Origin of the sequence: Arcobacter vandammei (assembly GCF_016106035.1) — a bacterium.
Taxonomy (GTDB): Bacteria; Campylobacterota; Campylobacteria; order Campylobacterales; family Arcobacteraceae; genus Aliarcobacter; species Aliarcobacter vandammei.
This window is the reverse complement of record NZ_JADKPZ010000013.1, coordinates 1-82,898: the sequence shown is the minus strand read 5'-3', so window position 1 is coordinate 82,898 and position 82,898 is coordinate 1. Positions and strand designations below refer to the sequence as shown.

Sequence of the window (82,898 nt, the reverse complement as noted above, 5' to 3'; positions counted from 1 at the left end):
AGCTCTTTATAAGATTTATATATTTAATATTTCAAATTAGAAAATTAAATAATTTAAAATATTAGTACAAAATAATTTATAAAGATATTAAATTTGAGATTTTTTTGGTTTTATTAATAATTTGTTGAGTTTATTTACTATATTATGAAAATGTTCTCTTTTTCAACCATTTTTTTATGTAAAATCAAATTAAAATTTTTACTTCTAAATTTTGGCTATTTTATAAATATCAAGAAGGATTTTGATATTTACCCTTAATATTTTATTTTTGCTAAATACAAACCATTTGGATTTGCAGGTGTTTTAAAGATATGTTTTTTTAAGTTAAGTTGCTCTTTTAAATCTTCTATCTTTAATTTTTTATCATTAATTGCCAGTAAAAAACCTACCATTAATCTTATTTGAGATCGTAAATATGAGTTTGCTTCAAATTTAAAAACATAAATATCTTTATATTTATAAAATTTTGCATCGAAAATTTCTCTTTTTGTCTGCTCTTTTTCGCTACCTGTTTTGTGAAAATATTCAAAATCAAAAATTCCTATAAACTCTTTTATCGCCTCTTTTATTAAAGTTTCATCGATATTTTTTACATAAGTTATATATTTTTGATTAAAAGGTGTGGTTTCTTTTGTTGTAATTAAATATCTATAAACTCTTTTTTTTGCCCAAAATCTTGAGTGAAAATCATCATCTACTCTATTGATTTTCAAAATTTTTATACTTTTATTCACTCTTTTATTTATGATTTGTTTTAATTTATTTAAATCTTCCCAATGTTCTGGTATTTCACAATTAAAAACTTGTCCACTTGCATGAACATCTTTATCTGTTCTTCCACTAAGTATTATTTTTGTTTCAATATTTATACTTTTAAAGACTTTTAAAAGTTCATCTTCAACAGTAAGCTTATTTGGTTGTTTTTGACTACCAAAAAATGAACTGCCATCATAAGAGATAGTAAATTTTAAATTCAAAATTTAGTACTCTTTTTTGATAGTTCTTGAGTATAAAACATAACTAGAAACAAGCCAAACAAGTGGAATAATATATAAGGCATGAAGAAGCAATCTATCTGCTATATATTTCATAAGTACATAATAAATAACAACTGTCAAAATAGAGTAAGCAACTGTTTTATTTTTCTCATATCTTGGATTAAAATAACCAAATGTTATTACAAAAAACAAAGATATAAGAGGAAAAATTGAAGTTAATATAAAAAAGGTAAAATCATCTATATCTTTATTATTTTTAAAATTACTTATCCAATAATCATAAGTATTAGTGAAATTATCAGCTTTTGTATCAGCTAAAGAGTCATTTATATATAATTTATCATACTCAATCTGATTTAGCTCTTTGTTATCCATAATATAAACAACTCCATCATCTAATCTAAAACTTAAAAAACCTTTCTCATTGTTTAATTCAGCCTCTTTGCTTATTACAAATTGGTCTTTATCTTTCTCTGCTTGAAATAGTTTTAGGTTTTTAAATTTATTATTCTCTTTTGAATCAATATAAATAAGCCAATCTCCAAATTTTTGTCCAAATTCACTCTCTTTTATATTGAAATTTGACTCTTTTTTCTTAATTTCTATAAATTGTTTTGATAAATATTTTGTTTTTGGAATCAAAGCAACTGAAATAACTAAAAGTAAAATTGTTAAGATAAAAGTAATTGGGAAGAATATTCTCAATACTCTTTCTGGGTTCAAACCAAATGATGTAATTACTGTAAGCTCATATTCACTAGATAACTTTGATAAAGTTATAGCCAAAGATATAAAAAAGGTAATAGGCAAAGTATAAAAAATAATTTGTGGAATTGAGTATGAGAATAGTTTAAATAACTCGAAAAAGTTCATAGTAATAATTGATGTAAGACTTGCTATTTTTACTAAGAAAACCATAGAAGTAATAAAAAATAGCCCTAAAAATATAGGAAAAAAACTAATAGCTAATTGTGAATGTAAATAGTTGTTTAATCTCAATAAAAATCCTTAAAAATATCTGTTAAATTAAAAAAATACTCAATAAAAAAGCCTATAACAAGAGATGGTATAAACGGAACTTCTCTCTCTTTTTTCATAAATCTTAAATACATTTCATGTATTATAGCAATAACTGCACTTAAAAATATTGCAAAAACTGCCTCATTTAAACCCAAAATTATACCAAATGTAGCAATTACTGGAATATCGCCCTCGCCCAAAGCTGTTTGAGTTTTTAAACTCTCATCTTTTAAAACTCTAGCTTTTATATTTTGTATATAAAAAGTTACGATAAAGTTTAATAAAACCAAAGCCCCAGCACATAAAAAAGCATTTTTTAGGCTATCAAAAAACTCATATTTTGTAACAAAAAAAGATAAAATAAGAGCAAAAAGAAGTAGATAATCAGGCACTGCTTTATATTTTAAATCATAAATTGCTAAAACAATTAAATTTATAGAAAAAACTATAAAAAGTAAGTTCTCAAATATATTAAACTGCTCCAAATCTTCTTTGCCTTTTTTTAAAATCTTCAATTATATCTTCAATCTCTAAAGTTGTAAAATCTGGCCATAGAGTTGTTGTAAAAAACATCTCTGCATAAGCATTTTGCCAAAGCAAATAGTTTGAAAGCCTTATTTCACCACTTGTTCTTATTAATAAATCAACATTTGGAATTCCAGCTGTATCCAAACAGGCTTCAAAATTCTCTTCATTTACTTCAAGATTTTTCTCATTTAGTTTTTTTATAGCTCGTAAAATCTCGTCTTTTGAACCATAATTTAGTGCTAAAATTTGAGTAAGTCCTTTTGCATTTTTTGTTTTTTCTTCCATATCTTTTATTGTATTTTGTAAAGATTTTGAAAATTTACTAATATCTCCAATAGCTTTAAATTTTATACTATTTTGTAAAAATATATCTAACTCATTTTTCAGATATTTCTCCAAAAGTCTCATCAAATATTCAATTTCGAGCTTTGGTCTATTCCAATTTTCAGTTGAAAAAGCATATAAAGTAAGATATTTAACTCCTAATTTAGCACTATGTATAGTGATATTTCGTACAGTTTTTGCACCCTCTTCGTGTCCTGCTGTTCTTTTAAGTCCTCTATTTTCTGCCCATCTGCCATTTCCATCCATAATAATGGCTATATGTTCTGGAAAATTATTTGAACTCATATATTTTTACTTTCAAGAAAATCTAAAATCTCTATTGATAAAGCTAGTTTTTCTCCACTAAAAGATTGTGTAAAATCTTTTGAGATTAACTCTATTTTATTTGTAGAACTTCCAAAACTATTTGAGTCTTCAAGAATATTTAGACAAACCATATCAAGTTCTTTTTTTTCTAACATATTTGTAGCATTTTTAAGTGCATTTTGCTTATCTAGTTCTGCTTTAAATCCAACACTTATAAAATCTTTTTTATCTAATGATTTTAAAATATCTATGTTTTGTACCATTTCAAGTCTAAAACTATCTCCTAAACTCTCTTTTTTTAGTTTCCCATCAAAATGACTTTTTGGAATATAATCACTTACAGCTGCTGCTTTAAACAAATAAGGCTTTTTACTTAGTTTCGCATTTTTCATAAATTCTTGCAAAGCTTCAAACATCTCACTTGAACTTTGCACAACTTTTAGTTCTATATTTTTTGCTATATTTTCATAACCTCTAGTGCTAACTAATTTTACATTTGCACCTTTTAAATATAAAGCTTGAGCCAAAGAACTTGCCATTTTTCCACTAGAAAAATTTGAGATATATCTTACCTCATCAATTTTCTCCAGTGTTCCACCACCACTTATAACTACATCTCTATTTTCCCAATATGATGTTTTTAAAAGCTCTCTTGCACACATATCAAAAATATCTTTTGGTTCAGCCATTGCACCATTTCCAATATCTTTGCAAATAAGCTCTTTTGTTTGAGTAGGAGCAATTTTATAGCCAAAATTTTTTAGTTTCTCAAAATTTTCCAAAGTAATTGGATTTTCTATCATATTTGTATTTGCTGCAGGTGAGATAATGATTTGTTTTTTAAAAGCTAGAATTGTTTGAAGAGTTAAGTTATCTGCCAAACCACAAGCAATTTTATTTATACTATTTGCACTAAGTGGTGCAAGAACTAAAATATCAGCCCATTTTCCAATATCTATATGATTATAATCTTGATTTTTATCCCAGTTTTCACTATTTTCATCTAAGATTTTATTTTGTGAAATAGCTTCAAAAGTTATAGGATTTATGAACTTTTTAGCACTTTCACTCATAATCACTCTTACATTTGCACCAGCTTTTATAAAAAGTCTTATTAGCTCCAAGCTCTTATAAATAGCAATTGAGCCTGTAACTCCTAATAATATATTTTTATCTTTTAAAATCATTACTGTTTACTTTTTTGTATTTTTTGCTTGTTCAAAGTGTTTGTAAAAATAGCCATCTATCACTCTTTTTTCAGCTCTATTTACAAACAATTGCCCTTTTTTTACACTATTTGTTACACAGCTTCCAGCACCAATTAATACATCATCTTCAATAGTTACAGGTGCCACAAATTGTGTATCACTTCCTACAAAAACATTTTTTCCTATAATTGTTTGATATTTATTTACTCCGTCATAATTGCAAGTAATTGTTCCACAACCAATATTTGTGCCACTATCTATTGTACAATCTCCCAAATAGCTTAAATGCCCAGCTTTTACACCTGTTAATATAGCTTTTTTTGTCTCTACAAAGTTTCCTATATGAGTATCTATTATTTTGCTATCAGGTCTTATTCTTGCCATTGGTCCAACATCGCTATTTTCAACTATTGAGTTTTCTACAACAGAATTTGTTTTTATATGAGAGTTTATAATTTTAGAGTTTCCAAGTAAGCTTACACCATTTTCAATAATGCTTTCACCCTCTATTTCTACACCCTCTTCAATATAAATTGTATCAGGAAGTCTCATAATAACCCCAGCTTTTAAGAACTCTTTTTTGATTCTATTTTGATGAATAACTTCAGCATCAGCAAGTTCTACTTTTGAGTTTACCCCTTTGAAGTTCTCTTCACTTACATAAATTGGTTTTAAAACTTCACCACTATTTATTGCCATCTCTACTAAATCTGTAATGTAATACTCTTTTTGTGCATTATTGTTGTTTAATTTTGGTAAGTTTTCAAGTAAGAATTTTGTATCAAACTGATATATTCCTGCATTTGCTGTTGTGATTTCTAGCTCACTAGCATTTGCATCTTTTTGTTCAACTATTTTTTTTACATTACCATTTTCTATAATAACTCTTCCGTATCCATCTGCACTTTTTAGCTTTAAAACAGACATTACAATTGTTGCATTTATATCAAATTTTTCTAGTTCTACAGCTTGAATTAAAGGCATATCTCCATTTAAAACCAAAACTTTAGAGTATTTTGGAACAATATTCATAACAGCTCCACCAGTCCCTGGGAAATTCTCGTGGTCTTGAATTACAAAGTTTATATTTGAAAAGTATTTCTCTATTTCAGCTTTTACTTTTTCAAATTGATGATATAAAACAACAGTTACATCATCACTTAGTTTTAAAGCCTCTTTTATAGAGTAATAAAGCATTGGTTTTCCAGAGATTTTATGCAAAACCTTTGGCAAAGTTGATTTCATTCTTGTACCTTGTCCAGCTGCAAGGATTATTACAGATTTTTTATTCAAATTTATTTCCTCATTTTTAGTTTTTAATTTTGAGCCAAAGCTTCATTTACTTCTTTTTTTAGATTTTCAACAACAGATTCTAAAGTACTTTTTACATATCCATCTGCACTATTTTCCAAAACCATTTTGTCCAAATTTCTCTCTCTATCTTTGAAAAATTGAGCAACTTTTCTATTTTTTACATTTTTATTATACATTAAAACCCCAGCAGCAACCAAAGTCATAATAAGCTTTGCATGTCCAAAAATAGCAGCATAATTTAAGATAGTAAATCCACTATTATCAGGTTGATTAATATCAGCACCAGCAGCGATTAGCCATCTTGCTATTTGAAAATTCCCTTTCCATTGAGTATGATGAAGAGCAGTCCTTCCGTGAATATCTTTTAAACTAAGATTTGCTTTTTTTGTAAGAAGTTTTTCAACTACAGCTATGTCATTTGCTATAACAGCCTTATGAATTACTGTTCTTCCTTCAATATCTTGGACATCAACACTAACACGATATTTTAGGAAATTTACAAGTCTTTCAAAAAAACTGTCTTTCTCTTTTTTCTCTCTAATATTTAAACCATCTTCAACCATAAAAGCTAAAGGTGTTCTTCCTTTTTTATCTTGAGCATTTAGATTTATCCCATAATTTGCGATAATTTTTAGAGTTTCAAAATCATTGTATAAAACTAAATCAAATAAAATATTTGTTCCATCTAGTCTTGGAATATTTATATTTGGTTTACAAGTAAGAACTTTTTTTAGTAAAATATCGTATTTTTCACCCTCTTTATAAATCGTTGCTAACTGTGGAGTTAATTTTTTTAGATTCTTTGTAACAGCTATTAATTCAACAATAATATCTATAACACTTTTTTCATCAATATCTTTTATATCGATATTAGCACCTCTTGCCATTAAAAAATCTATCATTTTATAGTTTGAATAGCCTTTTAAAATCTCATTAAAAATAATATTTCTATTATTTTCATCTGTAATATTTACATTTGCCCCACATTTTATTAAAAAATCTGCATTTGCAAAGTTTTTATTTTCTATCTCTTTTTGTAATGTTGTTTTTCCATTATCATCAACAGTATCGATTTGTAAACCATTTTCAATAAAAAGTAATGCCAAAGATAGATAATCTCTTTTTGGCGATATAAACTTATATCTTCCTTCAAGATTTTTCACTTCATTTGCTTGTAAATCAACTATATATAAAAGTTCATCGATAATATTTCTATTTTTATTATCAACAATATTCATATTTATATTTTTCTTAATCAAAGCTTCAATAACATGAATATTTAACTCTCCTTGAATAATCGCATTAAAAAGTACATTCTCCCCATTTTTATCAAGAAAATTGACATTTATTCCGTGATTTATTAAGGTTAGTGCGATATTTGGATCGTCTTTTAAAACAGCATAAAAAAGGGCAGTTTGATAGTTGTTATCTAGTGAATTTATCTCTGCGACATTATTTACAACATCTTTTAAGATATTTATATTTTTTCCTTCAATTGCATGAAAAAGTACAGTTTTTCCTTCACTATCTTGTATGTTGAAATCTGGTTTGTAGGTCATTAAAACTTGAAAAATCTTCTCATTTGATAAAATAGCAGTGCTTTGTAAAATAGTTCTTCCAATAGAATTTTTGGCATTTATATCATAACCATTTTCTAGTAAAAATCGCACCATTGCGCCATCAGATTTTTCACAAGCTTCATCTAGTGGAGTTTTTTTAAATTTATTTTCTAAATATATATCAACCCCACTATTTAAAAGTAATTTTATAGCATCATATTTTTTAGAAGAAACAAGTAAAAAGAGCAAACTATTACCATTTTCATCTTGTTTATTTATATCAATACCTTTTTTAATCGCTTTTTCTAATTTTGAACTCTCAAATTTATCAGAAAAAAGATCTCTATAAAAAGCCTCTTCATCAACCTTAAAAAAACTAAACACCTAAACCCTTTTTGTAAAATGTTAATATTTTATCCAAATTTGAATTAAAAACTTTTTCTAGCTCTTTTTCTAAACTCTTTTGGTTTATCTTGCTTTTTAGAAAAGGTTTTTTGCTTAGCCTTATCTCTCTCATATCTTCTTTCAAAATCTCTATCATCAATTAAATTTAATTTTAATGATTTTTCTATAAATGCATTAAAAGAGTTTCGTAAAATAAAGGCTTTGTCATGGTCTGGAAAAAGTTCTGGTAACTTATACGAAAGCCATAAATATAAAGAGATTTTTTTAACCTCATCTTCAACTAAAAGTAAATCTCTTTGAGTAATAGCCTTTTTTGGCAAAGTAATAGATGGTTTATAGTGATTTACTCTTTTTTTAATAATACTTGCAATATATGAATCATAAGCTTGTACGATAATAGTCGATTTTGTAGTAATTGGAGCTTGTGCTAGAAGATATTTCTCTTCTAAAGTTAGCATCTCTTTTCTATCCACAATTTTTGAAGCTTCAAGCATAGATGATAGATTTGCAGCTTCAAAAGGACCTGAAAACTTCATATTTTGTGCAAAAAAGTTTAGTACCTTTGTTAAAGATTTTGTTTTTAAATGCATTGAGAGATTTTCAAGTTGATTGTTGTTTATTTTTACTTTAAATGGTGGTTTTATAGTCTTTATTGGAGCTTCAAACTCATTTTTTATATATTCCAATACATCTCTTCTTGTTGCTCCTAAATATCCTGCTTCAAAAAGCCCAAATCTTCCAGCCCTTCCAGCTATTTGAACTATCTCATTTACAGATATTTTTCTTTTACTAATACCGTCAAATTTTGTATCTGTTGTAAATAAAATTGTTTTTATTGGAAGATTTAATCCCATACTTATTGCATCTGTTGCTATTAGAATTTGGCTTTGTTTCTCCCTAAATCTTCTTGCTTCATCTCGTCTTACTTCAGGAGATAAGTTTCCATAAATCACAGATACACTATATTTTTTTTGAAGTTTTTGTTTTAGCTTTAAAACTTCTGCTCTTGAAAATGCAATTAACGCTGTTCCATTTTCAAGATTTTCTAAACCTGTATATTTTTTAAGAACCAAAAGCGGATTTTTTCTTTTATGTTTAATTACTTCTAACTCTTCGCCTAAATATTGCACTATTTTTTTTACAGCTTCAAGTGCATTTACACTTCCTGTCATTATTACTTTTTTAGCTGGAACTCCAATAATTGCATTTACCCAAGCCCAACCTCTATCAGAGTCTTCAAGCATTTGAACTTCATCAATAACTGCAACATCAACTTCTAAATCAAAATCTAGCATCTCAATAGTTGAACATATATGAGCTGCATCTTCATTTAAGTGTTGCTCTTCGCCTGTTATTAAAGATGCTTCAATATTAGCCTCTTTTAAAGCTTCATAACCCTCCAACGCTAAAAGTCTTAAAGGTGCTAAATATAACCCACTATTCGCCTCTTTTAAAGCTTTCATAGCATTATATGTTTTTCCACTATTTGTGGGTCCCACATAAAACTCTAGTTTTCTTTTTAAACTTCTTGCTAGTGGATAAAGTGTTTTTAAATCGCAGTTTAATAAATTTTTTAAATCTTCTTGCCAGTTGTTTTGTTTCATTATTTATAACTCTCTTTTCTATGTAAAACTCTAGCAATAATAATACAATCATCACTTATATCAAACAAAACTCTATAATCTGCTATTCTATATCTATATGATGGTTCAAAATTTGTTAGTTTTTTTATATTTTGGACATTTGGATAGTTTTTTAATTCTAAAATTTTCTTCTGAATTTTGTTCTTATATGGTTCACTAATATTTTGTAAATCTTTTATTGCAGACTTTCTAATACTTATTTTCATTTTTTAAATACTCTTCAAAGTCTATTATTTCATCATCTCTTGTATCTTTGATTAGTTTTAAATCATCTAAATCTTCTTTAGAAACAATCTCTATTTCATCTTTTTTGAAATTATTGAGTAGTTGAATAAGCTTATTCATTAAAGAGTCATCTTTTACATTTATAACCAATGATTTCATACAAACTCCTTTTAAAATTCCTAGATTATATCCAAAAAAAGCAAAGTTTCTATATAATAAATTTTTAAATAAAAAGGATATTTTTTAATGACTTGTGAATATTTTGGAACTTGTGCATCTTGTACACTGTATGATAAAACTTACGATGAACAACTAAACTATAAAGTAGAAAGAGAGAAACAAAGATTTTCAAATTTTACAAATATAGATTTTGACATCATAAAAAGTGAACCAAAAAACTTTAGAAATCGTGCTGAATTTAGAATTTGGTGGGAAAAAGATGAACAAAATGATAAAGATATTTTATCTTATGCTATGAATGATATAAAAAAAGATATTTTAGAAATAGACTCTTGCTCTATTGTAAGCCCTGATATTGCGAACCTTATGCCAAAAATCTTAGAAGATTTGCAAAGTTCTATGATTTTATCTTTTAGGCTTTTTGCTATTGAGTTTTTAGTAAGTTCTACTTCTGATATGCTTGTAACTTTGATTTATCATAAAAAACTAGAAGATGAGTGGATAGAGTTGGCAAAAAATCTCGAAGCTAAACTAAATATCAAAATAATTGGAAGAAGCAGAAAACAAAAAATAGTTTTAAGCAGTGATTTTATAAATGAGACTTTAAATATAGAAAATCAAAAATTCCACTTTGCATACGAAGAAAACGGCTTCACTCAACCAAACACAGCTGTAAATGTACAGATGATAGAGTGGGTTTTACAAAACACTCCAAAACAGAGCAAAGATTTATGCGAACTATATTGTGGTGGTGGAAATTTTACAATTCCATTATCAAAAAAGTTTAACAAAGTTTTAGCAACTGAAATATCAAAAACATCTATAAAATCGGCTCTTAGAAATTGTGCTTTAAATGATATAAATAGTATTGAGTTTATAAGAATGAGTGCTGAAGATTTTGTACAAGCTTTAAATGAAGTTAGAGCTTTTAATAGACTTAAGAATATTGATTTAAAATCGTATGATTTTAGCACTATTTTTATGGATCCACCAAGAAGTGGTTTAGATGATACAACTAGAAACTTAGCAAAAGATTTTGAGAATATTATATATATTTCCTGTAACCCTGAAACTTTGCATAGAGATTTACAAGAACTTACAAAATCTCACAAAATTGTAAAATTCGCACTGTTTGATCAATTTGCATACACTGAACATATTGAGTGTGGAGCAATTTTAGTAAAAAAATAGAAGAAAATCTTCTATTTTTGTTTTATAAACATATTCAAATTAAGATGAATAATATCAAGAGCAGCAGGAGTAATACCAGATATTAAACTTGCATTATAAAGTGTTGGTGGACGATGTTTTTCAAGCTTCTCAACAACTTCATTTGAAAGTCCAGCAAGTCCTTTATATGAAAATTCATCTGGAATACTTAATTTCAACATTTTTTTCATTTTTTCTATCTGTTTTTGCTGTTTTTGAATATATCTATAATATTTTGCTTCAATAATTATTTGCTCTTTTAAATACTCATCAAGCTCTTTTAAACTAGGCACTAAAACATCAAATTTCTCTTTATCAATAGTATTTCTTCCTATTAAATCTATCAATAAAACCTTATCATTGATTTTCTCTTCTCCAATACTTTCAAGAAGTTCTAAAACCTCTTTTTTTGAAGTTATCCAACTGTTTGCCATAAATTCAACTGCATCTTCAAGAGTTTTTCGCTTATTTTCGACTTTTTCTATTTGCTCTTTTGTGATTAATCCCAACTCATATCCATATTGGCTTAGTCTTAAATCAGCATTTTCTTCTCTTAAAAGAAGTCTATATTCAGCACGGCTAGTAAACATTCTATAAGGTTCATGTGTTCCTTTTGTAACCAAATCATCGATTAAAACCCCAATATATGCCTCATCTCTTCGCAAAATAAAAGGCTCTTTTTCATCTATACTTAAACTTGCATTTATACTAGCCATCAGCCCTTGAGCAGCTGCCTCTTCATATCCTGTTGTTGCATTTATTTGCCCTGCATGATAAAGGTTTTTTATCTTTTTTGTTTCCAGTGTGTGTTTTAGTTCTGTTGGATCAACATAATCATACTCTATTGCATAACCATATCGTACAATCCTTGCATTTTCTAATCCCTTTACAGAGTGTATCATCTGCTTTTGAACTTCAATAGGAAGTGAACTAGACATTCCATTTATATAATACTCTGTACATTTTGCTGTTTGTGGCTCTAAAAATAGTTGGTGTCTATCTCGCTCAGAAAATCTTTTTACTTTATCTTCAATACTTGGACAATATCGTGGTCCTAGCCCTTCTATTTGTCCTGTATATATTGGGGCTCTATGGAAATTTGCAGCTATCAGTTCGTGAGTATCTATATTTGTGTAAGTTACATAACATGGGTATTGCGTTGGATTAAAAGTTTTTTTGTCTGTTCTAAAAGAAAATGGTGCTGGTTTTATATCACCTCCATGCATATCCATAACAGAAAAATCTATACTATTTGCATCAAGTCTTGAAGGAGTTCCAGTTTTTAGTCTTCCTACATTTAAACCTAACTCTTTTAACTGAATTGATAGTGTTGATGATGGTAACTCCCAAGCTCTTCCTGCTGAGTAAGTATTTTCTCCAATATGGATTAATCCTCTCATAAAAGTTCCTGTTGTAAGGATAGTTTTTTTCGATTTAAACTCCTCTCCCAACTTTGTTTTTACACCTTTTACTTCATCATTTTCAACTATCAAAGAGCTTACCTCATCTTGATAAATATCTAAATTTGGAGTGTTATGGCAAACTTTTCTCATATACTCTTTGTATTCATCCATATCAATTTGGGCTCTTGTTCCTTGAACAGCCGCACCTTTTGAGTCATTTAAAATTCTAAATTGTATTCCTGTAGCATCTGTGCAAAGTCCCATTTCTCCACCAAGAGCATCTAGCTCTCTTACTAAATGCCCTTTTGCCAAACCACCAATTGCAGGGTTACAACTAGCTGCTCCAATTTGTTCAACTAGCATTGTAATTAATAGTGTTTTTTTACCTAGCCTTGCACCAGCAAGTGCTGCTTCAATACCAGCATGTCCAGCTCCTACAACGATAATATCGTATTGCATTATTTTCCTTTTTTTAAAGAGTATCAGATTTTTAAATATTAGTAAAAATTAGCTTCTTATAAATTTTTGGCTATTATAACTAAATTTTATCTAAAGGTTTTTTAAGTGTTTACAGGTCTTATACGAGAAATGGCTAAGGTTTCAAGCTTTTCAAACAATATTTTAACTCTTAAAGCAAATTATACTCCTAAAATTGGTGATTCTATTGCTGTAAATGGAGCTTGTTTAACTGTTGTTAAAATTTCAAATGGAACTTTTAGTGTAGAGTTATCTCCAGAAAGTACAAGCCTTTTAGCTCTTGAAAACTACAAAAATGAAGTTCATATTGAACCAGCTATGCAACTAGGTGATAGATTTGAAGGTCATATTGTTCAAGGACATATCGATTGTGTTGGGACCATTGAAAAAATAGAGAAAAATGGAAATTCAACTGATTTTTATATCAAAGTTCCAAAAGAGTTTATAAAATATATGATAAATAAAGGAAGTGTAGCAATAGATGGGGTTTCTTTGACTATAAATGAAGTTTTAAAAGATAGTTTTAGACTTACAATTATTCCTCACACAATTCAAAATACACTCTTTAAAACCTACAAAGTAGGAAGCCGTGTTAATATTGAAACAGACTTATTTGCAAGATATGTTTACAATATGTTTAAAAAAGATGATAGCTTATCATGGGGTGATGTTGATAGGATTATGGCTCACTACTAATTTGTTTTTTGTAAACTATTATGTGAATTTTGACTATTTCCATAAATATAGAAATACCTTTTTTTACTAGCATTTATATATGGTTTTACTTTTGCTATTTTCATATCTGCTAAAGCTGTAACTTCAGTTACAACACCAACTTTTAAACCTTCATAAAAAATATTATCCATTCCAGAAGTTATAACTTCATCTCCCTCATTAATCTCTGCCAAAATTGGAATAAATTTTATTTGAAGGCTATCTTCATTTTCAGATGACATTATAATTCCTGGACTTTTTTCATTTCCAATAAAAACAGAGTATGAACAATCTTTGTTCCCATTTAAAAGTCCAATTGCTCTATTTTCTTGATTTACAACTATTCCAGCTGCAAAATTATCTGAAATAAGACCTAAAATTTTATCACTTTGTAGATATTTACCTAGCCAAACTTTTGTAAAATCATTAAAACTAATGTAGGAAATAACTTTTACTAATTCAACTTGTTCATCTGCTTGAGTTAGGTTTAGATTTGCTAAAAACTCATTTTTAATCTCTAGCTCTTCTTTTGCAATATTGTATAATATTTTATAATCTCGTAGCTCTTGGTTTTCTAATTTTAATTCTTCGATTGTTTTTACTTGACTGAAATATTTTTCAAGTGAGTTAGAAATACTTAAAACATTTTTTATATAAAATGTTTTAACATCATTTAAAAATGTAAAATTTTTTACAATAAACTCATCAGCTTTAAATATATAAGCTAAAATGGCTATTGTAAAAAATGCTACAAAGATTAATTTTCGCATATTTTAGTTTGAAATTAGTTTTAATAATTCTGGTTGTTCTAATACTTTACTTGTACCATAAGCTACAGATAAAAGTGGTTCATCAGATATTTTTACTGGTAATTTAATAATATCAGCAAGGTAAGTATCTAATCCTCTAATTAAAGCTCCACCGCCAGTGATTATTACTCCATTATCAACAATATCACTTGCTAAATCTGGTGGCATATTTTCTAATACACTTTTTATTGCACTAGCTATCTCTCTTAAAGGCTCTTTAATTGCAGTTCTTACACCTTCGCTTCCAAACTCAATAGTTGATAGAAGCCCTGAATTATCTCTTCCTTTTACTTGCATTTTAAGTTCAGTTTCAAGTTTTATTGCAGCACCTATTTCAATTTTTATATTTTCAGCTGTTCTTTCACCTATGTATAAATTGTAGTTTTGTCTTACATGTTCTGTTATTGCTCTATCTATTTTATCTCCACCAACTTTAATTGATCTACATAAAACTAATCCACCAAGTGAAGTTACTCCAATCTCAGTAGTTCCACCACCAATATCAACAATTACATAACCAGATGGTCCTGATACATCAATTCCAGCTCCAATTGCTGCTGCCATTGGTTCTTCTACTAAAAATACTTCTCTAGCTCCTGCACTCATTGCTGACTCTTCAACAGCTTTTTTCTCAACTTGAGTAATGCCATATGGAATGCAAATAATTACTCTTGGTCTTATAAATGATTTTCTTGAGTGTGCTTTTTCTATAAAATATCTAATCATTCTTTCTGTCATTTCAAAATCTGCAATTACACCATCTTGCATAGGACGAACTGCTTTTATATTTAAAGGAGTTTTTCCAATCATCTGTTTAGCTTCTTGACCAACTGCTAAAATTCTATCTTTTCCATTTTTCTCACTTTGTATCGCTACAACTGATGGTTCATTTATAATAATTCCTTTACCTCTTATAGAAACAACAGTATTTGCTGTTCCTAAATCGATTGCCATATCAGTTGAAAAAAATCCTATTAATTTATCTACAATCATCTATTTATCCTTTGCTATAACTTTTGGTTCACCAGTTTTTAAAACAACATCTTTTGAAATAATAATTTTTTTATTTTTATATTTTGGAAGGTCAAACATAATATCAAGCATAATATCTTCTAAAATTGATCTCAATCCTCTTGCACCTGTTTTTCTTTTTATTGCTAAATCAGCAAGTTCTAAAAGTGCTTCTTTTTCAAACTCTAAAGTTACTTTATCCATCTCAAAAAGTTTTACATATTGTTTGATTAGAGCATTTTTTGGTTCAGTTAAAATATGAACCATATCTTCTTTTGTAATCTCATTTAAAGTTGCAACCATATGAAGTCTTCCAATTAATTCTGGAATAAGTCCATATTTTACTAAATCATCTGTTTCAACTTTTGAAATAACTTTTTCTTCATCATTTTTTGATTTTTTTTCATGGTTAAAACCTAAAACATTTGAACCTTGTTTTCTTTTTATAATATCTTCTAAGCCATCAAAAGCTCCACCACAAATAAACAAAATATTTGAAGTATCAACTTGTAAAAGCTCTTGGCTTGGATGTTTTCTTCCACCTTTTGGAGGAATATTTACTAAAGCACCTTCAACAATTTTTAAGAGTGCTTGTTGAACTCCTTCCCCTGAAACATCTCTAGTTATACTTCTATTTTCACTCATTCTTGCAATTTTATCTATCTCATCAATAAAAATAATTCCTCTTTGAGCTTTTTCTATATCACCAGAGGCAGCTTGAACAAGTCTTGTTACAACATTTTCAACATCATCTCCAACATATCCAGCCTCTGTTAAACTTGTTGCATCTGCAATAGCAAGTGGAACATCAAGATATTTTGAAATAGTTTGTGCAAGAAGTGTTTTTCCACTTCCTGTTGGTCCAATTAAAAGTACATTTGATTTATTTAATTCAATATCACTTTCCAGCTCATCTTTTCTAAAAATTCTTTTATAGTGGTTATAAACAGCAACTGAAAGAACTTTTTTTGCTCTATCTTGTCCAATTATATACTCATCTAAAATCTTTTTTAACTCTGCTGGAGTTTTTATTTTTATATCTTTTGGTTTTGTTGAAGTAGAATTATCTTCATTTAAAACATCACCATTCATAATATCATAAGCTGCACCTACACAAGATTTGCAAATACAAGCATTATCGCCAGTTATAACAGGATTTGCTTTTGTATCAGCTGCTCCACAAAAATCACAAATTATTTTACTCATCACTACTCTTTACTTTTCTTTCAAAAGGTATTCCTCTTTTTGTATTTAATACAAAATTAGCTAACTCTTTTACAAATTTATTTTGGCTATTTTCCAACTCTTTTGCAACTTCTTGCAAAGGTTTTCCAGACTCAAAAAGTTCTCTATATGCTGATTTTACAGCATCTATATCTTCTCTATTTTCAAATCTTCTTCTAAGACCTGTTAAATTCAATCCTCTTAAAACTGCTTTATTTCCCTCAGCTAAACAAAATGGAGGAATATCTTGTGCAACAGCACTTGCTCCTCCAATCATAACTTGAGTTCCAATTTTACAAAATTGATGAATTGGTGTTAATCCACCAACAACAACAAAATCATCACACTCAACATGCCCTGCAAGTGTAGCTCCATTTGCAAAGATACAATTGTTTCCAATAATACAATCATGAGCCACATGAACATAACCCATAAATAAATTATTATCTCCAATTTTTGTTACACTACCACCACCAATAGTTCCAGGATTAAATAGAGTGTACTCTCTAATTTTATTATTATCCCCAATTATTAACTCAACATCTTCGCCGTTGAATTTTAAATCTTGCGGAATTGTTCCAATACTAGCATGAGAAAAGATATGATTATTTTTTCCAATTGTTGTTTTTCCAGCAATTACCGTATGTGAATCAATAATAGTTCCAGATCCAATTTTTACATCTTTTCCTATTATTGTAAAAGCACCAATTGTTACATTTTCGCCTAAAATCGCACCATCTTCAATTATGGCAGTTTTATGAATATTCTTCATTTTAATCCTAAATTATTTATCAACAATCATAGCTTTAAATTCAGCTTCAGCTGTAAGCTTTCCGTCCACATAAGCTTTTCCTTCAAGCACCATTAAAGTACTTTTCATCTTAACAGCTGTTAATTCATAATCTAATCTATCACCAGGTCTTACTGGATTTCTAAATTTTGCTTTATCTATACTCATAAAATAGATAACTTTTTCTTTCATCTGTTCATCTGTAAGACCTGAACTTTTTAGTGCTAAAACTCCACCACATTGTGCCATACCTTCAAGTATCATAACACCTGGATAAATTGGATGTCCTGGGAAATGACCTTGGAAAGCTGGTTCAGATATAGAGATGTTTTTAAAACCTTTTATAGATTTTGCTACTTCCATTTCTGTAATTCTATCTACCAATAAAAGTGGGTATCTATGAGGTAAAATCTCTTGGATTTGTATAATATCAAACATAATAATTCCTGAATAAAAATTTGCTAAAGTTGATGATTATATCTAAAAGAAGTTTAGTTTTCTATAATCTTTGCTACATTTGAGGAGCTACCGTACTTTAAATAAGCTCTTAAAAGCTTTGAATTTTCAAAAAACTTCTCTTTATTAAAGCTATTATAATCATCTAAAAGATTATTTATATTTACATTTTCTTGTAAAAATTCACTATGAAGTTGCTCTTTACCCATTTTCTCAAAAAAGATATTTGCTAATCCAACATAGTTTAACTTTACAAATGTTTTTCCTATAAAAAAGTCTAGTTTTTTTGCAATATATGCTAAAGTAAATGGAGTTCCAATAAGTGCTGCTTCAAGTGTTGCTGTTCCACTACAAATAAAAGCATATTCAGCACTTATTAAAGCTTCGTGTGCATTTTTTGAGATTGTAAACTCTTGTATATCTCCATAAGTTTTTTTGATATATTCATCATCAAATTTTTGAGGAATTACTAAAACATACTCTTTGTTTGGAATTTTTTTGATTAACTCTTTAAAAATAGGCATAAGATTTTTTATCTCTGTTTTTCTACTTCCTGGCATAAAAACTATTTTTCCAGAGTTTGAAAGCTCTTTTTTAAACTCTTTTATCTCATCTAAAAGTGGATGTCCTACATAAGATATTTTGTTTTTATCACTATAGATTTCACTTTCAAAAGGCAAAATAGAACAAAGTTTTGAACAAGTTGCTTCAAGAACTTTTACTCTTCCTTTTTTCCAAGCCCAAGCTTGTGGTAAGATATAGTATATAATCTCTTTATTTGGGTATGTTTGTCGTAACTTTTTTGCCAATGGAAGATTAAAGCCAGAGCTATCAAGTAATAAAACTTTATCACAATCTTTTGCTAGACTTACAAGTTCATCTCTAAGCCTAAAAAAAAATCTTAGTTTTTTAAGTGCATCAACAAATCCCATAATAGCAAGGCTTGTTAAATCATAAAGTGGATTTCCTAACTCTTTATCAAAAACTCCAACAAACTCAACATCACTACTTAAATATTTTTTTAACTCTTTTAAGTGAACATTTGAAGAAGCTTCCATAGCACTTACTAAAATTTTCAAATCAAACTCTCCCTTACATCTTCATAAGTAATACTATCAATAAAAATTTCATACTTTTTATCTGTAATTTCATCAAGAACAATTAAAGCTGATAAATCAAAACTTGAGTTTAAAATAGTGTTTCTAACTTTTAATTCTTCTTCAAACTTTAGTGGTGTATAGATTAAATCTTTTACACTTTTATAATCTGTTTTTGCAAAACTATTAAATGTTTCTATTGAAATAAATTTAACTTCATCTCTTGATAAATAAGAGATTCCATCTTTTTCATACTCAACTTTTGCTTCAATTTTTTTTCTTGAAATTGTAGAATAAGCAAAAATATATGATGGAATTGCCTCTTTTTCAAGTACGATTTTTCCAGATAAAAGTCTATAATTTAAAAATCTTTGTTTGATGATTTTATACTCTTTTTGCTCTTCTTCAAGAGTGTTTCTTTTTTTATAAAGCTCTAATCTTTCTTCTATTGATTCGGGCAGAATTTGATTTGAAATAGGATTAAACATCTCATCCATAAGTTTTTTTTGGTTCTCTCTTTGAGAAGTAAGCCCAAACAGACAACCACAATAGTTTTGTCTATAAAGGCTATTTTCTTTTACTCTTTTTCCTTGAAGTTCCATTCCATTTCCAGATCTATAATCTTTGAAAATAAACTTCACACCTGTTTTTTTCTCTAAATTATTTCCTATAATATCAAGCTTTTCTTGAGATTTTTTTGGTGAGATTAGAAGTGTTGTTGTAAATTTATCATGTCCTAATTCAAGTGCTTTTTGTACACTATTATCAAGCCTATCATCATAACAAACTGTACATCTATCTCCTTTTTCAGGCAAATGCTCCATTCCTTTTACTTTTTTTAACCACTCTTCCAGATTGTAAGAGCCTTCAATTAAAGGAATACCTAATTTTTTGCAAGAGTATTCAACATCTAAATATCTAAGTCTATATTCACTATAAGGGTGAATATTGGGGTCATAAAAATATCCTACAAGTTTCTCATCTGGATACTCTTCTTGGATTTTTTCTAAAAAATAGTGGCTATCAACAGCACAACAAATATGTACTAACATAAAAACCTTTTAAATATAAAATAAGGTACAATTATAGTTAAAAATTTTTAAACAAAGGATTTACTATCAAAAATTTACTTTTTTTAGCAATTATTTTATTTTTTATCACTGGTTGTAGCCAAAAAGAGCCACAATTAAGCTCAAATAGTGCAACAATTTTATTTAAAACTCCTAATATGAAGTTTCACGATAAAGGTTTTATTTTTAAATACAAAGATTATACACAAGTTCAAATTTTTAATGCTGGTGTTGCTATTTTGGATATGAAAATATATGAAAATAAGGTTTGTAAAAGCACTTTTAAATGTCAAGATATGGAAGTTTTTAATAAAGAGAATCTAAGCTCCACTTATCCAAAGAATTTTCTAAAAAACCTTTTTGATAAAGAAGATAAAGAGATAATTCATAGAGATGGCGAAAATGGTATTTTGATAAAAATAATTAGAGATTAATTATATGTTATAATTTTAATTATCTTCATAAAGGATTACTATGCTTGATAAAAATTCAATTATTTTGAAACTAAAAGAGTTAAAAGAAGTTTATAACAAAGAGGGTTTTATTATTAAAGGTCTTTTTGGTTCTTACTCAAAAGATGAAGCCACAAAGAATAGTGATATAGATATATTAGTTGAAGCTACACCACTTTTTGCTTCAAAATATGGTTTTAATGCGATAAATAGAGTAAATGAAATAAAAAATGAAATAAGTTCTTTCTTTGGAAGACCTGTTGATTTAGCAGATAGTTCAAATATGGGTAAAACTGCAAAAAAATTTATAATAGACAAAACAATTTATGTATAATCAAAATATCTCAAAAATATATTTAGTGCTTGAAAAAATAGAATATATTGAAAAAATTATAATAAATTGTGGTTCAATTTCAAATGCACTAAACGACATTATTACAAATAGACCTGCTATTTTAATGCATTTAACTGCAATTGCAGAACAATTTAATAAATTAAAAATAAAAGATGAGAAAGAGATTTTAAGTTTCTTTGATAAAGAGGATTTACGAGGTCTTTATGATGTAAGAACTTATATTGCACACGATTATGAGGGAGTTAATCTATCTATAATTGAGTGGATAATTAGATTTGGATTAGCTAAAGTTAAAGAAAATTGCAATAATGCAATAATTCATTTTAATAAAAATAATTAGGGATTAAATAAATGATAAAAAATATTAACACAGATATTTTTAGAATTGATGAATCAAGGATAGGTTCTAGTAGTCCAAGCATAAAAAATGAAATTAAAAGCAATAAAGAAAACCAATATTTTGACAATTTTGAATACCTCCCCGAAAACTCTATTCATAAAGGTCAATATGGAGGAAAATATTTTTATGAAAACACATTTAAAGATCAATATTATCACGAAAATGAAAGACGATACCAGTGGCTAATGGCTACAAAAGATAATGCTTTTGAAGATGCAAAAGATTTTGAAAATTTTGTATATAAATGGATGGATAAAGGTTTATCCTTTGACCAAGCAGTTGAAAGAGCAGAATTATATGCTTATGCTGGAGTTTTGGACTATGGAAAACAAAAAGTTGCAACATTATATGATTTGCCTTATCCTGATCCAAAAAATCATGGTTTTCATCTAATAGATAATCCAGTTTTAAAAAAAGCTTTTATAGAGACCCTTGATCAATTAGAAGGGGAAGCACCTTTTGATTTAGTGTTCTCTTTATTTGGAGATATTGCATGGTTGTCTGGAAATCCTGATTTATGCGAAAAAGCAAATGATACAGATGGTTTTTTGGAAAAGTTTCAAGCTTTTGCTTTGAAACTAGAAAAACTAAAAGAGGAAAATCCAGATGATTTTAAAGATATAAAATTTTCATTTACTGGTGATATAACTATAAATTATAAACAATCTATAGATTATCAAAACTTTATTCTTGAAACTATAATTTCTTTTTTTGAAGATAGATTGGATTATTACGACAACTTACACAAAACTGCAAGTTTTCAAATGTTTTATGAATACCCTTTGTCAAAAGAGGAACATAATGAAATAAGAGAACAATCTTTGGCAACCGTTAGAGACCCACTAAAAAAACTTTTAGAAAATTTTAAAAATAGTGCTTCGCAATACAATAGTAATATAAATGAAAACAACTCTATTTTAAATCAATATACAAAAAACAATAGACCAAATATTTTAAATACTATTCAATAAAAAAGAGTTAGAAGTCTAAAACTCCTAACTCTTTTAACATCAAAGCCAAAATAAATAGTGGTGTTAAATATCTTAGAATAAACAACCAAACTTTAAATAAAAACTCTCCCATATATGGCACAAGATTTTTTCTTACAAGATTTTTGTCCATAATAAAAGCAACAAATATGGAAATTGCAATTCCACCAAGAGGCATTAAAATTGCTGAAGTTATAAAATCAAACCAATCAAAAAGATTTTTATTGCCAAAAGTAAGAAGCTCTTTAAAATCATTTGACATAGATAAAATTGCCATTATCCCCAAAATATAAGATATTAAAGAAATTGTAGTTGTAGCTTTTTTCCTAGAAAATCCCCTTCTTTCTATTAAATACATTACAGCTGGTTCTATCATTGAAACTGCTGATGTAATAGCTGCAAATGCCAAAGCTACAAAAAAGAAAACAGCAAAAACAACTCCAGCACTTCCCATCTCATAGAAAATAGCAGGAAGAGTAATAAATACCAAACCTGCACCTTTATCTGGACTTGCATCTGCTGTGAAGATGATAGAAAATATTATAAGCCCTGCTACAATTGCTGTTATTACATCCATAATCACAACAAATAAAGCTGCTTTAAAAATATGAGTATCTTCACTTATTGATGATGAATATGTCAAAATAGTACTCATTCCAATAGATAGACAAAAGAAAGCATGACCAACTGCTATTAAAATTGAGTTTGTATTGAAATTCTCAAAATCTGGATAAAACATAAAATGAAAAGCTTTTCCAAATCCATCAAGAGAAAAAGAGTATAAAAGCATAAATAAAAATATCAAAAATAGTGCTGGAATTAAGCTATTGTTTAACCTTTCTATTCCATCTTTTACACCTTTTGAAATAACATAAGCAATAGCAAGAAATACAAGAGTAAAATAAAAAATCTGCGATAATATACTGTTTTGTGAATAGTTCAGAAAATAGCTTTCTGCTTCATTTACACTTGCTGGTAAAGAGTTAAAGGATACTCCAATATAGTGTAAAATCCAAGCAATAACAACTGGATAAAATGAGATAATTATAATTCCTGTAAGAAATGAGAAACCAATATATTTAAAATATTTACGATTTTTTGGAGAGAGTTCTTCAAAAGTACTAACTGCATCTTTTTTTGCTATTTTACCTAAAATAATTTCAGCAATAAATACAGACATTCCAATAGTAAAAACTGTAAGTAAAAAGACCAAAACAAAAGCTCCACCACCATTTGCACCTGTAATATATGGAAATTTCCAAATATTACCAAGTCCTATGGCACTTCCAGCAATTGCTAAAATATAACCAATTCTTGAAAATCTATTTTTGTGCAAAAACAACCTTTATAAAATTCTTGAAGTATATTATCAAAAAGTTCTATAATCTTTTAAGTTTTGCATAACCTTTTTTAATAAGTTTTAATAAAGGTCTTCTATATGAGCTAAATACATATTTTTTAATCTCATAAGCTAGTCTTCCTTTTACAGTTAAAAGACCATAAATATCACCAGCAGCATAAGACCCACCAAGAGCTATTAAAATTCCATCTAATTTAGGGTCGCATTTTAATAAAGGTCTTCCATCCATTAGTCTTAAAAGATTAATACCTGCATTTTTACCACTAATTCTGGCAATAGTAACATTCGGAGGCATTATTTCACCTTTTTTGTTTCTAATTTCTGCAATATCTCCAACAGCGAAAATATTTTCATAAGTAGTTGTTTGCATAAACTCATTTACAATTACTTGACCTTTTGCATTTTTCTCTATATCATCAATTTCACTTAAAATCGTAGAGGCTTCAACCCCTCCTGTAAATACAACAAATGAGTGTTGAATTTTTGTTCCATTTGAGAAATGACAAAAACCATCTTCAACTTTTTGAAGCTTTATTCCTGTTATTACATTTATTCCTAAATCTCTTAATCTTTTTTGAGAAATATTTATTAAATCTTGTTTTAATCCTGGAAGAATAGAAGAAGAGCTACTAATCAAAGAGATTTTCAAGTTATCACATGAAAATTTTCCCCTTTTGAAAAATTTATTTGAATAGTGTGCCATCTCAGCTGCTATTTCAACTCCAGATAAACCAGCTCCAACAACAACAATATGAGTATCTTCACACTCTTTTGCTTCATCTCTTACCTTTTCAAATAGCTGTTTTTCAAAGCTTTGCTTAAATGTAATTGCTCTATGAAGTTTTTTAATATCATCAGCATTATTAAGCCCTGGAATAGAAGGTGGGAAAAATGTTCTTGTTCCAGCTGCAACTATTAAATAGTCAAATTCAACAGTTTCTTGCTCTTCTGTATAGATTTTTTTTGCTATTTGATCAATTTTTCTAACTTTTAAGTTTTTAAACTCTAAATGTTCGTGATCAAAACCTTTGATTAATGTAGTTAAATCAATAGTTACATCAGCAAAATTTGAGTTGTTTGCTATTAAATCATAAACCTCTGGCTGAAGATTATGATATGTATGTTTGTCTATTAAAGTAATTTTTATATTTTTATTTTTTACTAACTCACCTAATGCATAAATTCCTGCATATCCACCACCGATTATAACGACTCTCTTCATATGAGACAAACCTTTTATTTGATTTAATTTTAGTTCAAACTTTTTGTATTAATTTGGACAGAATAATATTTGACAATTCTATACTTAGCTATTTTAGGATATGATAAAAAGTAACAATTATCTATAAAAAAAAATTTTATAGTGTTTACATATGTTACTTTTTGAAAATAATAGGAATGAAGATGAAATATTTTGGAGCTCATGTAAGTGCTAGTGGTGGAGTTTTTAATGCCCCTTTAAATGCTATGGAGATTGGTGCAAAAGCTTTTGCACTATTTACAAAAAATCAAAGACAGTGGAGTGCAAAAGCACTTGATAATAAAACAATTGATTTGTGGTTTGAAAACCTTGAAAAGAGTAAAATCGAAGCAAAACATATTTTGCCACACGATTCATACTTAATAAATTTAGGGCATCCAGACTCTGATGCTAGAGAAAAATCTTTAGTTAGTTTTATTGATGAAGTTCAAAGATGCGAGATTTTAGCTCTTGATAGACTAAATTTTCATCCAGGTTCGCATTTGAGAAAAATAAGTATTGATGAGTGTTTAGATAATATTGCTCAATCCTTAAATAAAGTGATAGAAAAAACAAGTGGAGTAAAACTTGTTCTTGAAAATACAGCTGGTCAAGGAAGTAATCTTGGATATAAATTTGAGCATTTAGCCTATATTATTGATAAAGTTGAAGATAAAAGCAGAATTGGTGTTTGTATTGATACTTGTCATATGTTTACAGCTGGTTATGATATAAGAACAAAAGAAGCTTATGATAAAACTTGGGATGAGTTTGGAAAAATTGTAGGTTTTGAATACTTAAGTGGAATGCATATAAATGACTCAAAACCAGACTTAGGAAGCAGGGTCGATAGACATGATAGCTTGGGAGTTGGAAAAATTGGGTGGGATGCTTTTAAATTCTTAGCAAATGATTCTAGAATGGATGATATTCCACTTATTTTAGAGACTATTGATGAGAGTATTTGGGCAGAAGAGATAAAAACTTTATATAGCTTTATTCAGAAATAATTTTAAAGTAGCTCTTTATGAGCCTACTTTATATAATTTTCTAGTAATTCTCTACAATTTTCATAATCTTCACAATCAATTAAATCTGGGTCTAAATGCTTCTTAATTAGTGCAAAATAACTATTGTCAAGAATTATTTTCTTAAACTCTTCATAATTAATATATCTATTATCTACCATTTTACTTATGATATTAAATATTTCACTTGATTTTCTTTGATTATTTGTAGAAATTATTATTTCAATTAAGTATAAATAATCTTCACTACTAATTTTACTTTTCATTTTGTAGTAATCACTAAAGGTAGATATTTGACGATATATATATATCGTTGTCTAAATATTAGCAAAAATTATATTATCCAAAACTTAGATATATATATCGTTAGGAAAATATCATTGAATAATGTAGTTTTAGATTTAGACATTTATAGTGAAGAAGTTTTGGATATTGTCTCAAAAAATGTAAAAAAGTTTATAGAAGAAAAAGGCTTAACACAGCTTCAGTTATCGCTAGAGATTGGCTTAAATGGTAGTGCTTATTTAGGTAGAGCTGAAATTAGGAAAAATAATCATCATTTTAACATCACTCATATTGCAAAAATTTCAAAGGTTTTAGATATTGATATAAGAGAGTTTTTTGAAGAGTAGTTTTTCAAACTTCTCTTTTTTATTTTTTTAGAACTAAGGCCAAAGCCTTAGTTCCTAGATATTACAATTGTAAAATTACTTGACTTTATAATTTACTCTCAATTGAACACTTTTGAAGATTTACATACCAATCTTCATCGGCATCTTCAAAGTCCAAATCTTTTAATACAATTTCAAGTTCATCATCAAGCATATTTAGCTCATCAATTTTATCCTCAGGAATAAAAAGTGCTTCTACACAATACTCAAAAAGTTGCTCTTGGCATATAAAATCACTATCCATTCCCCAGCCATCTTCAAATTCATTTATTAAAAAATATTTTTCTAACTCTTTCAATCACAATTCCAATTATAAAGTAGGTTTTATCATATTTTCAGGCTTAACATAAGAGTCAAATTCAGCTTCACTTAAAATTCCAAGTTTTACTGCTTCTTCTTTTAATGTTGTACCATTTTTATGTGCTGTTTTTGCTATAAGTGCTGCTTTTTCATATCCAATATATGGATTTAGTGCCGTTACAAGCATTAGTGAATCTTTTAAATATTTATCAATATTTCCTAAATTTGGCTCAATTCCAACTGCACAATTATCATTAAATGCCAACATAGTATCACTTAAAAGTCTAATTGATTGTAGTAAATTTAGAGCAATTACAGGTTTAAATACATTTAATTCAAAGTTTCCTTGACTTGCAGCCACACTTATAGTTGTATGATTTCCCATAACTTGCACTGCAACCATTGTCATAGCTTCACTTTGAGTTGGGTTTACTTTTCCTGGCATTATTGAACTTCCTGGTTCATTTTCAGGGATATTTAGTTCACCTATTCCGCATCGTGGACCACTTGATAACCATCTAACATCATTTGCAAATTTCATTAAATTTGAAGCAAGTGCATTTAAAACTCCACTTAAAACAACTTCTGCATCGTGTGCTGTTAGTGCATGAAACTTATTTGGATGAGATTTAAAAGCATATTTTGTTTTTGTTAAATCATTTAAAACTTCACAAACCATAGGTGAAAAATCTGGATGAGAGTTTAATCCAGTTCCAACAGCAGTTCCACCAATTGCAAGTTCAACCATATATTTCATAGCATCATCAATTTGTGCTAAGGCTTTATCAAGCATATCAACATAAGCTGAAAACTCTTGCCCTAAAGTTAAAGGAGTTGCATCTTGAAGGTGAGTTCTTCCTATTTTTACAATATTTTCAAACTCTTTTACTTTTTTCTCTAAAGTAGCTTTTAAAACATTTATTGCTGGAATTAATCTTTTTTGTACATCAAGTACAAAAGCAACTCTCATAGCAGTTGGGTAAGTATCATTTGAACTTTGACCTTTGTTTACATCATCATTTGGATGAACAACTTTTTTTACTCTAAAATCTTCTCCCAAAATCTCACTAGCTCTTGAAGATACAACCTCATTTACATTCATATTTGATTGTGTTCCTGAACCTGTTTGCCAAACAACCAAAGGAAATTCACCACAAAGTTTTCTTTCAATTATCTCATCACAAGCTTGGCTAATTGCCTTTGTTTTTACATCATCAAGTCTTTTTAGTTTGTTATTTACAATAGCACAAGCCTTTTTTAAATATGCAAAACCTTCAATTACCTCTTTTGGCATTTTCTCATCACCAATAGGAAAGTTTTCCAAACTTCTCTCTGTTTGTGCCTGCCAATATCTATTTACAGGTACTTTAATTTCGCCCATTGTATCTTTTTCTATTCTGTAATCCATTTATAAATCCTATTTATTGATATAAATTATCATTATTTTATAATATTTCTTAATTTGTATTTAATTTTACAAATTTTTTTAATTATTATGTAAAATATTTTTTAAATGTTTCGCATATTCTATTGAATCATTAATATTTGAAAAACTTGTAACATATTCAAATTTTGCTCGTTCAAGTTTTTTTAATACTCTTTGATTTAATCCTGAAAAAATTAGCTTCTTATTTTTTGCTTCAAAACTATCTATTATTGATTTTAAAGCAACCATAGCCGTCATATCAATCATTGAAACATTTTTCATATTTAAAATAATAATATCTCTTTTATCGTTTGAGTTCAAAAGAGTTTTCATAGCTTTTTGTGCAGCTCCAAAAAACATAGGTCCATTTATATCATAAATTATTATATCTTGTGGTAGATTTGGATGTAAACTTAAATCTTCACTAACCAGCTCAATAGAGTATAAATCAATAGTTCGTTTAATAAATAGTATAGAAGCTAAACCTATTCCAACTGCAACAGCAACTTGCATATCTATTAAAACAGTTAAAGAAAAACAAATAAGTAAAACATATATATCATCTCTTGGTGCTGTTTTCAAGATATTTACAAAGTGTTTAATCTCACTCATATTCCAAGCAACCATTAATAAAAGAGCCGATAATCCAGCCATTGGTAAATATGAGATAATAGGAGCTATAAATAAAATTGAAACCAAAATAAATAAAGAGTGAACTATACTTGAAAGTTTTGAAGTTCCTCCAGAATTTATATTTGCAACAGTTCTTGCAATTGCAGCAGTTGCAGGAATTCCTCCAAAAAATGGAACTAATATATTTGTAATTCCCTGCCCTATTAACTCTTTATTTGGGTCTGTTTTTTTCCCAGTCATTCCATCACTAATAACAGCACATAATAGCGATTCTAAAGCACCCAAAATTGCAATTGCTGTTGCATGTGGTAGAAGTTTTATAAACAAATCAATATTTATCTCTTCGGGTTTTAAAAACTCCCAAGGCAAAGAAAATTGTAAAGGAATAGGAGGAATTCCATTTCCACTAACTCCATTTATATCATAAGAAAATGTAGAATTTATTGTAGAGATATTTAATCCAAATTTGTGGTTAAAATATGCTACAAATAAAGATACAAGACCTAAGGCAATTAAAGCAGAAGGAATTTTACTTTTTGTTTTTCTCCAAAAAACAAGAATCAATAAAGTAACACTAGCTGTCAAAAATTCATAGATATTAAAAGTATTAAAATTTTGTGCAAGAAGCACTATTTTATCAATATAAGATCCACTAAAATTCTCTATTGTAAGTCCAAAAAAATCTTTTATTTGAAAAGTTGCAATTACAACTGCAATTCCTGATGTAAATCCAACAGTAACTGGATATGGAACTAGCTCTATTAAATTTCCAAGCTTCAAAAGTCCTACAAGGATTAATATGACTCCTGACATAAGCCCACATAAAAGAAGACCACTTATTCCAAACTCTTGAACTATTGGGATTAAAATTACTATAAAAGCAGCAGTTGGTCCAGAAATATTTACCTTACTACTTCCAAAAATAGCTGCAAAAATACCTGCAATGATTGCTGTATAAAGACCTAGTTGTGGGGGAACTCCTGTTGCAATAGCTAATGCCATAGATAATGGCAAAGCTATTATTCCAACAGTTAGACCAGAAAAAATATTATTTTTCATCTTTGTTTCTTTTTAAATAGAATTAGCGACCTTATTTAAAAATTACAAAACATATATTTTATGGTTATTATCTTCTATATTATCATTAAGCTTTTTTAACCAAAAATTATATTTTACACCATCTTTTGGCTGATCAAAAAGACCTGTTTTATAGATATTTACAAGCATATCTTGAGCTTGTCTAACACCTTTTTCTCCTGAAAAAAGAAGAAGTTCCATTCCTTTTTCTACATCAACTTTTGTATTTATACCTTGAAGATAAAATCTTGATAGTTGATAAGCAGCAACAGGATCTACACTACTTGCTTCATTTAGAAGTTCAAAGGATCTATTTATATCTTTATTTACACCATCACCTTTATAATATAAAAATGATATTGGTAAATTTGCATAAATATTCTCATTTTTCTTTGCCATATTTAAATATTTTAAAGCATTCACATAATCTTTTTTATCAGCATAATGTGTACCTAATCTAATTTGTGCAAAAGAGTTTGTATTCTCTATTTTTCTATAACAAGCTAATTTTTCATTATCTTTTTCTAATTTTTGGCAAATATTTGCCTCTTTTAAAGGCTCATCATAGTTAGAACTTGAGCCAAAGCTTAACATTTCAGGCATTTTCATAGAACAAGCACTAAAAATAAAAGCCAATATTGTCGAGATTAAAATCTGTTTTTTCATCTATCTTCCATAAATTTCTTTTATAAAGTCTTTATTGTTTTCATTAAATTTTGATTGCCAATATGTAGTTTTTTCAAAATCTGGGTCAATATATTGAGAGTTTGAGTATAAAATTTGTAACTGATTTTGTGCATCTTTTACACCATTTTCTCCTGCAAATTCTAAAAGTTCAATAGCATCACTAATATCACCATCTCTTAAATAAAATTGAGATAACTTATAAGCTGCTATAGGGTCTAATTTTCTTGTATCTTTTAAAAGTGAAATAGCTTTATTTTCATCCATTTCAACACCAAAACCATTTATATATAAATCAGCAATTAAAGCATTTGCATAAAAATTTTTCTGTTTTTTTGCAATTTCATATCTATTTATAGCCTCTACAAAATTACCATTATACTTTGCATTTATTCCTAATCTTAGTTGTGCAAAACTATTTTTATGTGCAATTAAATCATAACAATCAAGCTCCACATTGAAGTTTTGATTTCTACACTCATTTGCAACTTCTTGCTCATTTCCAACTGCTTCAATTATCTTTGTATTAGAACAAGCACCTAAAAAAAGTAGCATAAAAGCAAGGGTTAGTGGTTTTAAAATTCTAGTCATTTTACCTCTTTTATCTCTTAGTTATTTGAAAGGAGACTATTTTATCATTTTTTTATTCATTTGCAGTTAAGAGATAAAAAGATAATATATAAAGATAAATATAAATTTTTGAGGATAAATGTTAGAAGTAATTGAGTTTTTAAAAGCAAAAAACATAGAAAAAACAAAGTTTTATGAACAACTAAAATGTACAGTTGATGAAGCAAGAATATTACAATACTTATCAAAAGAGTACATAAATGGAAGAGATATTTTAAATGTAATTGATATTTTAGGGCAATTTTATAGTGTTGAAAAATATGAGCATTTAGAAAAACTTGATATTATAAAATCTCTTTTGGAATATGGTTGGTTAATACAGGCATCTTTTGACCAAGTTAAATTAAATGAAGCTTCAAAATTAGAGTTAATCAACTCAAATGTAACACTTTCAAGCTCATATTTAAAAATGCTAGAAAGTGGTAGTAGTGATTTTATTTTGCCTGAAATTAAGAATTATGGTGACCACTTAGAGTATTTACAAGACCAATTTTTAAAAATAGATTTAGCTCAACAACTAAATATTGTAAAAAGAAATTTTGATGCAAATAGTCCTAGTTTTAATAGATTAAAGACAAAACAAGCTTTATTGGAAAATAGAATAAAAGATAGATTAAATGCTACAACAAACCCAATTATGATAGAAGACTTTTTTAAAGATAATAATCTAAGTATTCAAGAGCAAACTCTATTTCTAGCTCTTTTAAAAGAAGAATATAGTGGAGGAGATGGAACACTTAGAGAGATGAACTATCTAATAGATTTAATCTCAAATGATGACTATGAAAAGATAAAATATAGAAGTTTACTAGAAGAGAGTTCAACTCTAATTTCAAAAAATTTAATAGATTATGATGAAGTTTTAACTCCTTTTGGTGGAATAAATAGAAATTTTTATATTCCAGATGAAGTTTTATATAAAATCTCTCATCCAACAAAAAAAGGCTCAACAGTTGCAAAAATCAAACTAGAAAGCATAATAAAAGATCAAGATATTTTTGAGCTAACTAGCACTACAAAAACTTTAGATGATGTTGTTTTAGCTTCAAAAACTAAAGAAACCTTGGATAATCTTCTAAAACAAGTTGATAAAAATGTAATAAATAGATTAAAACTTTGGGGAATAAAAGATAAAAAAAGAGGAATTGATGCAAAAATAATTTTTTATGGAGTTGCTGGAACGGGAAAAACTTTAACTGCTCTTGCTCTTGCAAAATCTCTTAAAAAAGATGTTTTAAGCTTTGATTGTTCAAAAATTTTATCTATGTATATAGGCGAAAGCGAAAAAAATGTACGAAATATTTTTGATAAGTACAATGAGATAAAAGAGCAAACAAAAAGTGAACCTGTACTTCTTCTAAATGAAGCTGATCAGTTTTTAAGTTCAAGAAGCTCTGGAACTGGAAGTAGTGCTGATAAAATGCATAATCAAATGCAAAATATATTTTTAGAACAAATAGAGAAGTTTGATGGGATTTTAATAGCTACAACAAACTTGCTTGAAAATCTTGATAAAGCATTTTCAAGAAGATTTAACTATAAAATTGAGTTTTTAAAACCAAATTTTGAACAAAGAGTTGCTTTATGGAAAAAACTTCTTCCTAGTTCTTTACCTTTAGAAGATGGTTTTGATATAGAAAAAATTGCAAAATATGAACTAACAGGTGGGCAAATAGAACTAGTTATAAAAAATACTGCCTATAAACTTGCCGTTTTAGAAGATGCAATTTTTAAATTAAGTGATTTTGAAGAACAGATAAGTAAAGAGAAAAAAGGGCAGTTTGATAGTGAAAACAAAGTTGGATTTTTTTAGAGGTAGATTATGACACATATAGATTTTGCACATCCATATTTTGGTGCTTTTATGATGTTTATTTTAAGTTTTACAATTTTTGGTATATCTTTGGCAGCATCAAGATTTATAAGCAGAAAAATAGCAAGACTAAACACTGAAAAACTTAAAACAACAATTTATGAATGTGGAGTTGAAGTTACAAAACAACCAAATAAAATCTCAACACAATTTTATTTAGTTGCACTTTTATTTATTCTTTTTGATGTTGAGATTATTTTTATGTTTCCATGGGCAATAAATTTTAAAGCCTTAGCTTGGTTTGGATTTATAGAGATGCTTATGTTTTTACTAATTTTAGCAATTGGATTTTTATATGCATGGAAAAAAGGAGCTTTAGAGTGGCACAGCATAAAATAAACTATTTTCAAGATAGTGGAGCTGCAATAAAATTAACAACTATTGATAAAATAGTTAATTTTGGAAGAAGTAACTCACTTTGGCCAATGACTTATGGACTTGCTTGTTGTGCTATTGAGATGATGGCAACTGGTGGTTCAAGATATGATTTTGATAGATTTGGAACAATTTTTAGAGCAAGTCCTAGGCAATCTGATGTTTTAATAATTGCAGGAACTCTAACAAAAAAACATGCTGAGTTTTTAAGAAGATTATATGACCAAATGCCTGATCCTAAATGGGTTATATCTATGGGTTCTTGTGCAAATACTGGTGGAATGTTTAATACTTATGCAACAGTTCAAGGAGCAGATAGAATTATTCCTGTTGATATTTATCTTCCAGGATGTGCCCCACGACCTGAAACATTGCAGTATGCTTTAATGATGTTACAACAAAAGATAAGAAAAGAGTCAATTTTTAGAAATATAAAAAATAAGAGATTAATATGAGAGAGTATCGAAATAAAAGTGATGTACAAAAAAAATCTTATTATAATGATAGATTTTTTGTAAGCCCAACACAAGAGACTTTTGATGTAGATAGCGACACTATTTTTGCAAAAGATTTAGCTATTTTAGAAAATGTATCAAAAATAGAAAAAGCATATATTTGTCACACTCATTTAGTTTTAGAGATAAATAAAAATGAAATTACAAATCTTTTAAAAGAGCTAAAAAATCTTGAATACAATATGCTAATTGAACTATCTTGTATTGATTATTTGGCACAAAAAAACTCTTTTGAGGTTTTTTATGAGCTTCTTTCTACACAAAAAAGAAAAAGAGTAAGAGTAAAAACTACTATTTTAAAAGATGAAAATATAGAGTCTGTTACAAAACTTTTTAAAAGTGCAAACTGGAGTGAAAGAGAAGCTTATGATATGTTTGGAGTTAAATTTATAAATCATCCAAATTTAAAAAGACTTTTAATGCCAGATGATTGGTATGACCACCCACTTAAAAAATCTTATCCACTTCAAGGAGATGAAGCAGCAGCTTGGTATGAAGTTGATAAAATTTTTGGAAAAAATGCAAGAGATATTATAGGACCTGAAATCAGGGATAGTGCTAGTATTGATAGATATGATACTACAAGATTTGCAAGGCTTGGTCATGAAGTTCCTTTTGGATTTGAAGAAACAACACAAAATACAGATATTAAATATCAAGAAGATAATCAAAAACTTGTAACAAAATTAGACCCAAACAAAACAAAAACTTTGGAGAAGAGAAAATAATGCAAACTCCTAATAGACTTAAACCTTTTTTTGAAAATATCCACTTTCAAAGAGAAGATAACACAATGAGTGTAAATTTTGGACCACAGCACCCATCTGCTCACGGTCAGCTAAGACTTGTGCTAGAACTTCAAGGAGAAGAGGTTATAAAATCTACTCCTATGATTGGATATTTACATCGTGGTATGGAAAAGATGGCCGAAAATATGATTTACAATGAGTTCTTACCAACAACAGATAGAATGGATTATATAGCAGCAACATCAAATAACTATGCTTATGCAAAGGCTGTTGAAGAGCTTTTAGGCTTAGAGATTCCAAGACGAGCAGAGTGCATTAGAGTTATTTTACTAGAATTAAATAGAGTGGTTTCACATCTATTTTGGTTGGCAACTCATGCTCTTGATGTTGGAGCTATGTCTATGTTTTTGTACTGCTTTAGAGAAAGAGAGTATGCACTTGATTTAATAGAAGATTATTGTGGTGCTAGACTTACTCATAGTGCTATTAGAATTGGTGGAGTTCCTTTGGATTTACCAAAAAACTGGATAGAAAACTGCACAATATTTTTAAATAATCTCAAAAAAGAGATAGATAATTATGAAAAATTACTAAATGAAAATAGAATTTGGAGAATGAGACTCGAAAATGTTGGAGTGATTTCAGAAGAGTTAGCCTATGAATTTGCAGTTTCTGGTGTTGCTCTAAGAGGAAGCGGTATAAAATGGGATTTAAGAAAAGAGATGCCTTATAGTATATACAATGAACTTGATTTTGAAGTTCCTATTTCAAAAACTTGTGATTCTTATGGAAGATATAGGCTTTGTATAGAAGAGATGAAAGAGTCAATAAAAATAATAGAGCAAGTTTTTCCAAAATATTATGAAACAACAAGTCAATTAATGACAAATGACCCACGATATATAAGCCCTACAAAAGAAGATGTTATGACTCAAAACTACTCTTTAATGCAACATTTTGTACTGGTTACTCAAGGGCTTCGTCCACCTGTTGGAGAAGTTTATGTGGCAACTGAATCTCCAAAAGGAGAGCTTGGATTTTATATAAAAAGCGATGGGACACAGTATCCATATAGGCTAAAAGCTAGAGCTCCTAGCTTTTTTCATACAGCTTTACTTGAAGAACTTTTAATTGGTTGCCAGTTGGCTGATGTGGTTACCATAATTGGAAATTTAAATATAGTTTTTGGTGAGATAGATAGATGATAAGAGTAGATTTAAGACATCTAAAAGATGATTTTTATGAAAAAATGTTGGAAACTCTAAAAAAATCTAATAAAGAAGAAGTTTTTATCTTTTTATTTGAAATAGGAGATTTTTCCCATATTCAAAAAGTTGCAGATTTTATTTATGAAAATAAATTTACCCTTATGAATTCACTAAAATTCAATGAAGCAGATTGGACAATAGTTGTAAAAAATATAGAACCAGAGATAAAAATAGTAAAAGAGGAGATTGAAAATGAAGAGAGTTGAAGAGTTAAAAAATAGTGATTTTATAATTTCAATAGGAACTTTTTTTGAAAATGAAGAGTTAAAAAATATAGTTTTAAATAAAGCAAAAAATATAAATTTTATATATATGTTTCCAATTGCAAATAATAGTTTAAGAAATAGCCATAATCAATTTATAAAATATGAAGCTGGAAGCGAAGAGGCTGTTCTTGCCCTACTTTTAAATAATTTTTCAGACCATTTAGATAACAAAACAAAAGCTTATTTAAATGAGCTAGATTTTGGCTATTTATCTGCTGAATGTAGTGTGGGAGAAGAGGAATTTGAGGAGGCTTGTGATTTAGGATTTGAAGCAAATAACAAAATTTTAATTATTGGAGATGATATAAAAAATCATCAAAGAGTTGAGAATATAGCAAGACTTATAGGAAAAATAGAGAAATTTACTGATTTATCTATTGTTATTTTAGATGAAGAGTTAGAGAAAAAAATTGAGCATTTTAAAGATGAAGTTTTAGAAGATGTTGATAATTTAAAATCTTTTAATGGAACTATTGTTTATGAAATTTTGGCTGATGAAAAATATTTAATTGCTAGTCAAACTTTTTTAAATATTGCAAAGGTAAAAAATGGTGACCACATTGAGATTTTTACAAAAAATCAAAACTACAAAAGAGTTGTAAAACTTGATTCTAATCTTTTAGGAACAATTGCTCTTTTAGGTGTTGATAACTTATCAAATGATTATAGATACAAACTAGCAAAAATTGAAAAGAGTGAATAGATGAGTGAAGTAAAGCTTACAATAAATGGCAAAGAGTTTACAGCAAAACCAAATGAGACAATTTTAAATCTAGCAAGAAGGAATAATATTTTTATTCCTGCTATTTGTTACTTAAACTCTTGTTCACCAACTCTTGCTTGTAGGCTTTGTCTAGTTGAAGCCGACGGGAAACAAGTTTATGCTTGTAATGCCAAAGTAAAAGAGAATATGCAAATAAGTACAACAAATGAAAATATTGAAAAAGAGCGAAATGCAATAATGCAAGTTTATTGTGTAAATCACCCTTTACAATGTGGAGTTTGTGATAAAAGTGGAGAGTGCGAACTACAAAATTACACTTTATATATGAAGGTTATCAATCAAAACTACTCTATAAGAGATTCTCATAAACCAAAACAAAAATGGGGAGTTATGAATTATGACCCTTCTTTATGTATAGTTTGCGAAAGATGTGTAACTGTTTGTAGTGATGTTATTGGTTCAAACTCTTTAAGTACCACAAAAAGAGGTGCTGATGAGCTTGATAAAAGCCTAAAAGAGAGTATGCCAAAAGATGCTTACTCAATGTGGAATAAACTAAACAAATCTTTAATTGCTCACGATAGCGACTCTTGTATAAGTTGTGGAGAGTGTATTGCTGTTTGTCCAACTGGAGCTATGATTAGTAATAATTTCCAATACACTTCAAATGCTTGGGAATTAGAGAAAATCCCAGCATCAAATCCATTTTATAGTGATTGTTCATTTCTTACTTATGAAGTTAAACAAACAAGTATAGATAATAAGAGAAAAAAAGTTTATAGAGTTACAAATGAGTTCCATTTTCAAGACCTTTGTGGGGCTGCTAGATTTTGTTTTGATTATGAAAATAAAGATGCAATAAAAGATAAATTGGCTTTTGATAGAGCAATTGAAGCTTTAAAAAAGGCAAAAAATATAGTTTTTAACTCATTTATTACAAATGAAGAGGCTTTTATTCTTCAAGAAATAGCAAATTTTACAGGTGCAAAACTTGTAAACTCTGAAGCAAAACTATATAAAGAGTTTTTAGAGAATTACTCAAAAACAAGTGCTAACTCTTTATATAATGCTTCACTTGAAGATATAAAAAATAGTGAATTTATACTTAGTATTGGAAGTTTTTTAAAAACAAATGCACCTAGTGTGAAAAATACAATAAATAATAGTGTAAAAATAAGTAAAGCGAATGCCCTATTTTTCCACCCTTTAATTGATACAAATCTGGAACTTATTGGTAAAAAAGGAAGAAATACAGAGTTTATATATCATAAACCAAATCTTGAAGAGTATATTTTTATACTAATTCTAAAAAAATTCTCAATTAATCTTCCAGAAGAGTTTAAGTCCTTAATAGATTTTGAAGATAGCTTCTTAATTGAAAAATTAGAGCAAGATGAGAAACTTTTAGAGCTTATTGATACTTTTACAAAAGATAAAACTAAATTATCTTTGGTGGTTGGAGAAGATATTATTTCTCATAAAAATAGAGATTTTTTGGCAAAAATCATAGGTTTAATAGCAAAATATACAAACTTCAAAGTTTTAATAATCCCACCAAAAACAAACTCTTTAGGTGTATCTTTGATTTGTAATTTAGAAGAAAAAGTTGATGGTTTTACTATTGGCTACAATGAAATTGCAGATTTCACAATAGCATCTTTTGGAGAAAAAGATTTAGATATTCCAACACTACTTGAGCAAGAAGGAACTTTTACAAATCTAAATAAAAAAGTTGTTCCTACAAATGCTGCTTTAAAATACAATGGCTATACTTTAAATGATATTGCAAATGCTTTATTGAATAAAGATGTAAAATATACAATAAACTATACAAAACAACTTCCAGTAAATGCTGGTTTTATGGCAAAAGATTTCGATGATTTACCAAATAGTTTTTTAAATAGCGGTGTTGAAAATCGTGGATATTTACTAAATACTTTTAATGTAAATTTAGAAAATAGTATAACTCTTCCAAAAATAGAAGCTTTAAATATAAATGATGATGAGTTTATAATATATAGAAAAAACCCATTAAATCAAGTAAATGAGTTTACAAGTGTATCAAAAGAGTTTAAAGACAATTTAGAAGATGGAATATTTTTCTCAAAAGAGCAATTTATGACTTTGGATATAAAAAATCAAGTTGAAGTTTCAAGTAAAAATAAAACTTTAATTTTAAATGCATATATAGATTATCAATTAAATGGAAATATTCCTTATATTTCAACATTTATGAAAAACGAAAACAAAGAGCTATTTTTAGAAAATTCTTATGAAATAGCAAAAATAAGAGTGGTTTAATATGGAAGCAATAATCATTGAAACTATTATAAAAATTTTTATCATTCTTGCTGTTTTTGGATTTCTTGCAGGATTTACAACATATCTTGAAAGAAAAATTTTAGCATTTTTTCAGCGAAGAGTTGGACCTAGCCTTGTTGGACCTGCTGGACTTTTACAAATTGTAGCAGATGGAATAAAACTCTTTACAAAAGAAGATGTTGTTCCAGCAAATGCAAATAAAACTATTTTTATGTTAGCTCCACTAATTACTGTTAGTACAGCATTTATTGCTATGAGTGCTGTTCCTTTTTTACCAGAATTTACAATATTTTCTTACACAGTAAAACCAATAATTAGTGATATAAATGTGGGACTCTTATTTGTACTTGCTGTATCTTCAGCTGGGCATTATGGAGCTTTATTAGGTGGTATGAGTAGTGCTTCAAAATGGGCATTACTTGGAGGTGCAAGAACAACAATTCAGCTTCTATCTTATGAAGTTGTATCTGGACTTGCACTAATTTCTCCTTTGATGATGATAGGAAGTTTATCTTTAATAGATATAAATAATTACCAAAATGACGGTATTTTATCGTGGCTTATTTTTTCTCAACCTTTATCTTTTGTGCTTTTTTTAATCTCTGGTTTTGCTCAAACAAATAGAACACCTTTTGACTTATTAGAACACGAAGCAGAGCTTGTTGCTGGATATGCAACAGAGTATTCAGGACTTAGATGGGGAATGTTTTTTATAGGAGAATATGCAAATTTATATACAATTTCATTTTTAATAGCTCTTATTTTCTTAGGTGGATTTAACCCTATTTGGTTTATTCCAGGTGGAATTGCAATTATTTTAAAAGTTATGTTATTGATTTTTGTGTTTTTATGGACAAGAGCTACTTGGCCACATATTAGACCTGACCAATTAATGTGGCTTTGTTGGAAAGTTTTAATGCCTTTGGCATTTTTAAATATTTTAATTACTGGCTTTGTCCTGATGTTTTAGGAAAAAAAGATGAATGAAAAAGATTATAAATTAGTTTTTGAAGAAGATTATCCTAACTCAAATTGGGATATTTTCAAACAAATTGTAAAAAGGTCACTAAAAGGCGAACTTCTTATTGGGCTTAAAATAACTATGGGGATATTTTATAGAACACTATTTAAAAACGAAAGTGCAACAGTTCACTATCCCAAAGAGAAACTCCCTATAAGCCCAAGATATAGGGCAGTTCATAAACTCTTAAGACTTTTAGAGTCAGAAAATGAAAGATGTATTGGTTGTGGGCTTTGTGAAAAAATATGTATTGCAAATTGTATAAAAATGGATACAAGAATAGATGAAACTTCAAGAAAAGAGGTTTTAGAATATACAATAAATATGGGAAGATGTATTTTTTGTGGATATTGTGCAGAAGTTTGTCCAGAGTTGGCAATTATTCACGGTCAAAGATATGAAAATGCAAGTGAACAAAGAGCCCATTTTACACTCAAAGAGGATATTTTAACTCCAAAAGGTGGTATAAAATGGCAAATAGAGTATGACGGTTTTGGAAGTATCTCAAATGATGCAAATAAAAAAATCAAAAAAACTCCACTATCTTATTAGGATGAAAAATGTTTGAAATAGTAGCCTTTACAATTTTCTCGATTTTAACAATATCAATGTTTTTAATAACAGTTTCAACAAGCAACACTTTATATGCTCTAAGTTCCCTTGCTGCTGGTATGATTTTTATCTCAGGATTTTTCTTCTTACTTGATGCAGAGTTTTTGGGAGTTGTTCAAATAGTTGTTTATAGTGGTGCTGTTATGGCACTTTATGCCTTTGGTATGATGTTTTTTGATACTTTGAGTGAAGTTGATGAAAAGATAAAAAATCCAAGATTAAGCTTTTTTCTATCAGGAGTTATTGCTTTAATTATTGTGATTATTTTAATAGCCCCAATTTTGGGACAAAATATAGAAGTTCAAAACCCAATAAACAATGAAGTTTCAAATAGTGTAAATGTTGGTATGGTTCTGTTTACAAAATATCTTCTACCTTTTGAAATGGCAGCTTTAATGCTTCTAATTGCTATGATTGGAGCAATTGTATTAGCAAGTAAAAAGATGAATATATCTTTTTCAGAGCTAGAAGAACAACAAATCGATAAACTTTTAAAAGATGAAGATGCAATAAAAAGGGGTGAAGTATGAGTTTAAACTACTATTTAATCCTAAGTGCCATTCTGTTTTTTATTGGGCTTTTTGGAGTAATTAGAAGAAAAAATCTTTTAATGCTATTTTTTGCAACAGAAATTATGCTAAATGCTGTAAATATTGGTTTGGTTGCTATTTCAAAATATTACAATGATTTAGGCGGTCAAATGTTTGCCTTTTTTATAATCGCTGTTGCTGCTAGTGAAGTTGCTATTGGGCTTGGACTTTTGATTTTGTGGTACAAAAAATCTGGCTCTTTAAATCTTGATGATATTGCAAAGATGAAAGGTTAAAATGGAAAAGTTTTTATATATTGCCCTTTTCTCCCCTTTAGTTGCTAGTTTGGTTTCTGGATTATTTGCCTTTTTCAAACCAGCAAAATTTATTGGATATTTTAATTCAACACTTATTTTTGTCTCAATGCTTTGTAGTTTTTATCTATTTTCTTATATTTATGAAAATGATGTATCTTTACAAATCTTTCTATTTGACTGGATAAATATAGGAAATTTAAATCTTGGCTTCTCTTTTTCTTTAGATCATATTAGTATTATTATGCTTTTGGTGGTTACTTTCGTTTCAACAATGGTGCATTTTTACTCAATTTGGTATATGGAAGATGATATAGGATTTAATAGATTTTTTAGCTTCTTATCACTTTTTGTATTCTCTATGTTAGTTTTAATTTTGGCTGATAATTTTGCAGTTTTATTTATAGGTTGGGAAGGTGTAGGACTTTGCTCATATCTTTTGATTGGATTTTACTATAAAAAACAAAAAGCAGGAAAAGCATCAAATGAAGCTTTTATAGTAAATAGAGTTGGAGATATGGGCTTAATGATTGCTATGTTTGTAATATATTGGAATATAGGAAGTTTGGATTTTGATATTGTTTTTAAGACAATTTCATCTTTAGAAGAAAGCACAATATTTTTAATAGGAACTCTTTTATTTATAGGAGCTATGGGAAAATCAGCACAATTTCCACTTCATACTTGGTTGGCAAATGCTATGGAAGGACCAACTCCAGTTTCAGCTTTAATTCACGCAGCTACGATGGTTACTGCTGGAGTTTATTTAGTTATTAGATGTAATGAAATATATATACAAGTTCCATTTTTAGGCGAACTTATTGCTTATCTTGGAGCTTTTGTAGCAATTTTTGCAGCTTCTATGGCTTTGGTAAATAATGATTTAAAAAGAATTATTGCTTATTCAACTCTTTCACAATTAGGATATATGTTCGCAGCCGCTGGAGTTGGTGCATATAATATTGCACTATTTCATCTATTTACTCATGCTTTCTTTAAATCAGCCCTATTTTTAGGTGCTGCAAATGTAATGCACGGAACACATGGAAATTTAGATATTAGAAAAATGGGAGATTTATATCCTAAAATGAAAGTAACTGCATTTATTATGATTATTTCATCTCTTGCTTTAAGTGGAATTTTTCCATTTGCTGGTTTTTTCTCAAAAGATAAAATTTTAGAGAGTGTTTATTCTCAAAATTACTTAATTTTATATGTAACTTTGCTTATAACAGCTTGTTTAACAGCTTTTTACTCTTTTAGACTTGTTATGAAAGTATTTTTTGTAAAGAGTAATGTAGATAATAGTTCTGTTCACGATGCAAAAACTCTAGCAATTTTCTCTATAATTCCACTAGTTATTTTATCTATAATAGCTGGTTTTCTTGAGAAAAGTTTTGAAGAGTTTACAACAAAACTTCTTCCAACATTTACAATGAATCTATCTTATGAGACACTTTGGATTTTGATTTTACTGGCTAGTTTTGTATCAATTTTTGGTATTTTATTTGCAATTTTTAAATATAAAAAATATACAAATGAAAATAAAAAGATTGGTTTCTTACAAAAAATCTTACTAAAAGAGTACTATATACCAAAACTTTATAAAGAGCTTTTAGTAAAACCATATTATAGATTTTCTAAATTTATAAATATCTATATTGAGACAAAATTAATCGATAATACAATAGATAAAATAGCTCTTTGTGCCTATACTTTAGGAGCAAAATTTAGACCAATTCAATCTGGGAATTTATCAACATCACTAAGACTTATGGTACTTGGGCTTTTTATAGCTCTTTTATTTATCATAGTTTTATTAGTATATTAAAGGTTTTTTATGGAACATATTTTAACAATGCTTATATTTTTTCCAGCTCTTGCAGCTATTTTAGGATTTTTAGTAGATAAAAATTCTATGAGAGCTTTTGCTATAGTGGTTACTTTTGTTGAATTTATTTTATCTGTAATTTTATACTATAACTTCGATATAACAAGCCCTGATATTCAATTTATGATAAATATCCCAATAATTAGCTCTTATGGTATAAATTACCTAATAGGTATTGATGGTATCTCTTTATTTTTAATAATTATGATTACATTTATGACGATGATTGCAATTATTGCCTTAACTGAAAAAAGAGATGTAAAAAATTTAATAATTACTCTTTTACTTTTAGAGATGACAATGATTGGTGTTTTTGTATCTTTAGATGTAATCTTATTTTACATTTTTTGGGAGCTTACTATTATTCCAATGTTCTATATTATTGGATTTTGGGGATATAATAAAAGACTTTATGCAGCAGTTAAATTCTTTTTATATACATTTGCTGGTTCATTAATAATGCTTATAGGAATACTATATTTTGGTTATATCTATTATCAAACAAGTGGTGTTTGGAGTTTTGCTTTACATGATTGGATGAGTATAAATCTTCCTTTTAGCACTCAAATATGGCTATTTCTTGCATTTTTCTTTGGTTTTGCTATAAAAATGCCAATGTTTCCTTTTCATACATGGTTACCACTTGCTCATGGACAAGCTCCAACACTTGGTTCAATAGTTTTAGCAGCAATTTTACTAAAAATGGAGACTTACGGATTTATAAGATTTTCTTTAGGGCTTTTTCCTGATGCTAGTGTATATTTTATTCCTTTACTTGCAACTTTAGGAATTATCGCAATAATTTATACAGCAATGATTGCTTATGCTCAAGAAGATATGAAACAGCTAATTGCTTACTCTTCAATCTCTCATATGGGAATTATAACTATTGGAGTTTTTGCCATAAATGTTGAGGGAATATCAGGGGCTGTATTTTTGATGATAGGTCATGGAATTGTTTCTGGAGCTTTATTTATGAGTGTTGGGCTTTTATATGATAAAACAGGAACAAAACTTATAAAAAACTTTGGTGGATTAGCTTCAAAAATGCCACTTTTTACAATGTTTTATCTAATAATCCTAATGGCATCAATTGGGCTTCCTTTAACTGTTGGATTTGTTGGAGAGTTTTTATCGCTTTTAGGCTTTTTCAAATACTCACCACTTTTAGCATCAATTGCTGTTCTAACTATAGTTTTAAGTGCAATTTATATGTTAAATATGTATAGACAAACTTTTTTTGGAAGATTAAAAAAGATAAATATGAATATAAAAGATGTTTATGGAAGAGAGTTAGTTGCCTTGGGTTCTTTGGTTATTTTAATCTTATTTTTAGGAATTTATCCAAAAATAATTTTAGAGCCATTAAATGTTTCAGTTATAAATCACCTTCAAATTATGGAAAGCAAAGCCATAAAAATTGAAACAAAAGATAAATTAAATGAGCTAAACTCTATAAAAGGAGCTAGTAATGAATGAAATTAATATTAGTTTAGAATCTTTAAATTTAAGCTCAATTGCTCCTATGTCAATAGCTATAATTGGAGCTTTGAGTATTATTCTAACAGATATTTTTAATAAAAATTTAGATAAATCTCTATATGTTTTTTTGGTTGTTCTATTTTTGGTTTTTGACCTTTTTACCCTTATTGCTTTTAATGGTCAAGAAAGAGGAATGTTTGATTTAATACTTCTTGATGGAGTAGCGATTTTATCTCAAATAATTATTATTTTATCTGCAATTATATTTATATTTTTTGCTATGTCAAAACTTAGATTTCAAGAGTATAGAATGGCTGAATATTTTGCACTATATCTATTTATAATCGCATCTTTTCAATTTATGGTTAGTAGTGATTCTTTGATTTTAATCTTTATCGCTTTGGAAAGTTCATCTTTAGCACTTTATGTACTAATTGCCATGCACAATAAAATGGCTAGTTTAGAAGCTAGTTTAAAATATTTTACAATGGGAGCAATTGGTGGTGCTTGTTTTGTATTTGCTTGTATGCTTTTATATGCAGTTACAGGAAGTCTTGAATTAGATAGCATCGCAACAGTTCTAACTCAAGAAAACTTTTTAAGTAAAGAGAACTTTTCAAACTATATTTTAGTTTTAAGTGCATTTTGTTTTATGCTTGTATCTTTAGGATTTAAACTATCTCTTTTCCCTTTTCATATTTGGGTTCCTGATGTTTATCAAGGTTCAACTTCTGTTATGGCTGGGTTTTTATCTGTTGTTCCTAAAATGGCTGTTTTTATTGTAGCTTTGAGATTTTTTGAGATATTTATTCAAGTTGATGATAAAATTATTCATATTTTGCTTTATACTACAGTTGTTCTTACAATGACTATTCCAAACTTAATAGCTCTTCATCAAACAGATGTAAAAAGAATGCTTGCTTACTCATCTATTGCAAATACAGGAATGGCAATGGCTACTTTGGTAATAGCAACTCATCAAGCAGCAGTTACACTTTTTTTATATTGGATACTTTTTGCAATTACAAATATGGGTGCTTTTGGAATGCTTTGGATAAATAGAGGAAAAGGTTATACAGACTATACCTCTCCATATCATTTTAAGCATTTTAGTGGGTTTGTAAAAGTATCTCCTGCGACTGCTATTATTTTAGGAATGTTTTTGTTTTCTCTTGCAGGACTTCCGCCATTTTCACTGTTTTGGGCAAAAATGCAACTAATAGGAAGTGCAGTAAATGCAAATGAGTTGGCATTAGCCATTATTATTGTGATAAACTCTGTAATTGCTGCTTTTTACTACTTAAGACCAGTTGGAGCAATGTTTTTAAAAGACCCAGATGAGTTCACAAAAAAAGAGTTTATGAGCAATGCAACAAATACAACAAGGTCGATTATTGCACTTGTTGTAGTTCTTTCTATTGTTTCAATTTTGTTGGTTGAACCACTTTTAACTCTAATAGAATACTACTTAAAAGATACAGGTTTTTAATGAAAAAATTAATTCTGTTTTTGATATTCTCAAATTTGCTTTTTTCAAACTCTTTGGGACTTACAAAAACAGATTTAGTGATTTTAAATAAGATTAAATCCCTAACAGATGAGCAAATTATGAAATATTCTTTAATGGCAATTGCCATAAAAGAGTCAAGTGTTGGCAAAAATATGGCAAACTTTAAAAGCAATGATTTTGGACTTTTTCAATCAAATATAAAAACTGTTTTAAGCAGACAATATGTGGAAGATACTCCACAAAATAGAAAATATTTTGCTCTAAAACTTATGAATGATGTTGGTTTTGCAACAGCAAATGCAATTATAGAATTAGAGTATTGGCGAAAAGTACATAAAGATAATTGGATAAAAATCTGGTCAAGCTACAATACTGGTTTTTCATATAGAAGCGACACAGGTTATTTGTATGCTAAATCTATTTTAGAAATTACCAAAAAACTAAAAAACGAGTATGGTTTATAAATATGATTAATCCTTTGATTTAAAATTGCTTTTGATTATACCATTTAAAAAAAATTTAATTCTTTTATTCTTTCATAGGTTTTATAAATTCGCACATCTCAACTTCTAAAATCTTTGAAATTTTATATAAATGCTCTATGTTGAAATGTTTACTATGAATACAAATCTCCGCTTTACCAACAAAACCAGCTGATGAATGTCCTATTGATAAAGCTAAATCTAACTGACTTTTTCCTTTTTCTTCTCTAATTCTTTTTACATTTTTACCTATTATTTTATATAACTCATCAATCTCATCTTTTTCAAAATTTTCCACAAAACTCCCTATAAGACTTTATATTTTATTAAGCTTACTTTTTGTAGAGTTTTCAATCAAAGTCCAATTGGACTTTAAATATAAGAATTAGTCATTTCTTTTTCTTAAAATACAAGGAAATAGTAAATTTGTTATGAATAAAAATGAGAAAGAAATTGAGATACTTTATGAAATAGAAAAAGCTGTTATATATGATTTAAAAAATGGCATCCCTAAAAAAGAAATTGTAGATAAATTTGTTCATACTTATAATTTTGAAGAACAAACTATTATAAATATTATTAATACCATAGAAACTCAAGGATATTTGATAAAAAGGCAAAATGAAAGTAATAATATTTTTTTTACTATTCTTTCTATTTTTATTGTCTATTTAGTTTTAAATGGAATAATATATGGTGTACAAGAATTTAATCAAAGAGATAATATTTTACAATGTGAAACAATGGAAAGTGATTTGAATTCTATGAAAAAAGAGATAAACTCAATGGAAGCTAATCTAAGAAATTTAGAGTACGAAAATAAAGAAATAAATAGAAAAATATCTTTAACTTACAATCAAAGTCAATATAATAAAATGGTAGATACTTATAATAAAAATATAACTAGCTATGACACAATTTTTAAAATATATAATAAAAAAATAGATAAACATAATGATTTGGCAAATGAATATAACGAATTAGCAAAAACTGCTTATTCTAGGTGGTGGTTATTTCCATTTCCAGTACCATCAAAAAAATCAAGTTTAATAAATTAAATACGAGGAAAATAAAATGAAAAAAACAAAACATATACTTTTAATTTTGAGTATATTTATTTTAACTCTTTGTTCATCTGCAAATGCTTATATGATTGGTGGTGCTTATGCAAATTTAGAAAAATTTGATTGGGGACAATTTGGATATGAATATGGCTATATTGGAACTTATAAAGTTGGGTTTGGAACGAGTGCAAAATATTACCAAATATATTTTGGACAAAATTATTGTCAATATTAGGAGTTAAAAATGCAATTAAATAAATCTATTAGAGAAGACTTAATTAGTTCGAGTAGAACAACTTTATTAGTATTGTATTTTATAAGACTTCTATTAGTTGCAAGTATTATATTTTCATATTTTTATAAACCAGAATGGTTTGATATTCTTGTAATAATTACTTTAATACAAATAGCACTATTTCCCAATAATCTTTATGGTGCATTTATTGAAAATCTAGTTGAGTATAATACTCAAACACTTGAAGATAGAATTTTATTGAATGCGAATGAAACAAATAAATATCTTATAGAAAATGATAAGTTTAAAGAAAGAATTGAATTTGAACTTGAGATAATTAAATCAAAGCTTAACAAAGGAAATTAAATTTTACGAAATGATATAAATAAAATGTCATATAGATTTGCATCTGGTTGGAATAATATAACTGAACTTCAAGTATATAAAATATTTAGAATATTATTTGAAAAAGATTTTCCTAGAGGTTTACAAAGTAAGTTTTGTAAAGAATTATCAAAAGAAACAAAAACTTTATCAACTGGAAGTATTAGTGCAAAAATTTGTAATTATAAATCAATAGCTGGAATAAATAGACATTCAAATGCATCTAATAATAGTAAAATGATTTACGAAAAATATAAAAATTATTCAATTATTGAATTAGACAATGAAATAAACAAACTTATACAAGGAAGTATGAATGATTAAAATTTTAATATCAATATCTTTGTTGGTAAATATAGCATTTTCTTCAAATTTAGAAGAAGATAAAAAAGAAATTTTTAAAGTTTTAAAAAATTATGCAACTTCAATAGCTTGTGGTACAAGCTTTGAAGATAAAAGAGAAATTTATAAACCAGAAGACATAATATATTTGGGTAAAGATATATTCGAAACAGAGTATTACTATGCTGTATGGTTTGGAGATATTGGGTGTGATGGTGGTTCAGGAACATCTGCAAATTATATAAGCGAAATTTTTAGACCTGATTTCTCCAAAAAATTTTATGTCAATATAGAGCCTGTTTTTTCTGCAAAAGGGCTTAGCGACTTTAAAAAAGTTGATAATAAATTAGAAGTTATAGAACATTATCTTCTAAAAAATGATGCAAATTGTTGTCCTAGTGGAAAAGCAAAAGTTATTTTAAGCAAAGATAAAAAATATCTGAAATGGGATATTACATATAAGCAAATAGTAGATTTAGATAAAAAAATAGAATAAAAAGCTTCTTTTGTTCCCAATTTCCAAATTGGGAATACCTACATTTATCTATCATAAATATTTACTCATATTTTAAATAATTTCTAAAAAATATTTTATCTTTAGCCTTTTTTAATTAATATCTAGGCTTCTTTTTCTGATGTGCCACTGATAAAATTAGGATTTTTTCATTTTCAATCAAAGAGTAAAAAACAGTATATGGAAATTTATAGAGTAAACACCGTTTTATATTTTTTGTGATATTTGGATAAAGGTTTGGAAATTTCTCAATACTCACAAAAGTTTTTTTTACTTCATATTTAAAAATATTTCCTAAGCCATCTTTTTGTAAGTTATAATAATCTTGTGCTTCTAATATTTCAAACCAAGCAGGTTTTGAAATCTCAATTTTCATAACTCAAAAGCTTCTTCAAAAGAGACAGTTTCAAGTTCGCCTTTCTTATAAAGATTTAGCCTTTTTTCACTCTCATCTATCCAAAGTTTTTCGATATTTTTATCTATTTGGTTTAAATCTTCTATTAAATTTTCTACAATCAAATATTTTTCACTAGGGCTTAATTTTGTAGTTTCGTCTAAAATTTCATTTACTCCCATTTTTCAATCCTTTACACTAAATTTAATAATGTATTAATATTAATACACTTTAACTATAAGCAACTTTAAAATAATTAGTAAAAAATATTTTATCCTTAGCCTTTTTTATATGTATAATATTTAAGAAATCATACAAATCTATTTATAAAGAATAAATTAAGCTATAAATAACACTTAAATATGAATATTTCGTATTATCTATATTTTATAAGCTTAATTAAAACTAAATATTATTAAAATCACAAAATGAATACAATAGATATAAAAAAAGAGATAAATCAAAATATTACAACAACAAATATTCTTAAAAGTGTGCTTCAGAAAAAGTACAAACAACCACTCCAAAAAATAAACTATATGGTAGAAATTGGAGATTTAATAGCTCTTAAAAGAGGTATTTATGCATTTAGTGAAAAATATAGAAATAGTAAATTAAACTATATTTCACTAGCAAATATATTGCAAAAGCCATCTTATGTATCTTTTGAGTATGCTTTATCTTACTATGGATTAATTCCTGAAAGAGTATATACTATTACTTCGGCTACTTCTTCAAAATCTGTTGAATACTCTACAACTTTAGGAAATTTCTCTTATAAAAAAATACCTTTAAAAGCTTACTCTTTGGGAATAGATTGGAAATACAACAATCAAGATGGTGGGCATTTTATAGCAACAGTAGAAAAAGCACTTTGTGATAAAATCTATATAGATAAAAGAGCTAAAAATCTAAAAGAAGATGAGATTTTAGCGTATTTAGAAGAGGATTTAAGAGTTGATTACGATGAGCTTTTAAAACTAGATAGTAAACTATTTTGGCATATATCTATGGCTTATGGTTCTAAAGTTTTATTAAATGTTGCAAAAATATTAAAAAGGATACAAAATGGCTAATCTTCATCCACATATTGAAGCTATGTTAAATAGATATGATTTAAGCAAAGATGAGCCTTTTGATGCTCTAAGAGAGATTTTACAAGAGATAGTTTTATATGCTCTTTATGAAGCTGGTTTTTTTAAATATGCCACTTTTTATGGTGGTACAGCTCTAAGAATACTTTATAAACTTCCTAGATTTTCGGAAGATTTAGATTTTTCTTTGTTAAAACCTGATAGCTCTTTTGACTTATCAAAATATGAAAAAACTATTTTAACTACATTAAATAACTATGGTTTTGAATGTTCAATAGATACAAAAATAAAGACGAATAGCGATATACAATCAGCATTTTTAAAAACAAATACCTTACAACAGCTAATCTCAATAAATGCTCCAAAAGATATTGTTGCAAAATATCCACCTACAAAACAGCTAAAAATAAAATTTGAAGTAGATACAAATCCACCACTTGATTTTGAGGTTGAAGAAAAATTACATTTAGTTCCAATTGCATTTCAGATAAAAACTATGAAAATATCTTCACTTTTTGCAGGAAAAATACATGCGATTTTGTGTAGAGCTTGGGGAACAAGACCAAAAGGAAGAGATTGGTACGATTTAGTTTGGTATGTAAGAAATGATTATAAAGTAAATATAACTCATCTTGAAGCTAGATTAAAACAAAGCTGTAAAGCTTTTGATAATGAAATTAAAGATTTTTCACAGAATTCTATAATGGAATTATTAAATAAAAGAATAGAAAGCTTAGATATATCTATGGCAAAAGATGATGTAAGTAGATTTATTTATGATCAAAGAGAGTTGGAACTTTGGAGCAACGAATTCTTTAAAACTATTGTATCTATGGTTAAATTTGCATAATGCTAGGATTAAAATAGTAAAGATTTAGCCATTATGTTTTTTACATAATGTAAAAAACATAATACAATTTACAACACCATTTTTATCTCTTTATGCTCTCCCAAAAGTCTAAAAAGTTCTGTTCTATCATCATCATTGTGTACCAAAAGTTTTAGATTATAACTTTTAAATTTGCCTTTTGCACTTGTTTTTGAAGCATTTATACTATGTTCTCTGTCAAAAATAATCTCTTTTACACATTTTTTAACATTACAACTTTCCAAAACTACAAGTTTGTACTCCCAAGAACAAGGGTAATTTAGCTCCAGTTTTTTATCACTTAAATCTATCATCTTTTAAAATCTCCACTTTTACCACCGCTTTTTTCTTCAAGCTGAATATCTGAAATTACCATTGATTTATCAATAGCTTTTACCATATCATAAATTGTAAGAAGTCCTATACTAACACCAGTTAGAGCTTCCATTTCAACACCTGTTTGACCATTTAATTTTGCTGTTACAAAGAGTTTAAAACTGCACTCTTTTTCATTCTCTTCTATATCACAATTTATTCCTGTTAAAAGCAAAGGATGGCACATAGGAATTAATTCGCTTGTCTTTTTAGTTCCCATAATTGCTGCAATTACAGCAGTTTGCAAAACTGGTCCTTTTTTAACACTATTTTCCATAATTGCAATATAAGCCTCTTTACTCATAGTTATTTTTCCACTTGCAATAGCCACTCTTTTTGTATCATTTTTATCTGAAACATCTACCATTTTTGGTCTATTATTATCATCAAGATGAGTTAAATTCAAAGTTTATCCTTATAAAATTTATATTTTATTCTATAAAAAGATAGGTTAAATAGATATTAAGAATATTTTAAATATAATCCGAGCCTAAATTTTAAAAGAAAGAGGGTGATTTTAGTGCCAGGCATTAAAGTTAAAGATAACGAATCGTTTGACGAAGCGTATAGAAGATTTAAAAAACAATGCGACAGAAACCTAATCGTTACTGAAGCAAGAGCTAGAAGATATTTTGAACCAATGACTGAAATCAGAAAAAAGCAAAAAATTTCTGCTAGAAAAAAAATGTTGAAAAAACTATATATGTTAAGAAGATACGAGTCAAGATTATAAGATTTGTTATTTCCAAACAGAAAAGCCCAGACCTTTTGGTTTGGGCTTTTTTTATTTTAAAGCCAATCTTGATACAATCTTCCCTAAGAATTTTAAAGGAATAAAATTGACAAAAATAATAAAAGATATAAGTGTAGCTCACTCACCAGATGCTGATGATATTTTTATGTATTATGCTATAAAGTTTGGTTGGATAGATATTGATGGTGCAAATTTTAGCAATATTGCAGATGATATAGAGACTTTAAATCAAGCAACTTTAAAAGGAACTTACGATATTTGTGCAATCTCTTTTGCTCTTTATCCATTTGTAAAAGATGATTATGCCCTACTTAAAACGGCTGTTTCTTTTGGGGAAGGATATGGTCCAAAACTAATTAAGAAAAAAGGAACTAGCCTAAAAAGAAACTTCAAAGTAGCTCTTAGTGGAGAGTTTACAACAAATGCCCTACTTTTTAAAATATATTATCCAGATGCAAGAATTACATATATGAACTTTTTAGATATTGAAAAAGCGGTACTTGATGGAACGGTTGATGCTGGGGTTTTAATTCATGAGTCAATTTTAACTTACAACGATGAACTAGAAGTAGAAATTGAGCTTTGGGATATTTGGAAAGAGCTAACTGTCACTGAAAATGAAGATTTACCCCTACCACTTGGTGGAATGTGTCTTCGTCGTTCTATTCCACTTCATGATGCTATAAAATATGAAAATGCACTTATAAAAGCTGTTGAAGTTGCAAATAAAAACAGAAAAACTCTAGCTCCAATGTTACTAGAAAAAGGACTTATAAGAGTAGATGCAAAAACTTTAGATAAATATTTAGACCTTTATGCAAATGATAATTCAGTACTTTTAAGCCCTATTCAATATAAAGCAATAGATAAACTTTTTGAACTAGGATATAAACATGGTTTTTATCAAAATCTTATCAAATCTGAAGATTTTTTAATCCCAAGTGAGTATGAAGAACTAAGAAGTAGATGAGCCAAAAAAGTAATATGAAAAACGAAACAAAAACAATAGACTTCAAAAGATATTCTTCAATTCATATTGGTGGAACTTTTGAAGTTTTAGTAATAAATGAGATAGAAAAAGAGAACGAGTACCAAGATTTTCAAATAATAGGACGAGCAAATAATTTGCTAATTTCACCAAATTGTAAAAAAAAGTTTGCCATTTTGGGTGAAAATTTTGATTATATAGAAGAAAAAAACAGTTTAATCTATGTTGGATGTGCTACAAGTAGTGGAAAACTTCTAACATACACTAGAAAAAATAATATTGCAAATTTAGAGTTTTTGGCAAAATTACCTGGAAATTTGGGTGGTTTAGTAAAAATGAATGCAGGGCTAAAAGAGTGGGAAGTTTTTAACTATATTCACTCAATTAAAACAAAAGATGGCTATATACTTAAAAAAGATATAGATTTTTCATATAGAGAAACCAAAATTGATACTATTGTTTATGAAGTAGTTTTTCATAAAGAACTAGGTTTTAGCAAAGAAAAACAAAATGAATTTGTAAAAATGAGAGATAATCAACCGCAAATGGCTAGTGCTGGAAGCTGTTTTAAAAATCCAAAAAACGATTTTGCTGGACGACTTATAGAAGCTGTTGGATTAAAAGGACACAGAATTGGAGATATGGAGTTTTCAAGCACTCATGCAAACTTTTTGGTAAATCATGGAGATGGAACTTTTGAGGAAGCAATTAGTTTAATAAACCTTGCAAAACAAAAAGTAAAAGAAGAGTTTGGGATAGAGCTTGAAACTGAGATTATAATTTTTGAGTAAAAAATAAAATTTAACTACTCATTAAGAAGACCTTACATTTTTTATGATAAAATGCAAACTTTTAGAAAATATGAAGGCAGTTTAAGTGAAAAATTTAGTAATAGTGGAATCACCAGCAAAAGCAAAAACAATATCAAAATTCTTGGGAAAAGATTTTACCGTTATGGCTTCTATGGGGCATGTAAGAGATTTACCGAAATCAACTTTAGGTTTTGACCCTGAAGACAACTTCAAACCTAGTTATCAAGTAACAACAGATAAGAAAAAGGTAATCGCTGAACTAAAAAAACAAATCACAAAAGATACTACTATCTACCTAGCGGCCGATGAGGATAGAGAGGGAGAAGCTATTGCTTGGCACTTAATTCCTGCACTTAAAATTGAAAAAAACCCAATTAAAAGAATAGTTTTTCACGAAATTACAAAAGATGCAATTTTAAAAGCATTAGAAAATCCAAGAGATGTTGATCAAAATCTTGTAGATGCTCAACAAGCAAGAAGAATACTTGATAGAGCTGTTGGATATGAGCTTTCTCCATTACTTTGGAAAAAAGTTAGATATGGACTTAGTGCTGGAAGAGTTCAAAGTGTTGCTGTAAGAATTATTGTTGAAAGAGAAAATGAGATTAGAGCCTTTGTTCCTGAAGAGTTTTGGAAAATAAAAGCAAATTTCTTAAATCCAGAGCTTCAAAGTGAGTTAGCTAAAAAATCTGGCAAAAATATCAAAGTGAAAAATGAGCAAGAAGCAAGAGAGATTGAAGCTTCTTTAAATGGTGGAAATTTTACACTTATTGATATTGAAGAAAAAGATAGCACAAGAAACCCTGCACCTCCATTTACAACTTCAACACTGCAACAAGAAGCAAGTAGAAAAATAGGACTTAGTGTTGCACAAACTATGATGATAGCCCAACAACTTTATGAGGGAAATACAGCAAATATTCCAAATCACACAGGTGGTTTAATAACATATATGAGAACAGACTCTTTAAATCTTTCAACTGTTGCAACAAGTGCAGCTAAAAAGGTTATTGAAGAAGAGTATGGAAAAGATTATGCCCTAGCAAAACCAAGAGCTTTTAAATCAACTGCAAAAGGGGCTCAAGAAGCCCACGAAGCAATTCGTCCTGTTGATATGAGTCTAAAACCTTCAATGGTAAAAGAGTATTTAGACAATGCACAATATAAACTTTATAGCCTTATTTGGAAAAGAACAATCGCAACTCAAATGGCAGCTGCAAAAATAGCAAATACAACATATAAAATAGAAGCTGGAGCAAAAAAAGAGTTTGAGTTTCAAACAAAAGGTCAAAGAATTATTTTTGCTGGTTTTATGAAAGCATATACTGAAGGAAGTGATAATCCTGAAGAGCTACTAGAAAGTAGTGAAAAAATCTTACCAAATATCAAAATAGGAACTGTTTTAGATTTGGAAAATATTTTAAGTGAGCAACATTTTACAAAACCACCAGCAAGATACACTGAAGCAAGTCTAGTTAAAAAACTTGAAAGTGAAGGAATTGGAAGACCATCAACTTATGCTCCAACAATTTCAACAATTCAAGCAAGAGAATATGTAAGTAAAACAGAAGATAAAAAACTAATTCCAACACCAACAGGTGAAATTGTAAATAGTTTTTTAACTGACCACTTCTCAAATATCATAGATTTGGGCTTTACAGCAAAAATTGAAGAACAATTTGATGATATTGCAGATGGTAAAAAAGCTTGGGTTGATGTGATGAAAAACTTTTATGGAGATTTCAAGAATACTATAAAAGATAAAGAAGAGAATATTAGTAAATCTGATTATGTTCAACAAAGAGAGCTAGGAATTGACCCAAAAAGTGGAAAACCTGTAAGTGCTAGAGTTGGAAGATTTGGACCGTTTGTTCAAATTGGAACAAAAGATGATGAAGAGAAACCAAAATTTGTAGCAATTCCTGAAAATCTAAATATGGATACAATAACTTTGGATGAAGCCCTATTTTTATTTACACTTCCAAGAGTTGTAGGAGTAACTTTAAATAACGAAGAGATAAAAGCAAATATCGGAAGATTTGGACCATATCTACAAGTAAAAACAAAATATTACTCTTTAAAAACAGATGATCCATATACTGTTGATGAGCAAAGAGCAAGAGAGATTATAAGTGAAATAGATGAGGCAAAAAGTAAAGCTTTAATCAAAGATTTTGAAAAAGAAAAAATACAAATTCTAAATGGTGCTTACGGTGCTTATATAAAACAAGGTAGAAAAAACTACAAAATTCCTAAAGGAAAAATTGCTGAAGAGTTAAGTTTAGAAGAGTGTTTAGAGATTATTGAAAAAGATAGTAAAACTACTAAAAAACCTGCAAGAAAAACGGCTACAACTAAAAAAGAAACAACGGCTAAAAAAACTACAAAGGCAAAAAAAGAGTAGATGAAAATAGCAATTGTTTCAGATAGTCATCATAAACTTGACTATCTTTTAGAGTGTATATCTCTTTTAAAAGATGAAAATTGTGAATACTTAATCCATGCTGGAGATTTTTGCTCTAAAGAGGCTTTGGATATTTTAAAAAATTCTAATCTCAAAACTATAAAAGTATTTGGAAATAACGATTACTCATTAATAGATTTATCAAATGAATATAATATAAAAAAAGAACCTTACTACTTTAAAATAGAAGATATAAGCTTTAAATTAATGCACCTTCCTTATCATCTAAACCCTGATACAAAAATTATAATTTTTGGTCATACTCATGAGTTTTATTGTCAATATGTAAACAAAACACTTTTCTTAAACCCTGGAGAAGTATGTGCAAGAGAAGAGCCAATAATTTCTTGTGTGAAACTAGAGATTAATCAAAATGAGTATATAATCACGCGATATTTTAGAAATACAAATGAAAATAATTTTATGAAAGAAGAGTTTAAATATGAGCAATAATCAAATATATTTATGTGCAATATCAAATATTGAAAGTGGAACTTGTAATGAAGATTGCAAATTTTGTACACAAAGTGTAAAGTATAAAGCAGATATTGAAAGATATAGAAGAAAAGAGATAGAACAAATCGTAGAAGAGGCAAAAAAAGCAAGAGCAAATAAAGCTGTTGGGTTTTGTTTAGTAACAGCTGGAACTGGGCTTGATGATAAAAGATTAGATTATGTATGTCGTGCTGCTGATGCTGTGCATAAAGCGGTTCCAGATATTTCACTAATTGCCTGTAATGGATTAGCTACTTTTGAACAATTAAAAGAGTTAAGAAAACATGGTGTTGAAAACTATAATCACAATTTGGAAACAGCAAGAGAATTTTATAATACGATTTGTACAACTCACTCTTGGGATGATAGATATAACACTTGTTTAGATGCAAAAAAAGCTGGATTACATCTTTGTACAGGAGGTATTTTTGGTTTGGGTGAAACTCAAGAAAATAGAATCTCTATGCTTGAATCAATAGCTAGTCTTGAACCAATGTCAGTACCTATTAATTTCTTCCATCCAAATGATGCTCTACCAATAGTTAAAAATCCTTTATCAAAAGATGAAGCTTTTAAACTTATTGAATTAACTAGATCTTATCTTCCAAATCAAATGTTAATGATTGCTGGAGGAAGAGAGTTAATGTTTGGTAAAAATCAATATGATGTATTTAAACATGGAGCAAATGCTATTGTTGTTGGAGATTATTTAACAACTGGTGGTGCTAGTGCGGAAGATGATATAAAAGCTGTTACAGCTTTAGGATATGAGATAGCTTTTGCTTGTCATCAATAAATAAAAGAGATTTTCTCTTTTATTTTTTACTTATAGATACAATAGAATCTGTATAATCAAAATTATAGTTACTTGGTTTTGAACTAAGTTCTACAACTATTCTATAAAAACCATTATCTGAGTGGTTACCAGTTGAAATAGCTTTAAAATTACTAGAACTTAAAGTATGTTTAGCACCACTAAAATTTCTTTTGCCTTTGAAATCAATTACAAGTTTATTCTCTTGATTTATAGAAAACTTTTTAAACACTATATCTTCAGTGCTAATAAAAAGCTTATTATCATTGTAATCAACTTTTACAAATGGAAGAATGTTTTTTGATGTAAGAGTTTCATCATTTAAAACATCTGTTCTAGGTTTTACATAAACCACTTGTTCTGGTGCTTTATTTAACTCTTTTTTAACCAAAGACTTAGCCTTTTGTTCGGCTTCATACTTTGTTTTTAACATCAAAGAATCAACCTCTTTTTTTGAGTAAGTTTTCTCTTGTGTTTGTACTGGTACTTTTTGCTCTTGTACTTGTGTTGTAGGAGGATTTAGCTTATTTTGATAATCTCTTATAAATTGCTCCTCTTCTAAATCTGTTACACTTTTAGATTTTACAGATGTTGTAACAACCTTTCCTGTCTTATCTTCATATAAAATAAAAGGGTTCTCTCTAGCTTGTAAAGATAGGCTCAAAAAAGCCACTAATGTTGTAGATAATAGTAGAGTTCTCATTCTTCTGGCTCCAAATTTTTTAGTTCAAAATACTCTTTTTGTAAATAGGCATTATCTTTTTGCAATCTTGAAATCTCATTTTCAAGATACTCTTTTTTAAACTTCAAAGAGTTATAAACTTGCAAAGAGTTATCTCCAAAAAGAACATTTGTTACATAGTATGAAAAATACAATGTTGCTAATAGCGATAAAACCGCTATTAGCACAAAAATCCCAAAACCACTTTTTTTCTTCTTCATTATTTTTTAGAAAATGGCTCTTTACCTAAATATTCAGCATATCCAATTTCAGCACCAATTTCTAAAAGTCTATTATATTTTGCAATTCTATCGCTTCTTGCTGTACTTCCTGTTTTAATTTGTCCACAATTTAGTGCAACAGCAAAATCAGCAATAAACGCATCTTCACTCTCTCCACTTCTATGACTCATCACACAATTATAGTTGTTTCTTTGAGCTAATCTAATTGTTTGCATAGTTTCACTTACACTTCCAATTTGATTTGGTTTAATTAAGATTGCATTTGCAATATCTCTTTTTATTCCTTCAGCTAAAATTGAAGCATTTGTTACAAATAAATCATCTCCAACTAATTGAACTTTATGTCCTAATCTTTGAGTTAAAGTTTGCCAACCATCCCAGTCATCTTCACTTAATCCATCTTCAATTGAAACAATTGGATATTTTGCACATAACTCTTCATAGTATGCAACCATTTCAGAACTACTTAACTCTCTATTTTCACCTTTTAATACATACTTACCTGCATCGTTTATTAATTCACTAGCAGCTACATCAAGTGCAATAGAGATTTGCTCACCTGCTTTATATCCAGCTTTTGATATTGCTTCCATAATTACAGATATTGGCTCTTCATTTGATTTTAAGTTTGGTGCAAATCCACCCTCATCACCAACAGCTGTACTTTCTCCCATTTTATCAATGATTTTTTTAAGATTTTGATAAATCTCTGCAACTGCTCTTAAACCTTCATTGAAGTTTTCAATTCCAGTTGGCATAATCATATATTCTTGGAAATCAACAGAGTTATTTGCATGTTCTCCACCATTTATAATATTAAACATAGGAACAGGCATAGTCATAGCATTTGCACCACCTAAATATCTATATAATGGCATATTAAGTGAAGCAGCTGCTGCTCTTGCTGTCGCCATAGAAACACCTAAAACTGCATTTGCTCCTAAATTTGAGTAGTTATTTGTACCATCTAACTCTTTCATAATAGCATCAACTTCAGCTTGATTAAATGGGCTTTGTCCGATTAATTCATCAGCAATTTTAGTGTTTACATTTTCAACTGCTTTTAAAACACCCTTACCCATAAATCTATTATCACCATCTCTTAGCTCTAAAGCTTCTCTTTTTCCAGTACTTGCACCACTTGGAACTATTGCACTAGCTTTTGTACCATCACTTAAGATTACTGTTGCTCTTACTGTTGGATTTCCTCTACTATCCATTACTTCATCAGCATAAACATTATCTATATATACCACTTAGGTCTCCTAAATTTGTAATTTCTTAAGATTATAGCTAAAAAAAATTTGTTGTTTGCTTTTATAAAAATAAATTTAACTTTATGTAGTTTACTTTGAGAAAATTGGTATGAGAAAAGTTCTCAACCAATTTATATTTATAAGATTAAAGATTAATCATCAAGTTCAGAAGTTTCATCACTATCATCACTTCCACCAGTTATAATAGCATCATTTACACCCATAGAGTTTAAAATCTTATCTTCTATCTCTTTTGCAATAGTTGGATTATCTTTTAAAAATACTTTAACATTTTCTCTACCTTGACCAATTTTTGTATCTCCATAGCTAAACCAAGAACCAGCTTTATCAATAATATCAAGTTTCACACCATAATCAACTATCTCACCAGTTTTTGAAATACCTTCCCCAAACATAATATCAAACTCAGCTTGTTTAAATGGAGCTGCAACTTTGTTTTTTACAACTTTTACTTTTACTCTATTTCCTATTGAGTTTTCACCTTGTTTAAGTGTTGCAATTCTTCTAATATCAAGTCTTACAGATGAGTAGAATTTAAGTGCATTTCCACCAGTTGTTGTCTCTGGGCTTCCATATCCAGTCATTCCTATTTTCATTCTTATTTGGTTGATAAATATAACTGTACAGTTCATCTTACTTAAAAGCCCAGTTACTTTTCTTAGAGCCTTACTCATAAGCCTTGCTTGAACTCCAACTTGTTGGTCATCCATATCTCCATCTATCTCTACTTTTGGAGTTAAAGCTGCTACACTATCCACTACAACTAAATCAACTGCTCCACTTCTTATAACTGTTTCAAGTATTTCTAAAGCTTGTTCCCCAAAATCTGGTTGAGAAACAAGTAAATTATCTGTATCAACACCGATATCTTTTGCATATTTTACATCAAGAGCATGTTCAGCATCAATAAAAGCACAAACTCCACCAGCTTTTTGAGCTTCGGCAATAGCATGTAAAGTTAAAGTAGTTTTTCCAGAACTTTCTGGTCCATAAATCTCAATTACTCTTCCTTTTGGAATACCTCCAACACCAAGAGCCAAATCAAGTCCTAAAGAACCAGTGCTAATTGCTTCTGTTGGAATTACCTCTTTGTCTCCAAGTCTTATTAGTGTTCCTTTTCCAAAGGCTTTATCAATTTGTTTTATAGCAAGTTCAAGTGATTTTTTTTGATTTTCATCCATAGTTTTACCTCATCTTTTTCTTAATTCTTATTTTATTTTGAAATCTTAGCAGAATTTTTTGAAACTAGTTAAAAATATTGCATTTTGCAATATTTTTTATTTTAAAATAGTTTCAATACCGTTTTTTCGGATATTTTCTATAGTCTCTATAGTCTTAATATGTGAGTTCACCCTCTTTTTCATAGTGTGAGTTTTTATATGATTTGCCAAAATTTTTGTATATTTTTTGTAATTTCTTGAATCTTTTTCAAAAGTTGCAAGTTTCTTTTGTATTTTTAATATGTTATCTGGAATCGTCTTTTGCATAAATACCCTTAAAAAAATATATTTGTTTTATTATACATATAATATGTTAAAATAAAAGATATATTTAATATTTAATATTATCTATAAATAAATCTCCAAATTTAGGGCAAATATGTTTAATAATAAGAATATTTTAATAACAGGCGGAACTGGAAGTTTTGGTAAAAAATATACAAAGATACTTTTAGAAAAGTATAAACCAAACAAAATAATTATTTTTAGCAGAGATGAACTTAAGCAATATGAAATGGCTCAAGAGTATAGTGCAAAATGTATGAGATATTTTATAGGTGATGTAAGAGATAATCAAAGACTGAAACAAGCTACCAAAGATGTGGACTATATTATTCATGCAGCTGCACTTAAACATGTTCCAATAGCTGAATACAATCCAATGGAGTGTATAAAGACAAATATAGATGGTGCACAAAATGTAATAGAAGCTGCTTTGGAAAATGGTGTAAAAAGAGTAATAGCTCTTTCAACTGACAAAGCTGCAAACCCTGTAAATCTCTATGGTGCTACAAAACTAGCTTCGGATAAGCTTTTTGTTGCTGCAAATAATCTTGCAGGAAGTAGTGATATAAAATTTTCAGTTGTAAGATATGGAAATGTTGTGGGTAGTCGTGGTTCTGTTGTTCCGTTTTTTCAAAAACTTTTAATTGAAGGAGCAAAAGAGTTCCCAATAACAGATGAAAAAATGACAAGATTTTTTATAACTCTTGAAGATGGAGTTAATTTTGTACTAAAAAACTTTGAAAGAATGCAAGGTGGAGAGATTTTTGTACCAAAAATTCCATCTATGAAAATAGTTGATATGGCAAAAGCTTTAAATCCAAATTTACCACACAAAATTATAGGAATAAGAGCTGGAGAGAAACTTCATGAGATTATGTGTCCAGCTGATGATAGCCATTTGACTTTGGAGTTTGATGATCACTATGTGATAAAACCTACTATTAAGTTCTCAGGCTTTGTGGATTACTCTAAAAATCTTTTAGGAGAAGTTGGGAAGCCTGTATCTCAAGGCTTTGAGTACAACTCTGGAAATAATACAAAGTGGTTAAGTAGTGAAGAGTTTTTAGAGATGGTTAAGAAAATATGAAAAACTTTATACCTTATGGAAAACAGTTTATAGATGAAGATGATATAAGTGCTGTTGTAGAGGTTTTAAAATCGGACTTTTTGACAACTGGACCAAAAGTAAAAGAGTTTGAAGATAAAATTTGTGAATTTACTGGTGCTGCATATGCAGTTGCTGTATCAAATGGTACTGCAGCTTTGCATTTAGCTTCAATGGTTTTGCTTGAAAAAAATGATAAGGTATTAACAACTCCAAATAGCTTTTTGGCTACTTCAAATAGTATTTTATATGTAGGAGCAAAACCAATTTTTGTGGATATTTGTGAAGATGGAAATATAGATTTAGATTTATGTGAAAAAAAACTTCAAAAAAATAAAGATATAAAAGCTATTTATGTGGTACATTTTTCTGGAAACCCTGTAAATCAAGAGAAACTAAAATATCTAAAAGAGAAATATGGTGTGAAAATCTTAGAAGATGCTGCTCACTCTTTGGGAGCTAGTTTTAAAGGAATTAAAGCTGGAAGCTGTGTAAATAGTGATTGCAGTATATTATCTTTTCATCCAGTAAAACATCTTACAACTGCTGAGGGTGGGGCAATTACAACAAATGATGAAGAACTATATAAAAAACTTTTAGAGCTAAGAACTCACGGAATGCAAAGAATGAGTGAAATTGCCCCTTGGTATTATGAGATGCACTCTTTGGGGTTTAATTATAGGCTTACAGATTTGCAGTGTGCTTTAGGTCTTAGCCAGTTTAAAAAGCTTGATACTTTTATAGAAAAAAGAAAACAACTAGCACAAAACTATGATAGAGCTTTTTTTAATAGTATTGTAAAACCACTTTACAGCTATGATGGAAACTCATCTTATCATCTTTATGTGGTATGTGTTGATTTTTCAAAATTGAGTATCTCAAAAGTAGAATTGTTTAATAAAATGAAAGAGCAAAATATAGGACTTCAACTTCACTATATCCCTATAAATCAGCAACCTTTTTATAAATCTTTGGGTTATGGAAATAAAAAAACTCCTATTATGGATAAGTATTATGAAGAGTGTTTTTCTCTTCCTATGTATCCTAATCTTAGCTTTGAAGAGCAAAATTATGTGATAAAAAGTTTGTTTGAGGTTCTTTATAAATAAAATTTTAGGAGAAAATAAATGGAAATTATAAAGTTTGAAGAGTTAGAAAATAGATTGATTAAATATCAAGATAAGTATGTTTTAGTTGATAGAGATGTGGCACAGCTTTATGGGGTAACTACAAAAGAGATAAATCAAGCCGTATCAAATAATCCTGATAAATTTCCAAAAGGATATATAATTGAGCTAAGTGAAGAAGAAAAAATGGAGGTGGTAAAAAATTTTGACCACCTCTCTGCAATCAAGTATTCACCGCACTTGCCAAAAGTCTTCACAGAAAAAGGACTTTATATGTTGGCAACGATTATAAAAAGTAAAATAGCAACCCAAACAACTATAAAAATCATAGAAACTTTTGCAAAAATAAAAGAGCTTTCAAGAAATATAAACTCTATTATGAGAACAGAAGATGAAAAAACACAAAGAGATTTAGCAGAAAAATCAAACAAAATTTTAGAAGAGATCATCGAAATAGAGGATGAGATTTTAGCAAACTCTGAAGATGGCGAAGTGGTAGAAACTACCACAAAATTTGAGTTTAATCTAGGTTTTGCAAAAGTTAGTAGAAGTATAAAAAAGATTAAAAAATAGCTAAATTATGAAGAAAAGGTTTAAAATGTCTAAATGTATAGCAATAATTCCAGCAAGGGGTGGAAGCAAAAGAATACCACGAAAAAATATAAAAGATTTTTATGGAAAACCACTAATTTCTTATAGTATTGAAACTGCCTTAAAATCAAAGCTTTTTGATGAGGTTATAGTTTCAACAGATGATGAAGAGATAGCAAAAATTGCACAAAAATTTGGTGCAATTGTGCCATTTATTCGACCAAAAGAGCTAAGCGATGATTTCACAGGAACAGGTGCTGTTGTGGAGCATACAATTGAATTTTTACTAAATAAGGGTGAGAAAATAGATTTTATTTGTACTATTTATGCAACTGCACCATTTTTGAGTGAAAAATATTTAATAGAGGGCTTTACAAAATTAAAAAATTCAAATGCTAAAAATGCTTTTTCTTGTACTTCTATGCCATTTCCTATTCAAAGAACTTTTAAGATTACAAAAGATGAACGATGTGAGATGTTTTGGAAAGAAAACTTTTCAAAAAGAAGCCAAGATTTAGAAGAAGCTTTCCAAGATGCTGGGCAGTTTTATTGGACAAATTTAAATATAAAATCAGATGAGATAATGTTTGGAGCAGATAGCATTCCTATAATCTTACCTAGATATCTGGTACAAGATATTGATACACTTGAAGATTGGACTAGAGCGGAGATAATGTATGAAGCTATTAAGCTAACGATGATTTAGATAAAATATATTATTAGTATTAAATCTTTATTTAAATTGTATAATTATTATATGTCTTTTTATACCTATAATTATTTTATAATATAAAATATAAGTCAAGTTTGTACCTCTTTTTATAGATAGTAATATCTGATTTTAATATATTGCTTATAGAGGTTTTGATAGAATTTTTAATACTTAAAAGCCCTTTTTTATAGTGATTATGATTATATTATCTCTAATAAGATTTTTACATAAAAAATAATTTTTAAGTGAGAAGGAAATGAAATGTTATAAATTATAAAAGGAGTATAAAATGACAAAAGAAGAGTTAATTGAGAGTTTAGAAGATATTCTAATGCTTGAAGAGGGAGAGTTAGATTTAGAAGAAAATTTAACACATTACGAAGATTGGGATTCTATGAGTTATCTAGCATTAATCGCACTTTTTGATAAAAAATTGAGTAAAAAATTAGATATTGATACAATTAAAAGTTTTAAAACTGCAAATGATATATTAAATCAAGCAAGTTTATAAAGATGTTTAAAATAGGAACTTTCCTTCCAAAAAAAGTACTTTCAAATGAAGATTTGGAGTACTTAGGCTGGAGTGCAAAAAAGATATTTGCCAAAACTGGAATAAAACAAAGACATGTTGCATCAAAAAATGAAACAGCCTTGGATTTAGCCTACAGTGCTTGTAATGATTTGTTTTCAAAATACAATATTGATAAAAATGAAGTTGATTATATTCTGTACTGTACACAAAGTCCAGACTATAATCTACCAAATAATGTAAGCATATTGCATAAAAGACTAAATTTACCAAACAATATTCCAAGTTTAGAATACAATCAAGGTTGTAGTGGATATATCTATGGATTATCTTTAGCAAAAGCTTTTATAAATACAAATTTAGCAACAAAAGTATTACTTGTAACAACAGATACATATACAAAATATATAGACAACCAAGATAGAGCAAATAAAACTATTTTTGGAGATGGAGCAACAGCTACATTACTTTCAAAAGAAGAAATTAGCAAATTTGGAGAGTTTATTTTTGGTACAGATGGAAATGGTTCTTGTAGCTTATGTGTAAACAATAGTGGATTATCAAAAGAAAAACTCACTCTTGAAGGATTTGAAAATAAATTATTTATGAATGGAAGTGAAATATTTAATTTTACTATTGAAACAATACCAAATTCAATAAAAGCAGTTTTAGAAAAAAATAACTTAAAATTTGAAGAGATAGATTATTTCTTATTTCATCAAGCAAATGATTTTATGCTAGAACATTTAAGGGAGAAACTAGAAATACCAGAAGAAAAATTCCCTAAATTTATAGAAAACAGTGGAAATACAGTGTCTTCAACTATTCCTTTATTAATAAATAACTTAAATGAAAAACAAGTATTAAAAAAAGGCGATAAATTGCTTCTTATAGGTTTTGGTGTTGGTTACTCTTGGGGAGCAACTATAATTGAGTACTAAAGGAAAAGATATATGAAACTAAAAATTAAAAACTGTAAAATAAAACATATAGAAACAATGGTTCCATCAAAAATAGTAAAAAATATTGATTTAGATTTTGATGAAAAACTAAAAAAGAAAGTTATCAAAAATACAGGCGTAGTGCAACGATATGTACTAGAAGATAATCAATCTTTTTTGGAAATGTACACTCAAATAGGAATAAATACAATCAAAAGTTTAAATTGGGATAAAAATTCAATAGATGGAGTTATAGTTGTAACACAAACTCCTGAATATAGACTTCCTGCAACATCTTGTATTTTACAAGGAACTTTGGGATTAAGTAGCGAAGCTTTTGCTTATGATATTTCTATGGGGTGTAGTGGATATGTTTATGGGCTTTTTAATGCAATGTCAAATATATCTGCCTCAAATGGAGATATAAAAAGAGTCTTGCTTTTTGTAGGAGATGCTTCTAGCACTTTAATTCACCCGAAAAATAAATCTAGTGTATTTCTATTTGGTGATGCTGTTAGCTGTACTGCTATTGAATACGATATAAATTCAAGTGAAACACCATTTGTGTTAAAAACAGATGGAAGAGAGTTTGAGAATATTATAGTTGAAGATAGTGGACTAAGAAATAAAGTAACTTTGAAATCTTTTGAAGAGTTTGAAGATGAAGATGGAAATATAAACTCTAAAAATTGTTTATATATGAATGGTGCAAAAGTATTTAGTTTTACTGTAGATAATGTTCCAAATATTATCGAAGAGACTTTAGAATATACAAAAATACCAAAAGAGCAAATAGATGGATACTATTTTCATCAAGCAAATAAATTTATGATAGAGTTTTTATCTTCAAAAATCGGAGTTGATGAAAAAACTCCAATAAATATAGAAAAATTTGGAAATACATCTTGTACTTCTATTCCTCTGCTACTAACTGATTTTAAACCAAACTCAAAATACAATATGCTAATAGGTTTCGGTGTTGGAATGTCAATGGGAACAGCAATAGTTGATTTGGAAAATACAACTTTTAATCACACTGTTTTTGAGGAGTTAAGAAATGATAAAATTTAATGGTGAAAATATCTTAGTAACTGGTGCTTCAGATGGTATAGGTAAAGCTATTTGCCTATTGCTTAACTCTTTAGGGGCAAATGTTATAGGAATTGCAAGAAGTGAAGATAAACTTAAATTAGTAAAAGAAGAAATGAGCTATAAAGATAATTTTACATATATATCAAGAGATTTATCTTTAGATATAGATGACTTACCTAGTTTAGTTTCTGAAATTGTAAAAAAATATGGAAAATTAAGTGGTTTGGTTTATGCTGCTGGAAAACTAGAGCTGTTACCGATAAAAAGTTTAGATATAGATAGTATTGATAGCCTTTATAATGTTAATTTTAAATCCCTACTTATGATAACAAAAGGTTTTGTAGATAAAAGAAACTCTTTAGAAAATTCATCTATAGTATATATTTCTTCTATTAGTTCTATTTTAGGAGCGAAAGGAACAATTTCATATGCAACTTCAAAAGGAGCTATTAATTCATTGGTAAGAACATTAGCAGTGGAAGTATCAAATAGAAGTATTAGAGTAAATAGTGTTTTACCAGGACATATTGAAACGAATTTAGCACTACAACATCAAGATATCTATAGTCCAGAATTTTTAAATGAGTTAGAGACTATGTATCCTTTGGGACTTGGAGAGCCTGAAGATGTAGCAAATTTGGTTACTTTTTTAATCTCTAATAATTCAAGATGGATTACAGGACAAAATATTGTAATTGATGGGGGGAGAACTTTACTTTGATTTTGAAACAGGATAATATACTTTTAAGAAGAGTAGAAGAAAAAGATATTGAAATGATAAGAAACTGGAGAAATGACCCAAAAATATCTCAATATATGTCTTTTCGTGATTATATAACACAAGAAATGCAAAAAAAATGGTTTGAAAAAATAAACAATGACAACAACTATTTTTTTATTATAAATATAGAAAATACAGATATAGGAATGGTAGATGTCAAAAATATTGACTATAGCCAAAAAATAGCAGAAGGAGGGATATTTATATATGATGATAAATATCTAAGTAGTATCTACCCTTTATTCGCATCTTATTTAGTAATAAACTTTGTATTTGATACATTGAAACTTGAGAAGTTCAAAGCACAAATTATGGAAGATAATAAAAGAGCAATAAGATACAATAAATCACTAGGTTTTAAACCAACAGATGAGATTGATGGCTTACTAAGAACATACTATTTGGTTGAAAATGATTGGACAGAAGCTAAAAATACTATAGAGATTCTTATAAAAAATTAAAATGATTTGTAGAGGTAAAGATGATACCATTTAATAAACCACCATATACGGGTAATGAAGATAAATATGTATTAGAATCTATGAGAAATAGCAAAATCTCAGGAGATGGAATTTTTGGAAAAAAGTGCCACGAATGGTTTGAGAAAAACTTACCTTGTAAAAAAGCATTTCTTACACCATCTTGTACCGCAGCACTTGAAATGGCTGCAATTTTACTAGATATAGAAAAAGATGATGAGATTATAATGCCTAGCTATACTTTTGTAAGCACAGCAAATGCTTTCGCTCTAAGAGGTGCAAAGATAGTTTTTGTTGATATTCGTCCAGATACTATGAATATAGATGAGAAAAAAATAGAAGAGGCAATTACACCAAAAACAAAGGCAATAGTGCCAGTACATTATGCTGGAGTTGCTTGTGATATGGATAAAATCATGGAAATTGCAAAAAAGCATAATCTTTTTGTAGTAGAAGATGCAGCTCAAGGTATGATGAGTACCTACAAAGGTAAAGCTTTAGGTACTATTGGGCATTTTGGTGCCTTTTCTTTTCATGAAACAAAAAACTATACAAGTGGTGGAGAGGGTGGGCTACTTTTGATAAATGATGAAGAATTTATCCAAAGAGCTGAAATTATAAGAGAAAAGGGTACAAATAGAAGCCTATTTTTCCGTGGAATGATAGACAAATACTCTTGGGTTGATATAGGAAGTAGCTATTTACTAAATGATATTAGTGCTGCTTATCTTTGGGGAAATTTGGAAAAAGCAGAAGAGATAAATCAAGATAGGCTTTCAACTTGGCAAAAATATTTTGACGGTTTAAAAGAGATAGAAGATGAAGGCTATATTGAACTTCCTAAAATTCCAAAAGAGTGTATTCAAAATGCTCATATGTTTTATATCAAAGTAAAAAATTTAGAGCAAAGAACAGCTTTGCTAGAGCACTTAAAAAATGCTGGGATAAATGCAATATTTCACTATATACCTTTACATTCTGCACCTGCTGGATTAAAATTTGGAAGATTTAGTGGAAAAGATATATATACTACAAAAGAGAGTGAAAGATTGATACGATTGCCTATGTATTATGGGCTGAAAGAGCAATATATAAATAAAATTATACAAAATCTAATAGATTACAAGGAATAATATGAATCAAATTGAAGAGTTAAAAAATTTATTAAGAGAATTAGCCAAACAAGGTAAGAATAATGAGTTATTTGAGTCTTGGATTGAGATTTTGAAGCAAAACTATATTCTAAATTTTCCTAATATTTGTATTAATAGCTTAAAAAGAGAATTAACTGTATATGATTATGCTGAATATATATTAAATAAAGAAGAAAGAATCGAAGATAGATACTCTTGTTATTATAAATTAAATTCACAAATTGCTTTTAATAAGTTTAGTGACTATGATGAAGCTATAAATATCCATAAAAAACTATATAGAAGTCTTTTAATAGAAAGCATAGAAAATATTGGATATTTAGATTGTATTCAAGGAGGAGAAAAGAATGAAAGATTATATATTTATATAAACTTATATTTTCCTAATTCAAATCATGCCCCATCTATTATTTTGGAAAAAATACATGCAAGTTTACGAAAATATTTTAAAACAATTATTGTTGTTGTTACTCCTACATATAATTTTCCTTATCCCGTAGAATTACAAAATGAACAGTATTTTAGTAATAGATTAGAAGTGGAAGATAATCATGTGTATAATACCAATGACATTACATTTATAAAATTTGGTGGATATCTAACGGAATCTTTATATTTAGAATTTGTTAATCACCAGAAGTTTACAGTAAGTGATAAATTTATTTCTATAGGTCATTCAAATATTCATTTTGATTTTATAAAATCTAATAATAAAATATCTATACCTACTGCTGTAATAACTATAGAATTTAATAATGCTGCATATTGTGTTGCAAATTCCAGAGATATTATTATTAAAAATATATTTAATGAAAAGCAGAAAATAATATTTTCAAATTCAAATTTTACAAAAGATACTAAAGGTGAAGAAAAGCAAAAAAGTAAAAAAACAATAAATGACATCTTAAATATTGCTATAGTAGGAAATAGATTAGAATTTGATTTAGATAAGGAATTCTTTAAATTCCTAGATAAATCATTAAAAAAACTTCCAAATATTAGGTATAAAATAATTGGTATTTTAGATGGAAAAGTTTTTGATTCGATAATTCCAAAAGGATTATTAGAAAATATTGAATTTATAGGATATATTAATAATTTAGAAGAATATTTTATTGAAAATATAGATTTTTATTTAAATCCAAAAAGACAAGGCGGAGGACAAAGTTCTATTATGGCATTAAAAGCCAATATCCCAGTAATGACTTTGCCTTATGGTGATGTTTATAGTTGTTTGGAAAATAAATATAATATTTATTCTTTTGATGGGATTACAGATTTTATAGAACAATATATTACAAATAAAGATTTCAGATTAAAAATAGATAGTATGAATGAAGAGATAATATCAAACTCTCAAAGTTTATTTGAAAGTATGATAAAAGAAATTATAGATATCTAGGAAAAAATGAATATTTTAATAAGAGCAGACTCTTCAAGTATTATTGGAACAGGGCATATAAAAAGAGATTTAGTTTTAGCAAAAGATTTAGGAAATGGGACTTTCTCAAAGAGAGTGCAAAGCACAAGAGCCCCATCTAAAAATAAGATTATCTTTGCCACACAAGATTTACAAGGAAATATAAATAAAGAGATTAAAGAGGCTGGATATAGAGTAGAGATTTTAAAAAGTAGTGATTTTGAAGAGTTAAATAGCCTTATAAAAAAACTAAATATTGATATGATAGTAATCGATAACTACGATATTGATTATGATTTTGAAAAAAAATTAAAAGAAGAGAACCCAAGCCTAAAAATCTTTGTTTTAGATGATACATATGAAAAGCATTATTGCGATATTTTACTAAATCATAATATCTATGCAAGTGAAAAAAAGTATAAAAATCTAGTTCCAGAATCTTGTGAATTAAGATGTGGGGCTAAATATACTCTTCTTAGAGATGAATTTATAGAAATAAAAAAATCACCAATCACTAACCATCAACTACTAACAACTGTTTTTTTAGCAATGGGAGGAGCTGATAATAAAAATCTAAATATAAAAATATTAAAAGTTTTAAAACAATACAAAAAAAATATAAAAGTAAATCTAGTAACAACAAATGCAAATAAAAATTTGGAAAAACTAAAAGAGTATTGCGAAAATAAAGAGTGGATAAATTTGCAAATAAATTCAAGAAATATTGCAAAACTTATGAACCAAAGCAATTTTGCTATAATAACTCCTAGTGTTACAACAAATGAAGCTTATTTTTTAGACTTGCCAATGATTGCTATAAAAACAGCAAAAAATCAAAAAGAGATGTATGAATATCTAGCAAAAAATGGCTATTTTGCACTTAAAAAGTTTGATAAAAAAGAGTTGGAAAAATATATAAAACAACTAATCAAAAAATTTGATTAGTTAAAAGGAGAATATTATGAAAATAGGAAATTTTGATTTACAAAAAGATGGCACATTTATAATCGCAGAGCTTAGTGCAAACCACAACGGAAGTTTAGAAGTAGCAAAACAAACGATAAAGGCCGCCAAAGAAATTGGAGCAAATGCTATAAAACTGCAAACTTATAGAGCAGATACTATCACACTAAATAGCAAAAATCCTGATTTTATGATAGATGGTGGCACACTTTGGGACGGAAAAAATCTTTATGAACTTTACGAAGAAGCTTACACACCTTGGGAGTGGCACAAGGAACTTTTTGATTATGCAAGAAGTTTGGATATTGATATTTTTTCCTCTCCTTTTGATAAAAGTGCAGTTGATTTTTTGGAAACTTTAAACCCAAGTGCTTATAAAATCGCCTCTTTTGAGATAACGGATTATGAGCTTGTACGATACATAGCAAGTAAGCAAAAACCTATTATCATAAGCACAGGAGTTGCAACTATTGATGAAATTCAAGATGTTGTAGATATTTGTAGAAGTGTAGGAAACCACGATATAATCTTGCTTAAATGTACAAGTGAGTATCCAGCAAAGCTAGAAGAAGCAAACCTAAAAACAATAGCAAATATGAAAGAGACTTTTGGAGTAGAAGTTGGATTTTCTGATCATACTATGGGGCATATTGCACCTGTTGTAGCTGTAACATTAGGTGCAAAAGTTATAGAAAAGCACTTTATATTAGATAAAAGTATAGGTGGAGCTGATAGTGGATTTTCTTTGGATAAACAAGAGTTTGCTGATATGATAAAAGCTGTAAGAGATGCTGAAAAACTGCTAGGTAAGGTTGATTACAGTCTAAATGAAAAGCGAAAAAAACAAAGAAGATTTGCAAGAAGTTTGTATGTAACAAAAGATATAAAAGCTGGAGAAGTTTTTAGTGAAGAAAATGTAAGAAGTGTTCGCCCTTTTTATGGTCTTCATCCAAAATACCTAAAAGATATTTTAGGAAAAACTGCTAAAAAAGATTATAAATTTGCAGATAGATTGGATATGCAATGAATGAATTAAGCTTGATAGATAATCAAAGAATAGATGACAAAATCTACACAATTCGTGGAGTACAAGTAATGTTAGATGAAGATTTGGCAAAATTGTACAAAGTAGAATCAAAAAGATTAAATGAACAAGTAAAAAGAAATATAGAGAGATTTCCAGAAAAATTTAGGTTTCAATTAACTGCTGATGAATATGAAAACTTGAGGTCGCAAATTGCGACCTCAAGTTTGAATAGTTCTTTAAGGTCACAATTTGTGACCTTAAGTTCCATACCAGAACATGGTGGAAGAAGATATTTGCCCTATGCTTTTACAGAGCAAGGTGTATCAATGCTAAGTGCCGTTTTAAAAAGCCAAATAGCAGTAGAAGTAAGCATAAAAATAATCGACTCTTTTGTAAATATGAGAAAATTTTTATCTCAAAATAGCTCGATTTTCGCAAGACTTGAAACCATTGAGGAGAAACATCTCAAATACAAAATAGAATCAGATGAAAAATTCAATCAAATTTTTAAAGCCATAGAAGACAAAACTACTACAAAAAAATATCATATATTTTATGATGGGCAAATATTTGATGCCTATATTTTTGTAAGCGATATTATAAAAAGTGCAAAAAAATCTATAAAATTAATCGATAACTACATAGATGAAAGCACTTTTTTACTTTTCACAAAGAAAGATGAAAATATAGAAGCTATTATTTATACAAAAAATATCTCAAAAGAGTTAGAACTAGATTTAAAAAAATACAACTCACAATATCCAAAAATTGAACTAAAAAAGTTTGATTTATCTCACGATAGATTTTTAATAATCGATGATATAGAAGTTTATCACTTTGGAGCTAGTTTAAAGGATTTGGGTAAAAAATGGTTTGCTGTATCAAAAATGGATATAAATAGTTTTGATATGATAGGAAGATTGAAATAATGAAAATAGCTATCTTAACATCTCCAAATCAGTGGTTTATACCTTATGCAAAAATTTTAAACAAAAAACTTGCTTTTTCAAAATTATATTTTAATCACGAAGATATTTTAGAAAATTACGATATTGTTTTTATTTTAAGCTATCATAAAATCATCTCAAAAGAGTATTTATCAAAACACAATCACAATATAGTGATACATGCAAGTGAATTACCACAAGGTAAAGGTTGGTCGCCTATGTTTTGGCAAATTTTGGAAGAAAAAAACAAAATTCCTTTTTCTATGTTTGAAGTTGATGAAGGTGTTGATAGTGGCGAAATTTATATGCAAAAGATTTTAAAACTAACTGGCTATGAACTAAATGAAGAACTAAGAGATAAACAAGCTAATTTTACTATTGATATGTGTTTGGATTTTGTAGAAAATTATGATAAATACAAAATTCCAAAACCACAAATTGGGCAAGAGAGTTTTTATCCAAAAAGAAGTGAAAAAGATAGTAAATTAGATATTAACAAAAGTATAAAAGAACAATTTAATCTTTTGAGAATTGTGGACAACGAAAACTATCCAGCATATTTTGAAATTGATGGTTATAGATATGTTCTAAAAATCGAACTTACAAATGGGGGGGGGACAACTCTTCTTAATTTTATCAATCTATCTTTGGATGAAAAAAAGATGATTTTAGAGTGGAGAAATTGCCCAAATATCAAAAAATATATGTACACTCAAGATAATATAAGTTTAGGAAATCATCTAAAATTTATAGAAAATTTAAAAAATAGTAAAAATAAACTATATTTTTTGGTAAAGAAAGACGATAAGTTTATAGGAGTTATAGATTTTAACAATATCAAAGAAAATGAAAGTTTAGAAATGGGAATATATGCAAACCCAAATCTAAAAGGCTATGGCAAAATATTATTAGAAACCATTATAAACTTTTCATTTGATATACTAAAAGTAAAAAAGATTTTTGCAGAAGTTTTTTTTGAAAATGAAAAAGCTTATAATCTATATAAACATTATAACTTTATAGAAGTTGGTGAAAAATTTGTAAATGATAAAAAAGTGATTTGTATGGAGTTAAATTCTTAATAATACATATAATATAAAAGGAATACAATATGCCAACTAGAAAAGAGATATATTTTAATAATATAATTAAGAAATTTAAGGATAAAAATAAGGAAGAAGAAGATAGATATGCTTCTTTTGATTACTGCTATAATTATTTTAAAAATAGTTCAGCAGATGAGTTAGCACAAGATAAAGAAAAATCTTGTTTAGTCTTGGGGTTTTATCTTGCTAGTTGGGGAATGCTAAGGGGTTCTAGTTTCTTATTGGAAAAAAGTCTTAAGTATTATCTACAAATAATAGAATATATTATTGAAAGAAAACAAATCAATCCAGAATATTGGGAATTAGGAAATTATAAAAATATAGATGATAAAAAAATTGAAGATATTATAAAAATATATTATGATATTGAAAAAATATTAGGAAATGCTAGTAAAAATAAGAATTATTCAACATTAATTACTAAAATTATGCTAGGTGTATTTGCATGTATTCCTGCTTTTGATACAAATTTTGTGAAAACATTCGATATTTTATATAAAAATAGTTTTAATAATACTAATTCTTCTAAAATAACGAAAGAAAAATTAAAAGAGTGTTTGGAAAAAATAAGATGTTTTTACGAACACAATAATAGTTGTGTAGATAATACAAATATCTATACAAAGAGTTTCTATAAAATGGAATTTACAGAAATAAAGCCAAGAAAATATGTTTGTTTAAATGTTAATAAGATACCTAATAAATATTCATCTGCGAAAGTGGTTGATATGTTTGGTTTTATTGTGGGTGAAGAGATTTTAAATTTGGAAAAGGAAAAAAAAGAAAAGGAAAAAAAAGAAAAGGAAAAAAGAGAAAAGAGAAAGGACAACAAAAAGAGTAATAAAAAAAATAAACACAATAAAAATAACAATACAAATATTAAATATATAGAAAAAAGAATAATGAAGGAAAAAAGAAAGATAAAAAAGATTTTTTTAAATTAAACTATAAATAGTGAATATTTATAATAGTTTAAAATATATATTTTCGCTATAATCAAACTCCAAAGCAAATAAAAAACACCAAAAAGGAGTATCGTATGAAAACACAAAAAGAGTTAGATTTTTTGGAAAGCCATATTCCAGAACTTGCAAATAGTGCTGTAAAAAAAGCATATTTAGATACTTTAAGTGCTGGGCTTAGTGTTACAAAAGTTATAGAAGACAAAATCTATGAGATATTTCCAGATGGTACAAAAAAATTTATAAAAGATATAAATCCTGCTGTAAAAGTAGATAAAAAAGTATTTAATATATGAATTTAGAAATACAACGACTAAGAATGTTTGCTGGACCAAATGGAAGTGGAAAAAGCACTATAAAAGATGTCATAAATAAAGAACTTTTAGGAGTTTATATAAATCCAGATGAGATAGAAAAATATATAAAAGAGTTCGATTTTATAGATTTTAATCACTACCAAATAAAAACTTCAAAAGATGAAGTTTTAGACTTTCTTCACAACTCTACACTTTTAAAATCTGTCAGTTTGGAAGTTGAAGCAAAATTTTTAAAATATAGTGATGATAAATTAATTTTTTCAGATATACAAGTAAACTCATATTTTGCTTCTGTTTGTGCTGATTTTATAAGAAAAAAACTACTAGAAGCTAGAAAATCATTTACTTTTGAAACTGTTATGAGTTCTTATGATAAAGTAGAGCTTTTAGAATTATCAAAAAAACTTGGATATGTGAAATCACAAATGGTTCGCAAGTAGATATGAAAGTTGATACTATTCCAAAATGGGTAAAAGAGTATTTATTATAAAAACAAATTTTAGTGATAGATTTAAGAAAATTAGAAGGAAAGAGTAAACTATTTTATAGTAATGTGGATTACTGTAATATAAGTTACAATAAAAAGGTGTCAATATTGAAGAAAGATATAACTATTTTAGAAAATGACTTCACAAACTTTGTAAAAGAGATAAAAACTAAGATTTTATCTTCTCAATATGAAGCTTTAAAAGCAGTAAATAAAGAGCTTATAAACCTATATTGGGAGATTGGAAAAGATATTGTAGAAAAGCAAGAAAAATTTGGCTGGGGAAAATCAGTGGTTCAAAATCTTTCAAATGAACTGCAAAAAGAGTTTATAGGAATAAAAGGTTTTAGTATGCAAAACCTTTGGAATATGCGACAATTTTATCTTGAGTATTATCAAAATGAAAAACTCCAACCACTGGTTGGAGAAATTAGTTGGACAAAAAATGTAATTATTTTCCAAAAATGTAAAGACAATCTTGAAAGAGAATTTTATATTAAAACAACTATAAAATTTGGTATGACAAAAGATGTTTTAATAAACCAAATCGAAAACCAATCTTATGAAAAATTCCTTTTAAATCAAACAAATTTTGACAATACTATTGTAGAAAAATATAAAAACCAAGCAGTTTTAGCTGTAAAAGATGAGTATAATTTTGACTTTTTAAGTCTAAGCGAAAAATATGATGAAAAAGAGCTAGAACTAGGACTTATAAACAGTGTACGAGAGTTTTTGGCTCAAATGGGGACAGATTTTACCTTTGTAGGAAATCAATATCGCTTAGAAATAGATGATGAAGAGTATTTTATAGATTTACTTTTATATCATAGACGACTTAAATCACTTATTGCAATAGAACTAAAAATTGGGAAATTCAAACCAGAATATGCAGGGAAAATGAATTTTTATCTATCAGCATTAAATGATAAAGTAAAACTAGAAGATGAAAATCCATCTATTGGGATAATTATTTGTAAAGACAAAAAACGAACAACAGTCGAATATGCTTTAAAAGATAGTAATCAACCAATAGGTGTTGCAACATATAAACTAACAGAAACTCTACCAAAAGAGTATAAAAATTTACTTCCGACTACAAAAGAGATAAGTAAGAAACTAGAAACTTTATTAGAAAACATATAAAAGGCAAAAAATGACACAAACAAAAGAACAAGCACAAATCCAACTACAAAATGCACTTACAACTACATTTCTAGCAAACTTAGCTTTTTTAAGTGAGTATGACAACGAACTCTATCATAGAGTTGATGAACTCTCAAGAATGATAGAAAACGGTACTTACAAAGAAAAATATGCTCTGGATTTTATAATGGAAGATGGTGATTTCGATATATATGATATTGTAAATGATAAATATTTATATGATAGGAAACCAAAAAAGAAAAATGATGATCTAGTAAGGAAAGTTGAGTTTGATAGTAAGCAAGCTATTATAGACTTTCCCGAACAATTTTATATAAATAAAAAAATAAATTATGATAGATCAAATAAATTTCATTTAAATAGTCTTGAGGAATTAAATAACATGACTTATTCAGATATATCAGAATATACATCTTACTTAAAGACTATATACAATGATAAAAAAACCTTTAAAAGAATAGATAAATTTATATTTATAGGAACATTGTTAGGTAGGCATATTCCAAGAATTGCAGAAAAAATAAATGCATCTTCATATTTAGTGCTAGAAAGGAATTTAGAGATATTTAGACTTTCACTTTTTACAGTAGATTATACAATCTTAGCAAAAAAAGGTATGATTTTCTCAATAATGGATAATACATTAGATGAAGAAAAACGTATTGAAACATTTTTAAATATTTCCAAGTTTGATAATTATATGCTAAAATTTTCTACAACTAGTATAAATGTAGAACAGTATATAGATAAAATTTTATCTATAAAACAGGGGCTTTCTTCTTTACTATATGATTATAATAGAAGGAATTATATATTTATTAATAGATCTACTAAATACATCCCTAAGTACAATATATTACAATTTAACCAAATAAAAAATACTTGTGATATATTTAAAAACCACCCAATTTTATATATAGCAGCAGGACCTTCTCTAGATGATAATTTAGAATGGATTAAAAGAAATCAAAACAAGTTTTATATTATTACAATAGGCTCAGCATATGAAAAGCTTATTAATGAAGGAATAAGACTAGATGCTATAGCCACTTTGGATGAACAAGAGTTATTAGAAGTATTACAATTTAGTGATAATAGTGTATCTAAAATCAATAAAAATACTGTTATTCTTGCATCTATACTAACAAATGAAAAGATATTAAAGAAATTTTCACAAGAAAGCCTTTTCTTATATGAACCCTATATTCCATTTTATAAAGATAATATCTCTTTTGGGGGATACTCAATAGGTGAATTTACTCTAAATTTAATTCTACAATTCAACCCATCAGAAATCTATATTATAGGATTAGATTTAGCAGTAAATCAGGATACTGGAGAAAGCCATTTTAAAAGTGCTAATTCAGGTCTATCAAAATTTGATCTTAGTAAATCTGAAACAAGAGAAACATTTACATTAAAGGATAATTTAATTAAAGTTAAAGGTAATCTCAAAAATGAAGTTTTTACTACTCCTTTATTTTATATATCATTAAAAGAGGTTGAAAAGGCAATAGCAATAAGTAAATCTAGTAATACAAACTTAAATATTTTTAATATATCTGCTCATGGTTCATATTTCAATGGAACAATTCCTATAAAAGTAGATTTAATAAATATTGATAAATACAAAGATATAAATAAATTATTAAATTTAAGGGTGTATTTAAAAAACTATTCAATGAAAGGACTAGATAAAGATTCAATCGAAAAATTAAAAATAGAAATCTCTTTCTTAAATACAAAAATTAATACTATTTTAGATGATATATATTCAAATGATTTTTTAAATTACAAAGAATTTTACGAAAAAATTATAGAAATTCCTATTCAAATATTTGAAAATAACTTTTTAATGTTTTACCAAATAATTTTTGAATACTATTCATTGTATATACCATATTTTACATACTATTTTAATGATACTAAGATAAAAGAAGAAAAGAAAAAGATAAATAAAATAAAAGAAATTTTTATAAGACAAATTTCTCAAATACTAAATGACTATGTATATTGTTTAGAAAGATTAGTAAAATAAAAAAGGAAGACTCAAAGAGCCTTCCTTTATAAAAGAGAACTTTTTGAACAGGGACTTTAGCCCCTGTTGTTTCCTAAAAAACTATTGAAGTAGTCTTGAAACATTTTGTTGTACTGCATTCGCTTGACTTATAGCATAAGATCCAGCTTGAGCAATAATATTTTGTTTATTGAAGTTTGCACTTTCCTGAGCATAATCAACATCTCTGATAATAGACTCAGCAGCTTTAACATTTGTTGCTTGTGTCATAAGGTTTCTTACAGCTGATTCTACTTGGTTTTGAGTCGAACCTATATTACCTCTATAATCATTTAATTTAGTAATAGCACTATTAATAGCTGTTTGCCCAGCAGTAGCATGGGCTCTTGTAAATGTTGCTGCACCAGAATTTGTTTTTAGAGTACCAAGAGAATATCCACAAGTATTTGCTTGAATTGCTGATGTATCAATTTTATCTTTTTGAGACTCTCCTATTTGAAAGCTTAAAGCTGATTTTGAACCCATACCAGTTGCAGATGTTTGTAAAAGATATGTACCATTATAGTTAGTTTGAGAAGCAATGTTATCTAACTGAGTTAAAAGCTTATTAACATCTTTTGCAATCGCATTTCTACCATCTTGAGATGTTGTATCAGTATTTGCTTGAATTAATTTAGCTTTAATTGTATCAAGAATATTTGATTGTTCACCCATAGATTTATCAGCAATTTGTAACAATGCAACAGCTGAATTACCATTTGCAATACCTTGATTAATAGATGTAGCTTGAGTTCTTAATTTATCTGCAATTGCTAAACCAGAAGCATCATCAGAAGCTTTATTGATTTTTAATCCTGTACTTAACTTTTCTAACGAACTTGTTATACTTTTTGTTGTATTTTGTGCAGCTTCTTGAGCTGTTAAAGATGAAATGTTTGTATTAATTCTCATAATAAATCCTTTTTATATATGACACATTGTGATTATACATCACTTCCAAAAACTTTCTTGTTCTTTTTAAATCCCAAGCATAGAGTTAAAATTTATCTAACTCTTCGGATTACATCTAACCCTAAATTGTTTTTATAAGAGAATTATTACAAAACATTTCTTAAAATTAGATTAAATATTTAAAGATTGTATTAATTTCAATATATTTTCGGAACAGGGACTTTAGTCCCTGCTTACTTGCTCATATAAAAATATAAAATAAATAAAAGTCTAAAAAGAATGTATCAGTAAAAAACCAAATGCAATAAGTAAACAAGAGTTTAAAAAAAATGCAAAAAAAAAGCCTTCCAAAGCATACTTAGATGAAGTATGTTCTGAAAGGCTTTGTAAAAACTCTAAGAGCTGGCAGTGACCTACGTTTCCACAGGGGGACCCTGCAGTATTATCGGCGATGAAGTGCTTGACTACCAGGTTCGGAATGGGGCTGGGTATTTCCACTTCTCTTTGACCA

The 82,898-nt window shown here is 28.0% G+C and carries 94 protein-coding genes and 1 rRNA gene; 57 read left to right on the top strand and 38 right to left on the bottom strand.

Annotated features, from left to right (window positions below; translation table 11 throughout):
• Positions 1-254: 254 nt before the first annotated feature.
• The 10 genes from truA to IQC44_RS08520 are packed head-to-tail and all read right to left on the bottom strand — an operon-like array spanning position 255 to position 9,710.
• Positions 255-977, bottom strand: coding sequence for a tRNA pseudouridine(38-40) synthase TruA (truA, locus tag IQC44_RS08565; protein ID WP_198305948.1), 723 nt, complete (start codon positions 975-977; stop codon positions 255-257).
• Between the two features lie 3 nt (positions 978-980).
• Entirely contained in the window at positions 981-1,997 is a 1,017-nt protein-coding gene (locus IQC44_RS08560) for an LptF/LptG family permease (protein WP_198305947.1), read from the bottom strand.
• Positions 1,994-2,533, bottom strand: coding sequence for a prepilin peptidase (locus tag IQC44_RS08555; RefSeq protein ID WP_198305946.1), 540 nt, complete (start codon positions 2,531-2,533; stop codon positions 1,994-1,996). The genes IQC44_RS08560 and IQC44_RS08555 overlap by 4 nt, the downstream gene beginning before the upstream one ends.
• Positions 2,490-3,176, bottom strand: a complete 687-nt coding sequence (locus tag IQC44_RS08550; RefSeq protein ID WP_198305945.1) for a di-trans,poly-cis-decaprenylcistransferase — start codon at positions 3,174-3,176, stop codon at positions 2,490-2,492. Before IQC44_RS08550 ends, IQC44_RS08555 begins: the two co-directional genes overlap by 44 nt.
• The gene (gene coaBC / locus IQC44_RS08545) at positions 3,173-4,384 is read right to left on the bottom strand and encodes a bifunctional phosphopantothenoylcysteine decarboxylase/phosphopantothenate--cysteine ligase CoaBC (protein ID WP_198305944.1); all 1,212 of its coding nucleotides are present in this window, start codon (positions 4,382-4,384) and stop codon (positions 3,173-3,175) included. The genes IQC44_RS08550 and coaBC overlap by 4 nt, the downstream gene beginning before the upstream one ends.
• A 6-nt stretch (positions 4,385-4,390) precedes the next feature.
• On the bottom strand, positions 4,391-5,698 hold the full coding sequence (gene glmU / locus IQC44_RS08540) for a bifunctional UDP-N-acetylglucosamine diphosphorylase/glucosamine-1-phosphate N-acetyltransferase GlmU (protein WP_198305943.1): 1,308 nt from the start codon (positions 5,696-5,698) through the stop codon (positions 4,391-4,393).
• 23 nt (positions 5,699-5,721) lie between these two features.
• Positions 5,722-7,662 (bottom strand): ankyrin repeat domain-containing protein, encoded by a 1,941-nt coding sequence (locus tag IQC44_RS11775; protein WP_198305942.1) that lies wholly within the window; start codon positions 7,660-7,662, stop codon positions 5,722-5,724.
• 44 nt (positions 7,663-7,706) lie between these two features.
• A complete protein-coding gene (locus tag IQC44_RS08530; RefSeq protein ID WP_198305941.1) occupies positions 7,707-9,287 on the bottom strand; it encodes a helicase-related protein in 1,581 nt (526 codons plus the stop codon).
• Positions 9,287-9,532, bottom strand: coding sequence for a type II toxin-antitoxin system RelE family toxin (locus tag IQC44_RS08525; RefSeq protein ID WP_198305940.1), 246 nt, complete (start codon positions 9,530-9,532; stop codon positions 9,287-9,289). The genes IQC44_RS08530 and IQC44_RS08525 overlap by 1 nt, the downstream gene beginning before the upstream one ends.
• Entirely contained in the window at positions 9,516-9,710 is a 195-nt protein-coding gene (locus tag IQC44_RS08520; RefSeq protein ID WP_198305939.1) for a hypothetical protein, read from the bottom strand. Before IQC44_RS08520 ends, IQC44_RS08525 begins: the two co-directional genes overlap by 17 nt.
• Before the next feature lie 87 nt (positions 9,711-9,797).
• Here IQC44_RS08520 and trmA point away from each other — a divergent pair, with 87 nt between their 5' ends.
• The gene (gene trmA, locus IQC44_RS08515; protein WP_198305938.1) at positions 9,798-10,922 is read left to right on the top strand and encodes a tRNA (uridine(54)-C5)-methyltransferase TrmA; all 1,125 of its coding nucleotides are present in this window, start codon (positions 9,798-9,800) and stop codon (positions 10,920-10,922) included.
• 11 nt (positions 10,923-10,933) lie between these two features.
• Here the strand turns inward: trmA and mnmG are convergent, their stop codons facing one another.
• Positions 10,934-12,802 (bottom strand): tRNA uridine-5-carboxymethylaminomethyl(34) synthesis enzyme MnmG, encoded by a 1,869-nt coding sequence (mnmG, locus tag IQC44_RS08510; RefSeq protein ID WP_198305937.1) that lies wholly within the window; start codon positions 12,800-12,802, stop codon positions 10,934-10,936.
• Positions 12,803-12,907: 105 nt separating this feature from the next.
• Here mnmG and ribE point away from each other — a divergent pair, with 105 nt between their 5' ends.
• Positions 12,908-13,516, top strand: a complete 609-nt coding sequence (gene ribE / locus IQC44_RS08505) for a riboflavin synthase (RefSeq protein ID WP_198305936.1) — start codon at positions 12,908-12,910, stop codon at positions 13,514-13,516.
• On the opposite strand, the gene mreC is transcribed toward ribE, so the two are convergent.
• From mreC to IQC44_RS08470, 7 genes are read right to left on the bottom strand one after another with little or no spacing between them, the layout of a single operon-like run.
• On the bottom strand, positions 13,513-14,304 hold the full coding sequence (gene mreC, locus IQC44_RS08500; protein ID WP_198305935.1) for a rod shape-determining protein MreC: 792 nt from the start codon (positions 14,302-14,304) through the stop codon (positions 13,513-13,515). The two genes, ribE and mreC, sit on opposite strands and share 4 nt — an antisense overlap.
• Positions 14,305-14,307: 3 nt before the next feature.
• Positions 14,308-15,336 carry a rod shape-determining protein gene (locus tag IQC44_RS08495; RefSeq protein ID WP_228286304.1) on the bottom strand — a complete coding sequence of 343 codons (1,029 nt, stop codon included), beginning with the start codon at positions 15,334-15,336 and terminating at the stop codon, positions 14,308-14,310.
• Entirely contained in the window at positions 15,337-16,560 is a 1,224-nt protein-coding gene (clpX, locus tag IQC44_RS08490) for an ATP-dependent Clp protease ATP-binding subunit ClpX (RefSeq protein WP_198305934.1), read from the bottom strand.
• Positions 16,553-17,350: an acyl-ACP--UDP-N-acetylglucosamine O-acyltransferase gene (gene lpxA / locus IQC44_RS08485; RefSeq protein WP_198305933.1), complete on the bottom strand. Its 798-nt coding sequence runs from the start codon at positions 17,348-17,350 to the stop codon at positions 16,553-16,555. Before lpxA ends, clpX begins: the two co-directional genes overlap by 8 nt.
• A 12-nt stretch (positions 17,351-17,362) precedes the next feature.
• On the bottom strand, positions 17,363-17,806 hold the full coding sequence (fabZ, locus tag IQC44_RS08480) for a 3-hydroxyacyl-ACP dehydratase FabZ (RefSeq protein WP_198305932.1): 444 nt from the start codon (positions 17,804-17,806) through the stop codon (positions 17,363-17,365).
• 53 nt (positions 17,807-17,859) lie between these two features.
• On the bottom strand, positions 17,860-18,903 hold the full coding sequence (lpxB, locus tag IQC44_RS08475; protein WP_198305931.1) for a lipid-A-disaccharide synthase: 1,044 nt from the start codon (positions 18,901-18,903) through the stop codon (positions 17,860-17,862).
• Positions 18,900-19,973, bottom strand: a complete 1,074-nt coding sequence (locus tag IQC44_RS08470; RefSeq protein ID WP_198305930.1) for an epoxyqueuosine reductase QueH — start codon at positions 19,971-19,973, stop codon at positions 18,900-18,902. The genes lpxB and IQC44_RS08470 overlap by 4 nt, the downstream gene beginning before the upstream one ends.
• A gap of 176 nt (positions 19,974-20,149) precedes the next feature.
• On the opposite strand from IQC44_RS08470, the gene IQC44_RS08465 reads away from it, so the two are divergent.
• From IQC44_RS08465 to IQC44_RS08450, 4 genes are read left to right on the top strand one after another with little or no spacing between them, the layout of a single operon-like run.
• Positions 20,150-20,425, top strand: a complete 276-nt coding sequence (locus IQC44_RS08465; RefSeq protein ID WP_198305929.1) for a hypothetical protein — start codon at positions 20,150-20,152, stop codon at positions 20,423-20,425.
• A gap of 40 nt (positions 20,426-20,465) precedes the next feature.
• Entirely contained in the window at positions 20,466-20,777 is a 312-nt protein-coding gene (locus IQC44_RS08460) for a nucleotidyltransferase family protein (RefSeq protein ID WP_198305928.1), read from the top strand.
• Positions 20,770-21,138, top strand: coding sequence for a HepT-like ribonuclease domain-containing protein (locus tag IQC44_RS08455; RefSeq protein ID WP_198305927.1), 369 nt, complete (start codon positions 20,770-20,772; stop codon positions 21,136-21,138). The genes IQC44_RS08460 and IQC44_RS08455 overlap by 8 nt, the downstream gene beginning before the upstream one ends.
• Before the next feature lie 11 nt (positions 21,139-21,149).
• Positions 21,150-22,169, top strand: a complete 1,020-nt coding sequence (locus IQC44_RS08450) for a hypothetical protein (protein ID WP_198305926.1) — start codon at positions 21,150-21,152, stop codon at positions 22,167-22,169.
• A gap of 7 nt (positions 22,170-22,176) precedes the next feature.
• Here the strand turns inward: IQC44_RS08450 and IQC44_RS08445 are convergent, their stop codons facing one another.
• Entirely contained in the window at positions 22,177-23,523 is a 1,347-nt protein-coding gene (locus tag IQC44_RS08445) for a sodium-dependent transporter (protein WP_198305925.1), read from the bottom strand.
• Positions 23,524-23,566: 43 nt separating this feature from the next.
• Positions 23,567-24,769 carry an NAD(P)/FAD-dependent oxidoreductase gene (locus IQC44_RS08440; RefSeq protein ID WP_198305924.1) on the bottom strand — a complete coding sequence of 401 codons (1,203 nt, stop codon included), beginning with the start codon at positions 24,767-24,769 and terminating at the stop codon, positions 23,567-23,569.
• Between the two features lie 182 nt (positions 24,770-24,951).
• On the opposite strand from IQC44_RS08440, the gene nfo reads away from it, so the two are divergent.
• Positions 24,952-25,797 (top strand): deoxyribonuclease IV, encoded by an 846-nt coding sequence (nfo, locus tag IQC44_RS08435; protein WP_198305923.1) that lies wholly within the window; start codon positions 24,952-24,954, stop codon positions 25,795-25,797.
• Positions 25,798-25,820: 23 nt separating this feature from the next.
• On the opposite strand, the gene IQC44_RS08430 is transcribed toward nfo, so the two are convergent.
• Positions 25,821-26,081, bottom strand: coding sequence for a hypothetical protein (locus tag IQC44_RS08430; protein WP_198305922.1), 261 nt, complete (start codon positions 26,079-26,081; stop codon positions 25,821-25,823).
• A gap of 114 nt (positions 26,082-26,195) precedes the next feature.
• Here IQC44_RS08430 and IQC44_RS08425 point away from each other — a divergent pair, with 114 nt between their 5' ends.
• Positions 26,196-26,447 carry a helix-turn-helix domain-containing protein gene (locus IQC44_RS08425; RefSeq protein ID WP_198305921.1) on the top strand — a complete coding sequence of 84 codons (252 nt, stop codon included), beginning with the start codon at positions 26,196-26,198 and terminating at the stop codon, positions 26,445-26,447.
• An 85-nt stretch (positions 26,448-26,532) separates the two neighbouring features.
• Here the strand turns inward: IQC44_RS08425 and IQC44_RS08420 are convergent, their stop codons facing one another.
• From IQC44_RS08420 to IQC44_RS08400, 5 genes are all read right to left on the bottom strand, one after another.
• Positions 26,533-26,784, bottom strand: coding sequence for a hypothetical protein (locus IQC44_RS08420; protein ID WP_198305920.1), 252 nt, complete (start codon positions 26,782-26,784; stop codon positions 26,533-26,535).
• A 12-nt stretch (positions 26,785-26,796) separates the two neighbouring features.
• Positions 26,797-28,194 (bottom strand): class II fumarate hydratase, encoded by a 1,398-nt coding sequence (gene fumC / locus IQC44_RS08415; protein ID WP_198305919.1) that lies wholly within the window; start codon positions 28,192-28,194, stop codon positions 26,797-26,799.
• Positions 28,195-28,272: 78 nt separating this feature from the next.
• Entirely contained in the window at positions 28,273-29,904 is a 1,632-nt protein-coding gene (gene dauA / locus IQC44_RS08410) for a C4-dicarboxylic acid transporter DauA (RefSeq protein ID WP_198305918.1), read from the bottom strand.
• 42 nt (positions 29,905-29,946) lie between these two features.
• Positions 29,947-30,588: a tetratricopeptide repeat protein gene (locus tag IQC44_RS08405; RefSeq protein ID WP_198305909.1), complete on the bottom strand. Its 642-nt coding sequence runs from the start codon at positions 30,586-30,588 to the stop codon at positions 29,947-29,949.
• A complete protein-coding gene (locus tag IQC44_RS08400; RefSeq protein ID WP_198305907.1) occupies positions 30,589-31,197 on the bottom strand; it encodes a tetratricopeptide repeat protein in 609 nt (202 codons plus the stop codon).
• A 118-nt stretch (positions 31,198-31,315) separates the two neighbouring features.
• Here IQC44_RS08400 and IQC44_RS08395 point away from each other — a divergent pair, with 118 nt between their 5' ends.
• The 16 genes from IQC44_RS08395 to IQC44_RS08320 are packed head-to-tail and all read left to right on the top strand — an operon-like array spanning position 31,316 to position 47,152.
• Entirely contained in the window at positions 31,316-33,049 is a 1,734-nt protein-coding gene (locus IQC44_RS08395; protein WP_198305905.1) for an ATP-binding protein, read from the top strand.
• A 9-nt stretch (positions 33,050-33,058) separates the two neighbouring features.
• Positions 33,059-33,448, top strand: coding sequence for an NAD(P)H-quinone oxidoreductase subunit 3 (locus IQC44_RS08390; protein ID WP_198305903.1), 390 nt, complete (start codon positions 33,059-33,061; stop codon positions 33,446-33,448).
• Positions 33,430-33,939 carry an NADH-quinone oxidoreductase subunit NuoB gene (locus IQC44_RS08385; protein ID WP_198305902.1) on the top strand — a complete coding sequence of 170 codons (510 nt, stop codon included), beginning with the start codon at positions 33,430-33,432 and terminating at the stop codon, positions 33,937-33,939. Before IQC44_RS08390 ends, IQC44_RS08385 begins: the two co-directional genes overlap by 19 nt.
• Complete coding sequence (locus IQC44_RS08380; RefSeq protein ID WP_198305900.1) at positions 33,936-34,727, top strand: NADH-quinone oxidoreductase subunit C; 792 nt, start codon at positions 33,936-33,938, stop codon at positions 34,725-34,727. Before IQC44_RS08385 ends, IQC44_RS08380 begins: the two co-directional genes overlap by 4 nt.
• Positions 34,727-35,953, top strand: a complete 1,227-nt coding sequence (nuoD, locus tag IQC44_RS08375) for an NADH dehydrogenase (quinone) subunit D (protein WP_198305898.1) — start codon at positions 34,727-34,729, stop codon at positions 35,951-35,953. Before IQC44_RS08380 ends, nuoD begins: the two co-directional genes overlap by 1 nt.
• Positions 35,950-36,222, top strand: coding sequence for an NADH-ubiquinone oxidoreductase subunit E family protein (locus tag IQC44_RS08370; protein WP_198305896.1), 273 nt, complete (start codon positions 35,950-35,952; stop codon positions 36,220-36,222). Before nuoD ends, IQC44_RS08370 begins: the two co-directional genes overlap by 4 nt.
• Positions 36,209-36,985, top strand: a complete 777-nt coding sequence (locus tag IQC44_RS08365; RefSeq protein ID WP_198305894.1) for a hypothetical protein — start codon at positions 36,209-36,211, stop codon at positions 36,983-36,985. Before IQC44_RS08370 ends, IQC44_RS08365 begins: the two co-directional genes overlap by 14 nt.
• Positions 36,986-39,307, top strand: coding sequence for an NADH-quinone oxidoreductase subunit G (locus IQC44_RS08360; protein ID WP_198305893.1), 2,322 nt, complete (start codon positions 36,986-36,988; stop codon positions 39,305-39,307). It abuts the gene before it with no gap.
• A 1-nt stretch (position 39,308) separates the two neighbouring features.
• Positions 39,309-40,298, top strand: coding sequence for an NADH-quinone oxidoreductase subunit NuoH (gene nuoH / locus IQC44_RS08355; RefSeq protein ID WP_198305891.1), 990 nt, complete (start codon positions 39,309-39,311; stop codon positions 40,296-40,298).
• A 9-nt stretch (positions 40,299-40,307) separates the two neighbouring features.
• On the top strand, positions 40,308-40,901 hold the full coding sequence (nuoI, locus tag IQC44_RS08350) for an NADH-quinone oxidoreductase subunit NuoI (protein WP_198305890.1): 594 nt from the start codon (positions 40,308-40,310) through the stop codon (positions 40,899-40,901).
• A gap of 8 nt (positions 40,902-40,909) precedes the next feature.
• Positions 40,910-41,491, top strand: a complete 582-nt coding sequence (locus tag IQC44_RS08345; protein WP_198305888.1) for an NADH-quinone oxidoreductase subunit J — start codon at positions 40,910-40,912, stop codon at positions 41,489-41,491.
• On the top strand, positions 41,488-41,787 hold the full coding sequence (nuoK, locus tag IQC44_RS08340) for an NADH-quinone oxidoreductase subunit NuoK (RefSeq protein ID WP_198305886.1): 300 nt from the start codon (positions 41,488-41,490) through the stop codon (positions 41,785-41,787). The genes IQC44_RS08345 and nuoK overlap by 4 nt, the downstream gene beginning before the upstream one ends.
• 1 nt (position 41,788) lies before the next feature.
• Complete coding sequence (gene nuoL, locus IQC44_RS08335; protein WP_198305885.1) at positions 41,789-43,636, top strand: NADH-quinone oxidoreductase subunit L; 1,848 nt, start codon at positions 41,789-41,791, stop codon at positions 43,634-43,636.
• Between the two features lie 9 nt (positions 43,637-43,645).
• Positions 43,646-45,175: an NADH-quinone oxidoreductase subunit M gene (locus tag IQC44_RS08330; protein ID WP_198305884.1), complete on the top strand. Its 1,530-nt coding sequence runs from the start codon at positions 43,646-43,648 to the stop codon at positions 45,173-45,175.
• Positions 45,168-46,667 (top strand): NADH-quinone oxidoreductase subunit NuoN, encoded by a 1,500-nt coding sequence (gene nuoN / locus IQC44_RS08325; RefSeq protein ID WP_198305883.1) that lies wholly within the window; start codon positions 45,168-45,170, stop codon positions 46,665-46,667. The genes IQC44_RS08330 and nuoN overlap by 8 nt, the downstream gene beginning before the upstream one ends.
• Entirely contained in the window at positions 46,667-47,152 is a 486-nt protein-coding gene (locus IQC44_RS08320; protein ID WP_198305882.1) for a transglycosylase SLT domain-containing protein, read from the top strand. The genes nuoN and IQC44_RS08320 overlap by 1 nt, the downstream gene beginning before the upstream one ends.
• 64 nt (positions 47,153-47,216) lie before the next feature.
• Here IQC44_RS08320 and IQC44_RS08315 read toward each other — a convergent pair whose 3' ends face one another.
• Entirely contained in the window at positions 47,217-47,468 is a 252-nt protein-coding gene (locus tag IQC44_RS08315; protein ID WP_198305881.1) for a helix-turn-helix transcriptional regulator, read from the bottom strand.
• 133 nt (positions 47,469-47,601) lie between these two features.
• On the opposite strand from IQC44_RS08315, the gene IQC44_RS08310 reads away from it, so the two are divergent.
• From IQC44_RS08310 to IQC44_RS08290, 5 genes are read left to right on the top strand one after another with little or no spacing between them, the layout of a single operon-like run.
• Positions 47,602-48,228 carry a hypothetical protein gene (locus IQC44_RS08310; RefSeq protein WP_198305880.1) on the top strand — a complete coding sequence of 209 codons (627 nt, stop codon included), beginning with the start codon at positions 47,602-47,604 and terminating at the stop codon, positions 48,226-48,228.
• A 16-nt stretch (positions 48,229-48,244) separates the two neighbouring features.
• Positions 48,245-48,469, top strand: coding sequence for a hypothetical protein (locus IQC44_RS08305; RefSeq protein ID WP_198305879.1), 225 nt, complete (start codon positions 48,245-48,247; stop codon positions 48,467-48,469).
• Positions 48,470-48,478: 9 nt separating this feature from the next.
• A complete protein-coding gene (locus IQC44_RS08300; RefSeq protein ID WP_198305878.1) occupies positions 48,479-48,835 on the top strand; it encodes a hypothetical protein in 357 nt (118 codons plus the stop codon).
• A 24-nt stretch (positions 48,836-48,859) separates the two neighbouring features.
• Positions 48,860-49,177: a hypothetical protein gene (locus tag IQC44_RS08295; RefSeq protein WP_198305877.1), complete on the top strand. Its 318-nt coding sequence runs from the start codon at positions 48,860-48,862 to the stop codon at positions 49,175-49,177.
• Positions 49,170-49,691 carry a hypothetical protein gene (locus tag IQC44_RS08290; RefSeq protein ID WP_198305876.1) on the top strand — a complete coding sequence of 174 codons (522 nt, stop codon included), beginning with the start codon at positions 49,170-49,172 and terminating at the stop codon, positions 49,689-49,691. The genes IQC44_RS08295 and IQC44_RS08290 overlap by 8 nt, the downstream gene beginning before the upstream one ends.
• A gap of 115 nt (positions 49,692-49,806) precedes the next feature.
• On the opposite strand, the gene IQC44_RS08285 is transcribed toward IQC44_RS08290, so the two are convergent.
• Positions 49,807-50,085, bottom strand: a complete 279-nt coding sequence (locus tag IQC44_RS08285) for a type II toxin-antitoxin system RelE/ParE family toxin (protein ID WP_198305875.1) — start codon at positions 50,083-50,085, stop codon at positions 49,807-49,809.
• A complete protein-coding gene (locus IQC44_RS08280) occupies positions 50,082-50,285 on the bottom strand; it encodes an addiction module protein (protein ID WP_198305874.1) in 204 nt (67 codons plus the stop codon). The genes IQC44_RS08285 and IQC44_RS08280 overlap by 4 nt, the downstream gene beginning before the upstream one ends.
• 246 nt (positions 50,286-50,531) lie before the next feature.
• Between IQC44_RS08280 and IQC44_RS08275 the strand changes: the two genes are divergently transcribed.
• Positions 50,532-51,179: a type IV toxin-antitoxin system AbiEi family antitoxin domain-containing protein gene (locus IQC44_RS08275; RefSeq protein WP_198305873.1), complete on the top strand. Its 648-nt coding sequence runs from the start codon at positions 50,532-50,534 to the stop codon at positions 51,177-51,179.
• Positions 51,172-52,047, top strand: coding sequence for a nucleotidyl transferase AbiEii/AbiGii toxin family protein (locus tag IQC44_RS08270; protein ID WP_198305872.1), 876 nt, complete (start codon positions 51,172-51,174; stop codon positions 52,045-52,047). Before IQC44_RS08275 ends, IQC44_RS08270 begins: the two co-directional genes overlap by 8 nt.
• A 68-nt stretch (positions 52,048-52,115) precedes the next feature.
• Here the strand turns inward: IQC44_RS08270 and IQC44_RS08265 are convergent, their stop codons facing one another.
• Together IQC44_RS08265 and moaC are read right to left on the bottom strand one after the other, a co-directional pair.
• Positions 52,116-52,379, bottom strand: coding sequence for an HP0495 family protein (locus IQC44_RS08265; protein WP_198305871.1), 264 nt, complete (start codon positions 52,377-52,379; stop codon positions 52,116-52,118).
• Positions 52,376-52,846 (bottom strand): cyclic pyranopterin monophosphate synthase MoaC, encoded by a 471-nt coding sequence (moaC, locus tag IQC44_RS08260; RefSeq protein WP_198305870.1) that lies wholly within the window; start codon positions 52,844-52,846, stop codon positions 52,376-52,378. Before moaC ends, IQC44_RS08265 begins: the two co-directional genes overlap by 4 nt.
• A 114-nt stretch (positions 52,847-52,960) precedes the next feature.
• Here moaC and rpsU point away from each other — a divergent pair, with 114 nt between their 5' ends.
• The 6 genes from rpsU to IQC44_RS08230 all read left to right on the top strand — a co-directional run bounded on the left by rpsU (position 52,961) and on the right by IQC44_RS08230 (position 58,749).
• Positions 52,961-53,173, top strand: a complete 213-nt coding sequence (rpsU, locus tag IQC44_RS08255) for a 30S ribosomal protein S21 (RefSeq protein ID WP_024775832.1) — start codon at positions 52,961-52,963, stop codon at positions 53,171-53,173.
• Between the two features lie 115 nt (positions 53,174-53,288).
• Positions 53,289-54,164: an MqnA/MqnD/SBP family protein gene (locus IQC44_RS08250; protein WP_198305950.1), complete on the top strand. Its 876-nt coding sequence runs from the start codon at positions 53,289-53,291 to the stop codon at positions 54,162-54,164.
• 14 nt (positions 54,165-54,178) lie between these two features.
• Positions 54,179-54,973, top strand: a complete 795-nt coding sequence (locus tag IQC44_RS08245; RefSeq protein WP_198305869.1) for a UDP-N-acetylmuramate dehydrogenase — start codon at positions 54,179-54,181, stop codon at positions 54,971-54,973.
• An 85-nt stretch (positions 54,974-55,058) separates the two neighbouring features.
• The gene (topA, locus tag IQC44_RS08240) at positions 55,059-57,398 is read left to right on the top strand and encodes a type I DNA topoisomerase (RefSeq protein ID WP_198305868.1); all 2,340 of its coding nucleotides are present in this window, start codon (positions 55,059-55,061) and stop codon (positions 57,396-57,398) included.
• Positions 57,399-57,911: a metallophosphoesterase family protein gene (locus tag IQC44_RS08235; protein ID WP_198305867.1), complete on the top strand. Its 513-nt coding sequence runs from the start codon at positions 57,399-57,401 to the stop codon at positions 57,909-57,911.
• Entirely contained in the window at positions 57,901-58,749 is an 849-nt protein-coding gene (locus IQC44_RS08230) for a biotin synthase (protein ID WP_198305866.1), read from the top strand. The genes IQC44_RS08235 and IQC44_RS08230 overlap by 11 nt, the downstream gene beginning before the upstream one ends.
• Before the next feature lie 19 nt (positions 58,750-58,768).
• Here IQC44_RS08230 and IQC44_RS08225 read toward each other — a convergent pair whose 3' ends face one another.
• The 5 genes from IQC44_RS08225 to IQC44_RS08205 form a co-directional block, all read right to left on the bottom strand.
• Positions 58,769-59,470 (bottom strand): AMIN domain-containing protein, encoded by a 702-nt coding sequence (locus IQC44_RS08225; protein WP_198305865.1) that lies wholly within the window; start codon positions 59,468-59,470, stop codon positions 58,769-58,771.
• Positions 59,467-59,709: a septum formation initiator gene (locus IQC44_RS08220; RefSeq protein ID WP_198305864.1), complete on the bottom strand. Its 243-nt coding sequence runs from the start codon at positions 59,707-59,709 to the stop codon at positions 59,467-59,469. Before IQC44_RS08220 ends, IQC44_RS08225 begins: the two co-directional genes overlap by 4 nt.
• On the bottom strand, positions 59,709-60,986 hold the full coding sequence (eno, locus tag IQC44_RS08215) for a phosphopyruvate hydratase (RefSeq protein WP_198305863.1): 1,278 nt from the start codon (positions 60,984-60,986) through the stop codon (positions 59,709-59,711). Before eno ends, IQC44_RS08220 begins: the two co-directional genes overlap by 1 nt.
• A gap of 152 nt (positions 60,987-61,138) precedes the next feature.
• Positions 61,139-62,188, bottom strand: coding sequence for a recombinase RecA (gene recA / locus IQC44_RS08210; RefSeq protein ID WP_198305862.1), 1,050 nt, complete (start codon positions 62,186-62,188; stop codon positions 61,139-61,141).
• A gap of 96 nt (positions 62,189-62,284) precedes the next feature.
• Complete coding sequence (locus tag IQC44_RS08205; protein WP_198305861.1) at positions 62,285-62,494, bottom strand: hypothetical protein; 210 nt, start codon at positions 62,492-62,494, stop codon at positions 62,285-62,287.
• Between the two features lie 112 nt (positions 62,495-62,606).
• Here IQC44_RS08205 and pseB point away from each other — a divergent pair, with 112 nt between their 5' ends.
• The 20 genes from pseB (at position 62,607) to IQC44_RS08105 (ending at position 81,457) form a co-directional block, all read left to right on the top strand.
• Entirely contained in the window at positions 62,607-63,599 is a 993-nt protein-coding gene (gene pseB, locus IQC44_RS08200) for a UDP-N-acetylglucosamine 4,6-dehydratase (inverting) (RefSeq protein ID WP_198305860.1), read from the top strand.
• Positions 63,596-64,726 carry a UDP-4-amino-4,6-dideoxy-N-acetyl-beta-L-altrosamine transaminase gene (pseC, locus tag IQC44_RS08195; protein WP_198305859.1) on the top strand — a complete coding sequence of 377 codons (1,131 nt, stop codon included), beginning with the start codon at positions 63,596-63,598 and terminating at the stop codon, positions 64,724-64,726. Before pseB ends, pseC begins: the two co-directional genes overlap by 4 nt.
• An 18-nt stretch (positions 64,727-64,744) precedes the next feature.
• Complete coding sequence (locus tag IQC44_RS08190) at positions 64,745-65,317, top strand: ORF6N domain-containing protein (RefSeq protein ID WP_198305858.1); 573 nt, start codon at positions 64,745-64,747, stop codon at positions 65,315-65,317.
• 25 nt (positions 65,318-65,342) lie between these two features.
• On the top strand, positions 65,343-66,041 hold the full coding sequence (gene pseF, locus IQC44_RS08185; RefSeq protein ID WP_198305857.1) for a pseudaminic acid cytidylyltransferase: 699 nt from the start codon (positions 65,343-65,345) through the stop codon (positions 66,039-66,041).
• A 295-nt stretch (positions 66,042-66,336) separates the two neighbouring features.
• Positions 66,337-66,558 carry a phosphopantetheine-binding protein gene (locus tag IQC44_RS08180; RefSeq protein ID WP_198305856.1) on the top strand — a complete coding sequence of 74 codons (222 nt, stop codon included), beginning with the start codon at positions 66,337-66,339 and terminating at the stop codon, positions 66,556-66,558.
• Between the two features lie 2 nt (positions 66,559-66,560).
• A complete protein-coding gene (locus IQC44_RS08175) occupies positions 66,561-67,517 on the top strand; it encodes a 3-oxoacyl-ACP synthase III family protein (protein ID WP_198305855.1) in 957 nt (318 codons plus the stop codon).
• Positions 67,518-67,529: 12 nt separating this feature from the next.
• Complete coding sequence (locus tag IQC44_RS08170; RefSeq protein WP_198305854.1) at positions 67,530-68,588, top strand: ketoacyl-ACP synthase III; 1,059 nt, start codon at positions 67,530-67,532, stop codon at positions 68,586-68,588.
• A complete protein-coding gene (locus IQC44_RS08165; RefSeq protein WP_198305853.1) occupies positions 68,575-69,330 on the top strand; it encodes an SDR family NAD(P)-dependent oxidoreductase in 756 nt (251 codons plus the stop codon). The genes IQC44_RS08170 and IQC44_RS08165 overlap by 14 nt, the downstream gene beginning before the upstream one ends.
• A complete protein-coding gene (locus IQC44_RS08160; protein ID WP_198305852.1) occupies positions 69,327-69,851 on the top strand; it encodes a GNAT family N-acetyltransferase in 525 nt (174 codons plus the stop codon). Before IQC44_RS08165 ends, IQC44_RS08160 begins: the two co-directional genes overlap by 4 nt.
• Positions 69,852-69,871: 20 nt before the next feature.
• A complete protein-coding gene (gene rffA, locus IQC44_RS08155) occupies positions 69,872-71,002 on the top strand; it encodes a dTDP-4-amino-4,6-dideoxygalactose transaminase (RefSeq protein WP_198305851.1) in 1,131 nt (376 codons plus the stop codon).
• A gap of 1 nt (position 71,003) precedes the next feature.
• Positions 71,004-72,425 (top strand): glycosyltransferase, encoded by a 1,422-nt coding sequence (locus tag IQC44_RS08150; protein WP_198305850.1) that lies wholly within the window; start codon positions 71,004-71,006, stop codon positions 72,423-72,425.
• Between the two features lie 6 nt (positions 72,426-72,431).
• The gene (gene pseG / locus IQC44_RS08145; RefSeq protein WP_198305849.1) at positions 72,432-73,388 is read left to right on the top strand and encodes a UDP-2,4-diacetamido-2,4,6-trideoxy-beta-L-altropyranose hydrolase; all 957 of its coding nucleotides are present in this window, start codon (positions 72,432-72,434) and stop codon (positions 73,386-73,388) included.
• Between the two features lie 16 nt (positions 73,389-73,404).
• Positions 73,405-74,433 carry a pseudaminic acid synthase gene (pseI, locus tag IQC44_RS08140; protein WP_198305848.1) on the top strand — a complete coding sequence of 343 codons (1,029 nt, stop codon included), beginning with the start codon at positions 73,405-73,407 and terminating at the stop codon, positions 74,431-74,433.
• Positions 74,430-75,362, top strand: coding sequence for an ORF6N domain-containing protein (locus IQC44_RS08135; RefSeq protein WP_198305847.1), 933 nt, complete (start codon positions 74,430-74,432; stop codon positions 75,360-75,362). Before pseI ends, IQC44_RS08135 begins: the two co-directional genes overlap by 4 nt.
• Positions 75,362-76,462 (top strand): UDP-4-amino-4,6-dideoxy-N-acetyl-beta-L-altrosamine N-acetyltransferase, encoded by a 1,101-nt coding sequence (pseH, locus tag IQC44_RS08130; RefSeq protein ID WP_198305846.1) that lies wholly within the window; start codon positions 75,362-75,364, stop codon positions 76,460-76,462. The genes IQC44_RS08135 and pseH overlap by 1 nt, the downstream gene beginning before the upstream one ends.
• 29 nt (positions 76,463-76,491) lie before the next feature.
• Positions 76,492-77,430 carry a hypothetical protein gene (locus IQC44_RS08125; RefSeq protein WP_198305845.1) on the top strand — a complete coding sequence of 313 codons (939 nt, stop codon included), beginning with the start codon at positions 76,492-76,494 and terminating at the stop codon, positions 77,428-77,430.
• A gap of 95 nt (positions 77,431-77,525) precedes the next feature.
• Positions 77,526-77,744, top strand: a complete 219-nt coding sequence (locus tag IQC44_RS08120) for a hypothetical protein (protein ID WP_198305844.1) — start codon at positions 77,526-77,528, stop codon at positions 77,742-77,744.
• A complete protein-coding gene (locus tag IQC44_RS08115; protein ID WP_198305843.1) occupies positions 77,741-78,205 on the top strand; it encodes a hypothetical protein in 465 nt (154 codons plus the stop codon). The genes IQC44_RS08120 and IQC44_RS08115 overlap by 4 nt, the downstream gene beginning before the upstream one ends.
• Positions 78,206-78,360: 155 nt before the next feature.
• Positions 78,361-79,398 (top strand): PDDEXK nuclease domain-containing protein, encoded by a 1,038-nt coding sequence (locus IQC44_RS08110; protein WP_228286301.1) that lies wholly within the window; start codon positions 78,361-78,363, stop codon positions 79,396-79,398.
• Positions 79,399-79,408: 10 nt separating this feature from the next.
• Positions 79,409-81,457, top strand: coding sequence for a 6-hydroxymethylpterin diphosphokinase MptE-like protein (locus IQC44_RS08105; RefSeq protein ID WP_198305842.1), 2,049 nt, complete (start codon positions 79,409-79,411; stop codon positions 81,455-81,457).
• An 81-nt stretch (positions 81,458-81,538) separates the two neighbouring features.
• On the opposite strand, the gene IQC44_RS08100 is transcribed toward IQC44_RS08105, so the two are convergent.
• On the bottom strand, positions 81,539-82,387 hold the full coding sequence (locus IQC44_RS08100; RefSeq protein WP_198305841.1) for a flagellin: 849 nt from the start codon (positions 82,385-82,387) through the stop codon (positions 81,539-81,541).
• A 400-nt stretch (positions 82,388-82,787) separates the two neighbouring features.
• Positions 82,788-82,898: ribosomal RNA gene (rrf, locus tag IQC44_RS08095) — 5S ribosomal RNA — on the bottom strand; the annotation flags it as partial.

What these genes read in the sequence shown, in the direction of transcription:
- IQC44_RS08550 (WP_198305945.1), bottom strand. Translation starts at nt 3,176, where the DNA reads ATGAGTTCAAATAATTTTCCAGAACATATAGCCATTATTATGGATGGA.
- coaBC (WP_198305944.1), bottom strand. Translation starts at nt 4,384, where the DNA reads ATGATTTTAAAAGATAAAAATATATTATTAGGAGTTACAGGCTCAATT.
- IQC44_RS08530 (WP_198305941.1), bottom strand. Translation starts at nt 9,287, where the DNA reads ATGAAACAAAACAACTGGCAAGAAGATTTAAAAAATTTATTAAACTGC.
- IQC44_RS08525 (WP_198305940.1), bottom strand. Translation starts at nt 9,532, where the DNA reads ATGAAAATAAGTATTAGAAAGTCTGCAATAAAAGATTTACAAAATATT.
- IQC44_RS08520 (WP_198305939.1), bottom strand. Translation starts at nt 9,710, where the DNA reads ATGAAATCATTGGTTATAAATGTAAAAGATGACTCTTTAATGAATAAG.
- trmA (WP_198305938.1), top strand. Translation starts at nt 9,798, where the DNA reads ATGACTTGTGAATATTTTGGAACTTGTGCATCTTGTACACTGTATGAT.
- mnmG (WP_198305937.1), bottom strand. Translation starts at nt 12,802, where the DNA reads ATGCAATACGATATTATCGTTGTAGGAGCTGGACATGCTGGTATTGAA.
- mreC (WP_198305935.1), bottom strand. Translation starts at nt 14,304, where the DNA reads ATGCGAAAATTAATCTTTGTAGCATTTTTTACAATAGCCATTTTAGCT.
- IQC44_RS08495 (WP_228286304.1), bottom strand. Translation starts at nt 15,336, where the DNA reads ATGATTGTAGATAAATTAATAGGATTTTTTTCAACTGATATGGCAATC.
- clpX (WP_198305934.1), bottom strand. Translation starts at nt 16,560, where the DNA reads ATGAGTAAAATAATTTGTGATTTTTGTGGAGCAGCTGATACAAAAGCA.
- lpxA (WP_198305933.1), bottom strand. Translation starts at nt 17,350, where the DNA reads ATGAAGAATATTCATAAAACTGCCATAATTGAAGATGGTGCGATTTTA.
- fabZ (WP_198305932.1), bottom strand. Translation starts at nt 17,806, where the DNA reads ATGTTTGATATTATACAAATCCAAGAGATTTTACCTCATAGATACCCA.
- IQC44_RS08470 (WP_198305930.1), bottom strand. Translation starts at nt 19,973, where the DNA reads ATGTTAGTACATATTTGTTGTGCTGTTGATAGCCACTATTTTTTAGAA.
- IQC44_RS08465 (WP_198305929.1), top strand. Translation starts at nt 20,150, where the DNA reads ATGAAGTTTCACGATAAAGGTTTTATTTTTAAATACAAAGATTATACA.
- IQC44_RS08460 (WP_198305928.1), top strand. Translation starts at nt 20,466, where the DNA reads ATGCTTGATAAAAATTCAATTATTTTGAAACTAAAAGAGTTAAAAGAA.
- IQC44_RS08455 (WP_198305927.1), top strand. Translation starts at nt 20,770, where the DNA reads ATGTATAATCAAAATATCTCAAAAATATATTTAGTGCTTGAAAAAATA.
- IQC44_RS08450 (WP_198305926.1), top strand. Translation starts at nt 21,150, where the DNA reads ATGATAAAAAATATTAACACAGATATTTTTAGAATTGATGAATCAAGG.
- IQC44_RS08440 (WP_198305924.1), bottom strand. Translation starts at nt 24,769, where the DNA reads ATGAAGAGAGTCGTTATAATCGGTGGTGGATATGCAGGAATTTATGCA.
- nfo (WP_198305923.1), top strand. Translation starts at nt 24,952, where the DNA reads ATGAAATATTTTGGAGCTCATGTAAGTGCTAGTGGTGGAGTTTTTAAT.
- IQC44_RS08430 (WP_198305922.1), bottom strand. Translation starts at nt 26,081, where the DNA reads ATGAAAAGTAAAATTAGTAGTGAAGATTATTTATACTTAATTGAAATA.
- fumC (WP_198305919.1), bottom strand. Translation starts at nt 28,194, where the DNA reads ATGGATTACAGAATAGAAAAAGATACAATGGGCGAAATTAAAGTACCT.
- dauA (WP_198305918.1), bottom strand. Translation starts at nt 29,904, where the DNA reads ATGAAAAATAATATTTTTTCTGGTCTAACTGTTGGAATAATAGCTTTG.
- IQC44_RS08405 (WP_198305909.1), bottom strand. Translation starts at nt 30,588, where the DNA reads ATGAAAAAACAGATTTTAATCTCGACAATATTGGCTTTTATTTTTAGT.
- IQC44_RS08400 (WP_198305907.1), bottom strand. Translation starts at nt 31,197, where the DNA reads ATGACTAGAATTTTAAAACCACTAACCCTTGCTTTTATGCTACTTTTT.
- IQC44_RS08395 (WP_198305905.1), top strand. Translation starts at nt 31,316, where the DNA reads ATGTTAGAAGTAATTGAGTTTTTAAAAGCAAAAAACATAGAAAAAACA.
- IQC44_RS08390 (WP_198305903.1), top strand. Translation starts at nt 33,059, where the DNA reads ATGACACATATAGATTTTGCACATCCATATTTTGGTGCTTTTATGATG.
- IQC44_RS08380 (WP_198305900.1), top strand. Translation starts at nt 33,936, where the DNA reads ATGAGAGAGTATCGAAATAAAAGTGATGTACAAAAAAAATCTTATTAT.
- nuoD (WP_198305898.1), top strand. Translation starts at nt 34,727, where the DNA reads ATGCAAACTCCTAATAGACTTAAACCTTTTTTTGAAAATATCCACTTT.
- IQC44_RS08370 (WP_198305896.1), top strand. Translation starts at nt 35,950, where the DNA reads ATGATAAGAGTAGATTTAAGACATCTAAAAGATGATTTTTATGAAAAA.
- IQC44_RS08365 (WP_198305894.1), top strand. Translation starts at nt 36,209, where the DNA reads ATGAAGAGAGTTGAAGAGTTAAAAAATAGTGATTTTATAATTTCAATA.
- IQC44_RS08360 (WP_198305893.1), top strand. Translation starts at nt 36,986, where the DNA reads ATGAGTGAAGTAAAGCTTACAATAAATGGCAAAGAGTTTACAGCAAAA.
- nuoH (WP_198305891.1), top strand. Translation starts at nt 39,309, where the DNA reads ATGGAAGCAATAATCATTGAAACTATTATAAAAATTTTTATCATTCTT.
- nuoI (WP_198305890.1), top strand. Translation starts at nt 40,308, where the DNA reads ATGAATGAAAAAGATTATAAATTAGTTTTTGAAGAAGATTATCCTAAC.
- IQC44_RS08345 (WP_198305888.1), top strand. Translation starts at nt 40,910, where the DNA reads ATGTTTGAAATAGTAGCCTTTACAATTTTCTCGATTTTAACAATATCA.
- nuoK (WP_198305886.1), top strand. Translation starts at nt 41,488, where the DNA reads ATGAGTTTAAACTACTATTTAATCCTAAGTGCCATTCTGTTTTTTATT.
- nuoL (WP_198305885.1), top strand. Translation starts at nt 41,789, where the DNA reads ATGGAAAAGTTTTTATATATTGCCCTTTTCTCCCCTTTAGTTGCTAGT.
- IQC44_RS08330 (WP_198305884.1), top strand. Translation starts at nt 43,646, where the DNA reads ATGGAACATATTTTAACAATGCTTATATTTTTTCCAGCTCTTGCAGCT.
- nuoN (WP_198305883.1), top strand. Translation starts at nt 45,168, where the DNA reads ATGAATGAAATTAATATTAGTTTAGAATCTTTAAATTTAAGCTCAATT.
- IQC44_RS08320 (WP_198305882.1), top strand. Translation starts at nt 46,667, where the DNA reads ATGAAAAAATTAATTCTGTTTTTGATATTCTCAAATTTGCTTTTTTCA.
- IQC44_RS08310 (WP_198305880.1), top strand. Translation starts at nt 47,602, where the DNA reads ATGAATAAAAATGAGAAAGAAATTGAGATACTTTATGAAATAGAAAAA.
- IQC44_RS08305 (WP_198305879.1), top strand. Translation starts at nt 48,245, where the DNA reads ATGAAAAAAACAAAACATATACTTTTAATTTTGAGTATATTTATTTTA.
- IQC44_RS08300 (WP_198305878.1), top strand. Translation starts at nt 48,479, where the DNA reads ATGCAATTAAATAAATCTATTAGAGAAGACTTAATTAGTTCGAGTAGA.
- IQC44_RS08295 (WP_198305877.1), top strand. Translation starts at nt 48,860, where the DNA reads ATGTCATATAGATTTGCATCTGGTTGGAATAATATAACTGAACTTCAA.
- IQC44_RS08290 (WP_198305876.1), top strand. Translation starts at nt 49,170, where the DNA reads ATGATTAAAATTTTAATATCAATATCTTTGTTGGTAAATATAGCATTT.
- IQC44_RS08285 (WP_198305875.1), bottom strand. Translation starts at nt 50,085, where the DNA reads ATGAAAATTGAGATTTCAAAACCTGCTTGGTTTGAAATATTAGAAGCA.
- IQC44_RS08280 (WP_198305874.1), bottom strand. Translation starts at nt 50,285, where the DNA reads ATGGGAGTAAATGAAATTTTAGACGAAACTACAAAATTAAGCCCTAGT.
- IQC44_RS08275 (WP_198305873.1), top strand. Translation starts at nt 50,532, where the DNA reads ATGAATACAATAGATATAAAAAAAGAGATAAATCAAAATATTACAACA.
- IQC44_RS08270 (WP_198305872.1), top strand. Translation starts at nt 51,172, where the DNA reads ATGGCTAATCTTCATCCACATATTGAAGCTATGTTAAATAGATATGAT.
- IQC44_RS08265 (WP_198305871.1), bottom strand. Translation starts at nt 52,379, where the DNA reads ATGATAGATTTAAGTGATAAAAAACTGGAGCTAAATTACCCTTGTTCT.
- IQC44_RS08245 (WP_198305869.1), top strand. Translation starts at nt 54,179, where the DNA reads ATGAAAAACGAAACAAAAACAATAGACTTCAAAAGATATTCTTCAATT.
- IQC44_RS08235 (WP_198305867.1), top strand. Translation starts at nt 57,399, where the DNA reads ATGAAAATAGCAATTGTTTCAGATAGTCATCATAAACTTGACTATCTT.
- IQC44_RS08230 (WP_198305866.1), top strand. Translation starts at nt 57,901, where the DNA reads ATGAGCAATAATCAAATATATTTATGTGCAATATCAAATATTGAAAGT.
- IQC44_RS08225 (WP_198305865.1), bottom strand. Translation starts at nt 59,470, where the DNA reads ATGAGAACTCTACTATTATCTACAACATTAGTGGCTTTTTTGAGCCTA.
- IQC44_RS08220 (WP_198305864.1), bottom strand. Translation starts at nt 59,709, where the DNA reads ATGAAGAAGAAAAAAAGTGGTTTTGGGATTTTTGTGCTAATAGCGGTT.
- recA (WP_198305862.1), bottom strand. Translation starts at nt 62,188, where the DNA reads ATGGATGAAAATCAAAAAAAATCACTTGAACTTGCTATAAAACAAATT.
- IQC44_RS08205 (WP_198305861.1), bottom strand. Translation starts at nt 62,494, where the DNA reads ATGCAAAAGACGATTCCAGATAACATATTAAAAATACAAAAGAAACTT.
- pseB (WP_198305860.1), top strand. Translation starts at nt 62,607, where the DNA reads ATGTTTAATAATAAGAATATTTTAATAACAGGCGGAACTGGAAGTTTT.
- pseC (WP_198305859.1), top strand. Translation starts at nt 63,596, where the DNA reads ATGAAAAACTTTATACCTTATGGAAAACAGTTTATAGATGAAGATGAT.
- IQC44_RS08190 (WP_198305858.1), top strand. Translation starts at nt 64,745, where the DNA reads ATGGAAATTATAAAGTTTGAAGAGTTAGAAAATAGATTGATTAAATAT.
- pseF (WP_198305857.1), top strand. Translation starts at nt 65,343, where the DNA reads ATGTCTAAATGTATAGCAATAATTCCAGCAAGGGGTGGAAGCAAAAGA.
- IQC44_RS08180 (WP_198305856.1), top strand. Translation starts at nt 66,337, where the DNA reads ATGACAAAAGAAGAGTTAATTGAGAGTTTAGAAGATATTCTAATGCTT.
- IQC44_RS08175 (WP_198305855.1), top strand. Translation starts at nt 66,561, where the DNA reads ATGTTTAAAATAGGAACTTTCCTTCCAAAAAAAGTACTTTCAAATGAA.
- IQC44_RS08170 (WP_198305854.1), top strand. Translation starts at nt 67,530, where the DNA reads ATGAAACTAAAAATTAAAAACTGTAAAATAAAACATATAGAAACAATG.
- IQC44_RS08165 (WP_198305853.1), top strand. Translation starts at nt 68,575, where the DNA reads ATGATAAAATTTAATGGTGAAAATATCTTAGTAACTGGTGCTTCAGAT.
- rffA (WP_198305851.1), top strand. Translation starts at nt 69,872, where the DNA reads ATGATACCATTTAATAAACCACCATATACGGGTAATGAAGATAAATAT.
- IQC44_RS08150 (WP_198305850.1), top strand. Translation starts at nt 71,004, where the DNA reads ATGAATCAAATTGAAGAGTTAAAAAATTTATTAAGAGAATTAGCCAAA.
- pseG (WP_198305849.1), top strand. Translation starts at nt 72,432, where the DNA reads ATGAATATTTTAATAAGAGCAGACTCTTCAAGTATTATTGGAACAGGG.
- pseI (WP_198305848.1), top strand. Translation starts at nt 73,405, where the DNA reads ATGAAAATAGGAAATTTTGATTTACAAAAAGATGGCACATTTATAATC.
- IQC44_RS08135 (WP_198305847.1), top strand. Translation starts at nt 74,430, where the DNA reads ATGAATGAATTAAGCTTGATAGATAATCAAAGAATAGATGACAAAATC.
- pseH (WP_198305846.1), top strand. Translation starts at nt 75,362, where the DNA reads ATGAAAATAGCTATCTTAACATCTCCAAATCAGTGGTTTATACCTTAT.
- IQC44_RS08125 (WP_198305845.1), top strand. Translation starts at nt 76,492, where the DNA reads ATGCCAACTAGAAAAGAGATATATTTTAATAATATAATTAAGAAATTT.
- IQC44_RS08120 (WP_198305844.1), top strand. Translation starts at nt 77,526, where the DNA reads ATGAAAACACAAAAAGAGTTAGATTTTTTGGAAAGCCATATTCCAGAA.
- IQC44_RS08115 (WP_198305843.1), top strand. Translation starts at nt 77,741, where the DNA reads ATGAATTTAGAAATACAACGACTAAGAATGTTTGCTGGACCAAATGGA.
- IQC44_RS08105 (WP_198305842.1), top strand. Translation starts at nt 79,409, where the DNA reads ATGACACAAACAAAAGAACAAGCACAAATCCAACTACAAAATGCACTT.
- IQC44_RS08100 (WP_198305841.1), bottom strand. Translation starts at nt 82,387, where the DNA reads ATGAGAATTAATACAAACATTTCATCTTTAACAGCTCAAGAAGCTGCA.